Origin of the sequence: Paenibacillus sp. FSL R5-0928 (genome assembly GCF_037970385.1) — a bacterium.
In the GTDB taxonomy this organism is placed as follows: Bacteria; Bacillota; Bacilli; order Paenibacillales; family Paenibacillaceae; genus Paenibacillus_AQ; species Paenibacillus_AQ odorifer.
In genome coordinates, this window is the sequence record NZ_CP150225.1 from 230,686 (window position 1) to 346,028 (window position 115,343).

Annotated in this window: 90 protein-coding genes, 1 tRNA gene and 1 pseudogene (2 of these 92 only partly in view); 53 read left to right on the top strand and 39 right to left on the bottom strand. The window is 45.0% G+C overall.

The features are described 5' to 3' along the window. The 4 genes from MKZ16_RS01105 to MKZ16_RS01120 form a co-directional block, all read left to right on the top strand. Nucleotides 1-895: the 3' end of an ABC transporter ATP-binding protein gene (locus MKZ16_RS01105; RefSeq protein ID WP_076105214.1), read on the top strand. Its footprint begins 1,301 nt before the window's first position; the window shows 895 of its 2,196 coding nt (coding positions 1,302-2,196); the start codon falls outside the window, past its left edge; its stop codon occupies nucleotides 893-895. Next, nucleotides 888-1,421: a DUF1854 domain-containing protein gene (locus MKZ16_RS01110; RefSeq protein WP_051491493.1), complete on the top strand. Its 534-nt coding sequence runs from the start codon at nucleotides 888-890 to the stop codon at nucleotides 1,419-1,421. The genes MKZ16_RS01105 and MKZ16_RS01110 overlap by 8 nt, the downstream gene beginning before the upstream one ends. A 154-nt stretch (nucleotides 1,422-1,575) precedes the next feature. Beyond that, nucleotides 1,576-2,898, top strand: a complete 1,323-nt coding sequence (locus MKZ16_RS01115) for an MFS transporter (protein WP_036687199.1) — start codon at nucleotides 1,576-1,578, stop codon at nucleotides 2,896-2,898. Further along, a complete protein-coding gene (locus MKZ16_RS01120) occupies nucleotides 2,870-3,784 on the top strand; it encodes a polysaccharide deacetylase family protein (RefSeq protein WP_076105215.1) in 915 nt (304 codons plus the stop codon). The genes MKZ16_RS01115 and MKZ16_RS01120 overlap by 29 nt, the downstream gene beginning before the upstream one ends. 36 nt (nucleotides 3,785-3,820) lie before the next feature. Here MKZ16_RS01120 and MKZ16_RS01125 read toward each other — a convergent pair whose 3' ends face one another. Continuing rightward, on the bottom strand, nucleotides 3,821-4,258 hold the full coding sequence (locus MKZ16_RS01125) for a hypothetical protein (protein ID WP_076105216.1): 438 nt from the start codon (nucleotides 4,256-4,258) through the stop codon (nucleotides 3,821-3,823). A gap of 686 nt (nucleotides 4,259-4,944) precedes the next feature. Between MKZ16_RS01125 and MKZ16_RS01130 the strand changes: the two genes are divergently transcribed. From MKZ16_RS01130 to MKZ16_RS01155, 6 genes are all read left to right on the top strand, one after another. Continuing rightward, a complete protein-coding gene (locus tag MKZ16_RS01130) occupies nucleotides 4,945-9,252 on the top strand; it encodes a bifunctional 2',3'-cyclic-nucleotide 2'-phosphodiesterase/3'-nucleotidase (protein ID WP_076105217.1) in 4,308 nt (1,435 codons plus the stop codon). A 227-nt stretch (nucleotides 9,253-9,479) separates the two neighbouring features. After that, nucleotides 9,480-9,563: transfer RNA gene (locus tag MKZ16_RS01135), tRNA-Leu, on the top strand. 118 nt (nucleotides 9,564-9,681) lie between these two features. Continuing rightward, nucleotides 9,682-11,076, top strand: coding sequence for an MATE family efflux transporter (locus MKZ16_RS01140; RefSeq protein ID WP_076105218.1), 1,395 nt, complete (start codon nucleotides 9,682-9,684; stop codon nucleotides 11,074-11,076). Nucleotides 11,077-11,240: 164 nt separating this feature from the next. Continuing rightward, complete coding sequence (locus MKZ16_RS01145; protein WP_076101108.1) at nucleotides 11,241-12,341, top strand: glycerol dehydrogenase; 1,101 nt, start codon at nucleotides 11,241-11,243, stop codon at nucleotides 12,339-12,341. A 218-nt stretch (nucleotides 12,342-12,559) separates the two neighbouring features. Then, a complete protein-coding gene (locus MKZ16_RS01150) occupies nucleotides 12,560-12,904 on the top strand; it encodes a hypothetical protein (RefSeq protein WP_076105219.1) in 345 nt (114 codons plus the stop codon). A 396-nt stretch (nucleotides 12,905-13,300) separates the two neighbouring features. After that, the gene (locus MKZ16_RS01155; protein WP_081386637.1) at nucleotides 13,301-17,614 is read left to right on the top strand and encodes a glycosyl hydrolase; all 4,314 of its coding nucleotides are present in this window, start codon (nucleotides 13,301-13,303) and stop codon (nucleotides 17,612-17,614) included. A gap of 103 nt (nucleotides 17,615-17,717) precedes the next feature. Here the strand turns inward: MKZ16_RS01155 and MKZ16_RS01160 are convergent, their stop codons facing one another. The 3 genes from MKZ16_RS01160 to MKZ16_RS01170 all read right to left on the bottom strand — a co-directional run bounded on the left by MKZ16_RS01160 (nucleotide 17,718) and on the right by MKZ16_RS01170 (nucleotide 21,319). Next, on the bottom strand, nucleotides 17,718-18,473 hold the full coding sequence (locus MKZ16_RS01160; RefSeq protein ID WP_038568170.1) for an SDR family oxidoreductase: 756 nt from the start codon (nucleotides 18,471-18,473) through the stop codon (nucleotides 17,718-17,720). A 778-nt stretch (nucleotides 18,474-19,251) separates the two neighbouring features. Next, on the bottom strand, nucleotides 19,252-20,604 hold the full coding sequence (locus MKZ16_RS01165; protein ID WP_076107298.1) for a HAMP domain-containing sensor histidine kinase: 1,353 nt from the start codon (nucleotides 20,602-20,604) through the stop codon (nucleotides 19,252-19,254). Then, a complete protein-coding gene (locus tag MKZ16_RS01170) occupies nucleotides 20,582-21,319 on the bottom strand; it encodes a response regulator transcription factor (RefSeq protein ID WP_076107299.1) in 738 nt (245 codons plus the stop codon). The genes MKZ16_RS01165 and MKZ16_RS01170 overlap by 23 nt, the downstream gene beginning before the upstream one ends. A gap of 160 nt (nucleotides 21,320-21,479) precedes the next feature. On the opposite strand from MKZ16_RS01170, the gene MKZ16_RS01175 reads away from it, so the two are divergent. Further along, complete coding sequence (locus MKZ16_RS01175; protein ID WP_076107301.1) at nucleotides 21,480-22,127, top strand: hypothetical protein; 648 nt, start codon at nucleotides 21,480-21,482, stop codon at nucleotides 22,125-22,127. A 96-nt stretch (nucleotides 22,128-22,223) separates the two neighbouring features. Here MKZ16_RS01175 and MKZ16_RS01180 read toward each other — a convergent pair whose 3' ends face one another. Further along, nucleotides 22,224-23,147, bottom strand: coding sequence for a DMT family transporter (locus MKZ16_RS01180; protein ID WP_076101113.1), 924 nt, complete (start codon nucleotides 23,145-23,147; stop codon nucleotides 22,224-22,226). Nucleotides 23,148-23,289: 142 nt separating this feature from the next. Here MKZ16_RS01180 and MKZ16_RS01185 point away from each other — a divergent pair, with 142 nt between their 5' ends. Further along, a complete protein-coding gene (locus MKZ16_RS01185) occupies nucleotides 23,290-24,630 on the top strand; it encodes a PLP-dependent aminotransferase family protein (RefSeq protein WP_076107303.1) in 1,341 nt (446 codons plus the stop codon). A gap of 395 nt (nucleotides 24,631-25,025) precedes the next feature. Continuing rightward, a complete protein-coding gene (locus tag MKZ16_RS01190) occupies nucleotides 25,026-26,063 on the top strand; it encodes a MerR family transcriptional regulator (protein ID WP_249267709.1) in 1,038 nt (345 codons plus the stop codon). On the opposite strand, the gene MKZ16_RS01195 is transcribed toward MKZ16_RS01190, so the two are convergent. From MKZ16_RS01195 to MKZ16_RS01225, 7 genes are all read right to left on the bottom strand, one after another. Next, entirely contained in the window at nucleotides 26,045-27,523 is a 1,479-nt protein-coding gene (locus MKZ16_RS01195) for an acetylhydrolase (RefSeq protein WP_076107304.1), read from the bottom strand. The genes MKZ16_RS01190 and MKZ16_RS01195 overlap by 19 nt on opposite strands. A 189-nt stretch (nucleotides 27,524-27,712) precedes the next feature. Continuing rightward, on the bottom strand, nucleotides 27,713-29,023 hold the full coding sequence (locus tag MKZ16_RS01200) for a 6-phospho-beta-glucosidase (protein WP_076101120.1): 1,311 nt from the start codon (nucleotides 29,021-29,023) through the stop codon (nucleotides 27,713-27,715). A 6-nt stretch (nucleotides 29,024-29,029) separates the two neighbouring features. Continuing rightward, nucleotides 29,030-30,025, bottom strand: coding sequence for a BadF/BadG/BcrA/BcrD ATPase family protein (locus MKZ16_RS01205; RefSeq protein WP_076107306.1), 996 nt, complete (start codon nucleotides 30,023-30,025; stop codon nucleotides 29,030-29,032). A gap of 31 nt (nucleotides 30,026-30,056) precedes the next feature. Beyond that, a complete protein-coding gene (locus MKZ16_RS01210) occupies nucleotides 30,057-31,046 on the bottom strand; it encodes a LacI family DNA-binding transcriptional regulator (RefSeq protein WP_076101123.1) in 990 nt (329 codons plus the stop codon). A gap of 134 nt (nucleotides 31,047-31,180) precedes the next feature. After that, on the bottom strand, nucleotides 31,181-32,566 hold the full coding sequence (locus MKZ16_RS01215) for a sugar ABC transporter substrate-binding protein (RefSeq protein WP_076107308.1): 1,386 nt from the start codon (nucleotides 32,564-32,566) through the stop codon (nucleotides 31,181-31,183). A 52-nt stretch (nucleotides 32,567-32,618) separates the two neighbouring features. Further along, nucleotides 32,619-33,497 carry a carbohydrate ABC transporter permease gene (locus MKZ16_RS01220; RefSeq protein ID WP_038568194.1) on the bottom strand — a complete coding sequence of 293 codons (879 nt, stop codon included), beginning with the start codon at nucleotides 33,495-33,497 and terminating at the stop codon, nucleotides 32,619-32,621. Further along, on the bottom strand, nucleotides 33,494-34,387 hold the full coding sequence (locus MKZ16_RS01225; protein ID WP_036687229.1) for a sugar ABC transporter permease: 894 nt from the start codon (nucleotides 34,385-34,387) through the stop codon (nucleotides 33,494-33,496). The genes MKZ16_RS01220 and MKZ16_RS01225 overlap by 4 nt, the downstream gene beginning before the upstream one ends. Nucleotides 34,388-34,750: 363 nt before the next feature. On the opposite strand from MKZ16_RS01225, the gene MKZ16_RS01230 reads away from it, so the two are divergent. Then, nucleotides 34,751-35,548, top strand: coding sequence for a hypothetical protein (locus MKZ16_RS01230; RefSeq protein ID WP_076107309.1), 798 nt, complete (start codon nucleotides 34,751-34,753; stop codon nucleotides 35,546-35,548). Here the strand turns inward: MKZ16_RS01230 and MKZ16_RS01235 are convergent. The 3 genes from MKZ16_RS01235 to MKZ16_RS01245 are packed head-to-tail and all read right to left on the bottom strand — an operon-like array spanning nucleotide 35,543 to nucleotide 38,671. Then, nucleotides 35,543-36,892 carry a Mur ligase family protein gene (locus tag MKZ16_RS01235; protein WP_076107311.1) on the bottom strand — a complete coding sequence of 450 codons (1,350 nt, stop codon included), beginning with the start codon at nucleotides 36,890-36,892 and terminating at the stop codon, nucleotides 35,543-35,545. The two genes, MKZ16_RS01230 and MKZ16_RS01235, sit on opposite strands and share 6 nt — an antisense overlap. A 14-nt stretch (nucleotides 36,893-36,906) precedes the next feature. Next, nucleotides 36,907-38,055, bottom strand: coding sequence for a hypothetical protein (locus MKZ16_RS01240; protein WP_143759130.1), 1,149 nt, complete (start codon nucleotides 38,053-38,055; stop codon nucleotides 36,907-36,909). Then, entirely contained in the window at nucleotides 38,021-38,671 is a 651-nt protein-coding gene (locus tag MKZ16_RS01245; RefSeq protein WP_076101130.1) for an N-formylglutamate amidohydrolase, read from the bottom strand. Before MKZ16_RS01245 ends, MKZ16_RS01240 begins: the two co-directional genes overlap by 35 nt. Nucleotides 38,672-39,004: 333 nt before the next feature. Between MKZ16_RS01245 and MKZ16_RS01250 the strand changes: the two genes are divergently transcribed. The 4 genes from MKZ16_RS01250 (at nucleotide 39,005) to MKZ16_RS01265 (ending at nucleotide 43,419) form a co-directional block, all read left to right on the top strand. Next, nucleotides 39,005-40,387, top strand: coding sequence for an ABC transporter substrate-binding protein (locus tag MKZ16_RS01250; RefSeq protein WP_076107314.1), 1,383 nt, complete (start codon nucleotides 39,005-39,007; stop codon nucleotides 40,385-40,387). A 160-nt stretch (nucleotides 40,388-40,547) separates the two neighbouring features. Continuing rightward, entirely contained in the window at nucleotides 40,548-41,390 is an 843-nt protein-coding gene (locus MKZ16_RS01255; protein WP_036687240.1) for a sugar ABC transporter permease, read from the top strand. Beyond that, nucleotides 41,390-42,223: a carbohydrate ABC transporter permease gene (locus MKZ16_RS01260; protein WP_036687243.1), complete on the top strand. Its 834-nt coding sequence runs from the start codon at nucleotides 41,390-41,392 to the stop codon at nucleotides 42,221-42,223. The genes MKZ16_RS01255 and MKZ16_RS01260 overlap by 1 nt, the downstream gene beginning before the upstream one ends. Nucleotides 42,224-42,387: 164 nt before the next feature. Further along, nucleotides 42,388-43,419 carry a LacI family DNA-binding transcriptional regulator gene (locus tag MKZ16_RS01265; RefSeq protein WP_076107316.1) on the top strand — a complete coding sequence of 344 codons (1,032 nt, stop codon included), beginning with the start codon at nucleotides 42,388-42,390 and terminating at the stop codon, nucleotides 43,417-43,419. Nucleotides 43,420-43,813: 394 nt separating this feature from the next. Here MKZ16_RS01265 and MKZ16_RS01270 read toward each other — a convergent pair whose 3' ends face one another. The 5 genes from MKZ16_RS01270 to udk all read right to left on the bottom strand — a co-directional run bounded on the left by MKZ16_RS01270 (nucleotide 43,814) and on the right by udk (nucleotide 49,001). Beyond that, a complete protein-coding gene (locus MKZ16_RS01270) occupies nucleotides 43,814-44,044 on the bottom strand; it encodes a hypothetical protein (RefSeq protein ID WP_235219548.1) in 231 nt (76 codons plus the stop codon). 180 nt (nucleotides 44,045-44,224) lie between these two features. Beyond that, nucleotides 44,225-45,424: a Ger(x)C family spore germination protein gene (locus tag MKZ16_RS01275; RefSeq protein WP_076107318.1), complete on the bottom strand. Its 1,200-nt coding sequence runs from the start codon at nucleotides 45,422-45,424 to the stop codon at nucleotides 44,225-44,227. 50 nt (nucleotides 45,425-45,474) lie between these two features. Continuing rightward, nucleotides 45,475-46,599: an endospore germination permease gene (locus MKZ16_RS01280; RefSeq protein WP_141240317.1), complete on the bottom strand. Its 1,125-nt coding sequence runs from the start codon at nucleotides 46,597-46,599 to the stop codon at nucleotides 45,475-45,477. 36 nt (nucleotides 46,600-46,635) lie between these two features. Further along, nucleotides 46,636-48,228, bottom strand: a complete 1,593-nt coding sequence (locus MKZ16_RS01285) for a spore germination protein (protein ID WP_076107321.1) — start codon at nucleotides 48,226-48,228, stop codon at nucleotides 46,636-46,638. A 146-nt stretch (nucleotides 48,229-48,374) separates the two neighbouring features. Then, nucleotides 48,375-49,001, bottom strand: coding sequence for a uridine kinase (udk, locus tag MKZ16_RS01290; protein ID WP_036687251.1), 627 nt, complete (start codon nucleotides 48,999-49,001; stop codon nucleotides 48,375-48,377). Nucleotides 49,002-49,158: 157 nt separating this feature from the next. Between udk and MKZ16_RS01295 the strand changes: the two genes are divergently transcribed. Continuing rightward, a complete protein-coding gene (locus tag MKZ16_RS01295) occupies nucleotides 49,159-50,259 on the top strand; it encodes a beta-eliminating lyase-related protein (protein ID WP_076107323.1) in 1,101 nt (366 codons plus the stop codon). Here the strand turns inward: MKZ16_RS01295 and MKZ16_RS01300 are convergent. Genes MKZ16_RS01300 through MKZ16_RS01315 form a run of 4 tightly spaced genes read right to left on the bottom strand, consistent with a single transcriptional unit; the run spans nucleotide 50,245 to nucleotide 55,285 of the window. Continuing rightward, the gene (locus MKZ16_RS01300) at nucleotides 50,245-51,561 is read right to left on the bottom strand and encodes a glycosyltransferase family A protein (RefSeq protein ID WP_076107325.1); all 1,317 of its coding nucleotides are present in this window, start codon (nucleotides 51,559-51,561) and stop codon (nucleotides 50,245-50,247) included. The two genes, MKZ16_RS01295 and MKZ16_RS01300, sit on opposite strands and share 15 nt — an antisense overlap. Nucleotides 51,562-51,580: 19 nt before the next feature. Continuing rightward, complete coding sequence (locus MKZ16_RS01305) at nucleotides 51,581-53,128, bottom strand: sugar isomerase (RefSeq protein ID WP_038568214.1); 1,548 nt, start codon at nucleotides 53,126-53,128, stop codon at nucleotides 51,581-51,583. Continuing rightward, entirely contained in the window at nucleotides 53,103-54,230 is a 1,128-nt protein-coding gene (locus MKZ16_RS01310) for a polysaccharide pyruvyl transferase family protein (RefSeq protein WP_076107327.1), read from the bottom strand. The genes MKZ16_RS01305 and MKZ16_RS01310 overlap by 26 nt, the downstream gene beginning before the upstream one ends. Continuing rightward, nucleotides 54,227-55,285 (bottom strand): glycosyltransferase family 2 protein, encoded by a 1,059-nt coding sequence (locus MKZ16_RS01315; protein ID WP_036687258.1) that lies wholly within the window; start codon nucleotides 55,283-55,285, stop codon nucleotides 54,227-54,229. Before MKZ16_RS01315 ends, MKZ16_RS01310 begins: the two co-directional genes overlap by 4 nt. Before the next feature lie 220 nt (nucleotides 55,286-55,505). Here MKZ16_RS01315 and MKZ16_RS01320 point away from each other — a divergent pair, with 220 nt between their 5' ends. The 4 genes from MKZ16_RS01320 to MKZ16_RS01335 all read left to right on the top strand — a co-directional run bounded on the left by MKZ16_RS01320 (nucleotide 55,506) and on the right by MKZ16_RS01335 (nucleotide 60,976). After that, entirely contained in the window at nucleotides 55,506-56,732 is a 1,227-nt protein-coding gene (locus MKZ16_RS01320) for a Zn-dependent hydrolase (RefSeq protein ID WP_076107329.1), read from the top strand. Nucleotides 56,733-57,013: 281 nt separating this feature from the next. Then, nucleotides 57,014-58,147: an alanine dehydrogenase gene (gene ald / locus MKZ16_RS01325; RefSeq protein ID WP_076107330.1), complete on the top strand. Its 1,134-nt coding sequence runs from the start codon at nucleotides 57,014-57,016 to the stop codon at nucleotides 58,145-58,147. A gap of 762 nt (nucleotides 58,148-58,909) precedes the next feature. Next, the gene (locus tag MKZ16_RS01330) at nucleotides 58,910-60,172 is read left to right on the top strand and encodes a helix-turn-helix domain-containing protein (protein ID WP_036687266.1); all 1,263 of its coding nucleotides are present in this window, start codon (nucleotides 58,910-58,912) and stop codon (nucleotides 60,170-60,172) included. Between the two features lie 75 nt (nucleotides 60,173-60,247). Then, nucleotides 60,248-60,976 (top strand): protein-glutamine gamma-glutamyltransferase, encoded by a 729-nt coding sequence (locus MKZ16_RS01335; RefSeq protein WP_076107334.1) that lies wholly within the window; start codon nucleotides 60,248-60,250, stop codon nucleotides 60,974-60,976. Between the two features lie 156 nt (nucleotides 60,977-61,132). Here MKZ16_RS01335 and hflX read toward each other — a convergent pair whose 3' ends face one another. Beyond that, the gene (gene hflX / locus MKZ16_RS01340) at nucleotides 61,133-62,398 is read right to left on the bottom strand and encodes a GTPase HflX (protein WP_036687269.1); all 1,266 of its coding nucleotides are present in this window, start codon (nucleotides 62,396-62,398) and stop codon (nucleotides 61,133-61,135) included. A 527-nt stretch (nucleotides 62,399-62,925) separates the two neighbouring features. Here hflX and MKZ16_RS01345 point away from each other — a divergent pair. Further along, on the top strand, nucleotides 62,926-63,726 hold the full coding sequence (locus MKZ16_RS01345) for a hypothetical protein (RefSeq protein ID WP_036687271.1): 801 nt from the start codon (nucleotides 62,926-62,928) through the stop codon (nucleotides 63,724-63,726). A 49-nt stretch (nucleotides 63,727-63,775) separates the two neighbouring features. Here MKZ16_RS01345 and MKZ16_RS01350 read toward each other — a convergent pair whose 3' ends face one another. Next, nucleotides 63,776-66,796 carry a DEAD/DEAH box helicase gene (locus MKZ16_RS01350; protein WP_076107336.1) on the bottom strand — a complete coding sequence of 1,007 codons (3,021 nt, stop codon included), beginning with the start codon at nucleotides 66,794-66,796 and terminating at the stop codon, nucleotides 63,776-63,778. Then, nucleotides 66,793-68,439, bottom strand: coding sequence for an SWIM zinc finger family protein (locus MKZ16_RS01355; RefSeq protein WP_076107338.1), 1,647 nt, complete (start codon nucleotides 68,437-68,439; stop codon nucleotides 66,793-66,795). Before MKZ16_RS01355 ends, MKZ16_RS01350 begins: the two co-directional genes overlap by 4 nt. A 409-nt stretch (nucleotides 68,440-68,848) precedes the next feature. Here MKZ16_RS01355 and MKZ16_RS01360 point away from each other — a divergent pair, with 409 nt between their 5' ends. The 3 genes from MKZ16_RS01360 to clpB all read left to right on the top strand — a co-directional run bounded on the left by MKZ16_RS01360 (nucleotide 68,849) and on the right by clpB (nucleotide 74,077). Then, nucleotides 68,849-69,322 (top strand): Hsp20/alpha crystallin family protein, encoded by a 474-nt coding sequence (locus tag MKZ16_RS01360; RefSeq protein ID WP_076101144.1) that lies wholly within the window; start codon nucleotides 68,849-68,851, stop codon nucleotides 69,320-69,322. Between the two features lie 176 nt (nucleotides 69,323-69,498). Beyond that, nucleotides 69,499-70,503 carry a J domain-containing protein gene (locus tag MKZ16_RS01365; protein WP_179090054.1) on the top strand — a complete coding sequence of 335 codons (1,005 nt, stop codon included), beginning with the start codon at nucleotides 69,499-69,501 and terminating at the stop codon, nucleotides 70,501-70,503. Nucleotides 70,504-71,422: 919 nt separating this feature from the next. Beyond that, nucleotides 71,423-74,077 carry an ATP-dependent chaperone ClpB gene (gene clpB, locus MKZ16_RS01370; protein WP_036687285.1) on the top strand — a complete coding sequence of 885 codons (2,655 nt, stop codon included), beginning with the start codon at nucleotides 71,423-71,425 and terminating at the stop codon, nucleotides 74,075-74,077. A 55-nt stretch (nucleotides 74,078-74,132) separates the two neighbouring features. Here the strand turns inward: clpB and MKZ16_RS01375 are convergent, their stop codons facing one another. Continuing rightward, nucleotides 74,133-75,710, bottom strand: coding sequence for a glycosyltransferase (locus MKZ16_RS01375; RefSeq protein ID WP_076107342.1), 1,578 nt, complete (start codon nucleotides 75,708-75,710; stop codon nucleotides 74,133-74,135). A gap of 434 nt (nucleotides 75,711-76,144) precedes the next feature. Here MKZ16_RS01375 and MKZ16_RS01380 point away from each other — a divergent pair. The 7 genes and pseudogenes from MKZ16_RS01380 to MKZ16_RS01410 form a co-directional block, all read left to right on the top strand. Then, nucleotides 76,145-76,305, top strand: a pseudogene (locus tag MKZ16_RS01380) (peptidylprolyl isomerase); the annotation flags it as partial. Nucleotides 76,306-76,432: 127 nt separating this feature from the next. After that, nucleotides 76,433-78,049, top strand: coding sequence for an ABC transporter substrate-binding protein (locus MKZ16_RS01385; protein ID WP_076107343.1), 1,617 nt, complete (start codon nucleotides 76,433-76,435; stop codon nucleotides 78,047-78,049). Nucleotides 78,050-78,118: 69 nt separating this feature from the next. Beyond that, entirely contained in the window at nucleotides 78,119-79,069 is a 951-nt protein-coding gene (locus tag MKZ16_RS01390; RefSeq protein WP_076107345.1) for an ABC transporter permease, read from the top strand. Between the two features lie 4 nt (nucleotides 79,070-79,073). Then, on the top strand, nucleotides 79,074-79,919 hold the full coding sequence (locus tag MKZ16_RS01395; protein WP_036687295.1) for an ABC transporter permease: 846 nt from the start codon (nucleotides 79,074-79,076) through the stop codon (nucleotides 79,917-79,919). 15 nt (nucleotides 79,920-79,934) lie between these two features. Beyond that, nucleotides 79,935-80,954, top strand: coding sequence for an ABC transporter ATP-binding protein (locus MKZ16_RS01400; RefSeq protein ID WP_036687296.1), 1,020 nt, complete (start codon nucleotides 79,935-79,937; stop codon nucleotides 80,952-80,954). Further along, a complete protein-coding gene (locus tag MKZ16_RS01405) occupies nucleotides 80,947-81,864 on the top strand; it encodes an ATP-binding cassette domain-containing protein (protein WP_280513446.1) in 918 nt (305 codons plus the stop codon). Before MKZ16_RS01400 ends, MKZ16_RS01405 begins: the two co-directional genes overlap by 8 nt. 33 nt (nucleotides 81,865-81,897) lie before the next feature. Continuing rightward, nucleotides 81,898-82,347 (top strand): hypothetical protein, encoded by a 450-nt coding sequence (locus MKZ16_RS01410; protein ID WP_036687301.1) that lies wholly within the window; start codon nucleotides 81,898-81,900, stop codon nucleotides 82,345-82,347. Between the two features lie 95 nt (nucleotides 82,348-82,442). On the opposite strand, the gene MKZ16_RS01415 is transcribed toward MKZ16_RS01410, so the two are convergent. From MKZ16_RS01415 to MKZ16_RS01440, 6 genes are read right to left on the bottom strand one after another with little or no spacing between them, the layout of a single operon-like run. Beyond that, nucleotides 82,443-83,312: a metallophosphoesterase gene (locus MKZ16_RS01415; RefSeq protein WP_036687304.1), complete on the bottom strand. Its 870-nt coding sequence runs from the start codon at nucleotides 83,310-83,312 to the stop codon at nucleotides 82,443-82,445. A gap of 51 nt (nucleotides 83,313-83,363) precedes the next feature. Continuing rightward, on the bottom strand, nucleotides 83,364-83,690 hold the full coding sequence (locus tag MKZ16_RS01420; RefSeq protein WP_076107439.1) for a multidrug efflux SMR transporter: 327 nt from the start codon (nucleotides 83,688-83,690) through the stop codon (nucleotides 83,364-83,366). 11 nt (nucleotides 83,691-83,701) lie between these two features. Further along, nucleotides 83,702-84,490 (bottom strand): HAD family hydrolase, encoded by a 789-nt coding sequence (locus MKZ16_RS01425; RefSeq protein ID WP_076107347.1) that lies wholly within the window; start codon nucleotides 84,488-84,490, stop codon nucleotides 83,702-83,704. 15 nt (nucleotides 84,491-84,505) lie between these two features. Further along, nucleotides 84,506-85,852, bottom strand: coding sequence for an ABC transporter substrate-binding protein (locus MKZ16_RS01430; protein ID WP_081393476.1), 1,347 nt, complete (start codon nucleotides 85,850-85,852; stop codon nucleotides 84,506-84,508). A 35-nt stretch (nucleotides 85,853-85,887) separates the two neighbouring features. Next, on the bottom strand, nucleotides 85,888-86,733 hold the full coding sequence (locus MKZ16_RS01435; RefSeq protein ID WP_051491496.1) for a carbohydrate ABC transporter permease: 846 nt from the start codon (nucleotides 86,731-86,733) through the stop codon (nucleotides 85,888-85,890). A 25-nt stretch (nucleotides 86,734-86,758) separates the two neighbouring features. Beyond that, on the bottom strand, nucleotides 86,759-87,664 hold the full coding sequence (locus MKZ16_RS01440; protein ID WP_256719179.1) for a sugar ABC transporter permease: 906 nt from the start codon (nucleotides 87,662-87,664) through the stop codon (nucleotides 86,759-86,761). Between the two features lie 195 nt (nucleotides 87,665-87,859). Between MKZ16_RS01440 and MKZ16_RS01445 the strand changes: the two genes are divergently transcribed. The 3 genes from MKZ16_RS01445 to MKZ16_RS01455 all read left to right on the top strand — a co-directional run bounded on the left by MKZ16_RS01445 (nucleotide 87,860) and on the right by MKZ16_RS01455 (nucleotide 90,971). Next, the gene (locus tag MKZ16_RS01445; RefSeq protein WP_076101159.1) at nucleotides 87,860-88,417 is read left to right on the top strand and encodes a transcriptional regulator; all 558 of its coding nucleotides are present in this window, start codon (nucleotides 87,860-87,862) and stop codon (nucleotides 88,415-88,417) included. Nucleotides 88,418-88,626: 209 nt separating this feature from the next. After that, nucleotides 88,627-89,814, top strand: coding sequence for a polysaccharide deacetylase family protein (locus tag MKZ16_RS01450; RefSeq protein WP_081393477.1), 1,188 nt, complete (start codon nucleotides 88,627-88,629; stop codon nucleotides 89,812-89,814). A 140-nt stretch (nucleotides 89,815-89,954) separates the two neighbouring features. Next, nucleotides 89,955-90,971: an AI-2E family transporter gene (locus MKZ16_RS01455; RefSeq protein ID WP_036687315.1), complete on the top strand. Its 1,017-nt coding sequence runs from the start codon at nucleotides 89,955-89,957 to the stop codon at nucleotides 90,969-90,971. 105 nt (nucleotides 90,972-91,076) lie between these two features. On the opposite strand, the gene MKZ16_RS01460 is transcribed toward MKZ16_RS01455, so the two are convergent. Beyond that, the gene (locus MKZ16_RS01460; protein WP_038568262.1) at nucleotides 91,077-91,463 is read right to left on the bottom strand and encodes a hypothetical protein; all 387 of its coding nucleotides are present in this window, start codon (nucleotides 91,461-91,463) and stop codon (nucleotides 91,077-91,079) included. A gap of 255 nt (nucleotides 91,464-91,718) precedes the next feature. Here MKZ16_RS01460 and MKZ16_RS01465 point away from each other — a divergent pair, with 255 nt between their 5' ends. From MKZ16_RS01465 to MKZ16_RS01525, 13 genes are all read left to right on the top strand, one after another. Next, nucleotides 91,719-97,610, top strand: a complete 5,892-nt coding sequence (locus MKZ16_RS01465) for an S-layer homology domain-containing protein (protein WP_179090055.1) — start codon at nucleotides 91,719-91,721, stop codon at nucleotides 97,608-97,610. A gap of 575 nt (nucleotides 97,611-98,185) precedes the next feature. Further along, nucleotides 98,186-98,725, top strand: a complete 540-nt coding sequence (locus MKZ16_RS01470; protein WP_036687318.1) for a MarR family transcriptional regulator — start codon at nucleotides 98,186-98,188, stop codon at nucleotides 98,723-98,725. 25 nt (nucleotides 98,726-98,750) lie between these two features. Continuing rightward, entirely contained in the window at nucleotides 98,751-100,205 is a 1,455-nt protein-coding gene (locus MKZ16_RS01475; RefSeq protein WP_076107352.1) for an aryl-sulfate sulfotransferase, read from the top strand. Nucleotides 100,206-100,227: 22 nt separating this feature from the next. Next, on the top strand, nucleotides 100,228-101,268 hold the full coding sequence (locus MKZ16_RS01480; RefSeq protein WP_076107353.1) for an ABC transporter substrate-binding protein: 1,041 nt from the start codon (nucleotides 100,228-100,230) through the stop codon (nucleotides 101,266-101,268). A gap of 12 nt (nucleotides 101,269-101,280) precedes the next feature. Continuing rightward, complete coding sequence (locus tag MKZ16_RS01485; protein ID WP_036687325.1) at nucleotides 101,281-102,057, top strand: ABC transporter ATP-binding protein; 777 nt, start codon at nucleotides 101,281-101,283, stop codon at nucleotides 102,055-102,057. A gap of 15 nt (nucleotides 102,058-102,072) precedes the next feature. Next, the gene (locus tag MKZ16_RS01490) at nucleotides 102,073-102,852 is read left to right on the top strand and encodes an ABC transporter permease (protein ID WP_036687327.1); all 780 of its coding nucleotides are present in this window, start codon (nucleotides 102,073-102,075) and stop codon (nucleotides 102,850-102,852) included. Between the two features lie 274 nt (nucleotides 102,853-103,126). Continuing rightward, nucleotides 103,127-104,239 carry an extracellular solute-binding protein gene (locus MKZ16_RS01495; RefSeq protein ID WP_036687329.1) on the top strand — a complete coding sequence of 371 codons (1,113 nt, stop codon included), beginning with the start codon at nucleotides 103,127-103,129 and terminating at the stop codon, nucleotides 104,237-104,239. Between the two features lie 91 nt (nucleotides 104,240-104,330). Beyond that, nucleotides 104,331-105,251 (top strand): ABC transporter permease subunit, encoded by a 921-nt coding sequence (locus tag MKZ16_RS01500; protein WP_076107355.1) that lies wholly within the window; start codon nucleotides 104,331-104,333, stop codon nucleotides 105,249-105,251. Beyond that, complete coding sequence (locus MKZ16_RS01505) at nucleotides 105,248-106,051, top strand: ABC transporter permease subunit (RefSeq protein WP_051491499.1); 804 nt, start codon at nucleotides 105,248-105,250, stop codon at nucleotides 106,049-106,051. Before MKZ16_RS01500 ends, MKZ16_RS01505 begins: the two co-directional genes overlap by 4 nt. After that, nucleotides 106,048-107,091, top strand: a complete 1,044-nt coding sequence (locus tag MKZ16_RS01510) for an ABC transporter ATP-binding protein (protein WP_076107357.1) — start codon at nucleotides 106,048-106,050, stop codon at nucleotides 107,089-107,091. Before MKZ16_RS01505 ends, MKZ16_RS01510 begins: the two co-directional genes overlap by 4 nt. A 4-nt stretch (nucleotides 107,092-107,095) precedes the next feature. After that, nucleotides 107,096-107,971, top strand: coding sequence for an alkaline phosphatase family protein (locus tag MKZ16_RS01515; RefSeq protein WP_052096718.1), 876 nt, complete (start codon nucleotides 107,096-107,098; stop codon nucleotides 107,969-107,971). Nucleotides 107,972-108,028: 57 nt separating this feature from the next. Beyond that, nucleotides 108,029-108,346 (top strand): hypothetical protein, encoded by a 318-nt coding sequence (locus tag MKZ16_RS01520; protein WP_036687337.1) that lies wholly within the window; start codon nucleotides 108,029-108,031, stop codon nucleotides 108,344-108,346. A gap of 110 nt (nucleotides 108,347-108,456) precedes the next feature. Continuing rightward, a complete protein-coding gene (locus MKZ16_RS01525) occupies nucleotides 108,457-108,693 on the top strand; it encodes a hypothetical protein (RefSeq protein ID WP_036687339.1) in 237 nt (78 codons plus the stop codon). Nucleotides 108,694-108,796: 103 nt separating this feature from the next. On the opposite strand, the gene MKZ16_RS01530 is transcribed toward MKZ16_RS01525, so the two are convergent. Genes MKZ16_RS01530 through MKZ16_RS01540 form a run of 3 tightly spaced genes read right to left on the bottom strand, consistent with a single transcriptional unit; the run spans nucleotide 108,797 to nucleotide 112,156 of the window. Beyond that, the gene (locus MKZ16_RS01530) at nucleotides 108,797-109,876 is read right to left on the bottom strand and encodes a mannose-1-phosphate guanylyltransferase (protein ID WP_076107358.1); all 1,080 of its coding nucleotides are present in this window, start codon (nucleotides 109,874-109,876) and stop codon (nucleotides 108,797-108,799) included. Next, the gene (locus tag MKZ16_RS01535; RefSeq protein WP_076107360.1) at nucleotides 109,869-110,975 is read right to left on the bottom strand and encodes a glycosyltransferase; all 1,107 of its coding nucleotides are present in this window, start codon (nucleotides 110,973-110,975) and stop codon (nucleotides 109,869-109,871) included. The genes MKZ16_RS01530 and MKZ16_RS01535 overlap by 8 nt, the downstream gene beginning before the upstream one ends. Next, nucleotides 110,975-112,156: a glycosyltransferase family 4 protein gene (locus MKZ16_RS01540; protein WP_036687342.1), complete on the bottom strand. Its 1,182-nt coding sequence runs from the start codon at nucleotides 112,154-112,156 to the stop codon at nucleotides 110,975-110,977. Before MKZ16_RS01540 ends, MKZ16_RS01535 begins: the two co-directional genes overlap by 1 nt. A 216-nt stretch (nucleotides 112,157-112,372) precedes the next feature. On the opposite strand from MKZ16_RS01540, the gene MKZ16_RS01545 reads away from it, so the two are divergent. The 3 genes from MKZ16_RS01545 to MKZ16_RS01555 all read left to right on the top strand — a co-directional run bounded on the left by MKZ16_RS01545 (nucleotide 112,373) and on the right by MKZ16_RS01555 (nucleotide 114,248). Next, nucleotides 112,373-112,669, top strand: coding sequence for a helix-turn-helix transcriptional regulator (locus MKZ16_RS01545; RefSeq protein ID WP_051491502.1), 297 nt, complete (start codon nucleotides 112,373-112,375; stop codon nucleotides 112,667-112,669). Further along, nucleotides 112,635-113,579 (top strand): DUF1861 family protein, encoded by a 945-nt coding sequence (locus MKZ16_RS01550; protein ID WP_038568279.1) that lies wholly within the window; start codon nucleotides 112,635-112,637, stop codon nucleotides 113,577-113,579. The genes MKZ16_RS01545 and MKZ16_RS01550 overlap by 35 nt, the downstream gene beginning before the upstream one ends. A gap of 87 nt (nucleotides 113,580-113,666) precedes the next feature. After that, nucleotides 113,667-114,248 carry a 50S ribosomal protein L25 gene (locus MKZ16_RS01555; RefSeq protein WP_051491503.1) on the top strand — a complete coding sequence of 194 codons (582 nt, stop codon included), beginning with the start codon at nucleotides 113,667-113,669 and terminating at the stop codon, nucleotides 114,246-114,248. A gap of 64 nt (nucleotides 114,249-114,312) precedes the next feature. On the opposite strand, the gene MKZ16_RS01560 is transcribed toward MKZ16_RS01555, so the two are convergent. Beyond that, nucleotides 114,313-115,343, bottom strand: the 3' end of a protein-coding gene (locus MKZ16_RS01560) for a UvrD-helicase domain-containing protein (protein WP_076107362.1). It continues 1,267 nt past the right edge of the window; 1,031 of the gene's 2,298 nt are visible here — the last part of the coding sequence; its start codon lies beyond the right edge, outside the window; it ends in the stop codon at nucleotides 114,313-114,315.

Genomic DNA, 115,343 nt, shown 5'->3' on the forward strand with positions numbered 1-115,343 from the left:
CGGACCTTTGCAGTGGGTGAGCCAAATGATCAACTGGGCCAGCCATGCGATTTCAGCAGCAGATCGGGTCTTTGAGATTATGGATACTCCGTCAGATGTGCCTGATACAGTAAATCCAGCAGCCATCGGCCGCGTAAATGGTGAGGTTGAGTTTAAGCGGGTTACTTATGGATACGAAAAACATCATCCTGTGCTCAAGAACGTGGATTTAAAAGTGGGTGCGGGCGAGATGATTGGTCTGGTCGGACATTCAGGTGCCGGTAAGTCGACGTTCATTAATATGATCTGTCGCTTCTATGACACAGATGAGGGAACCATTACCATCGATGGTGTGGACATCCGAAATATCAGCCAGTCAGATCTGCGTAGTCAGATCGGTGTAGTGCTGCAGGAGACGTTTCTATTCGACGGAACGATTGCTGAGAATATTGCCTATTCTAAACCGGACGCTACGGAATTAGAAATCATGCGCGCTGCAAAAATCGCCAACGCCCATGATTTTATCGTTCAATTGCCGGATGGCTATGATACAAGAGTTGGGGAACGTGGACATAAATTGTCTGGTGGAGAGAAGCAGCGAGTGTCTATTGCCCGAGCAATAATTCACGATCCACGAATTCTAATCCTAGATGAAGCAACAGCTTCTGTAGATACAGTGACCGAGCGGCAAATTCAAGAAGCGATCTCGCGACTGGTAAAAGGCAGAACGACATTCGCGATTGCCCATCGATTATCCACGCTAAGAAATGCGAACCGGCTTGTAGTGCTTGAACGCGGTAAGATCATTGAAGTGGGTACACATGAGGAATTGCTTGCTGCAGAAGGTGCTTACTTCAAGCTAGTTGAGGCACAGAAGGAAATGTCGCAGATTAAGGGGGTTGAGATGCATGAGTGATCCGAATCTTGTTAACGGGGAATTGAATCCTAAAGATCCCTATGAGATTAACATTCTTGAACCGGGTGCAATCTCTTTTAGCCGCAGTCAAGGTGGCGTGTTTCAAGGAGTAGTGGAGGGTCAGGTCTATGAGGAATTAATTCTTTTTCGTATATTTCCATTCCAATATACCACGGAGTATATTTCAGTTCGTAACTCCAAGAGTGAGGAGATCGGAGTCATTCGTGACATTGATCAGCTCGATGAAGAAAGTCGCGTGGAAGTGGACACAGAGCTCCGGCTGCGGTATTTTCTTCCGGTTGTAACCCGCATTGATTCTATTAAGCAAAAAGCAGATATGTGGATTTGGGAGCTGCAAACGAATCTGGGCCAGACCCGGATCGTTATGCGGAACCTGCACGAGCATATGCAATATCCAAGTCATAAGCGAATCATTCTTACAGATATCAATGGGAAAAGATGCGAAATCCGTGATTATCTAGCCCTGGATGTTCAGAGCCGGAGCAAGCTGAAGGATGTTTTATAGTCTAGTTGTGAAAAAGCTCCGCAGCCATTTGTTGATGGTCTGCGGAGCCTCTTTTTTTTATCCGTAGATTCTACGAAGGAAAAAATTGATGGCGTTCTCTCATTGGTATGGTAATATATTACAACCGGATCTTTTCCATATGGGAGGTATGTGAGTGAAGCGTAAATGGATCAATTCGCCGTACACCTTTGCTTTAGGGATGTTTGCGATGATGGTTCCAAGTCAGGCATTTAGTTCATTTTACAGTTACTTTTATGTAGAAAAATTAGGATTGGGCATTGGACTTGCTACATTAGCCAGAACAATCTTTCTGATCTGGGATGCGGTAAACAATCCGTTATTTGGTTATTGGTCAGATCGCACAGATACTCGTTTAGGTCGACGCAGACCATGGGTATTTGGCTCAATTCCGTTATTTATGCTGGCATTTGTACTGGTTTTCTCCCCTCCCGGCGGATTATCTGAGAATGGATTGTTCACTTGGTTTTTAGTCACACTTATTTTCTATGAGGCAGTCGCTACTGTGTTGTGGGTGAACTATGGAGCGTTACTCCCGGAGCTCTTCCGAGGAGACCGTATTCGGGCAAAAGCTTCCGCGATTCAGCAAGGCTATCAGGTCGTTGCTTTGTTAATCGGTACTGCCTTAACGCCAATTATTTTTGCAGCTATTAATTTCTCTAATATGGCTATAGTGTATGCCTGTCTCTTTGGAGTATTTATGTTTTTATGTATGATGAATGTCCAAGAAAAGAAGGAGCCCACAGAGCAGGAACCCTTGAAGTTGATTCCAGCTTTTCGGGAGACCATTCGGAATAAAAAGTTTTGGGTGTTTAATATTTCGAACTCTTTTGCTCAAACGGTGAATGGACTTGTAAGCTCGATGATTCCTTTTTATGCAAAATATGTACTTCATATCTCAGAGGCTCAGGTATCGATTTTACTCGCAGCTGTGTTTGTTTCGGTCATTCCATTAGTATTCGTGTGGTACTGGATGATTCGTAAGATGGACGGGGTCAAGGCGTGGCGGTTATCACTGATCTTATATGCGTTATCGGTAATTCCGTTATGGTTTGGTTATGATCTCTTAAGTGGTGTGGCTGCTGGCGTAGTTGTCGGTTTCGGATTAGCCGGATTTCTAGTGACCCCAGCAATAGTAGGTGGCAAGATTATTGATGAGGATGCGGAAAAAACAGGTCTGAGAAGAGAAGGAATCTACACGGCTGTAAGCGGATTCATTACTCGTTCAAGCGGGTTAATCTCTGCGTTAGCTTTTTTCATTGTAGGTATGATCTTTGGCTATCAAGGCGGTGATGACCCAGGGTCCAATCCTGAAGCGACATTTAGGTATTTAATAAGTGTGGTGCCATTATGTCTGTTGGCCATAGCTGTTGTCATATCCTTCACAATGAAATTTACATTTATGGACTCTTTGAGAGGTGAGGCTGACTATGAACAAAAAATTAATCATCAATTGTGATGATTTTGGACAAAGTCCCCCCATGAATCAGGCGATTAAACATCTGCTGGAAGAGGAAAAAGTATCCTCCGCAACGATTATGGCGGTGGCCCCTGGGTTTGAGGAGGCAGCTGCATGGTGTAGTCGCAGGCAACAACGAAATGTGGGACTTCACTTGACGATGACTAGTGAATTTGAGGCTTTGCGCTGGGCGAGCCTGACGGGAGAGACTTCTCTTCACGACGAGAGCGGACATCAATATAGGACGGTAAAAGAGTTCGAACAGGGAGCGCAGACAAAAGCCGTACTAAAGGAGATAGATGCGCAGTACGAGCGAGTAAAACAGTCGGGAATAGTGATTAGCCATGTAGACAACCACATGGGTAGTTTATACGGAATGGAAACAGGACGCAGCTTGCTACCGCAGACGTTGTGGAAAATTTCGCGCTGGGGATTGCCCTCACGATTCTTCAGATACATCCATGCTGAGGATCCGCTTTTGGCATCGCTGAAAAATATTAAACGACCAGTTGCCCTTGGAGCAGGGCTGGCGGATACGTTTGGGGTGCCGATTCCCGACTATTTGCTGTCGCATCCTTTTGGTGTAGAGGAAGGCGAGACGTATGAAAGTTTTAAAAGATCTATTATTGCTAAGCTGTATTCGTTGCCGGATGGCGTTAGTGAGACCTATATTCATCCCGGGATAGACGATCCATGGATGCAAGCAAATATTCCGCACTGGAGTAAGCGCGTTTGGGAGTATAAGTTGCCCTTTGATGATGATTTTACCTATGCCCTCAGTGATGCTAAGGTTGAATTGACGAATTATCGTTATGTACAGGAGCATCTAAAACGTCCACGGTTAAGATCTGCAGGCAGATTGTTAAAGAACCTGATAAGATTATGAGCAAAAATAAAAGACACCTTGAGGGGTGTCTTTTGATTATCCCATTAATCCTTTTAGCCCGTTAAGGAAGGGGGAAATAGATTTAATCATATTGTAGCCCATCTTCATAACCGGCATAGTTTTTTGTACCATTCCAATAAAGTTGCCGATTCCCCCGAACCCCCCAAATCCGCCAAATCCACCGCCTCCAGAACTGGAAGCCCCTGCTCCTGCGGAGCCTAGAGCGCCTCCACCCATTCCGAAAAGTGAGCCGAATAAGGGCATTAATCCTGATACGTTTGCTTTCCGAGAGCGGGAAGAAGAGTGTTTTTTTGATTTTTTGTGTTTATTTTTACGCGGTTTGGAAAGGGTCAGTCCATTCTTATCGAGGCCGGTTATCCATCCTACATACGTACGTCCATCATGTAGCGTAATGCATACGGGTCTACCTTTCAGCTGTTCAGCACGTTTGCGAATCTTCGTTGTATTTGCCATTTGCGGATCACCTCATTGGTCTATTTACTTCTATATTACTCAGATATTTTTGTGTTGCTTGTGCTGGTTCATCATAAAAAAATATTTGGGAGCAGTGATTCTGTATGTACTGCTGTCTCTGGGACTGCCTTATGGGGAATTTGCAATGGGAGGAAGGCATAGAATTATGCCTCCACAAATGAGAGTCGCGTGTGGAGTTTCAGTAGTGATACAGCTAATTGCCATCCTGTACTTATTGCAGGCAGGTAATGTGATCTCTATTGGATTACCTTTTGATAGAAGGGTATGTTATTTTTTCGCAGTCTATTTAATTCTTAATACTATAATGAACTTATTGTCGAGGAGCATGAAAGAAAAACTTGTGATGACACCCTTATCTCTAATAACTGCAATCTGTTTTGGGATTACTGCTATGAATGGGTAAAAAGTAGTGCCGGATATAGATTCGACTTTTCTAGACTTTATATAGGATTGTTTTTAGGACACATCTGGTGAAGATGTGTTCTTTTTGCATCTATTGACTCTTGACCTATAAAAACGGATTCATAAGTTTAGGTCTTTCTTCTTATGTTATTATATTTAACATTGTTTTATATTATTTTTACAATTATATGATAATTGGTTATGTTTGTGTGATATAATATCACAGAAATTATGTGAAAATGATAGGGAGGACTAATATTATTATGGGATGGAAGACACGATGGAATAAGCCGATTGCTTCTGTATTAGCAACTGCAGTGCTTTCTTTGCAGGTGTTTGGAGGTATTGGTTTGGGTGCAGCTTGGGTTACAGATAAAGCTGAAGCAGCATCCGCAGCCACAGCCAAACTCCGGCTGATGAGCACGACGGACGTGCACACCAATGTCTACGGCTGGGACTATTTTAAGAATGCAGCTTCAGTAACTGTAGGACTTGATCGGACAGCTACGTTGGTTACTTATGCTAGGAGCGAATATCCTGATAATAATCTTCTGCTCGACAATGGGGACTTGATTCAAGGTACGCCATTGGGTACTTACATCGCGAATGAAAGTAATTTAGTAGAATCAGAGACTAAGCTACACCCTATGATTGCGGCTATGAATATTATGGAATATGATGTTGCGACTTTTGGTAATCATGAATTCAATTATGGGCTGGAATTCTTAAATCGGACTATTAAGGGCAGTGCTAATAACCCATTGAGTGGTGCGGACTTCCCCTATGTAAATGCCAATATATATATTGATGATAAAGATGGTAATCCAGATAATGACGTAAATGCTTTTGAACCTTATGTCATTCTTGATAAAAAAATAGTGGATAGCGATAACCAGCTCCGGGATATTAAAGTCGGTGTGCTTGGTCTTGTGACCCCGCAGATTATGGAATGGGACAAGGTTAATCTGGAAGGCAAAGTCATTGCTAAGGACATTGCTGAAACAGCAGCAAAATATGTTCCTATCATGAAGAGTGAGGGTGTCGATGTAATCGTAGCAATGGCACATACCGGCTTCGATGCAACCGCAGTTGCGGGTACTGGTGCAGAGAATGCTATCAATCTTTTAAGTAAGGTTGACGGCATTGATGCGATTACCTTCTCACACACTCACAAAGTGTTCCCAACAGTTGATGATAAATCCCTTGACGCTTCTTTCAAGGATCCCCTAACAGGGCAGGCGTATAATAACGCTCAATCTGTTGTTGATAATGTTTATGGCCACATTAATGGGACTCCAGCCGTGCAAGCGGGTTATGGTGGAGGTTACTTGGGTCTGATTGATCTCAAATTGGTGGAAGTAGGCGGCAAATGGGAAGTGGACAAAGATAAATCCATCGCCTCAACCCGCTCCATAGCCAATGCTATACCGGATGCTGCTGTTGATGCTGCTGTTGCAGCAGATCACCAAGCTACTATTGACTATACAGGTCAAGAGCTAGGTGTTACTACCGCTCCGATGAACAGCTATTTTGCAATGGTTCAGGACGACCCTACCGTGCAGATTGTTACCAATGCCCAGAAGTGGTATGTGGAGAAGTATATTGATACCAATCTTCCACAGTATAAAAATCTTCCAATTCTCAGCGTAGGTGCTCCTTTCAAGGCTGGACGTAACGGTCCTTCAGAGTACACGAGTATTGAGAAAGGTCCACTGACTATTCGTAGTGCAAGTGACTTGTATTTGTATGACAACACGCTGAAAGCCATTAAAGTTAAAGGCTCTGTTGTTAAGGAATGGGTTGAAATGAGTGCGGGTGCGTTTAATACTATCAAAGTAGACAGCACAGCTCCACAAAGTTTGCTGAATGGGGAGTTTGCTGTTTATAACTTCGATGTTATTGATGGCATTAAGTACACAATCGATGTAACCAAACCTGCAAAATATACTCCTACCGGTGTTATAAACGATGCTTCATCGAGTCGTGTGAAGCAAATTACGTATAAAGGAAAAACATTGGATCCTAACCAAGACTTCATTGTTGTGACTAACAACTACCGTGCGAGTGGCGGAGGGAATTTCCCAGGTGTGAAGGGTTCGGAGATTCTAGTCGATTCCCAGGATGAGAATCGCCAGATCCTTATGGACTACATCAAAGAAGTAGGTACAATAGATCCTTCTGCGGATGGCAACTGGTCTTTGGCTCCACTTTCGGATAACGTAAATCTCACGTTTACTTCGTCACCAGAAGCGGCGAAAGTTATGCCGGCCAACATTAAGGACACTGGTGAAAAAGATGTTAAGGGATTTAGTATTTATAAATTGGCTCTACCAGCTAAGGACGTAGAAGTTCACCTTCTTGGAATTAATGATTTCCACGGTCAACTGGATACGGTGTCTGTCGTCAACAATAAGAATGTGGGGACAGCTGCTATTCTTGCGACTTATCTGAAAGAAACACAGGCTAAATACGATAATTCTCTACTCTTCCATAACGGAGATTCCGTAGGTGCATCTGCTCCAGTATCTTCGCTTGAGCGCGATGAGCCGACGATTGAGTGGATGAACTTGATGAGATTTGATGTGGGCTCCCTAGGAAACCATGAATTTGACCAAGGTGTCGATGCATTGATGACACAGCTTTATGGCGGCGTGGACCCTAAGGACAGCAATGTTACCCACAAGGGTACCAATTTTGATTATGTTAATGCGAATGCAGTGGATGCCAAAACTGGCGAGCCAATTATTAATCCTTATGTAATCAAAGAAGTGGGCGGTGTGAAAATTGGCTTTATTGGTCTTGTAACAAAATCCACACCAAGCAAGGTAGCGCCTTCCGGTACGGCCGGCGTGCATTTCCTCACGCCTGATGAGGAAGTGGCGGCTGTGGAGAAATACGCTAAGGAGCTTCAATCTAAAGGTGTTGAGACGATTATCGTGCTTGCACATGATCCTGCAACAACCAAAGATGGTGTGACTACAGGTGAAGCGGCTGATCTGGCCAATGCGCTTCCTGCGGAATCCCCTGTTGATGTTATCGTTGCTGGTGATAACCATGCACTTGCAAATGGAACAGTAAACGGCAAGCTGATTGTACAAGCTTATTCTTACGGTACAGCATTTGAGGATATCAAGTTGATCATTGATCCTAAAACAGGTGATGTGAAGGACAAGTCTGCTGTGGTAACTTCCACCTTCCATGAGGGTGTAACACCAGATCCGGAAAGTGTGGCACTGGTTAATGCTTACCTTGAGAAGCATCCTGAGCTTACCCAACCAGTAGGTACAACGGACGGAACTATCACTCGTACCGATGCTTACAATAATGAGGCTGCACTTGGGAATCTGATTGCTGACTCTATGCGTAATGCTGACTTCGGCGATGGTGCAAAAGCTGCCGATTTCGCCTTTATGAATCCAGGCGGTATCCGTGCGGACCTTCCAAAAGGTCCTGTAACCTTCGGCGATCTGGCTAAAATTCAGCCATTCGGCAACACGCTTGTGAAGCTGACACTAACTGGAGCGCAAATCAAAACATTGCTGCAACAGCAATGGAATGTAAAAGCTGATGGAACACCAGATATCAAAACGCTGCAAATTTCCGGACTGAAATATACAGCGAATATGTATCTGCCAGTAGCCGATCGTATTGCGAGCCTCACACTAACTGATGGAACACCAATTAATCCTACGCAGAAATATACAGCAGTAGTAAATAACTTTATGGCTGCGGGTGGAGATAACTACAAGGTTCTGACTCAAGCTAGTGATTCATTGGCTGGACCTATTGATTTGGACGTATTCTACGACTACATTGTAAAAACGTTTAATGGCAAAGAGATTAAAGCGGCCATTGAAGGACGTATTATTAATAAATTAAAGGCTGATTCGGGATCGGGCAATGGCAGTGGAGGCGGTTCTACCGGTGTAACTCCAACGCCTACTCCAACCGCGAAACCAACAGCAACACCAGCGCCATCAACAGCACCAACGGTAACACCTGCACCAACTACTGCGCCAGCAGCAAACTTCAAGGATCTGGGTAAGGTAGCTTGGGCGCAAGAAGCTATTGAAGCATTGGCTGCTAAGGGCATTCTGAAAGGTCTGGATGCAAATACTTTTGCGCCAACCAAAACAGTGACTAGAGCAGAGTTCGTTACGATGCTGGTACGCGCACTGAATCTTACGGGTTCAGCAACAACCAGTTCGTTCAACGATGTTAAACAAGGAGTTTGGTACACGGATTCTATCGCCCTTGCGGTGAAGGCTGGACTTGTACAAGGCTCTGGAAATGGCAAATTTGAACCGGGTCGTGAAGTGACTCGTGAAGAAATGGCCATTATGGTTGCTAACGCACTGAAAGACAAACTACAGCCGATTGATAAAAATGCAGCATTGGGTAAGTTTGCAGACAAATCCAGTATTGCTCCTTATGCACAAGAGGCTATCGCACAGCTAACTCAATTGGGAATCGTCAACGGTGTTGATGGTGGGAAATTTGCACCTAAGGGTATAGCTAATCGCGCTCAAGCAGCGGTTATCATCTATCGCATGCTTGGACAAGCATCATAATTCTATTGTTCTAACTAAAAGTGTATCGATGATCCTCGTGAGGGCATCGATACACTTTTTTTAAATATAAGAAAGTATAAGTGGCACCAATACTCTTATAGTCTTCCCTTTAACGCTTACTGTCCTTACAAGGACGCCGATGGCGCTTTTACTTGTTAAATTTGTTGTTGCTCTTTCTGTGAAATCATGTTAACTTATATTCTGCACTGTATTTTTTAATATTTTGTGCGGTCGTGGCGGAATTGGCAGACGCGCACGGTTCAGGTCCGTGTGGGCTAACCCCCGTGGAGGTTCGAGTCCTCTCGACCGCATACCTAAGTGCATATAAACAGGCAATACTTTTGAATCGCTCTTCAACCTGAAGAGCCTTTTTCTATTTATACGCATAATTCAATTTGACAAACTCTATGTAAAAGAAGTGAAGCAAAGATGGAGCCTAATGTAGGTGTAAATACGAAGCAAAGTGTGCGGTTTCTGGAAAAGTATTTCTCTGGTGAATCGATAGATTATCGTCAGATGATTGCTTTATTCATCCCTATCCTAGTGGATCAGGCCTTTGTGGTGGGTCTTAATCTAGTGAATACAGCTATGATAAGCTCGTCTGGTGTGGCAGCTATCAGTGCGGTCAATATGATAGATTCTCTTAATATTTTTCTCATTAGTGTGTTTATTGCCGTCTCAACAGGTGGGACGGTTGTTGTTGCGCAGTATAAAGGGAGCGGCAATGACCTCATGGTGTCAAAAGCTACGGCAGGTGCTACGTCATCTGTTTCGCTGATGGCATTTGCTATTGGGATGTTCGGAATTCTTTTTCACAATCCGCTGTTAAATTTACTATTTGGAGCGGCCTCACCAGAGGTTATGGAGAACGCCCGAATATATTTGATTGGGAGCTGTATCTCTTATCTTGGTATAGCTGTTGTGGAAGCGGTATGTGGTGCTCTTCGAGGAATCGGTAGAACGAGGGCCTCGCTTGTGCTTTCGCTAATTATGAATTTAACTTACGTCTTATTGAATCTCGTCTTTATTAACCTGTTGCATATGGGTGTTCTGGGGATGACCATTTCTATAAATATTGCTAGATACCTGGGGGCGTTCTGCGCACTTTATTATCTATTCCGACTGGACAACGATCTGCATATCCGTATTCGCGATCTTGTAGCGGTTAAGCTGTCTATGCTGAAAAAAATAATGTTCATCGGGATGCCGTTTGCGGCGGAGCAGATGTTCTTTAATGGTGGTAAAATTCTGACTCAGATCTTTATCGTTAGTCTGGGTACGTATGCACTTGCGACTAATGCGATTGCCTCCTCCTTTGCAGGGATTATGCAAATCCCCGGGAATGCGTTGTCCTTAACGATTATTACAGTGGTGGGACAATGTATGGGAAGCAATAATGTTAAGGATGCTCGAAAATTTATTAAATCATTCCTTGTCACCTCTTCTCTTTCCCTGGTGGTAATGGGGTTGCTGATTATGCCTTTTTTCAATCCATTAGTGTCGATGTTCCATCCTCCTGCTGAGATTGTGAGAGATATCTTCCTGATTGTGCTCATCAATACGATTGCGCAAATTCCGTTATGGTCCATAAGCTTTATTACACCTTCGGCGCTTAGAGCAGCAGGGGATTCCAAGTTTACCTCCATGGTTTCGATGCTTACGATGTGGCTGTTCCGTGTAGTGCTCGGATACATCTTAGGTATTGTTCTGAACTTTGGTATACTCGGCGTTTGGCTGGCGATGAATTGTGAGTGGGGGATCAGAGGTTTGATTTTCCTGCGGCGATTTATGGGCAAGAAATGGGTTCAGCATCGTGTTATATAATAGATATAAAAAAATCAAAGGACACCCTGAGGGGTGTCTTTTTTGCATGCTCTGATGAGTGCCTTTGGAGAATGCAGCTTGAGTATTTCTTGGGTAGCGGGGTAATAATATGTAGGAATTGCGTCTTTATGCTTACTAAAACACACAACAAGGAGTCTTGCACAATGTCACATTTCGTTAGATCCGTTACTTCACCAAAGAAATTTATCTCCGGCCATAACTTACTTTCAGATCTGAATGAGTATATTAAGGCGTTTGGCGATCATGCCTATGTGATCTGTGATGAGTTCATTTTGGAACGTGCTAAGAAAGAGGCGGGAAGTTCCATCGAAGGTGCGGGGAATAAGGCTACTTTTGAAAAATTCAATTATGAATGTACTCAGGAAGAGATTAATCGTAATCGGGAACTTGCCCGTAAAGCTGGGGCGAATATCATCGTTGGTATCGGCGGAGGTAAAACACTGGACACCGCAAAAGCTACTGCGTATTATGAGAAGCTGCCTGTAGTTATTTTTCCGACGATTGCATCTACTGATGCACCATGTACAGCGCTGGCTGTCATTTATAATAAAGATGGTTCATTTGATCAATACTTATTCCTCCCAAGTAATCCGGATGTAGTCTTGGCTGATACAGCGATTTTAGCTTCAGCGCCTTCCCGTTTTTTCGCAGCTGGAATTGGCGATGCACTGGCTACTTATTTTGAAGCCCGTGCTTGTTATGCCTCTAATGGTGACAATCTCGTACTCATGAAACCCTCTACAACGGGTCTAGGTATATCAAGACTTTGTTATGAAGCTCTACTTAAGAATGCGGTAAAAGCTAAACGTGCGGTCGATCAGAAACTCTATACACGCGCGGTGGAGGAAACCATTGAAGCGACAATTTATCTAAGTGGTGTGGGTGCTGAATCTGGTGGTCTGGCTGCCGCACATGCTATCCATAATGGGATGACAGCCGTTCCTTCACTACACAAAGCTCAGCATGGTGAAAAGGTTACGTTTGGTCTTTTAGCCCAGTTAGTACTGGAAAATGCCTCAAATGAGGAGCTGGAAACTGTCATTAAGCTTATCAAGGATGTAGATCTTCCGCTAACCCTCGCCGATCTGGGGTGTACGGAATTTATCGAATCCGAATGGCGCCAAGTTGCTGAAGCTGCTTGTGCAGAAGGAGACACAATGGGCAATATGCCGTTCCCGGTTACTCCGGAAGATGTGTACAATGCGATAGTGGTGGCGAACTCGCTGGCAGAGTCTTATAAATAACTAGCACAACTAATATGCAGTGATAATGAAGGCGCCCTTGGGGGTGCCTTTTATTTTTATAAAGGGAAAGCTTTTGAGGTATTGTAGTGGTAAAATTTTTCATATAGATATTGGCTTCGGCACTTAATCGCGGGATAGGGGGACCTACAGAAATAAGATTATTGCTAATCGCCCCGCGCTGTGCCAATTGTACTCTATGTAATAAGGAGGAAGGAAAGATGAGAAAAAACCAATTGGGTTATCTAATCCTTATTATCATAATTATTGGAGCGGTAATAATAGCAGTAATTCACGGAAACTCGGAGCGTCAGAACAAGCGGGCAGCAGGAAGTCTTGGAATGGATTATGTGCGCAAAGAGTACACGGAAAGTGCGTCGTTGAGAGTTGCAACGATTTGCAAACCCTTATTTGGAGGGTCAGGTTATCAGGTAGTGCTCGAGGATTCAAGTGGGCAATCGTATTATGTCATTATCGTTCTCGGAACTACACATAATCTTGTCACTATGGACGATCTGACGAAAGAGGTGCGGGAAGGAACATCTGTGTTTCCGTGCCACCAATAAAACATGATAAATGAATAGGATCTCATCTATATGATTATTGGGAGGCACTCCTGCGGGGTGTCTATTTTTGTTATATTAAATTGAATTTTGTTATTTATTTTCGGAATAACTAACATATGTGCTAACGTAAAAGATAAAATAATTATAACAAAAGGCAATATTTTGATTGTTTTATGCCAATGTAACCGCTATAATCTTGCATATACCGGAATGTGTAACGAAATAAGGAGTTTTTGTTAGCGTTTGTTATCAATAACAAAGTTGGAGATGTGGAGGTGAATAGTTAGCGAGTAGGTCTGTAATTGTCTTCTATAAGGACAGATAGTTATTGGGTTCATAACAGCTGGTTGGCTATTCTTATTATCAAATCCATTTATTTTCGAAGGAGAATTAGGAATGAAAAAAGCGAAAAAGTGGCTGGGGAGTATACTTGCCTGTGCAATGATAATGTCTCCTTTCCCATCTGTAATTTCTGCAGCAGCAGCACCATCCACTGTTGGATTCGGTGATACAAAGGGTCACTGGGCACAACAAAATATTGCGAAGTGGGTAGAAAATGGCGTTTTAAACGGGTATCAGGATGGTTCTTTTCATCCCAATGAAGGAATTACAAGAGCTGAGTTTGCTACGATCTTGAATAAGGTATTCGGTTTCTATATGAAGTCAGATCAATCTTTTTCCGATGTAAAAGCAAACGATTGGTATGCAGATCAGCTTTCGTTGGCACGATATGCTGGGTATTATGAAGGCTACTCAGAGAATAAAGCACAAGCTACTGATTATATAACGCGTCAGGATGCGGTGACGATGTTGGCTCGGATATTTACTCTTCAAGCTACTGAAAGCGCTTCATCATTGAGTGGATTTAATGATTCCTCTCAGATTCAAGCTTATGCTAAGGATGCAGTTGATGCGCTCTCAGGATTGATCACAGGGTATGAGGATGGAACCTTTAAGCCGCTTGGAAGGATCACCCGTGCCGAAGTTATAACGTTAATTAATAAAATAGTGAAGAGTTATTACTCGCAATCTGGGAGCTTTGAAGGAGGAATAGTTTCTGGAAATGTAGTCGTTAATCATGATGGTGTTGTGTTAAAAAATGCAACGATAAACGGAAACCTGTATCTAACCGCTGGGATCGGTAACGGCGAAGTGACCCTTGAGGGCATTAAGGTTACGGGCACCACATTTATTGCAGGTGGCGGGGTAAACTCCATTCTTATTAAGAATAGCTCATTAGGCAAAGTAAATATAAATCGTAAAGAGGGTGAGGTTCGTGTCCTCACGAGTGGTACAACCCAAATCTCTCAGCTAACGGTAGATAGTCTAGCAAGGCTGGAGTTTGGAATTGGGACGATGATCACCACGGGAATTCTAAATAGAACTGTGGGACTGATCCTAGGTGAAGGCGCATCGATTGCAAATCTAAACGTTGCTGATAAAGCGACTGGAACCACCATTTCTGGTCAGGGCGACATTGCAAAAGCGGACGTTAAAGCAACAGGAGTAACGTTGAACGGTAAGCCCATTGCTCCTGGCACAATTGTTATTATCAAAGGCAATCAAGGTCCTGTAGCAACGGCTACCCCAGCGCCTACCTCGGCATCAGGCTCATCAATAACGCCGGCAGGTCCGACTAATCCAACCGCGGCACCTACAGCGACAGCAACACCAACAGCAACGGAAACACCGACACCAACGGCAACACCAACAGCAACAGCAACACCGACACCGACCGCCCCGACGGGTCCTGTGGGACGTATCGAGAATTTAGCGGATGTTGATGCAAGTAGTGAGACTAAATCACTATTCGCCTACTTACAGGATATCCGCGGCAGTGAGATCTTGTTTGGACATCAGCATGCTACTACAGAAGGACTTTCTATTACTGAAAAGGACGGAACGCAGTCTGAGGTTGAGAATGCAGTAGGCGACCTTCCGGGCCTGTTCGGCTGGGATACGCTTAGTCTTGAAGGTTTTGAGAAACCAGGCGATCTAGGCGCAACCAAGCTGGAGAATCGTGATAAATTAATCGGCGTGATGAAATCTGCTTATGAAAAAGGCGGCGTGCTTACATTAAGCTCACATATGCCGAACTTCGTCACAGGAAAGGACTTTTATGACACCAAAGGGAATGTGCTTACGCATATATTACCCGGTGGTGACAAACATGCAGAATTTAATGCATTCCTGGATATGATTGCGGACTTTGCGAATAACTTAAAAGATGATAATGGTAAAGCTATTCCGGTCATTTTCCGTCCATTCCACGAGCAAAATGGTGGCTGGTTCTGGTGGGGTGCACCTTACCGTACGAAGGAGCAGTATGCTGAAATTTATCGTCATACCGTTGAATATTTACGGGACAAAAAAGATGTGCATAACTTCTTGTATGCGTTCTCACCGGGAAGTCCGTTTAACGGCACAGATGCGACCTTCCTTGAGACGTATCCGGGAGATGACTATGTCGATATCCTGGGCTTCGATAATTATTATGACGGAACCACTGAGGGTTGGTTTGATTCAGTCGTGAAGGATGCTAAGTTGATCTCGAAGCTGGCGGATGATAAGGGGAAAATTGCAGCATTTACTGAGTTCGGTTATTCGGGTGTGAAGCCAACCGGCACGAAGGACCTGAAGTTCTTTACCAAGCTAATCACTGCGCTGCAGTCTGATCCGGATGCTAAACGGATGGCCTACATGCAGACTTGGGCGAATTTCAATACAGATTCTATCTTTGTCCCTTATAGAAATGCTCCAAACGGACTAGGGGATCATGAACTGCTCCCTGATTTTGTGGACTATTATAATGATCCGTATACAAGCTTCAGCCATGAGGTGGCTGTTGCGGATGCTTATTCGAAACAGGTAACTACAGAAGCCGAGCAACCTTTTTTACACATTGCCTCACCAACGGCAAACCAAACAGTGCCCACGACAAAAGCATCGACCCTTCGTGTTCGTGTGTTAAATCAAGACGTGGATAAAGTAACCTACCTGATTGGGGATGACACAACAGAGTACAGCATGGCAGCTGACGCAGAAGGTTTCTATTACTTGGCAGATTGGACGCCAGGTGTAGCCTTCGACGAATCTGGCGTGATGCTTACTGTTAAGTCCTATGCAAAGGATGGTTCTGTACTTTCACAAACGATCCAAATCTTTGTAAGTGACGTGCAGGGCAATGGGGATCCATTGGTTGTAGATACTTTTGAGAATTACAAAGGGAATGATGAATTACTTCGTGCGGCATTAAGTCCTGCGGGCGATCTAAATACGATCTCACTTGATGCGGACCATAAAAATGATGGCAAGTATGGCCTGAGGTTCGATTATAATGTGGATGGTCAAGGTTATACAGGTCGTACCAAAAACATGAATAATGCCGACTGGTCGGACGCCAACAAATTGAAGCTCTGGATTGCACCTGATGGCAGTGACCACAAGCTTGTTATTCAGGTCAATGCAAGCGGCATCTCTTTTGAAGCTTATCCTTCACTGGCAGGTACGACACCTGGCATGGTGGAAATTCCATTCAGCCAGTTCGCTCCAGCGCCATGGGATACAGGAAATGCTGGTAAAGTAATCACTAAAGAGAACCTTAAGGACATTCGGGCAGTGTCTATCTACGTAAATAAAAAGGACACAGTAGCAAGTACGTCTGGTACGCTGTACTTTGACGATATTACAGCGTTTAATGATGGAACGGGTGGCGTCCCTAACGGGGGCGAAGGTCCTGGCAGCACGCCAGAACAGGCGAAGCTGTTGTATGGCTTCGAAAAAGATACTCAGGACTGGACAGTAGAGCAAAATAATGCCAGTGCAAGCGCGGCAGTGATCTCGACTGATGAGGCTGCTGAAGGAACTCATTCGTTAAGCTCCTTGTTCTCACTCGATTCAGGTGGAGCTTTTGAGCTCAGCAAAAATGGCAGTCTGGATCTGAGCGCGGTAGATAAATTAAGCGCACAAATTAAACTGTCGAACGGAACAGCGGATGCACGTTTGTATATTAAGACGGGATCAACCTGGGCTTGGGCTGACAGTGGAGCTGTGAAAGTAGATTCGAGTGGATTTACTACGGTTTCGCTCAACTTGGCAGGTATTGCTGATCTTAATAGTGTAAAAGCCATAGGTATCAAGCTCGAGGGATTCAGCGGTACGGGAACTTCTACGCTGTATCTGGATGATGTTCGGACCCTGAAGAATGGTACCGCACCTGAAGCTGTCGTCTATGGCTTCGAGGACAATACACTGCAAGGCTTCAGCATCAATGTGGATGAAAATAATAAATATAATACAGCACTGGCCCAGAATCTATCGGTGAGCAATGCTGTGTATGCTGAGGGAACTCATTCGATGCAAGCGGACTTAACATTAAATGGAGGGCAATTCCAGCTGCGTCGTATGGTGGTTACCAACTTAGCGAATGCATCAACAATTACGCTTAAAATCAAGGTTGTACCTATTGATGCAAGCGATGTTAGCGGTGTAATGGCTCAGCTGTTCACCCAAAGTGGCTCAAGCTGGGGAACATGGACTGCTTCTACGGCTGCACCAGTAGATACCAATGGATTTACTACAATAACATTGGATATCAGCAAGGTAGCGGATCGTAATTTGACCCAAGCGATTGGCGTTCAAGTCATGACCACAGCAACCGATCCGGTGGGTAGTGCTACCGTATATGTGGACGAAATCACGATTAAATAGAAAGTAGTAAAGCCGGAAGCGAACATTTTACGATGTTCACTTCCGGCTTATTTATTTAGCATCAAATTTATTCATTTTAAGGTCTACGAGAATCTGCTTGAAATTAACGAAGCTTAATAGATCCGCCATCTACCATGATAGTCTGGCCCGTAATATAATCGGAATCTTCACTCGCTAGGAATACCGCAACACGACCAATATCACTTTCCAGTTCACCCAATCTTCTCAAAGGAATTTTTGAAATCATGTTTTGGTAATACTCAGGGTTTGCTTCTGCCCATTCAATCATGCCAGGGGAATTAGCAATTGGAGCAATGATGTTTACGTTGATTCCAAATGGACCAAATTCATTAGCGGCTACCCGGGTAATTCCACGGATGGCTTCTTTTGCAGCAGCATATGTTCCTTGATTGGTGTCACCGTTGAGGCCAGCACCCGATGCAAAGTTAATAATTTTACCTTGAGTTTCTTTTAAATAGGGTAGTGCTGCTTGCATGAAATAGAAGGTTGGATAGAAGCCTGTATCAAAAGATAAATCGAAATCAGCCTGTGTAGTTTCTTCGATAGATTTCATTCTGGATGCGTGGGCATTGTTTACTAAAATATCTATTTTTCCGAATTTATCAGCTACTTGTTTAACAAGGTGAGCTATTTTATCGTGTTCCTTGAGGTTCGCTTGAATAAAGATAGATTCAGGTTGATATTCTTGTAATTCTTTAATTGTTTCTTTGCCGGTTTCTTCATTGAGGTCAATAATGGCTACCTTAGCGCCTTCTTTAACAAAAGCCAAGGCCATTCCTTTACCAATACCGCCTGCTCCACCAGTAATAATAGCTACTTTTCCTGCAAGTCTGCTCATGTTGTGATCTCCTTTTTGTGAAAAAATGTAGTATCTAACTCTTATTCGAGGTAAGGTGTAATTGTTACTTCGACTATATATTACCCAAAATAGTAGCTATATTTACCATGAAGTAGAAACGGCATCATTTACCAAGATGAATATAGAGGGTGATGATGAATGTTTCAGCAGCTGATGAGGCCTATTCCGGCTCTTATGTAGATGTTGAGCGATTGAATTAAGCGGCGCACCAAGTGATGCTGCAAGTGATGCAATAAGTGAAGTATTTATAGAGTAATTAGGGAATTTCTCCCTGAAATTCAGAGATTTCTGTTCATCAGACTTATAATTAGGGAAAACTTACCTGATTTTCGGCCGATTTAGTAACTAATTAAGAAATCCCCCTAATTATTAGGGAAGAATTCCCTGATTTCGTTCATTTAGAGCGAATATCGGTTATTTTCAGGGAGTTTTTCCCTAATTAGTTTAAACCCTACCGCCTACGCCTACCGCCTACGCCTACCGCCTACGCCTACCGCCTACGCCTACCGCCGCTCACCGCCCCACCGTTCCACCGCTCACCGCCCCACCGTTCCACCGCTCACCGCCCCACCGTTCCACCGCTCACCGCCCCACCGCCCACCGCCCAACCGCCCACCGCCCAACCCAATATCATAGAACACTACGCGTAGTGTCATATGGCACAGTAAAATCCATTACTTTTCTTTTCAATTCCATTCCATAAAAAAGAAGCTGCCCCCAAGTAGAATTCACTACTTTTGAGACAGCCTCTGAATATTTATAAAGGTAACCCCATCGAGATTACCGCACCGCCATTTCTTCGGTTGCCGGCGCTGATCTGACCTCCACAACGCTCGATGATTGCGCGGGAAATAGCCAGTCCAAGTCCGGATTCTCCGTCTTTTCCTTTTACAAACCGATGGAAGAGATAGGGGAGCAGATCGTCCGAAATTCCAGGACCATCGTCACTTACGGATAACAGGGCCCGGCCCTCCTTGACCGAAACATGGATATAGATATGTTGGTTAGCGTAACGTGTGGCATTCGATACTACATTAAGAAGCGCCTGTAGCAGCTTATCTCTATCCGCACGAATCGTAAGAGAATCTTGATGATCGTGGGAGATATGGAGGGTTAATTCTTTTTTCATCAATAGAGGGTTCATTCTTTCGATGGTTTCTGTAAGTAGATCTTTTAAACAAATATCCGTAGGCTTGAATATATCTTCCTCGCTGTCCAGCTTCGCAAGTAAAGTCATTTCGGACACGAGCTTCTTCAAGCGGCTGCTTTCGCTCATGATAATGTCTAGCCCTTTTACTACATTCTCACCTTCAAAAACTCCATCCTTGATTCCTTCAGCATAGCCGGAAATGGACATTAAGGGGGTTTTTAATTCATGAGACGCATTCTGGAAAAATTGTTTCTGCACATGGTTAAAACGGTTCAATTCATCTGCCATGTCATATACCGATTGTGCGACAGAGCCAAGTTCCCCTCCTGCCTTAATTAATTTAACATCTGAGAAGTGGCGTTCTTTGACTTTGCGGAGTTCTTGTTGCAGCCTCATTAGAGGTTGAATCAGCTTCTTGGTGATAAATAGGCCAAATAGGAACATAAATGCTCCCGCTGCACTGAAAACGATCAGCAGTCTTCTGAGCAAAGCTTGTTCAATAGCAGTGACTGCGCTCATAGGGGTTAGTAAAGTTAGCGTGCCTATAGGTGTAGCCTTCACTTCAGTAATATACCGTGTATCTGTTCCATTCCAAATGTTCTGGAGCTCAGTGGCTTGGCCTGTGACACTCTTGGCATCGTAGTTTATTGCAATTGAACTCATCTCTGATGATGTGGACAAGACTTTTCCTGTCTCATCGCTAAGAATGGCTTCGACGCCTGCAGTGCTTAGAGAAGGTATGGTCACGGGCAGAGCTTCCAGCTGAGTGCCAATCTCCCCGATGTATTTACTTTCTTCAGTCAATGTAGCTGACATCGCTGCACCAATGGTTCTTAAATCCTCTTTTTGTGTTCCGACAAAATGGTTGAGCAGTACAAAATGGATCACGACAGCAGTAATAGATAGTAGCAATACCAATGCAATACTAAAGGCTAAATTAATCTGATGTGCTAGTTTCATTCGTATGCTCACCCCCATCTGTTCTCATGCGGTATCCGTGTCCCCATACTGCCTCAATGGGCAAATGCTCCAGTTTTTTGCGCATCCGTTTAATTAGATGATCCACGGCGCGATCACTTCCAAAATAGTCGTCTCCCCACACATAGCTCAGCAGCTCATCTCTTGTAAATGCCCGGTTAGGGGCATCAGCGAATACTTTTAGCATGGTGAATTCCTTGCTGGTCAAGTCCACCTCTTCACCACACCAGAATACACGTCTTTCTTCCGGCAATAGTAGAAGCTGGTCAATTTCAAGACGGGTGGAAGTGGCCTGACTGTTCAATTTTTCGGCCTGATTACTCATTTTGTACCAGCGTTGAAGCTGCCGTTTGATCCGGGCGACTAACTCACGAGGACTGAACGGCTTGACTAGATAATCGTCACTGCCAAGCTCCAATCCTAATATTTTATCCACTTCATTATCTCTTGCGGAGATCATAATGATCGGTAATTCGGCTTCGTTACGAATCCTTTTACAGAACTCATAACCATCCATGCCGGGGAGCATAACGTCGAGTACCCACATATCCGGGGGGTTTGTCTGCCACAAGGTCCATGCTTCCTCAGCGCTGCCAAGGCCGATGGTGTGGTAATTTTCTTTTTGTAAATAAGCTTCAACAAGATTGCGTATATGTTCATCATCGTCGACTACGGCAATGAGGTATGGATTATTCATTTCGGGTTACCTCCAAATTATTCTCCTACAAGTATATCAATCCAGAGGTGGGTAGGGGCGGCTGCCATCGTTTTTCCACAAATTAACCAATGTTCTGCCACACCCCTTTTGTAAGCTTGGTCTTGTAAGATCATTCGAATCGACGAGGAGTGTTGTATTTATGAATCAACAGATGTTATTTAAAAAGTTAGCGCTGTCCGCCCTGCTAGTGTCCGCCGTTGCTGCACCGTCTGCAACGAACGCAGCAAGTGGAGCACAAGACGGAAACACGAAAACAACGGCCGCAGCCGTGGTTACTGCTGCCTCTAAAGGAACAATTGCCACTAAAGTAACCACTATTGATTGGGTAGATCCCCTGGAGTTGGCTAAGACCTACGCACCTAATACCCAAGAAGACTGGAAGAACACCTTGGATCAGTATTATAAGGTTGCTGGATTTAGTGTAACCGCACTTGCCGAGCTTGTGCCTGCGGAACTGGTGGAGGGAGTTCAATTATCAAAAGAAATACTATCCATCGAAGCTCTACCTGCGGGATATATTGAAGCTGGTCGTAACCTTGAAGTAGTACCTGTAGTCGATGATATGAAGGTAGATAGCAATATCACTACTTCAATTAAAGCTGTAGATGCGACTTCAATTGCTATTTCCATTCCAGATCTTAGCGACGCGGATAAAGCTTTTTTCAAAGCCCAAGATGATCTGAATAGTGCCGCTAAATCCAAAGATGCGACTGTGATCAAGGAAGCTTTAGCTAATCTGTTGGACCAATATAAAGAGAAGATCAAGGAGCTTGAAACAGCCAAATAACGGCGATTAGCGAGGCTTGATACAGAATAGAGATACTGAAAAGGGTAAAGATAAAAGACACCTCGCGGGGTGTCTTTTTTGTATGCATATCAATCTTCACGCTTTGCCTTTGGCCCTTACTTGCTTCCGCCAGTTCACACCGATCACCCCGGCGATGATCATCACTGTACCAGTCCAATGGTACCATTCCAGTTGCTCATTCAGCAGAAGTACACCACCGAGAATAGAGACAACTGTTGAAAGACTGCCGAAAATGCTCACGCGTGAAGCTTCCATCCGTGATAAAGCATAGTTGGAGAGGAAGGAGGTCACGAGGGAGGAGAGTACGCCGAGATAGAGCATGGAGAATATGAATTTTGGCTCTTGAAAAGGTGTGAAATACTGATCCAAGGTTCCTGCCGAACCATGCTTAATGATCGCCAGTCCATTAAAAAATATAAATCCGAATAAAGTAATCATATAGGTAAGTTCTTTGGGACTCCAGGTACGTGTCAGCTTTCGAGCCGCAACATTATAACCGGCAAGGGATAAAGCTGAGATTAGGATGAGCAAGACGCCCCAAAGACTAGAAGAAGAGATACTCAAACCTGGAATGGCAAAGATAAGAATAATGCCTGCAACTGAGATTAATGTAGAGATCTTTTGGAAGCTGCTCGTGGTTTCCTTCAAGAACATCGCCGCCAAAAGGATGGTGAAGATGGGCATTGTCGCCTGAATAATACCCGCTACAGCGGAGGTTGTATACAGAAGTCCATACGCTTGAAGGGTGAAATACAACGCTGGATACATTAAAGCCAGTGGGATTATCACTGCTGCCTTGGATATTCCAAACTTCACCCGCCCCCACCCTGGAAAAGTAAATAAAGAAGCGGCAAGGAAAGATAACGTGAAGCGATGAGCTAGCGTATCAAAAGGATCCGAGACGGTTAGGGCCATTTTTACAAATATAAAGGAAAACCCGACAATAATAGCATTCAAGACAGCTGCTGCTATCGCTTTTTGAGTAGAAGATGTATTCATTAGTAAAGACCTCCAAAGTGTTGCGCGCATTTAGGTACCGGTCCTGTTCTGCTCTTTATTCTAAGGCTAGAGTAGCTGTGCTACAATGTAATTATTATTCATCTGTACCGGTACAGAATAAGCTTGGAGGAAGGTGAAAGGGATGTATAAGTATTCGGAGTTAATCAACGAGCTGGAATTGCAAATTGCCGAGGATACGTATCGTGAGGGAGATAAATTACCGTCTATCCGGGAGTTGTCCTTACGTTATGGATGTAGTAAAAGTACGGTTATTCGCGCGTTGCAGGATCTTCAGGACAAACATTTAATCTATGCCGCCTCAAAAAGTGGTTATTATGTCATGAAACGAAGCGGACAGCGAAAAGACGAAGGTGCACATTGGATCGATTTTACGGTGTCTGCACCCGACCCGGATATTTTTCCGTATCTGGATTTCCAACATTGTATTAATAAAGCGATTGATATGTACCGCAATGACTTGTTCATCTATGGAACGCCGCAGGGGCTTCCTTCTCTTATTCGTGAAATGCAGCGCCATCTGGCTTCTTATCAGGTATTTGCCAATCCGGATCAGATTTTTATTACCTCAGGTGTGCAGCAGGCGCTTGGCGTATTGACCCGAATTCCTTTTCCGAATGGCAGGCAGCGAGTGCTGATTGAGCAGCCGGGTTACCCGTTGTTTATGGAATATCTGAAGACGTATGGCATTGAGACAGAGGGGATAAAGCGTTCGGACGCTGGGGTTGACTTGAATGAATTAGAGCGGTTATTTAAGACAGGCCAGTTCAAGTTCTTTTATACCGTCCCGCGATTTCATAATCCGCTTGGCGTCTCCTATACCCGTACCCAGAAGAAGGCGATTGCTCAGCTAGCAGCTAAATACGATGTGTACATCGTTGAGGATGACTACATGGCGGACTTGGAGCAGGATGCAAAAGAGGATCCGATCTACGCTTATGACGATGCTTCCCATGTGATCTATTTGAAAAGCTTTTCCAAAATTATTTTTCCGGGCCTGCGTGTCGGTGTCGCTGTACTGCCAGAGGTCCTGTGTGACTCTTTTAACCGATTCAAAAGACTGATGGATATAGATAGCTCTATGCTGTCTCAGGCTGCCCTGGAGTTGTATCTGAAAAGCGGAATGTTCGAGCGCCACCGAAAAAAGATGCGTTCCTGCTACGAAAAAAGATCCACGCTGCTCCATGAATCGATTATGAGAGAGTTAGATACAGCAACAGCACAGCATTATTCTTACCATCCAACCGGCCAGCTTGGCGTGCATACGTATCTGAAGCTTGGTGACAGCGTAAAGACAGAACAGATGATCAAACGTCTGCAAAAAAAGTTCATTCGCATCGAAATGGCGGACAGCGGTTATTTGCCCTCTTTTAATAAAGAGAAGATTCTAAAGCTTAATGTATCCAGTGTAAAAGAGCCGGATATTCGCTCTGGCATTGAACAGGTAATGCAAGAAATACGCTGAGAGCGCAGCGATAAATCAGTGGATAATAATGGTGGAAATGCTGGGAGCCATCTATAATAAAAGGTCAGTAATCCCTGGTTTCTCTATAAATATCCGAACACATTTTCTGGTGCAATCTTCCGCCGAGTCATGCGGACCCAGATGACGTTATTTGCTATTTTTTAGCCTTTGGAGCAGAGTTTCGGACCCCAGCGCCGCTATTCAAGTAGAAAGTGGTCATATTGAGTGGTGTTCACGCTAACAACGGCTATGGGGTCCGATAGCACTCTAAAAGTGGGAAAAAGCCGCTTTTAAGGTCAGCTGTGTCCGATATCGAATTGGCTAAGTGCAAATTACCAAGATGCTTTATCCATCTTTGCTTGGGTAGCGAGTATCAGCAACAAGCAAATTGAAAGTTGTCGTTCCTTTCGGTACAATCCATTCCAACATCGTATGATTCCATCAAAAAGGGTGATCACTTGCGTAAAGATACGAAAACCATCGGCGAGGTGGCTAAGCTGCTGGGCACAACTATTAAAACCGTTCGTTATTATGACGATATCGATCTATTGAAACCATCCAGCCACAGCGAAGGCGGACACCGTTTATATACTCCTGAAGATATTTCCCGCCTGCGGCTGATCACAACGTTACGTTATTTGGATTTCGGCATTGACGAGATTCGCCAAGTTATCGCTGGAGAAATCCAGCTCACTACAGCACTCAACTGGCAGATTGAAGCTTTGGAGACCCAGGTCAGTACGCTGACCAATATGATTTCGATTCTGCGCCAAGCCCAAGAGCATGTCTCAACAGGTGATTCCATGGATTACATGAATGAGCTGGTGGACTCTTTGTCCATGAATGCTGATAAGCGAACCCAGTTCATCTCCAGTAAAATAGAAGAAATACAGCCGCTCGGTCAATTGCCGTCCGAATGGCGGGATACCTTTTTATATTTGTTCAATAAATATATTATGAATGAAGTCAAAGTGACAGCCGCGCAAACCGTAGCTTGGAACGAACTACAAGCACTTATGAACGATACACAGTACATGGAGGAGCTTGTCCGATTTGAGCTGCCTTTTTTCAATATGGTTAGACATCCCCGCGTTCCCGCTGCGGTTTGGATTCGGACGCTGGAGAATATCCGAATTCGGGTAGAAGCAGCCTTGCAACAAAAACTATCAGCAGACAGCGCTGTTGTACAGGCAATTGTTGAAGATTTTGTGATGATGTATGCAGGTCCAGAGCAGTTCCGCGATAAAGCTGCCTTTTTCCGCCAATATGCTCATTTGATGCAAACTGCTGTTACCGAACGGATAGAACGCTTTAATAAACTATGCTTGCTCCTCAATCCCAAATGGGATGTTATTGTGAGAGGCAACGCCTTGCTGATGGAAGGGCTAGAATGGAAGCTTGCGCAGGAGAATTCTCATTCCGCACCTTGTTGAAGTGTATACTTCGGATGGTCTCCCAGGTTGTTATTCAAATATTGCAAGGGCTGTCCTTTTAAATAATGGTCAAAAAAATCCAGCGTATACTCATTAATCAGCTCATGTGTTCCGCGCACATCCACATGTTCCATCCATTCAAACAAGGGGGTAAGCAGATATAGATCTGAGAAGCTTATGTGCTTGCTTTGTTTGAAAGTCAGCCAATAGTTCCCGCCTGCAGTTACTGGCTCATACCGGGCGAATAGCTCATTATAGTAGGCTGTAATCTCTTTCCTATCCGTCCGTAGTGCGGCGATTTCAGCATCGCTGGTTTGGTCTACTCCTTTTAAGGTGTCATCGGCACTCATGAGCAAAAAAGGTTTCTTCAAGCCGTCTGCAGGAATCCGTTTTTCACCGTAAAGTACCCCATCCATATCAATGCCTGCTTGTATTCTTTGATCATCCATCAGCATCTGCACCGTCGTGGCTCCCCCAAAGGAATGACCGAACATACCCATATGTTCAAGATCGATCCGGCCTGTAAACAGACCACTAGGATCGTCCGCAGATAAGGTCTCCATTTGATCCAGCACAAACTTAGCATCTTCTACCCAGACTTCATTACGCCGATCCATAAAAGAATACTTCATTTGCTCATAGCCTGTTTTTCCTTCTGAATCAAACGTTACCACAGACTTGTCTGGAAATACCGAAGCTACGCTGCTATAAGCATGTTCAATCCCTACGACAATATAGCCGTGGCTTGCCAATTGCTCGACTTGAAAGGTGTTCTGATTCTTGTAGCCCATAAATCCATGTGAGAAAAGAAGCACCGGATATTTAGTTTCCGTATCTGCCAAACCGGCATTCGCAATAGCGTGGGTGTTGGCCAGTTTTAATCCTGAGAATAAAAACTCCGGCAATTGTAAAAATTCATGCAGCCCTTCTATATACGGAGTAGGATCAGATAAATATGGCGCCGGGCTCCCTGTAGACTCTGAACTTGCTGGATACCAGATTTGCACCATTAATTCGCGGGAGTCACCGGATGTTTCTGTGAACTTTTCTTCCCGTGCAGAATCGGTCCAATGGTAGGTGACGGTTCCTATCTTGTAAGGACCTGTGGGCTCCGCAAAAGAAAATACAGGGAACAGGAGGGGCAGAGCAATGGAAACGGCAGCATAAACCGCCCCAACTCCAGTCAGCACTAGTGTTTTCCAACGCCGTTGCGGTTTTCTTGCTGCCTTTGCTGCGGATCGGAAGAAAAGTCTTGTTCCGCCCACGATTGCCCATAGTGTGATCAGATACACTGGAATCATCGGCCACCGCAACCCTTCCACGAATGCATGGATAAGCAGTAAAGCAGTAGAAATCCCGCCGCCGATCAGCCACCCGCGCTGTGTTTTGGGCCGTCCTAAGGTTAGCCAACCCAACAACAATACATTAAATAAGACAAGTGTGATTTCAAGTAATCTCATAATCTATAATCCTCCTTGGTTTTCTTTTCTGGCTGCTGTACTGAATCCAAGTATAAAACCTCCTGTTAGGGGAGAATCAATTGCTCGCTGTGACTTCACTATATTTAGAGGATTATTTAAGATTTATAACAAGAAAAAAAAGAGACCGGGTTCGGTCTCTTTTAGTTATTTCTCGATAGGAGGTATGAATTAATTCGCAAAAAAGTTCGGCAGGAACTCTTTATTAGCTTCCAGCATTTCGTCCAGCATCCGAATCGCTACGTCCACGGACGGAACAAGCGGGTGATGTGCGAGCGCCTGAAGGGCAAGGGCGCGATCTCCGGTTACAGCGGCGTCAATCGCCAGCTGTTCATAGGTTTTGACAGCATGAATGAGTCCTTTAGCCATGGTTGGAATTTTGGTCAGTGGCAGAGGTAGCGGGCCGTTTTTGGTGACCACGCAGTTCACTTCAATGCTGGCGTCATCTGGCAGGAAGTCCAATATGCCGCGGTTAGCGACATTTAGGGTCTGAATGTCGTTTGATCCGTTATGGAGCGATCTCATGAGATTAACAGCTGCTTCTGAGTAAAAAGCACCGCCGCGCTGTTCCAGCTGCTTCGGCTTCTCGCTTAGCTCTAGATTGCCATAAAGCTCGAAGAGCTCTTCTTCTACACGTTTGACGACTTCAGCACGGTTAATGCCTTGTTTATGGGATTCCATCTGCTCTTCGAGCATGGCATCGGTCATATAGAAATATTTTAAATAGTATGAGGGCAGTGCATGAAGGGATTGCAGGAATTCCGGGTTCCATTCTCTTGCCGGTACGTTCTTAGCGCTGTAGCTGGTTGTATCTGCAAGCATATCATCCAGCTTGTCTTCACCTTCAACATCGATACGAGTAATCCAGTGCAAGTGGTTGAGGCCCACAAATTCGGCATATACGCGGTCTGCTGCTACATTATATTTGGCAGAGACTTGCTTGATCAGGCCGATAGGTGCGTTGCACAGGCCAATACTTTTAACCTTAGAATATTTCAGAACGGCTTCGGTGACCATCCCAGCAGGGTTAGTGAAATTGAGCAGCCATGCGTTGGGAGCCAGTTCCTCGATATCACGGCATACATCCAGAATAACAGGGATGGTGCGCAGTGCTTTCATCATTCCCCCAGGACCTGTTGTTTCTTGGCCAATAACGCCATATTTGAGCGGAATCGACTCATCACGGGCACGGGCATCAAGCATGCCGACACGCATCTGGGTGCTGACGAAGTCGGCGCCTTCGATAGCTTTACGGCGGTCTGTTGTCAGATGAACCTCAATCGGAAGGCCGGATTTCTCCACCATACGTTTTGCCAAGTTACCTACAATATTCAGCTTGCGAAGACCAGGCTCAATATCTACAAGCCATAATTCGCGCACGGGAAGTTCTTTATAGTGAAGAATGAATCCCTCTACTAATTCTGGGGTATACGAAGAACCTCCACCGATAACTGCAATCTTTAATCCTTGGTTAGCTGCCAAGATTAATCACTCCTGTCTTGTAGTTTGTTTGATCGATTCATAATCCTGAAATTTCCGCATTTTGTCATATACTTCACTACTAAGGGCCAATCCATCTTGATCCATAGCTGACCATACTGCACCGACTACAGGCTCTGTGGCAAGGGTAACCACGGTTGCCTGAGGGGCTGCAGCATGTACAGCTTTCTCGATAGGCTGGCGAATCCAACCGCGATCCCCTCGGGTTAGCAGACTTCCTGCCAGCACCACATCGAAGGTCTCCTGCTCCATGCCTAGCTTGTGAATGATAGCTGCCGCAGACTTACCTAGTTCAACCCCTTGCCGATGTAAAATCTCCAACGCTACGGCATCGCCTTCAGCTGCTGCTTCAAAGAGCAGGCGAGCAACATTTACAGGGACTTTTTTCCAATGATCGAGGAAATCGTGAAACAAATGCCCAACTTCCTCATAACCTAGCATTTTTAGCAGTAAGCCTGTTAAGAGGGTGGGCTGTTCCCGGCCGTCCCAAGCTCGGATAACGGAACGAAACACCTCAATATTGAGTGCGCCACCTCCGCCAAAATCACCGTACATATAGTCAAAGCCGCCGCATTGATAATGCTCTCCCTGCAGGTTTCTGCCTGCTGAATTGGTGCCGGTGCCGCAGATGAGCGCGACACCATATGGGCGATTCGTTCCGGCGCGTAGACCGATCATAGTGTCACAGTTAATAGTGTATTTGGTGAATCCTATCTGGCGTATCATCGGATGGAGAATAGCGTAGTCGGCCTCGCGATCAGCACCGGCAAGTCCGAGATAGGTATGCTGGATGTCTTCCAACCGGAGTCCGGCTTCAGCCAGTGCCCCGAATGTGGCCTCTTGAATACTGTTGGCGGCCTCAAGGGCGCCTGTCTGGTGGTTGCCGTTACCGCTCTTGCCTTTACCAAGAACATTGCCATGTTCATCGCTTAGCAGAGCATAGGTTTTCGTGCCTCCCCCATCGATCCCCAAGTAGTAAGTCAATGGTCGTCACTCCTAGTGTATAAAATTTAATCTACTCAGCTCCGGTAGACTCACGTACGATAAGTTCCGGATCAATCCGCATCCCGGCTCCGCGTTTCATCTTTCCAGAGATGCGTTTGAGCAGCATATCCGCGGCTGCCAGCCCGATTTTATCCGCAGGCTGACGTATTGTTGTCAGATGTGGATGAAGCTGTGAAGCAATATAATGATCGTCATAGCCGACCACTGCCACCTCTTCGGGTACCTGAATACCCGCTTCCATCAGGGCATTGATGACTCCTAGCGCGATATTGTCATCCCCGGCGAATACGGCGGTGGGCAGCTTTCCTTCCTTCAGCCAACGTTTGCAGGTATCGTATCCCATCCCAATATCGAAATCACCTGGTACGATCTCAAAGGGGGTCAGCCCTTGTTCCTGAAGCGCCTGTAGGAATCCACTGCGCCGCTCCCGCGTACTCCGGAACATTTCCTGACCGCAGAGATGAGCGATTGAAGTATGTCCCAGCTCCAGCAGATGACGCGTAGCTGCATATCCCCCCTTGAAGTTGTCGATCGTGATGGAGTAGGTATCATTTTCGGGCTTCTGATTATCTATCAGCACATAAGGGATACCCCGCCGTTTTAACTCCACAATATAATTGTCCTCTTCCATTGGAGAGAGCAGAATTAAACCGTCTACACGATCCTCCTGAATTAAATAATGGCTGTCATCCGATTCGATGCCTGTTGAGATGGATATCGCTAAAAAATAACCATGCATCGCTAATATTTCATTCAGCTCTTTGACCACTGCGTCAAAAAAGGAATCTTGCAGGGTAGTGACAATAATACCGATAATTCCCGTCTTACCGCTTGCCAGACTGCGTGCTGCAGCATTAGGGCGGTAATCCAGCTCTTTAATTGCCTCCAGCACTTTTTGGCGGTTATTCTCGCGCACCGATTCGGCCCCATTTAACACCCGGGATACGGTTACAACGGATAATCCGGATTTTTTGGCTACATCAAAAATACTCACTTTCATCTTTAATTCTCCTCACGGCAGATTTTCCGATCCTGTTTTCTACTTCCAGTATACAGGGTTGGCAGACTGTCCGCTAAACGTATGATTTCACGCAGGTATACCGTCCCTAAAGGGGCGGTATACCTGCCAAACAGTTATCGCTGAATGATCTCTGTAACTTTCTTCTGAATCGTCGCCATCACCTCTTCAACCGTCTTATGTCCAGTTTCTACTGGCTGCAATTCATTAATGAACATGTCATTAATTTGCGAGTAGTTGGTAATTAAGTGGTTGTAGGATTCGAAGCCGTAGTTAACAGCACCCTCGTAGACATTTTTGATATCCTGTGGATCGATACCTTCAAAATGTTTATAGTAAGCTTCTGCAGCTTCGGTGTTGACTGGTGGGTTACCGCCACTAAGCTCAATGGATTTCTCCTGTACATCGCTTGTGATCAGGTATTTGATCCATTCAAAAGCTTCCTTCGGATGTTTGGAGTCCTTCAAGATCAGCAGCGGATCGACATAAAGGGTGCTGCGTACCTTATCATTGCCTCCCCAAGGCACAGCGGCAACGCCAATTTTGAAGGGGAAGTCATTTGCGCCTGCAAGGTTCCATGAGCCTCCGATAGACATGCCGATTTTACCAGCAACAAAGGGATCACCGTTCTGTCCAGCTACGCTTTTGCTCCATTCGGAAGAAGGAGAGACTTTATCCTTAAAGACAAGATCAAAAAGCTTGTTGTAGGCAGCGATCACTTCAGGGGAGTCAAAATAAGTCTCGGAAGGCACGCCGCCATTAGTCCATGTATCCTCTGAGTAAGGCTCCGCTCCAAAATATAATGGCCGCATATCGCGTTCGGACCAAGTGAAGTCTACGCCATATTGAGTTTTGGCGATATCATCGGATACAAGCGTCATTTGTTTAGCTTCTTCGACCATTTTTTCAAACGTCCAGCTCTTATCTTCATAATCGCTTGTTGGATAAGTCAGTTTGGCAGCATCAAACATGTCTTTGTTATAGAGCATCAAGGTGACATACATATTGACCGGGATGCCGTAAGTGTGATCTTTAACCTTGTAGATGCTCATCAGATTCTCTGGGATGCTATAATCCTCTGCCTTGAAACCATCCTCTTTCATAAGGTCGGTCATATCGAGCAACATACCCTTATTGTAGTATTCTGCGAAACCTCCATACCCCCAGTGACTTGTCACGTCGGGCGATTTGCCGCCGGCAATTAGCGTTTGCAACTTGCTGTCGAACTGCTCATATGGCGCTTTTTCCACTTTCACTTTAATATTCGGATGCTGCTTCTCGAAGTCAGGGATTAATTTTTCGACAAATGTGCGGTCTTCTGAATCTATTGTGTAATGGGTAATCGTTACCGTTTCTGCTTTGCCTCCAGAATTAGTAGAGCCACCGTTTCCTTCAGATAGGGCGTTACCCGCCGATTTGCCGCCGCTACAGCCTGATAAGGCTAGAACAACGAGCATGGTTGCTGCAAGTAAAAGCGCAATACTTTTCCTGTTCTTGTTCATTAGCTAAACCCTCCATGATTTCAAGTATATTTGGCCGCCGGATGGCGGATTATTACTTAATCCCTGTAAGTACAATCCCTTCGACGAACTGTTTCTGGGCTACAGCAAACAGCGTAACGATTGGGACCATAGCTAGAACCGAAGCAACCATCAGCAGATGCCAAGGTGGAATGCGGAACCTCGATGAGGTGAGAGAAGCCATCCCGACGGGTAGCGTGAACTTATCTGATGAGCTTAAGTAAAGCACTGGCGTAAGCAGATCATTCCAGTTGTAGATAAAAGCAAAGATAGCTACGGTTGCAAGTGCAGGTTTGGAGAGTGGGATTGCTATGGTAGCCCACATTCGTATTTCGCCACAGCCATCAATGCGTCCGGCATCAAACAGCTCTTCAGGCAATGTAGAGAAGAATTGGCGCAGCAGAAAAATATTATAGGCTGAACCGAAGAAAGCAGGCACGATCAAGGGTAAAAAGGTATCGATCCAGTTCATTTGCGAAAAGAGTACAAATTGCGGAATCATAATGGCTGGATAGGGTAACATCATGGTGCTCAGCAGCAGGATGAACCACACCTGATTACCTGTACCTCTGAATCTGGCGAATCCATAGGCGACTAGCGCCGAAGAAATCAAGGTTCCCACAACACTAAAGCCGGCGATAATCAGACTGTTTTTATAAAGTGTACCGAACTGCAGGGTATCAAATATTTCTGTGTAATTGCTCCACTGCCAGCTCTCCGGAAGAAAGGTGGGTGGGAACTTCAGCATCTCGCGTTTGGACTTAAGTGAAGTGGAGACCATGAAGAACAAAGGAAGCAGCATCAGAAATGTTGTAACTACTAGAGTAATAAAGCTGAAAATCTTAACAGGCTCCGCTTTCCGGCGGCGTTTTGTTCCTTTAGTCCGGGGGCTTAGCGCTCTGACTGTACTCATTTGCGTCCGCCTCCTTCATAGTGAACATAACGGTTAGACAATTTCATAATTAGTGCGGTGCACAGCATAACTACGATAAGGAGCACCCATGCCAAGGCTGAGGAATAACCGGCACGATATTCTTTGAAAGCACTGGTGTAGAGATTATAGACATAGAACCAGGTAGAGTAATTCGGCCCCCCTTGAGTCATGACAAAAGCTTGGGTAAAGACTTGGAAGGAATCGATCAGTCCCATAATTAGTTGGAAGAGCAGCACGGGAGAGATCATCGGTAAGGTAATGTTCAGGAAGATTCTGAAGCGCCCAGCACCGTCAAGGTTAGCGGCTTCGATCAAGCTTGCCGGTACGCCTTGCAGACCTGCGAGGAATAAAATCATTCCTGAACCTGCTGTCCAGAAAGTCATGATAATCAAGGCATATAGCGCAGTGTCTGGGTTCATCAGCCAAGCCGGTCCATGAATACCGAACCAGGAAAGGATGTAATTGAAGAGCCCGATCTGCGGGTTGAAGATCCAGTACCACAGCAGGGACATGGCCACGCCGGATACCATGCTTGGAAAATACATTGCTGTTCTGAAAAAGCCGCGCAGAGGAATGGTCTGGTGGAGCAATAGCGCAAAGCCAAGACCGAGCGCAAGCTGGATAGGTACACCGATGAAGGTATATCTCAGCGTGACAACCACCGATTTCCAGAACAGGTCATTGTGAAACATCTCTGTGTAGTTAGCGAGCCCGATAAATTTAGGTGGGTGTATGATGTCATAATCAGTAAAGCTGAAGTAAAGCGATGATAAGATAGGATAAAGGGCGAATACTAGGAAGCCGATAATCCAAGGAGAAATGAACAGATACATGTAGAACGTCTGCCGCCTGTTCTCGCGATTGATCATGACACACCAACCTCTCGTTTTAAAAGTATAAGCGCTTTAACTTTTAATCAAACTAACACTATTAATTAGCAATAATACTAGGCGCCTAGAGATTAAAGTTTAATCGCTTTAACTTTTTGATTCGCTTTAATAAGCTTATCATAGAGGATGATCACTAAATAATCAACACTTATTTTAACTATAAAAGCGCTATCAGTTATTAAACGTAACATGTATTCTGCTATTTTTGTGAAAAATGGACCTAGAACAAGATTTGAGAGATTATTGTGTTAACTATTATAACGCAATATTATTATTTTTTGATTGATATTTCTCATGCTATGATTAGGTTTGGTCATATTTTGTTAGAAATGAGGAAACTGAATGACGACTAGACCTTACTTAAAAATGATCCAGCATTCTGTTACAGCCTCAGGGATTAGCTTTGAGGAAATTACACCAAATTTCGTATATAGAGCGACAGATGGAGTGAAATCATTTGTGATGGTAGACGCTGAGATCGGACTAAACAACAGTGCTTCTACGATTATTGCCATGAGTAAATCTCTAACTTATGATGTTTTGCATAAGGCGAATATCCCAGCCGTAGAACATATTTATTTGCCGCATCCTGACTCCAAATTTAGCAATTTGAATCCTTATCCATTGGCTGAGCGTTATTTCCAAGCGCGCAATGGGGAGGTAGTTATGAAGCAGGATAACGGGGCGCAGGGAAAGCATGTGTACAAAATCAATGAGATAGCCGATCTGCACGAAAAGCTCGATTTATTATTTTCTTTACAGCTTAATGGGGCAATAGGTCCTTATTATGAAGCGGAGATTGAGTATAGAATTGTAACCTTTAATCATCAGGCGCGTGTATTCCTTGGCAAAAAAAGAGTTCGTTCGTGGAAGCATAATTTGATTAACGGGGCTGTTACGATTGAGGTGAAAGATCAGGCCAAACAAGAGGCGCTGGCGGAGCTTGCCTCCCGGACCTCTAAAGCGCTGGGCCTTGATTTCTGCTCAGTAGATATCTTAGAGACAAATCAAGGCTTGATGGTGATTGAGGTCAACCATAAGGTGATGTTAGATGAATATTGCAAGCAAAATCCAAGTGAAGTACCTGGCCTCTCAGACCTTTACAGGGAAGTTATTCTTCAGCGTATGAATCAGTTATAAGCCGATATTCAGCAGCGATTGCCCGAATAATCTTTTGGCATTTCCGATTAGAGTTTGCGTACCCACGATTACAATAATCTCCGAAGGTGATTGTTCTTTAAGATACGTAAGAGCATCCTCTAAACAAGGGAATTCGGAACTTTTTTTGAGAAAACTTTTGGCGATTAGCAGGGCATCCGTAGGGAAAAATAGATGGCTTATATCGGGTTTGGTTACGATTAGTTGATCCGAGACTGTGCTCATGACTTCGATGACCCCTGTGTAATCTTTATCCTTAGGGACACCGATGATGGATGTGACGGTACGGCTGCGCTCAGGATTCACTAATTGAATAAGTTCAGCCAGATAGCTTGCAGAATCTCTATGAATAGCTCCGTCAATAATCGTCAGCGGGTCATGATAGATAACTTCACAACGCCCCGGCCATTGTAATTGTTCAAAACAGTGGTGTACGATCTCCTGATCCAAGGGTCCCCCTGTAATCTCTTCACAAAGTGACACTGCGCTAGCAGCATTGACCGCTTGAAACTGTCCCAATAGCGGGAGGGTCAAGGATGGATAAATGGCTTGCTTCGTCCGGACATCAAAAGTAGTCCCGATAGAAGTGGTTGTGATAGATTCAGCTAAAAACTGTTCTTCATAATATTGCACAGGGTTGGAGGAGAGGTTGTCCTTCATGATCGCAAGAACTCCCGATTTCTGTTTGCTAACATAGACATTTGTTGTGTTGTTTTTGACAATCCCCAGCTTGTGCAGTGTAATGCTGCTCAGATCAGGTCCCAAATGGGCTACATGCTCTTCCATAATTGGGGTAATGACAGCCCAGTCATTGCTCAGGACATTGGTGTCATCAAACCTTCCCCCTCTACCGCATTCAATCACATTGATATCTGTACCCTTCTCCTTAAAGTACAAAGCCGCAATAGCCAAAGCAACCCCAACCGGACCTTGATATTCGTCAGCAGCAAGCTGCTCCTCAATCTGGTGGAAGCCCCCGCGAATTACATTACCTAATCGTACAAAATCTTCGGTGGCTATTGCCTGCCCATTGACCCGGATTCTTTCGTTGAAATCCACCAGGTGAGGGGAGGTGAATAACCCCACTTTATATCCCAAGTGACTTAACAGAGAGGAGATAAATCTAGAGGTGGAGCCTTTACCTTTACTGCCTGTGACCAGTATGTATTTTTGATTACGATCCGGACTTCCAACTGCATCCAGTAATACTCTGGTTAACTCCGGTTTTCTAACTTCTTCATCCAAAGTTTGTGTAATGTTGTTAATGGCTCTTAGATAAGAGCTGTAGATCATATCTTCAACTTGGGATTGTGAAGTGAATTCCACGGAAATCCCTCCATTTAATTAATTTTGGCGCGTTCCTCAGATAGTGTTGTGTAGATGATAATCGGAAGTAACACAAGAGAAATGATGACGGTCAGAGCGATGCTCCAGTTCAAATCTTTATATAGCTGTACTATGGTGAACAACAAAGCGATAACAGGTAAGACCAGTTTGTTTAAGTGCTTTAGGAATAAGGAGTACATACTTCTTTTTACGGTAACTGATGTGCCGATGCTTGGAATTTCTAACTCGTTACGCGATAAGGCGGTGATTCCGATAAATAAGTGGCTGTCGATAAATTTAAGCTGCTCATTATCCGCATGAAGCTTGACCGACTGGGCAATATGCTCCGTATCGATGTCTAAGATGGGGATGGTGATTTGTTTTAAATTATAGGAGATCACGATCTGATCTGTTTCTTCCATGCCTAGCAGTTTTCTAACATTCGGATGAATTCTGCATAAATTCTGGTGCTCATCAAAAGGGTAAGGATGGCCCACTCTGAGGGTGAGCTCTCTTTTGCCAATAAAAAAGTTCCCTAATGCACTTAAGGGCCGTTGGATCAGTTGATTGATAAGTTTATGTATACCTGGCTTGGGTTGGGAACGCGTCCTAGCGCGAGTAATGATTAATGGGTCATGCCCCTCGGAATGGGTTTCAAGCAATAACATGATGTATCTGTTGAAGTAAAGGGTATTCGGTTTGGCTGTGCTATCTTCTCGTAAAGTTAGGTTTACCCGGAAGCCGTTTGTGGGATTGATTAGTTCCACTTGATTCGTATATTTACGGACGAGTGCTGGACAGGCTTTTACATAGGGTTTGGCAATCTCGTCCACTTTAGGAATTCCCCGAAGAACTGTGTCGTATTCTGGCTTCGTTATAGTTAATCCTGTAGTGAGGCAGTCCCCGAGCTTGTCCTTTGCCCGTTTGGATAATTGGATTGTACCTCTTGGCACCTCATCTGCCGATAAAATTAAACAGCTGACTTTCACACCATTCTCTGCTGTAAGATCAACGAAGATATGCTGGACTAAACCTAATTCCTTTAACTCTTCAGAGTTCATTGTGATTTCTTCACGAGGTTGAAGGCTTTGTTTGTCTAGAATAGTAAAGGTTTGCTCGATAATAATGTCAGACACCGCCCAATAGTTTAATGATTTGTTCAAGGGAATGAATGGTTTTTTGGAATAAATCAAACGCATTCGGGTTACGATAATTTCGATTAATTTCAATTTGAATACTTTGAACTAACAATTCCTTAGCACAATATGAAGTAATCGTTCCAGGATGGGAAGCGGAAAATGTATGATTTTGTCGAACTTTGGTAATACCATTATTGTTAAAGATGCCTATGACGTCATTTAAATTATTCTCTCGTATAGAGGTTCCGTACAGTGTCCCTAGGTCAATATCAAACTCCCGAAGTTTGGAAGCCCCGTGCAGATCGATCACAAACTGAATGCGATGTTCTTTGACAAGCGCTCGTAGCGCAGCCTTATATTCTCCACCTAAGATGTAATTTGGGTCTTCTTTGGAGAAGCTATTCGAATAAATACAGTAGCAATTTGTGAGCTTTTGTAACAAGAGGGCAAGGGAGCCTGTATACATGTCAGCTGGTTTTACAGCATGTTCTCGAAAATGGTTAATGGCATGTGGAGCTGAGACAAGTACAGGAAGGGAGCCTTCTACAATCGAGTAGGAGGGATCTACCCCGATATCGCCAAAATAATTATTATTGGAGAATTGTAGCTCATACTGTTCGATCAGAGATAAAATATGCAATCACCTATTCATAGTTATTTAATGGGTCGTTAACCATTAGTATGTCCTAAGCATTCACCATTCATGAATAAGGATTAATCTATTATAACGCTTGCAAGGTTTGCCGTGGGCAGTTTTTCCATAAAATGATTCTAAAAGATTAGCTATTGAAAAGTTCAAAATGGTGTGCTAATATTTCAATTGAAAACGTTACCGATAAGGATACCGATAAGGATACCAAAAAGTAGGCTGGGGATTACTTAAGCAAATGAAAACGCTGACATAATTTTCACTGAGAGCATCGGAACGTCTTCATGCGAAGTAATTTAATAAAAAGTACGAGGGGGAAGAAGAATGAAGAATATCAAAAAATATTTAGGGCTCATGTTAGTAATGTCTATGGTTGTTGTCTTAGCGGCAGGATGTGGGAATAAAGAAAATAATTCTGCATCCAATGATGGAAACGCTACATCTGGTAAAAAAGGGTCAGTTTATTTCTTGAACTTCAAACCTGAGATTGCAGAAATATATGAAAAGATCGCTAAGGATTACGAAGCAGAAACAGGAGTTAAGGTAAAAGTCGTAACGGCTGCTGCGGGTACTTACGAAACTAAATTGAAATCCGAAATCTCCAAGTCTGAAGCGCCAACTATTTTCCAAATTAACGGACCTGTTGGTTTTCAATCCTGGAAAGACTACACCTTGGATTTGAAAGATACTAAGCTTTACAGCTATCTGTCCGACAAAAGCTTGGCTGTAACTGAAGGTGAAGGTGTGTATGGTATCCCTTACGTAGTTGAAGGATACGGCATCATCTACAACGACGCAATTATGAAGAAATACTTCGCTTTGGCTGATAAAGCGGTATCGATCTCCTCCACAACTGAGATCAATAACTTCGACACTTTGAAAGCAGTAGTAGAAGATATGACGGCTAAAAAAGACCAACTGGGCATTAAAGGTGTATTCGCCTCCACTTCCCTCGCTGCTGGTGAGCAATGGAGATGGCAGACTCACCTTGCAAACTTGCCGCTGTATTATGAATTCAAAGACAATACTGAGTTTGATAACACCGTTCTTGCGGGTCTAGCTTCTAAAGAAGTTGAATTCAAATACAACGATAAATTTAAAAACATCTTCGATCTGTATATCAAGAACTCTGTAACTAAAGAATCCTTGCTGGGTAGTAAATCCGTAGCTGACTCCATGGCTGAATTTGCACTTGGTAACGCAGCTATGGTTCAAAATGGTAACTGGGCTTGGTCACAAATCAACGATGTTGACGGTAACGTAGTTAAAGCTGAAGAAATCAAATTCTTGCCTATTTATACAGGTATGGAAGGCGAAGAAAAACAAGGTCTGGCTGTAGGTACAGAAAACTATTTCGCAATCAACAGCAAAGTATCTGCTGAGAACCAACAAGCTTCTATCGCTTTCTTGGAATGGTTGTTCTCCAGTGAAAAAGGTAAAGCTTATGTAACTAACGATCTAGGTTTCATCGCTCCATTCAATACCTTTAAAGACAGTGAAAAACCAGCAGACCCACTTGCTAAAGAAGTATCTGCTTGGATGGAAAAAGATCTTACTTCTGTAGCTTGGACATTCGCAGCATTCCCAAGTGAAGAATTCAAAAACGTTTTTGGTGATGCCCTCTTGCAATACGCTCAAGGAAACAAAACTTGGGATGAAGTTGTAACCATCTTCAAGGACACTTGGAAGGCTGAAAAAGCAAAATAATAAATGTATGGAAAGATGCTTGAATAACACTCAGTTGTCATACAGATAAAAGCTTAGTGCCACTGGGCTCCCTCGGGATTCAGTGGCACTAAGCAACAATTGGAGTGGATCTTGCTACATCTGTTTCATCATTTTCCATACTGAGATAGGAGAAGACTCCATGGAAAAATCGATAAAAAAATATTTTGCTCTTTTTGCATTACCGACCATAATAGCCTTTGGAATTGCCTTTGTGATCCCTTTTCTGTTGGGTATATATTTGTCTTTTACAGAGTTTACTACAGTCAATGATGCAACATGGATAGGGTTTGGCAATTACGCTAAAGCTTTTTCGAATCAAGAGTTTCTAAATGCATTAGGTTTCACTGTTAAATTCACAGTTTTATCTGTTCTTACTATTAATGTGTTCGCCTTCATCTTGGCGATGTTGTTAACTAGAAAGCTAAAAGGTACCAACGTATTTAGAACGATCTTCTTTATGCCTAACTTGATAGGCGGTATCGTATTAGGATACATCTGGCAGTTGATTTTTAATGGGATTTTGTACAAATTCGGTGTCACTTTGACCTCTGATGCAACGTATGGATTTTGGGGACTAATCGTTCTTATGAATTGGCAATTGATAGGGTACATGATGATTATCTATGTTGCAGGTATTCAGAATGTTCCTAAAGATATAGTAGAAGCCGCAAGAATTGATGGAGCTTCACGTTCTAAGATTTTGCGTAATGTGACTATTCCACTCGTAATGCCGTCCATTACTATTTGTTTATTCTTAACCTTATCCAATTCATTTAAATTGTTTGACCAGAACTTAGCATTAACCGCTGGTGCTCCGTCTAAGCAGACCTCCATGTTAGCACTGGACATCTACAATACATTCTACGGAAAATCAGGATGGGAAGGTGTCGGTCAAGCGAAAGCCGTCGTATTCTTTGCTTTAGTAGCCTTAATCGCCTTAATACAACTTGTCATTACTAGAAGAAAGGAGGTTGAGAACTAATGCAAAAGACTAGAGCAAAAGATTACTCCATATTCACCATTTTGTTGGTCTTGGCCATTGCGTTCTTATCTCCTATTTTTATTGTTCTGATGAACTCCTTCAAGGGTAAGTTCTACATTAGTGATACGCCGTTCTTATTCCCTAATGAGACTACATTTGTTGGTTTAAAGAACTATACTAGTGGTGTAGCAAAGATTGATTTTTTCAGTGCCTTCGGAATGTCCTTGTTTATCACGGTATGCTCGGTGGCTGTGATCGTGTTATTTACTTCCATGACTGCATGGTACATTACCCGGGTGAAGTCCAAATTCACAGGTATGATGTATTATGCGTTTGTATTCTCGATGATCGTGCCTTTCCAAATGGTTATGTTCACAATGACTAAGACTGCAAACGTGCTGCATCTCGACAATCCGATTGGGATTATCTTAATCTATTTAGGGTTTGGATCAGGGCTGTCTGTGTTTATGTTTAGCGGATTTGTGAAGTCTATCCCGCTTGAAGTTGAAGAAGCGGTAATGATTGATGGCTGTAATCCACCTCAGGCCTTCTTTAAAGTGGTATTGCCCATCCTGAAACCTATTGCTGTAACTGTAGCTATCCTTAATGTAATGTGGGTATGGAACGACTTCCTATTGCCAGACCTGCTGATTGGTACAGAGTATAAAACGATTCCTATTGCGATCCAGTACCTAAAAGGTGGATACGGATCGATTGACATGGGAGCTATGATGGCGATGCTGGTCTTAGCTATTGTGCCAATCATCATTTTCTACCTGACTTGTCAAAAGTACATCATCGAAGGTGTCGTTGCAGGTGCGGTTAAGGGTTAAGCTTGATCTACCTCGTTAAATAAATTAATATTCATGTAAGAAGCGAGTAGGGTGTTTTTCTTGATGGGTGACCATCAGGAATCCCCTGCTTTCTTATTTTGACTATGAAGTTGAATAAGGATTAAGGAGTTTGATAGATACTAACAAGTAAAGGATAGATAGAAATGGAGAGACTGACTATTATAGACATCGCCAAATTATGCGGTGTTGGCGTGACTACTGTATCAAGGGCTATTAACAATCATCCGGATATTAATGAAGAAACAAAAGCGATGGTTATGAGGGTTATCAAAGAAAATCATTATGTTCCGAACAACAGTGCAAGAAATTTAAAACGTTCTGATTCGAAAACGATTGCAGTATTGATTAAAGGGATATCCAATCCATTTTTTAGCCCGATGATCAAAGTGTTCGAAAAAGAGATTCAACGCAAGAAATACTCCTTCATCCTACAACGAGTTGATGAGAATCAAGATGAGATCGAAGTGGCGATTGAGCTGGAGAAAGAAAAACGGTTGAAGGGAATTGTCTTCTTAGGGGGGTTATTCTCACACTCTCAAGAGAAATTACAGCAATTAACGGTTCCATTTGTCCTTAGTACGATTGGGATGACGGAAGAGTTTGATTTGAGCGACTATTCCTCTGTATCTGTAGATGACTTTAATGAGAGTTATAAAATTGTCGACTATCTATGTAATCTAGGGCATGAGAAAATTGCGGTCATTACTGCACCAGAAGAAGATGTAAGTATCGGTAAGTTGAGATATGAAGGGTATAAAAAGGCTTTAGCTGATCATGGAATCGCTTATAATGAACGGCTAGTGCGGCGGATGAAAGAAGATATCGACAGTTACAGTATGGAAAATGGGTATGCGGTTACAAAAGAATTGCTAGAGTTAGGAGAAGAGTTCAGCGCTATTTTCACCTTATCAGATAGTATGGCTATCGGCGCCTGTAAGGCGATATTTGAAGCGGGCAAGCGAGTCCCGGAAGATTACTCGGTTGCTGGTTATGACGGATTGGATATTTCCTTCTATTATAATCCTTCTATTACTACCATCAAACAGCCGGTAGTAGAGATTGCGGAAGCGACGATTAAGATTCTTTTTGATCTCATCAATAAGAAGGTTAATCATGCGCATCAGATTTTCCCGGCAGAATTAATAGTTAGAGAATCTACGAGGTCTTTATTGTAGTTTCAACAAGTGAGTATGTTTAAGTTTATTTACGAATCGGGGTGGGGAGATAGAACCGCAAGAGATTAAACCTAACGATATCAACAGCATCACACGGTTTCTCACCGCATTTGGTGATCCTACTCGGATTCGGATTGTTACGTTATTAGGGAATAAAGGTCGGCTGAATGTTGGGGAAATTGCAGGGGAATTCGAAATAAGCAGGCCAGCGATTTCACATCATCTCAAAATCCTACGGGATGCCCGCATTGTTGACCATAAAAAGAGAGGCCAGGAAGTTTATTACTGGCTGGCGCGTGAACGGCTAGCAACAAACTTTAGGGCGCTTGCTGATTTGGCAACGTCGTTTAATCATGGGGACTAAGCCATCTCAAGGGAATGGTTCAGTCCCATTTTAGGATAACCAGGCATTTACCATATCCGAGACGGGTTTATAGATAAATATCATCCATCCCAGTGGGTTAGAGAACGAAATATGTAACGCATTAATAAGACTGAAGAAAGTTCCCAGCAACAGAAGAAATGAGAAAATCCACATCTCCTTGATTAATTTTTTCCTCCACATCAGGGGAACTTCAATGGCTGCTATAATGGCTACAACTATGAGAATCACTACTATACCCAATATTCACAACCTCCCAAACCATCTAGTTTCGTGATATTAAGTCTTTGCTCAGTGCTCTTCTGAACATTACTGCGCTTAACAAAACCAAGTGTAGTAATAGGTTAACACTCGATACTCAAAGATTCCACCTACAGATATGCGCCTTGCGATGTTATACATGGTTTTGTTCACTCCAATTCATCACTTCGTCTCTTCTAGGAAAGAGTTAGTCACTTTCCCTAACAGGCGAATCTTAATATCCATCTTTACGCTTATTGGAAGGTTAACAAAGGTCTCATCCCAATTGTTTCGCAGTTTCTTCCACGCCTGCGGGTTAGAACGATGGATGATTTCGCCGAATCCAAAAATATCGCTTTTGTATTCATTCTGTACCTTTTTAATAGTAGTTTTAAATAAATTTTGGACTTTTTTATTGGCGATTTGTTCTAATTCGGTGATAGTTTTTGTGTCTGTCAGTTCTAGATTTCTACACTGAACCTCTCCTATATCTGATTCTATATGTTGCTCAATACTGACTTCTGGTTTGTCACTATGGATGCTGCCTTTCATTTTGGAACGGGCTTCAAATACATCAAGCGAAACCTTTTTACCTTCGGGACATTGGATATAGAAAACAGTGCTCTCAACTTTATTGGTTAAATAGTTATACACTTTTGATTCCTCAGGATTTAGCCAACCAATCAATTTGTCCTCCTTGAATACGGCCAATCCGGAGTATTTCAATTCTGTTGGAGAGTCTACCGTTTCAACATTATTCGGAGTTTCTCCTACATCTAGACTCCCCTCGATGACAACACCTGTTAAGACTGGATTCTTACCCCTACTCACAAGTTCTGTAATTAGTGTTCCTAATGTCACAGTAGATGTAGGTGCCCAATTTTTCTCCGAGCTTTCCAGACTGAAAAACAATCGCACGGCAGGAATCTTTTCAAGACTGGTTAATATTTTCAACGCATCTTCTGCCTTTGCATCCTTTGCTACCACTATAAAATAATCATTTCGCGTATCGGTATCTCTTGACATGAAATCAAGAACATCACTAATTCCCTCTTTAGCCAAATCCTCGCCAAGGACTAGGATTCGTAAATGAGAGATATAAATTTTACGTGGACTAACGGTTGTGATTTTCCTAAGGGCTTCATATACGGTATGCCCCGTCGCTTTGTAAAGGTTGACTGGTGCCTGAGGAGAGCCTCCCTTTGAGCCAGCGATTTGACTGGGTAAGACCACTTGTGCAGAAACTTGATATTGATCTCCAATTTTATCGATACCTATTCCTACAGCAATCGCAAGATCATTTAATTCTCGGCGGCTCCAGCAACCTGTTACAAATATTTGCATGAGAATAAGAACACAAATCAGAAGCGATCTTCGTTTCATGGTTTAATCCTCCGTTAGATCTTTCGGTATTCATGACTCCCAGCCCATCTTTAGCTTCTAGATTTTAAGCCTTTGCTCAGTGCCCTTCGAAACATCCCCACACCTAACAACACCAAGGGTAGAAATAACCCGAAGGTTATAACATAGTACACCCAATAATTATCGAATACTTTGTTGTAATAGGTGTAATTTGGCGCAATAAGAGGTGCTAGTGTAACCAAAATTAATCCTGTGGGTAGAGTTAGCACTCGGTACTCTTTTAGTTTGAATAATTGAGACAACCCCAGAACGAAAGCATAGAAGTATAAGGTAACTTCTATAAACAAGGTTAACATCCAAAGTAGTGCTATCATGGCTTCCACCCGCTCGAAGAAACCACCAACGGATATGCGCCTTGCAATGTTATAACTGGGATAGATATCCCTGGTTGTCAGATCCGGACCCAGCACTAATATGGAAATAGTGATTGTCAGGAAGATAATAATACCGCCTAAGAAACAGCCCTGTAATAAGCCTTTGGTTATCTTTTGTTGTTGGTGTACATAAGGGAGAAACATTAGAAAAACAACCGGTTCTAAAAAGGTGTAAGCCGTAATGGAAATAGACCCTCTCACCACTGGTTTTATGCCATCCTCCAATATGGGCAGTAATCTGACAATCTCCATCTGAGGAATAATTGCGACTGTCAGAATCAGAAATAGGATAATAATCATAGGTGTAAAGATCTCTCCAGCTCGTCCTATGACTTCAATACCTAGTCGTGTAGCCATAATCACGATCACCATGAATAAGATTAAAACAGCCGGAATAGGGGTTCTCGGTAATATTTCGGATGTAACGAACTCACTGAGTTCTCGCATGCTTCCAACGGTGACGATAAGAAAATACATTAAGGTCAAAAGCGATAGAATAGTCCCAATCCATTTTCCAAAAGCCTTTTGAATCACTTCAATAAGCGTTAGTTTGGGGTACAACTTTGCGAACTTGCTGTACATATAGATGGCTAGTAAACCTACGATCATGCCAATTAATGCGGAAATCCAGGCATTTTGTCTGGCGTAGTGTGTAGTGGAAGGGGGGATTACGAGAATGGAGTCCCCGATCGTAAGGAACATAACCAGTATGGTAAGCTGGCGAGTACTTATTTTACCTTTTTCGAGCATGGCTTTGTTCACTCCAATTTATCACTTCATAGGTCAAGGTTTCAGGGGCTATTCCTCTGTGAGATCTCCCGGTTTTTCCGGTGGTGTGCTCTTTTCCCGAACGATATTTTTTTTATTGATTAGCTTAGGGCGGGTAAACATAGCCCAATGCGGCATTCGGAAAAAGGTGTCCTTTTGATCGGCGAGATTATAGGGAGCAAACGGGCTCAAATAAGGAACGCCAAAGGAACGTAAGCTGCACATGTGAAGAACTATCGCAATAACCCCGATGATGATACCGAACAAACCAAAAGATGCAGCAAGGAACATCATCGGGAAACGGAGCATTCTGATGGTCAGGGCAAGATCGAAGGATGGCAGCACAAAGCTGGAGATAGCAGTAATAGCGACGACAATAAGCATGGCAGCAGAAACAATGCCGGCATCAACTGCCGCAGTCCCAATCACCAGGGTGCCTGCAATGGATACAGATTGGGCTATGGTTTGAGGCATTCGTACACTCGCTTCCCTTATAATCTCGAAGGCGAGCTCCATTAAGAGTGCTTCAATAAATGCTGGAAGCGGTACGCCCTCCCGTTGTGCAGCTAGACTGATCAGCAGGGTTGTGGGCAGCATCTCCTGATGAAAGGTAGTAATAGCTACATACAAAGATGGGGCTAGTAGTGAAATAAAAATACTGAAGTATCTAAGCATCCGTACTAAGGTGCTGACATCGGCACGTTGATAATAATCTTCCGCTGTCTGCATGAAGGAAACGAATAAGGTAGGGACCGTCATTACTATAGGAGTCCCATCTACTAATATGGCTACTTTTCCTTCCATAAGAGCAGCAGCTATAACGTCAGGACGTTCCGTATGATGGATGGTTGGAAATGGGGTATAGGTTTCATCCTCGATTAATTCTTCGATATAGCCACTTTCCAGGATACCGTCAATGTCGATCCGATCTAAACGTGAGTGTACTTCTTGCAGAATCTCATCACTAACAATGCCATTGATGTACATGAGGGCTACGTCTGTCTGTGTTACACGTCCAATTTGCTGTGTTTCTAACCAAAGATTGGGGTCTTTTATTTTCCGCCGGATTAATGCGGTATTCGTGCGTAAGCTTTCTGTGAAGGCTTCCTTTGGTCCACGAATCACCGTTTCAGTGGCACTTTCCGTTACGCCACGGTCTTTCCAGTCACGCATGCCTATGGTGAACCCTTTGGTATATCCATTGAGTAAGAGGATCACATCTCCGGATAATAGAGAGGTGAATAAAGAATTGAACTCCGTCACATCTTTAATATCCCCTACAGTGAGCATGTGATCTTTTAATAATTGATAGTTGGCTGTTTGTGTATCAAGACTTGGATCTGGAAGTTCTAAGATTAGTGATTCCAGAATGAAATCCTGAATAGCTTTACTATCCGCCAATCCATCTGTATAGAAAATAGCTGCTTTAATCTGGTGTTTGGAACCAATAAAGAATTCTCTAATCACAAGATCTGTACTATTGCCGAGTGTTGTTTTTATATATTGAATATTATCTTGAAGTTTTTCTTTAATAGGTTCCTTAGGTAATTCTTTAGTGGGGTTGGGGTGCCCTAATGAAGGGTTCTTAAAAACTTTTGTTATTGTTCTGTTCAGAAATCCCATAGTTGTTATCCCTCTTCCGCTGGTGCTGTAAATATAGCTATTACCATAATGAGGGGGGATTATTCTAAACCATAGATGGGTTCATACACACCAAAAAAGCCGCAGAGAGATTCTCTGCGGCTAGCTAGAAGCGCTTAATTAAGACTTTAAGACGTCCAATCGTTATATAGATGCTTCTCCGTTAGGATAGACAACAACTGAATACCAACCTCATTATGGCCACCTTCAGGGATGATCAGGTCAGCGTATTTTTTGGATGGCTCGATAAACGCTTCATGCATGGGTTTAACTGTACTCAAATATTGATGATGGATCGACTGGATGCTCCGTCCACGTTCTTCAATATCTCTAAGGACCCGGCGGAGAATACGTACATCAGGATCGGCATCTACGAATACCTTGATGTCGAGCATTTCACGGAGATTCTCGTCAGAAAGGACGTGGAGTCCCTCAATGATTACAATATTGTTTGGCTTCAGCTCTACCGTCTCTGTAGTGGAGCGGGCATGGACTGTAAAGTCATACACGGGAGCGAATGCGGTCTGTTCTTCGCGCAGAGATTTAAGATGCTCAATGAGCAGCTCGTTATCGAAAGCGAAAGGATGATCGTAATTAATGGATTCACGTTCAGCAAAGCTGAGATGTGAGTGATCCTTATAGTAGTTATCTTGAGATATGAAAGTTACCTTTCCCGTTCCAAGACGGTCAATGACGGAGCGGGCTACGGTTGTTTTTCCCGAGCCGGTGCCGCCGGCGATACCAATAATGAGCATGTGATTCAATAACCCTCCCTAAGATTGCCGTTGCAATTCCAATATTGTAGCACAGCGCTCATGTTTTTTCACCTTAGATCGGGTAAAATTAAGATGGGATTTTTGGAAATTCGTCTATATTAGGGACAAGGCAAATCCGGAAGGGGTTATCCAACGAATGAACGAAATAAAAACCGTACAAGAGGCTTTTAATGAAACGGCCTATCGAATCGCAGGGAATGGGAATAGAGATGTGCAAGTGTTGAAGGAAGCCTTGGCAGCCGTAGAGAACAGTACGGCATCTGATATCTATGGAACGGGCGAAGTGATTGAAGATTTCCAGACGAAAATGGCGAATATCCTGGGCAAAGAAACCGCGGTTTTCTTTCCGAGCGGAACGATGGCGCAGCAAATCGCTTTAAGAATCTGGTGCGATGAAAAAGAGGTGAAAAAAGTAGCCTATCATCCCTTATGCCACTTGGAGATCCATGAGCAGGATGGCATGAAGGAATTACATCATATTGAGCCTATCTTGCTTGCGGATAAGGACCGATTAATCACTTTGGAGGATGTGGCGAATCTAAAGGAGGATATCGCTTGTCTGTTGCTGGAATTACCCCAGCGCGAGATTGGTGGTCAGCTGCCAGAGTACACGGAGCTTGAAGCTATTTCTGCTCATTGCCGTGCACGCGGCATTAAATTGCATTTGGATGGGGCGAGATTATTTGAGATTCTTCCGTATTACGGGAAGTCAGCAGCTGAAATCTCTGCACTCTTTGATAGTGTGTATATATCCTTTTATAAAGGAATTGGAGGAATCGCCGGGGCAATTCTTGCAGGCAGCGAAGACTTTACGAAGCAATCAAAGATATGGAAACGGCGGCATGGTGGAGACTTAATCAGTTTATATCCGTACATCATTTCTTCTGATTATTATTTCCGGCAAAGAGAGGGCAGGATGCAGCAGTATTATGAAGGCGCGAAGGAGCTTGCTGCTTGGGTTAATCAATGTCACGACGTAACCACTCTGCCCGCTCAACCTGTCTCCAATATGTTTCACATGCATTTTCAAATGTCTAAGGAACAAATTGAACCGATCCTGTCAGCGGTGTATGAGGCGACAGGAATCGGTTTAAGCGCGGGTATAAGAGCTACCGGGGAGCATACTTCTTATTGTGAGATCAGCATTGGAGACAAGTATGCCGACATCCCAAAAGAAAAGCTTAGAGAGTTTTTTCTGCTGCTCGATAAGCTAATGAGCGAATCATCTGCCGAGTAGCGTACGGAGTAAGGAGATTCGTAATAATTGTTTTTTTATAAGCTTCATGCGAAACTCATTTTTTAATTGATTGTAGATCAGCGGGCAATGGTTAAGCGCCCAATGGTACATGAATTTAAAGTCTGTAGCATCTTTTGCAGAATTTAATAAATAGTATGAGATCGTATCGTAAGCATTATGGTTGAACCATTCCGTCATTTCCTGTGCGTTATATCCATATTTCTGCACGGCCATATTCTTAATGAGTTTCTTTTCTTCCAGATTCTCAATTAAGAATCCCTGGCTCAGATTAAAGGTGATATTGTTCCCGTGTATTCTGTACACGCCGGCAATCACATCAATGAAGCCCGCATCACCTACCAGCAGGGAACGCAAATAGATGGAAGCATCGTTGACCATATTCATATCTAGGATATCCATAGCCATTAAGGCCCCTCGTTTAAAAACAGTAGTTAAAGTAGAGGCGGGTTTTGGATATCCTTTTTTCTCAAAATTCATGAAATAATCGCGTTTCTTAATAATGCTGCTAAGCTGCAGATTGGAGATTTTTAGTTGTTTGGCTTTGGAATACTCCAGGAACACATTCGCAGCTACAAATGAAATTTCGGGATGAAGGAGATGGAAGCGGACCGCTTTACTGAAATAATTCATGTCGATCAGATAATCATCATCATCGAGAAAAAGAACATATTCCCCATCACCATGTGCAGCGAAAGCTTTTCGGCGATTATTTCCAGGTCCGCTATTGGTAGCATTGCGCATGTAAATGACCCGTGGCTCCACCCCAAAGTGTTGCTGCATTAACTCTTCCGTGCCATCTGTAGAACAATCATCAATCACTGTAATCTCTTTATTGGGATAGTCCTGCATTAAGATACTTTGGATCGCTTGGTATAGGAATGCTTTTCTATTATAGGTAGTGATAATGACACTGATCTTGGGGGAATCGGCTAAGGACTGGACCGTTGGATAGGAAATTTCCGTATCCGAAATGCGGCTTTCCATTTTAACCAACCCCTGAATTAAACCTGCGATATCGCTGGCAACAATGCTGAATTGTTCAGATAAATAGAATTTCAAGGTATCCTCTGAAGCCCTCCCCGTGAGATAAGCATGAATAACCTCAGATAAGGTTTCCAGATAAGGTTTGATTTGTACATTTTGTTCTTGATCTATGATCTGGCGGCATCTTTGCAATAGTTCTGTATCATCTATTTGGATGGTGGGTGAATGGTTTATTTCATCATTTAGGTCATTTAAAAAGACGTAACAGGCTTGCTGCAAAACCTCGCTATGATCCATTTCCAGTCCTCCTGTTGTGTTATTTGGATAAACCACTTACCTCAGGCTGAGCGTTAATTTTATTTTTGAGTTTATATCGATACTTTTTGAGATGTTCCCATGTATAGAGGAAGACTTCCCGTTCCATTAAAGAGCCGATTACGAAATATACAGGCAAGATCACAAATCCTAGAAGTACACCCCAGATCATAAGCCCCAGATAGGAATGGATCGGGATGTCGATGGCGGTGGTGATGAGAATAATACCTACAAAAACTACTGCATTCGTGAGCCATCTTCTAAAAGTGACCCAAGGACTGCGGTCCAGTAAATGTTTGCTGGCATAGATTACAATATCTATGGAGCGGTATAAGAGGGCAGCTATCGTTCCCATTAGTACACCGTAAATTCCCATGAAGATTACGAAGACAATAGAAGCCACCAGATTAATGGCGGATTCCAGAATGGAACGGTTTTGTGTTTTTTTGAAATGTCCAGCGATGGTAATCACATTATTGGAAGACGTTCTGGCATTGGTTAATAATTTGATGACTACGAACAGGATCGGCAGCCACATATCAATGTAATTCACGTCGTTTACCCCAGCCGTATACAATTTCATAAAGGGTAAAATCAAAATGTAAGCCACCGTTAGAATCGAGAAGATAAGCCCCATGAAATACACTTCGTAAGCATCATAAAATTTAATAAATGCTTCTTTGCTCTCATGGTAGCTTTGCCCGAGGGCAGCCTTCACACTTCCGTTTATGGTCTGGACGATATTATCCACGATCGTAAAAATCATATTGTACATAACATAGATACTGACGATTTTTAGATTCGTAAAGATGGTTAATATGAGTACGTCCGTATTTCTAAACACCAAGTAGGAGATTTCATGGACTAATACGGAATTCTTTTGGCCAATAGCTTCATAGTCTGGTTTGAGATTCAGGTTGATCCACTTGTAATTCTTATTCATATAAATATAGAAAGCGATAATTTGAAGTAAGGTTAAGATAAAATAGGAAGCTTGAACGGCAATAATGTCCACACCTTGCAGTAATAACAGAATCCGGATCAGGCTGTTCATAATATTAGCTACAGTGACAATAGAAGTCTCTACATAGCTTTTTCCCTCCGCAGCGAGCAGGACCTTGAATTTTCCCTGAAAATAATAATTGATCGCACCGCCCATCCCTGTAAGCAAAATAATGACCATAATCGATAATTTATCGATCTCAGAAGAGATCACCAGCGGGTACACGATGGCGAGTAGCAGTACGGCGAAGAAATAGTAAATGCCTGTTTTTTTATAATAGCTGGAGGTGGCAGCCAGAATAGAGTTAATATTGTTTTTATTATTCGAAGCTACCGGCTTATAAAGCGCTTGGATCGAGGCCGCTCCAACACCTGCTTCCAGCAGCGCCAAATAACTAATAATCTGCACAATCGAAGCGATCAACCCATTGGCCTCAGAGCCATAGTTGACCATTATCAGTCTGGGTATAAAAAAACCGAGGATGATCGTGATGAGTTGACTTCCCAGTCCAAAGGATAAGTTAAGAATGCTCCGCTTGGCTTTCATAACGAATCCCCCTTTCGTAAAGCGATAAATACGTATCTAGATGCTCGAAATGCCTTTCGGCTTGTTTTGCTTGCAGTGTGACATCCATAGAGCAGGTGATCATACTTTCAAAAATCTGTGCAGGCTGGACCTGTTCCAGCGTATTGAAATCGGCATACAGACCTGTGAACCCAACATCTTTCATTACATTGATCATTTTTTTGCTGTAGGCTACGGGGAATACCGGTTTATTAAATACCCAGCCCAGAATCATTGCATGGAATCTTGAAGCCACAATAGATCTGGCATTAGCTAACACGGACAATACTTCTTCCATGTTCGTTTTATATAAATGCACTTGCATAGCATCCTTGTAGGAGGGACCGATAAGGCGCTGAATCTCTTCAATTGCCAGTTGATCGCCTTCGTGTTCGCAAAATGACATGAAATGAACCGCGTAACCTTTTTCAATGAAATAAATTGCGAGTTCTTTCATTTTTTCATAATAGAGGTTGTCAAAACCGTTCAGACCTTTCGCAGAAGGTTTAATAACGGATAAGACGATGTAATCCTCCGGTTCGTTTGGAATATCTGGCGGGTCTAGCTGAAAAATAATATCTGGGGCTAAGCGGACATTATCCAGATCCTTAAATAAATCATAAGAATACTGTTCTCTGAAACATATATCTGTATAATCCTTGAAAATCCGCTTGTGCTCATCATAGTATTCTTGATTTGTAAAAGGGCCAAAATTAGATCCTAACAGATAGTAAGGCTTATTTTGATTACGAATGATTTCTGCATTCTTGAAATGCTCTGCCCAGTGGTCTGCCTCCATGAAAATCGAGCCGCCGATATGAACGACGCCATCTGAGTGATCTGCCAGATATTTGTGAGCCACATTATGTATCTTTAGCTTCCTGCAAATATAGCCAATGCCTCTTAGAAGAAGGGAATCGGAAGGATACACTTTGAGGTTAGGGATCTCTTTGAAACATAGTTTATAGAGGCGTGGTGCGCAGATTCTGAATCTGGTATCCGGATATCTTTCGCATAGCACCTTAATGAATAGATCATCGCCCAGATTAAATTCAGTATAGGCGTATATCAGCATTTTTTTCATATTCTAGATTCCTTTCGGGTTCCGTTCCCTTTAAGTAGGTTTCGCTTGAACCTGGATAAGCTTCTCTCCACAGAGATGAATCTGTGATATAGAAGCGGGGAGATTAAAAATGTTCTGATATAAAGGGTTAATCTGCGATTATCTCCTCTATAACGTCTTATGAGTTCATCCATTTCTTGATTGAGCTTGGGATAGGTATGGTTGATGTCACGAAGTAATTCCTGAATGCTTACCCCTTCCGTACCATTTAGACAGGTTTTGAGGTTGAAAAAGTAGTTCTCAATCAGCTCCCGGTTCATTAACAATGGGGAGATCGTATCTAGTTCAGCAAAGGGATAGGTTTTGAAATATTCATCCACCCTTTTAAAAGCATCCACTACATCAAATTTATTCACGTTATAGCTGTTGGAGATGGAGGAGTTTCTCTGTAAATAAAATGATAGTATATCCGGGATTGAGATGACTCTGGCCGCTCTGGACAAGGCTTTGTAGATGAACTCTTGATCCTCTCCATTCACACAGCGTTCTGTATAACCTAGCTCGTGGAGAAGTAGGAATTCTCGCTTATAAGCGATACTCCCTGTCCATATTCGCAAGCTCTTGTTCACGAAAATCCGCGCCAGTGCTTCACTTCCCGTCACGTCGCTGAAATCAGAGGTACAGCTCAATAGAGTTTCTCTGCCTTCGGAGACATGATTATAACCCCAGCAAATAATCTCGGGTTGTTCATCTTGGGTATAAGACTGAAGGGTTGAGACCAAGTCTGCGGAGACATAATCGTCTCCATCTACAAAAAGAACATAATTACCTGTGGCTTCAGCTAAACCCCTATTTCTAGCCGCGCTTACTCCATGATTCTCCGTTCGAATGACTTTACAGAAAAGGCCGGGATTACGCGAAAGAATCTTTTCTATAACGTTGTAAGTGTTATCCGTAGAACCATCATCTACGATGATGACCTCGAAATGCGGATCGCTTTGGTCAAGGAGTGAATTGAACATAGGGGTTATATACTGCTCTATATTGTATACCGGGATCACAAGGCTTAGATTCATGGGCTCGCTCCTTTCCTGTGTAAAACGGGACGATAAGCTATCTTAAGCTTACCCCTCGTATGAAAAGATTGTATATACTACTTTAGTTTACTTATTGCTGGCTCTACTCGTTGTAGCATCATGTGAATAATAATTATTACAATATGTAAAATGAAAATATTATGGTTTGGTTTAACATAGATAGAAAGCCAACAAAACGTTCGAAGCGGAGGGATCTGGGATGCAGCTGCAAAAAATATTCGTGAACGGTGAGAGACTGAAGAGTACAATCGAGGCATTTGCCGATTATGGGCGTACAGATAAAAATGGCGTGACCCGATTATCGCTGACGGAAGAGGATCTTAAAGTTCGGGATTATTTTCGTGCCTGTTGTGAAGAGCTCGGAATGTCTGTGAAGATGGATGATATGGGGACGATGTATGCCACATTGGCAGGCGAAACTTCCGGGCCTCCGATTGTGATTGGCTCGCATATGGATACTGTGAAAAAAGGGGGCAGATTTGATGGCGTCCTAGGGGTTATCGCGGGTCTAGAGGTTGTGCGGACGCTTATAGATCACGGGATTAAGCCGAAGGTTCCGGTGACGATTATGAATTTTACGAATGAAGAGGGGGCACGTTTTGAGCCATCGATGATGGCCTCTGGTGTGTTGTCCGGAAAGTTTGATAAAAGTGTTATGTTGAACAAAAAGGATCCAGCGGGCATTAGCTTTGGTGAAGCGCTGGAGAAGAGTGGATATAAGGGAGAGATGAGCAATCGTATCACCGAAGCCACCGCTTATTTGGAGCTTCATATCGAGCAAGGGCCTGTTCTTGAAAAAGAGGAGCTGGCGATTGGGCTGGTTGACTGTGTAGTTGGTATGGCCTGTTACGAGATTGAGGTGACGGGAGAATCCGATCATGCGGGCACAACCCCCATGGCGATGCGCAAAGATGCTTTGTTTGCTGCCACAGACCTGATTATTGAGCTGCGGAGCAAGCTGGGGGCGCTCGATTCCGAGCTTGTGTATACCATGGGCAGAATGAATGTGCTTCCTAATATCCATACCGTCATTCCCAATAAAGTGATTTTCACCATTGAAGCCAGACATAAAGATATGGAGATTGTGCGTGAAGTGGAAGCCATTATTAACGGTTTGCCAGAGCAACTGCTGGATTGTGAAGTAAGCAAAACTAAGCTTTGGGGCCGAGATACGGTGTGGTTTGATCAGAATGTGTGTGATTTGGTGGAGCAAGCGGCTCAAACCTTAGGTTATTCCAGTCGAAAGATCGCAAGTGGTGCAGGGCATGATGCACAGTTCGTAGCCAGCTTTCTGCCATCCGCAATGGTGTTCGTGCCTAGCGTGAATGGTAAAAGCCATTGTGAAGAGGAACTAACCTCTTATGAAGACTGCGAAAAAGGGGTAAATGTAGTGTTAGAAACAGTGATGTTGTTATTATCAAGATAGTCCATGTAACTTAATATAACATTATGCGATATGGTAGTCGCTTTAATTTCATACAAAATCGTCAAAAAGGCACTCTATAGGGTGTCTTTTTTTATGAGATAATAAAGATGGTTGTGTTGAGTACCAAAGTGGTTAAAGATTAATGGGCAGTTAAGTCAGATCCTTTGTGTAAAAACACAATCATGGTAGATAATATTTTAATTTTTTAACAAAATGGGAATGCTAATCATATGTTATCATTCTTTACATAAGGGATCTACATTAGATGGGAGAGATGAATGATGATTATCGGAGTACCTAAAGAAATTAAAAACAATGAAAATCGTGTTGCCATAACCCCTGCGGGTGTAGTTAGTTTAATTACTGAAGGTCATCAAGTGCTCGTAGAAGCTGGAGCCGGTGTTGGCAGCGGATTTCCTAACGAAGAGTATGTCTCTGCCGGAGCACAACTGATTGAGGATGCAGCAAAAGTCTGGAGCTCCGCTGAAATGGTGATGAAGGTAAAAGAACCATTAGCAACGGAGTACCCCTATTTCCGTCCAGGCCTTATTCTATTTACGTATCTTCATCTTGCTCCAGAGCCTGCCTTGGCTGCTGCGCTTAAAGACAAAGGTGTCTTTGCGATCGGATATGAGACGGTTGTTCATGGACGCACCTTGCCGCTGTTAACACCGATGAGCGAAGTAGCTGGCCGGATGTCCGTCCAATTGGGAGCGCAGTTCCTGCAAAAGAACTACGGCGGACAAGGTATTCTTCTTTCCGGTGTTCCTGGCGTTAGCCGAGGTAAAGTGAGTATTATTGGCGGCGGTGTAGTAGGTACTAATGCAGCTAAAATGGCTATTGGCTTAGGTGCAGATGTTACGATAGTCGACCTCAGTGCGGAGAGACTACGTCAATTAGATGACATTTTTGGAGCACAGATCAATACGTTGATCTCTAACCGTTATAATATTGCGAAAGCAGTGGCTGAAGCCGATCTGCTGGTAGGTGCCGTGTTAATTCCGGGTGCCAAAGCACCGAAGCTGGTTACCGAAGAAATGGTCAAGACCATGAAGCCGGGATCGGTGATTGTCGACGTGGCCATTGACCAAGGTGGCATTGTAGAAACCATCGACAGAGTGACGACACATGATAATCCCGTGTTTGTGAAACACGGCGTGCTGCATTATTCCGTGGCTAATATGCCGGGCGCTGTTCCTAAGACCTCAACTATTGCCTTAACAAATGTTACAGTTCCATATGCCCTGCAAATTGCCAATAAAGGTGTGATCAAGGCGATTCAGGATAATGACGGCCTAAGAAGCGGCGTGAATGTAGCCAATGGCAGAATCACCTGCCAAGCTGTTGCCGAAGCGTTGGGTGAGACACCTTATTCGGTTGAGCAAGCCATGGAGCAGACATTCACATTGATCTAAAATAGACACGTTCCATAATGGAATGAGCCAAACAGCAAGCTCTCTGCGGGGAGCTTGCTGTTTGGCGTTTCTTGCGGAGGAGATCGGGTGGAAGTTTGTCAGTACGGTGTTAAAGTAAATAGATTGCGTTTCAGTGTGATTAGATACATTAGGTGTTTGCTCGTGTGGTGTGATGGTGGAAAGATTACGTAGTGAAGTTGGCTAGATCAAGCTAATTTTGATTAGTTTTTGCTTCTGCGATGGTGAAGGCTTTGATGGAGAGATGCTTTAGGGAAATTCTCCCTAAAAAAACGCGAAAATAGCTTATAAATGCTGTTATTAGGGAATTCCTCCTTAAAAAACGAGGAATATGCCTGTTTATACGCAAAACGGAAGAAAATCAGGGAGGATTTCCCCAATTATGATCGTGTGATGCTTAAAGTGCAGAATATTAGGGAGGATTTCCCTAATTATGATCGTGTGATGATTAAAACACAGAATTTCCAGGGGGTATTCCCTAAAAACCACTTATAACATTCGGTAAACACCAACAACTATTAAACCTTCCCAAACACCCCGACAAAACTCCCCACAAAACTTCCCACACCACCCCCAACAAAACCCCCACCAAACATCCCCGTCCCAAACACCTTCCTCAACTAGCCGATCTCGTCCCTCACCTAAACCAGCTATTTATCTTATAGTCAGTTAGGGGGATGCATACTATAATGAAATCACTCTAGAGTACAGGATTTGGTTATTCTTCAGGTGGGAGTGAAGCTAGTGACAGATAAAGATCCATTATTTGATCGTTTTTTCGACAGTATGGAATCATTGGCGGATACGATAAGTGAATCGCTACAGTCTCAAGTTACCATCGAGGACAGCAATCATCATGTGATTGGCTACAGCTCGCATGAATTTGAGAGTGACTCCGCGCGGATTTCAACGATTATCGGGAAGCGTGTACCTAACGCTGTGATTATTGGCTTGCGCAAAAAAGGGATTATGCAGCAGCTGGAGAGCGCGGCACATCCCATACGAATTCCTGCGGTGCTGGAGGTGGGACTTGGTCCCCGGCTGGCCATTTGTATCAAACATCAGAAGGAAATTCTCGGGTACATATGGGTAGTAGATACAGGCAACCTGGTAGAAGGGCATGCCGAAAATATCGTTGAGAAAGCGGCAGGTATCGTAGGCCGTTATTTACTTAAGCAGCGAGGCTGGAAAACGAAGCAGGATAAAACGCATGAGGATTTTTTCTGGAAGCTGATTACCTCCCACTACGACAACGAAGCAAATATTAAAAAGGATGCGGAATTTTGGTCCATTCTTTTGCCGGAAAAATATTATATTAGCGTGTTTGAGAGTGACAAGGTAATCGATGATCATTTAATACTCCGGTTTCGGCAGGTTATGGCTTCTTATTCTGGCCTGCAATTATTATTTCTGACGGCTGAGCACAATCGGCTGATTATTTTGTTTTCCTTCAGCTTTGTGATCGAGGGGGCGGGTGGATTATCTTCATTCCTGCATAAAACAATGGAGGATATGTATAAGAGTGAAGGCTGCACACTGGCTGCTGGCTGTAGTCTCGATTACACTGAATATATGTCCGCGGCTATTGCCTATTGGGAAGCGGTATCCATTGTGGAGATCAAAAAGCTGCTGCCTTTTCATGGGCGGGAGCTGCTATTGTACGAGGAGATTGGATTTTGGGCATATATACCGGCTATTATGGAGCAAAAGCGCAGTCGAATTCGTAAAAGCCCGTTGCTATATCCGCTAAAAGAACATGATCGCGAGCATAAAAGTGATTTTCTCAAAACCATCGCTGTCTATTTATCATTAAGCGGCAATTTAAAGGAATCCGCGGCTTTTTTACATATACACACTAATACATTGCTTTATAGATTAAACCGAATCGCAGAGATTACGGGCAAAAGCTTGAAGGATACGGGTTATCGGACTTCTATTTTCCTCGATATTTTGACGGAAGAAACACGGCAGCTTAACCAATGGTTTGTCGATGCCTGGGAATCATGAGAATTAAGCACCAACCCGGTGACGAACACGTACAATAACCTATATTTAGAACCTATAACATTGGAGGGACTAAGCATGGTGAAGGAAGTTCGTTCACCCGATGCCCTTGACTTTGAGCGCAAAATGAGAGAAAGCATCGTGGAATCGGCTGAAGCTTTAAATGAAAGTGGAGTGGATTTTGCAACATTTGATGATTCCCGCTGTAATCCGCTGTTTTGGACACGTACAGAGATTGGTGGACTTCAGCTGAACGCTGGCGTGGAACCCACAGTGGGGATTAAAGATATTTTTCGGAATGGACATTTATATGCCTTCGAATGCGCGACAGCCATGGTTATTGTTTTGTATAGGGCGACAATTGAAGCTATAGGTGAAGGAGTCTTTAATAAGTATTTTAAGGACTTGTTCTTATGGGACTGGAATTATGACGAGAATTTACGCTTAATCACAAACTACAACAAGGACCACACGCAGCGGGGAGACGTTGTATATTTCAAGAATCCCGATCATGCTCCGAGCAAGCCAGAATGGCAGGGCGAGAATGCAATTAAGCTTGAAAATGATCTGTTCTACGGCCATGGCATAGGGATTACTACTGGAGAGATCATCATAGACTCTCTGAATCAGGAAAGAGTATATGGGAGTGATATCTCGGCCTATTTAACGGATGAATCGGTGCATCCAGACTTTAATTACTTACAGCGGTTATCTGCAGGAACGGTTTTACCGGCAGCCAACAATAGAAGCTTCCGATACACTGTATGTTCAAGAATAGGGTCTAGAAACTATATTTATAAGATCTAGCGTCTGCCTATTGTATACTTACTGAGCAATGCAAAGAGAGGGCACTTTTGTATTGTTCATTTTTTTATTCACAAAAGAAAGGGATAGAGCTTCAGATAACTCTGAAAACTCTATCCCTCTTTTTTAATTAAGGACTACCACGTCGTTTCTAATTTGTTATAGCTCAATAAAATCGTTGCGGAATTTCTCGAAATCAGATTTTCTGCATTCCAGCTCAAGGCGTGTGCCTGTTTCTTCATAGCTAGTAGATTGAACATGGGCATGTTCATTGAAATAAGAGACTACATTACCCCGATCAAATGGAACCAGAATCTCGCACTGGACATAGTCCGTAAAAACATGGCTGCGGATCAGAGCGGTAAGTTCAGCCATTCCACTATTTTGCTTGGCGGAAAGGTAGACATTGTCACCTTCAATTTGCGGGTAAGGCAAATCAGTCAGATCAGCCTTATTATAGGCATAGATCGTTGGAATCTGGTCAGCGCCGAGTGCTTTAAGCGTCTCATCCGTAACCGCCATATGCTGTTGATGCTGCGGATCGGAAATATCGACTACGTGAATCAATAAGTCCGCTTCGGTAACCTCTTCAAGAGTGGAGCGGAACGCTTTGACCAGATGATGGGGAAGCTGGCTGACGAATCCGACAGTATCTGTTAATAAAAAGGTTTTGTGATCAGGCAGCTCAATGCTGCGAACCGATGTCTCTAGTGTAGCGAACAGCATATCCTTGGCGAATACTTGTTTATTGGAACCTGGATGGTAAGTCTCTACCATGACATTCATTAAGCTGGACTTTCCGGTGTTCGTATAGCCTACAAGGCAGACGACGGGAACTTCATTTTTATGCCGTTGTTTCCGCTGGATTTGACGTCTTGCTACTTGTTGCTGCAGTTCAACCTGTAAAGCAGTGATCCGCTCTTCAATTCTTCTGCGGTCCAGCTCTAGCTTGGTTTCACCCGCACCTCTGTTTTTAAGTCCAGCTCCGCCACCTTGTCTGCCCAGCGACTCACGAAGACCTGTGAGGCGCGGCAGCATATATTGCAGCTTGGCTACTTCAACTTGCAGCTGTGCTTCCTTGGTCTTCGCTCTTTCCGCAAAAATATTCAAGATTAGAATGGTCCGGTCAATGACCTGACGGTCCAGTGCGGACTCCAAATTGCGGATCTGTGAAGGTGACAGTTCGTCGTTAAAAATAACAATAGGAGCATCGTGTGCTTCTAAAAGTGCCGATAATTCCTCGATTTTACCTGTCCCGATATAATGGGAGGGGTTAATTCGACTTGCCTTTTGACTAAGCTCTCCTACGACTTCAAGGTCACAGGCAGCTGCCAGATTGCTCAGCTCTTCCATCGAATAGGCGAAATTCGTTTCGTTCTGAAGCTGGACACCGACTATAATTGCTTTTTCTCGTATTTGTTCCATATATTTATTCATCCTCCAATAGTAAATAATAAACGCAAAAAAACACAGGCAATCTGCCTGTGCTTACGGTTCGTTAGAGGACGTCAGAGTTAGGGCCTTCCATAGGTAGAATGAATTAAACAACAGTCCAGTCGCAGGGAAGAGGCACTTTGATCCCTTGCGAGCAGCAGTTGGCTAATCGGCTTCTATGGATGTTCAATTCTTAAAGGAATGGAGGTGAAGAGAATCCTCCCTACACGCTGTTGTTAAATTATCGGGTTACCTTTAAAAATGGGTAGACCAATCCTGAGTCCTCTGCACATGGGCAGAGCTTTAGCGCTATTCAATTAGCCGCGCAAAGTTCTAACTCGGATAAAGTCTATCACACGTAACCCTCCGTTCATAAAAAGTTAAGTCGAGTTTACCACATTCGTTATTTAGTGGCAAATCTCTATTTAGGCTCTGGAACATCTCTTGTATTTTAATTACATCCAATAATTCTAAACAATGTTTACATATCATATATGAATTGATATATAGGAGGTGTGATGACATTGCCTGTTCTGTCCACAAACACCATTATTAATTTACCTGTCGACGGTACTCGGCCAATAGATCAAGTAGTGATCAAAGTTGTTAACAATGGATCGGCTGGCGCGTTTTGTTATATTACGGGCTTATCCAATAGTGTCAGTCCCCAGGCCATTTTTGTTGAAGAGTTATTTGAGCTGCAATATCAGGAGACCTTAAGCAAGACCTATGTCATGGTAGAGGATTTATTCCAATTTAATTTTGTATATTCGCAGGAGCAGATGAAGATTCAGGTTTTTCTTGTTGATGTGGACGGTGTATGGACCGCCGTTGATCTTGAAGTGTTTCAAGTGAGCCGGATAACTTCGGAAATACGTGATAACGTGTCTGTTACATCGACTGACTTCGCAGCAATCAGCTTTATGAGGCGTCCCGGCTTTGCTATTCCACAAGGTCTTGCGGCTGAGATTCGACCGGCAGCTTTAGATGTTATGTCCAAAAGACCAGTGCGCTATATGATCGTTGCAGGCGGGACACTTGATGGGACCTTCGAGAATTATCCTACACCGACTACGAATATTCCTGCCACGGACACGGCACTGCTAGTGAACTATACCTGCACTACGGTCACGGGTGGAAAAGTTATTATGCAAGGTACAGGATCAGGGATTTCTGGTGCGTATGCGAATCTGGCGGTCAATTTGCTTAATGAGCGACTCTCATACGAGTTCCATGATGAACCTGTCACATTGGTGGTAAACTCCCTCTCGGGCGGGGATGATCTCGCAGTCACCTTTAAAATGTCCGAGCAATGGTAATTATTCTTGTGAAAAAGGAACATTCGCATCTACGCGAATGTTCCTTTTGCTAGTCATTTAAGTCTCTACGCAAGGTAAAGAGATCTTTCAGAGCCTCAGTGGACAGCTCGGTAATCCAGCCTTCTGAGCTGGAGATCACATTGTCGCTGAGCTGCTGCTTATTCTCCAGCATTTCATCAATCCGTTCTTCGAGTGTACCCAGGGCGATGAACTTATGCACCTGGACATCACGAGTCTGGCCCATGCGGTAAGCGCGGTCAGTTGCCTGATTCTCCACCGCTGGATTCCACCAGCGGTCGAAGTGGAATACGTGATTAGCTGCAGTTAAGTTAAGGCCAACACCCCCAGCTTTGAGTGAAAGGATGAATACATTCGGCTGATCAGACGGCGGTGCGTCTGGGCGTGTAGACCCATCTTCCGCAGCAGGGGCTGGTGCCTGAAACCGCTCGATCATACGGTCGCGCGCCTGTTTGGAGGTGCTTCCGTTCAAATAAAGGACAGGTTCGCCCAGCTCCTGCTGGAGAACCGCCTGAAGCATTTTTCCCATACCCACATATTGAGTAAAAATCAGGCAGCGCTCGTCTTCCGCGCGCAGCTCCTTGACCATATCCAGCAGTCTTTCGAGTTTGGAGGAACGGTTAATAAGAAAGCTGGTATCCAGCTTGTTGTCCGTATCCAGTTCAGGGATAGCCTCTTTTGTTACAAGCATCGGGTGATCGCATAGCTGCTTAAGCCCGGTCAGAGCTCCAAGAATTGCCCCTTTGCGCTCAATGCCTTCCAGCTTCTTCATCCGTTCCAAGAGTCCATTTACGGTCTGATCGTAAAGCGCTGCTTGCTCGGCAGTCAGATGAACATAGGTTTTCATTTCGTTTTTATCAGGTAGATCGAGCTGTATATTAGGGTCTTTTTTCTTGCGGCGCAGCATGAAAGGTTTCACTAGATTTTGTAGGTCCGCTGTACGTTTCGCGTCGTGTTCCTTCTCAATAGCATTCGTGAATCGGTCATTAAAAGACTTGGCGCTGCCCAGATAACCTGGGGTTATAAAATCATAAATGGACCACAGCTCGGATAATCTGTTCTCTATAGGCGTCCCTGTTAAGGCAACCCGGTGTAGTGCTGGAAAACTACGTACAGCAGCGGATTGTTTGGTTTGGGCATTTTTAATATTTTGAGCTTCATCCAGGCAGATCGTCGCCCAAGTGAATTCCTTCAGCAGCTCCTGGTCAAGCGCGGCAGTCGCATAAGAGGTGAGTACCACATCGGCTTGCGAAGCTGCGCCATAGAAGAATCCTGCGTCCAGACGGCGGCTTCCGTAATGAAGCATAACATTCAACGAAGGCGCGAAGCGTTGCAGCTCCTTCTGCCAATTGCCTAACACGGAGGTCGGGCAGATGATCAATGAAGGCCAGCCTGGTGGGTCGGTCTGCCGCCGGGCTGAGCTTGCATCCGTGTTCTCTTGGATGTGTAGCAGATAGGCGATGAGCTGTACTGTTTTGCCTAGTCCCATATCATCGGCTAGGCAGGCCCCCAGCCCAAAGCGGCGCAGAAAGGTCAGCCAAGCGAATCCTTCATGCTGATAGGTGCGCAGCTCCGCCTTAAGGCTTGCAGGTACGGGCGGCTTAGGCCATTCTGAGCGCTGGCCCAGCTGACCGATAAGGCTGATCAAATGCTCGTTCAGCTCTACCTCCAGACGCAGACGCGCGGCATCCTCTTGCAGCTGCTCTTCCGTAGCTTCAGCGTCTGCCTCTTCACCAGCTCCTAGCAAGTGGAGCTGAAGCACGTCTTGGAAGGACAAGCCTTGCGACTTGTCCATTCCCGCCATGGCTCTTTGGATTTGCGCCAGCAGAGCCGGATCGAGTGAGACCCATTTGCCCTTGAAGCGGACGAGCCGTTCCCCTCTTGCGACCAGCTCGGCAAATTCCGCTTCAGTGAGATCCGCATCGCCGATGGAGATGCGCCAATCGAAATCGATGATCGAATCGAGACCAAACAGCGACTCGCCGCTGCTGCGTTTGTCTTCGCCGGAGCTGATCTTTGCGCGCAGGCGCGGCTTTTTCCGGCTGGCGGCTTCCCACCACGCCGGCAGCAGCACTTGCCAGCCTGCTTCCAGCAGCCGCTGGCTCTCGGCCGTCAAGAACCGCCAAGCGATGGCATCGCTGAGCGGTTCGGCCAGCACATCGCCGCCCGCCGCGAAGCGCTCGGGCGGCAGACTGCCGCGGAGGCGCTCCAGCCATCCCGCGGCCCGTTCATGCACGTGAGCCGACCACGCGGCCGGCCACAAGCCGTACGGCTCGCCGTTATCGGCGAGCCTGATGGGAACAAGCGCGGATTCATCGCGCTTGTCCTGAAGGATCAGCTGCAGCCGCCAATAGGATTCATCCTCATCGGGCTCCAGCAGCTGTAGCGCGGGCCGGAAAGGCGCGGTGTCCGCCTTCCAGCCAATGGCGATAAGCCACGCGGCGGTATCCATGCCCGCTGCAAGTGCTCCGCTTCTATCGAAGAGAAGCGGGAATTCGCTGCGGAGGTCGCCGGCCTCGGCCTCCGTGCTGTAATAGCGCTGCGATACGGCGGCAGAGAACGCCGCACGTAATCCGCGGCTAAATTCGCTGCCGCCATTTAGCGCCTCAAGGGCTCCCTTAGCAGTGTCACTGTCCACTGCCACCTGCGCAAGAGCCCCTTCGTCCCAAGTCCATTGCAGCCTCCCGGCGCGGTAGGCTGAGATGTCGGGAATATACTGTTTGTGCTCCAGACATATTGCCAAAAGTGGCGCCAGTTCTGTGAGCTGGGCGGCATCGCCCTCCCAGCTCCATTCGATATGCGCCAGAAGCTTCTGCTCGGCAAAGAAGGGGATGACCTGCTCAGCAGGAAGAATCACTAGCTCCACGCCTTCGCCAGCTGGCTGCACGGTTAACTCCGTACCATAAAAAGACGCTTCATGCCAGGCGAAAAGCCGCTGCTTAAGCTGCAAGCCCGGCACGAGATCTTCGCGCTCATTCATTCCAAATATTAAAGCATCGCCATACTGGCTTAATGCAAGCCGGATGGTCAGCGTGCGTAAATGCATGTTCATGGTATTAGCTTTCCTTTCCGAAGCTCCTCTTGCAGCGCACGGAGCCTGCTATGCCTAATGGCGAAGGCAGTGAGGAACTCTTCCCAGCGTTCTTCTTGTTTCAGCTTTTTATACAGCTTGGATAATCGTTTCAATAATTTCACAGCCGCTTTGTAGCTATGTCTGTTCTTATCCAGCACAAATCTTTCGGCGGCCTGATGGTAAAAGGGCAGCAGAACCTCAGGCGCATTCTTTTCCACCGGTTGGAGGTCTTTGACACGAAATTCGGAGGGCTGTTTACCGATGGACAGCTGATAATCCATCCAGGTCTGCCATTTCTCATAGGTGATTAGCTTCTCTTCATAGACTTCGCCAGAGATAGGTAACATGGTGGCTAGTGTATCCCACATTTGCGGCTCAGCTTCAGGCAGGTGACGAACAGCTTCTTCCCAACTGGTTGAATAGCTATTGAGATTATAGAGTCTGCTGCTCAGCAGTGGACCGATTTGAGCAAGCCAACCCACCAAACGGGACCAGTCCCCTGCATCCAGCAGCGGAGAGGTGAAGCTCATGAGCTCATCGGGATGGAGACCCGGGCGCTCGGCCGCTTTATTCAATAAGTCCCAAGCCTTCTGGTCATCCATCAGATAGTAATACATACGGCTCTGAGCTAACAGCCACGCATGTTGTGAAAGGGAAGCACCTAATTCACCCTCTGCTTGCTGCAGCTGTTCGATTTCATTCAGGTAAAGCTTAGTTCCACCTGTATTTGGATAAATCCAGTTTCTCCACAGCAGATCATAGCTAAGAGAAAAAGAGGGTTGATCCCGTGAGCGATCCCGCGACTCCGTCAACATCTCGCGCCGCAGATAAGATAAAGTATCGATGACATACGGCCATAGATCCTGCTCTTGCTCGGGAGATAGCGGGAGTGTCTTTTTTAATAGACCTGTGATTACTTCCTGTAGTTCTGAGACCGCTACCTGTGTGTAATAACCAAGAGAAGGGGCGTAAGCGGCCTGACCGACGGATTGCGCAGAAGGCTTAGCAAGCTTTTCCAACAGAAAAAGATGAGCATGCAGAGTGAACAGCTTCTCCGTTTCCGGAAGCATTTTCGGTTTGAATTTATTGATTGCAGACAAGGCCCGACTCACATATTCAGGATTTCGGGTGGTATGGGCTAGAGGGGAGACACAGAATTCAAAATACTCCCGCCACTCCGTGATTTTTCCGCCAGCAATGCGGTTGGCCATCTCTTTCATTTGCTGCTGACGAGTTGCATCGGCTCCAATAGAGGCATTTGTTGCTGTGCTTGATATTTTGGGCAAAAAGGATGCAGCTTTAGCGTTGGCCAGAACCTGTACAGATCTATTCTGTTGTTCGGCATAATTCAGCAGCACAGCAGCCATATGCTTGCAATGACCTGATACTGGACAATTACAATGACAATTGGTGAAGCCGTCGAGATCAATGGTGACGCGGTAATCCTCTCTACCTTCAACTAGAGCGTTAATCTTACGAGGCTCCGTCATGGTAAACGGCTGCACTCGATTTTGTTTATAATATTGGAACCCTCGCTTGAGGGTAAGATCATCGAAATAATAGGCGACATTTTGGATGAGCTTACTCCACTGCGTATCATCCATAGCATAGGTTGGTTGCATACAATTGGTCTCCTGTAACGAAAATGGTCTTTATTTGTCTTTCATTATATCACTTCTGCAGGCTTCATCTTTAAATCGTTAAATTTTGATAGCTCGTAAGGAAACTCCGTTTAAAAGCTGGCGTGGAGATGATTAGAAGCTAATGGCTTGTATTGAACGGAAGGTCTGAACATATAATAATCGTACTGCAAGTTGGGTCATGATTATATAGGTGTCATTTACGAAAGATCAAACAAAGGTCAAAATTGGTCAAATAAATAAAAAGAACTAATTTTCTCGTGTGAAATCAGTTAATTCGCCTGAATTTGAGCGATAATCGGCTTAAATTGGTTTTGTTATTCCTCAGTTAGGGGACTATAATAAGGTCATAGGTCAAATAAAGTCAAAGTCAATGAGAGGAGAATGGATAATGTTTGATATGGTTCCTTTTGGTAAACGTAGAGATGATGCTTTTGGTATGCTGGCTAAGTCTTTGAATGATGTTTTTAATGATGATTTTTTTGCACCGATTAAGAGTTCCACGATGTCCTTCAGAACAGATATTCATGAGAGTGAGCAGGCTTACCTGATTGAAGCTGAACTTCCTGGTTTGAAAAAAGAAGAAATCGACATTGATTATGCCAGTCCTTATTTGACGATAAAAGCGGTACGTAAGGAAGAAAATGCCGAGGAGAACAATGAACATCAGATTGTACGCAGAGAACGCCGATATGGTGAATATGTGCGCAGATTCTATGTTCAAGATATTGCCGAGGAAGAAATTCGCGCGTCTTTGAAAGATGGAGTGCTGAAGCTGGAAGTTCCCAAACGGCAAAAAATGCAAGGTAAACGCATCGAGATTCAAGACGGAGATTCTAATTCTACCGGTTCGCAGTCTGAATAAGCATAAATTAAGCGGAATGGACTTCCGCTCAGTCTTCTAGAGATGGCAGCGGGCTTTTAATATAGTGTTATGAAATAGAAGGCGCATTGTAGTGGAGGATTCCGGCTATGGTGCGTCTTTTCTCGGAGTGCAATGGTGGTCGGTATGAGATTAGGTATGGAAAGGAGGAAGCACGAGTGGCTAGTAAAAGCTATTATGATGCTTTGGGCGTGAGCAAAAAAGCTACTAAACAAGAAATTAAAAAGGCTTATCAGAAGCTTGCCAAGAAGTGGCATCCCGATGTTAACAAAGCCCCTGAGGCAGAGGCGAAATTCAAAGAAGCAGCTGAAGCCTATGAAGTACTTGGTAATGAGGATAAACGAAAACTCTATGATGAAGAGCTGCTTTATGGAGCTCAACGTGGCAGAGCTAGTGGAGGGGCGGCGAGTGGAGCCTCTTCTTGGGATTCAAAATTTGGTGGAAGTGGAAGTGGAAGCTGGAACGGTGGGACTTATTCAACGGGAGGTTCTGGTATTTCGGAGGAAGATTTATTCGGGATGTTTTTTGGAAATCGGGGCTCGGCGGATCGGGCTGGCTTGGATTTTTTCTCGGGAAGTGGAACGGGGCGTGCGAATGGCAATCCGTGGGGCGAGGCCCGCAGTACTATGCAGGCGCAGCTGGATATTACCTTGGAGCAGGCTTATAAGGGCGCCACTGTAAGAGTACAGGTCAGCGACAAAACGGTGGATGTGAACATTCCGCCCAGATCCCATGAGGGTACAATTATTAAAATCGCGGGAAACACTCCGGGTGGCGATGTGCTGCTGGCACTTCATATTCTTCCTCATGATATTTATGAGATTCGCGATGGTGACTTATATGGCATGGTTGAAATTGCTCCTTGGCAAGCGGTATTGGGCGGAGAAGTGAAGGTTCCATTACCGGGTGGCGGCGCCGTGAAATTGAAGATTCCAGCAGGAATTCAGAGCGGTAAAACGCTACGCATCCCCGGCAAGGGCTTAAAACGTGAGAATGTTGCGAACGGCGATATTTTATTTGGTATTGAGATTGTTATCCCTGAACCCACCAGCGAAGCGGAGAAAAATCTGTACCGAAAGCTGGCAGACTCCAGCCCTTTCGAAGCCAGAGCTAAACGTCAAAGTACTGGCACCCAGCGGCAAAAGGCGAAAGTGGGTAATTAATAGATAGGTAGAAGAGGTAGAGGTGAGGTGATTTCACTCGTTTGTGATCAACTCTGATTGGTGAAAGGCTGAATTGAATGCTAGTTGCAGAACAGTAACTTATTTAGCCACTAACTATAAAAGAACTTTTCGCTCAAACGGTGAAAGTCGGCACTATGGTGGGAAAAGAGAGTCAAAAGTGTACTAGAAAGCGCTAGATGAGGCTCGTTGGTCGAAAAGAGAAGCAAAAGTGCCTTAGAATGCGCTGAATCAGGCTCGTTGGGCGAAAAGAACGGTAAAAATCCCGTAGAATGAGAGCAAACCAGCTAGTTACTCGAAAAGAACGGCAAAAATCCCGTAGATTGGGCGCAAAGCGTTCAGTTACTCGAAAAGAACGGTAAAAATCCCGTAGAATGAGAGCAAACCAGCCAGTTACTCGAAAAGAGCGGTAAAAATCCCGTAGAATGAGCGCAAATCAGCTAGTTACTCGAAAAGAGCGGTAAAAATCCCGCAGAATGAGCGCAAATCAGCTAGTTACTCGAAAAGAGCGGTAAAAATCCCGTAGAATGAGTACAAACCAGCCAGTTACTCGAAAAGAACGGTAAAAATCCCGCAGAATGAGCACAAAACGGCCAGTTACTCGAAAAGAGCGGTATAAATCCCGCAGAATGAGCGCAAAACGGTCAGTTACTCGAAAAGAACGGTAAAAATCCCGCAGAATGAGCGCAAAGCGTTCAGTTACTCGAAAAGAACGGTATAAATCCCGTAGAACGAGCGTAAACCAGCTAGTTACTCGAAAAGAGCGGCAAAAATCCCGCTGATTGAGCGTAAACCAGCCAGTTACTCGAAATAAGCGGGATAAATCCCGCTAAATTAACCTATCCCCGGCCAAAAAGGCCGATTTAATATAATCACTCTTAAATAGAAAGGTGAGAGAGCTATGGATTTCAATAAATTAACTCAAAAGCTGCAGGAAGCAGTAGCTGCAGCGCAGTCGCTGGCATCAGACAGCGGTCATCAGGAGATCGATAATCTCCATCTGTTAAAAGCGTTGCTTCAGCAGCAAGAAGGTTTGCTGCCAAGATTGCTGCAAAAGATGAATATCCCTGTGGCTGAGCTGATGCGCAGCACGGATGAATTGCTTCAACGCAAGCCGAGCATCAGCGGGTCAGGAGCAAGCACGGTACGGCGTTACGCCTCGCAATCGCTGATTCATCTGCTGGAGCAGGCGGAGAAGGAAGCGGCGAAGATGCAGGATGAGTTTGTTTCTGTGGAGCATGCTGTGCTGGCCATGGTGTCAGATTCGAGCGGGGAGAATCGTGAGCTAAGGGATCTTTTTGTCCGCCGTGGGCTGACCCGTGAGAAGCTGATGTCGGTGCTTGCTGAGATTCGTGGACATCAGCGGGTAACCAGCCGGGAGCCAGAAGCTACTTATGAGGTGCTGGAGAAATACGGCCGTGATCTTGTAGCTGAGGTTCGCGCGGGCAAGATTGATCCAGTCATTGGTCGTGATGGCGAGATCCGCCGAGTAATCCGGATTTTGTCCCGTAAAACGAAAAATAACCCTGTGCTGATCGGTGAACCAGGTGTAGGGAAAACAGCCATTGTAGAAGGCTTGGCACACCGGATTGTACGCAAAGACGTACCGGAGGGTCTGAAGGATAAGACGATTTTTTCACTGGATATGAGTTCACTTGTGGCAGGCGCGAAGTTTCGTGGTGAATTCGAAGAACGCCTGCAGGCGGTATTGAGAGAGGTTCGCGAAAGCAACGGCCGCATTATTCTTTTTATTGATGAGCTGCATACGATTGTGGGCGCAGGTAAAACCGAAGGCTCGATGGATGCGGGTAATATGCTGAAGCCGATGTTGGCCCGGGGTGAGCTGCATTGTATCGGTGCCACAACGCTCGATGAATATCGCAAATATATAGAGAAGGACCCTGCGCTGGAACGCCGTTTCCAACAGGTGCTCGTGAGCGAACCCGATGTAGAGGATACGATCTCCATTTTGCGTGGTCTGAAGGAGCGGTTTGAAGTCCACCACGGGGTCAAAATCCATGACAGCGCCCTGGTAGCCGCAGGGGTATTGTCCAATCGTTATATTACGGATCGATTTTTACCGGATAAGGCGATTGACCTAGTGGACGAGGCTTGCGCCATGATCCGCACAGAGATAGACTCCATGCCGGGTGAGATGGATGAAGTGACCCGCCGCCTGATGCAGATGGAGATTGAAGAAGCGGCGCTTAAAAAAGAAACTGATGACGCCAGCAAACGCCGACTCGAAATATTGCAGCGCGAGCTCGCTGACCTGAAGGAGAAGCAGCTAGGGATGACGGCGCGCTGGGAGAAAGAGAAGTCGGCCATCCAAGGGATTCGCGACCTCAAAAAACGGCTGGAGCAAGCACGTAAGGATCTGGTCGATGCACAGGAGGAATATGATCTTAATAAGTCAGCCGAACTGAGCTACGGCATTATTCCTGATCTGGAGCGTCAGTTGAAAGCAGCGGAAGAAGCGGCACAGCAGGATCAGGATACAAGATTGCTACGTGAGGCTGTTACTGAAGAGGAAATCGCAGATATTGTCTCCCGCTGGACCGGCGTTCCGGTTAGCCGACTGGTAGAAGGCGAACGGGATAAGCTGCTGCGTCTGGAGGATACGCTGCATGAACGGGTAGTGGGCCAAGACGAAGCCGTCAGCTTGGTGGCCGATGCGGTGCTTCGGGCAAGAGCAGGAATCAAAGATCCGAATCGCCCGATTGGTTCATTCCTGTTCCTTGGCCCGACGGGTGTAGGGAAGACTGAGCTGGCTAAGTCGCTTGCGGTATCTCTTTTTGACCGCGAAGATGGCATGATCCGTATAGATATGTCGGAGTATATGGAAAAGCATAGTGTCTCCCGTCTCGTCGGCGCACCTCCAGGATATGTTGGATATGAGGAAGGCGGGCAGCTCACGGAAGCTGTGCGGCGTCAGCCTTATACTGTAGTGCTGCTCGATGAAGTGGAAAAGGCGCATCCCGATGTGTTTAACATTCTGCTGCAGCTGCTTGATGATGGACGGCTGACTGATTCACAAGGCCGAATGGTTGACTTCAAGAATACAATCATCATTATGACTTCTAATATCGGTTCACCTCATCTGATTCAAGGCACCGATGAAAAAGGTCAGCTCACGGAAGCTGCCAAGGATAGAGTGATGAAGGAACTGAGTGGTCATTTCCGTCCAGAGTTCCTGAACCGGGTGGATGACATTGTAATGTTCAAGCCGCTGACACTGGGTGAGATCGAGAAAATTGTGGACAAACTGGTGGATGGATTGCGTCTACGTCTGGCAGAACGGGAGATCGGGCTGGCATTAACTGAATCGGCGGTGCGTTTTATCGCTAAGGAAGGTTTTGATCCTGTGTATGGGGCAAGACCGTTGAAAAGATTCATCCAGCGCAGCTTGGAGACACGTGTGGCACGTGCGATTATTGCTGGTGAAGCCGCAGAGGGATCAGTTATTCAGGTAGATGAATCCGGCAACGAGCTTGCGGTAACCATTCTGAAGCCAGAAGTCGATGGGCCACAGAGTTCTGAATTGAGTTCTGAATAAAAAAAGCGTCCACAAAACCGTAACGGCTTTGTGGACGTCCTTTTTATGGTAAGCCTCACTCCACCCAAGGGATTAGATGAGGCTGTTCATCCAAGATGGACATATATTGCTCTTTCCAGCCGTATTTGCCGTCGGGGTCGAGGAGCATATAACGCAGATATTTTTCGAGCCGGAACTCGGCTTTGGACCAACCGAGATGCTTGAGCCGCAGGTTGCTTAGCTGATGAGACAGCTCGAAGATATTTTCCGGGAATCGCCCACAGTGCTGTGGGGATTCATTCCATACATAGTTGAAGTCTTCTTTATAGCGAAGCAAAAAAGGGCGGTAGTTCAGATGAGAGCGCCAGTAGGTATCCTCCCTGTAATGGTTCGCGTTCCATAAATCGTAAAGGCGGAAGCAGAACAGATCGACCCCATCTGCATACAGCAAGGTATCTATATTTTCCGCAAAGCTGGCTTCAAAGATCTCATCCGCGTCCAGACTCAGAATCCACTCGGGATTTGTCTTTAGGACTTCCTCCCACTGCTGTTTTCGCAGCTCAATTTCATTGCTGAACTTGGATTCGGTATTATGCACGAGATGAACGGGAATGCCGTCAAGTGCTTCCAGACAGACAGCTGCTGTATTGTCGGTGCTGCCGTCATCAATAATGACAGCCTCATCGATATATTTGCGGTGTTCCTCCAGAATCTGTCGCAGGAAGCGCCCGCTTTCATTTTTTACAACCATGGTAAGGGTTAGCTTGGGGCGCTTTTTGGTTATAGGAGCAGCTGCAGCCTCATTGGAATTTTCCTCGATGGGTGTGGGTGCCGATTCAGCTTTTACCCCTGTTGTTTCTCTGATGAAATCTTCAACCTTGTTCAAATCACTATCTCTGTACAAATGAAGGGCAGGATAATGGGTGTCAACAAATAGCGGAATGCCAAGGGCCGCGGCACGAATGCAGAAATGGCGATCCTCGCCCCAGTATGAAATGTTCCGGATCTGATTGTAGCTCACCCCGGCTTTTAACGCATGCTGGCTAATCAATGTACAAGCGCCGAGACCCCCCACTTCATAGATTCCAGGATTGCGTAGTTTGGCTATGAATTCATGAAATCTGCGGTTGATCTCCTCGGGTTGCAGTTTTTCGCCGGGAAGTATCTCCCACTGATTGTATTCGTCATGCATCCAGACCTGCGGCTGAAACATGGTATCTGGCTGCCACTGTGTCCAAAATACTTCTGAAATAATATCTTTGTTCGTCCCTATTAAATGTCTTAGCGTATCTGGGTGGAGGATGAGGTCAGAGTCGATCAGGAAGAGGTAGTCATAGTTCAGGGTTTGCGCTCGGTTAATCATGAGGTTTTTGAAGTTGGCGACTTTCCAGACTAAATCAGAATTCCAAAAGTGGGTCGTATCATTGCGAATGTACGCATCGTGAAAGCCGGAGCTTTGAATAAAAATATGCTCACCCTTGCTTTTGAATTCCTGGAGCAGCCGGCTGGACGCTTCATCATCATTGTCATCAATCAGATGGAAATCCAGTTCGATTTGCTCAATATTCAGGCGCAGCAGGGAATTCAGAAATTCTCGCAACACATTGGGCTTTTGATGGATCGGGCTGCCGATTAATACGCGTGTCTTATTCATTGCGGCCTCCTTGGGGGACTCTCCCTTTCTTCCGAGAGGTATAGGTATGTTCTCAATATATTTACAGTTAGATAGTAATAATCCTTATTTCGCAAAGTTCTTATAGTAAATGAGAAATGAGAGTTGGATAAATTGAACTTTTTAGATATATTAATTTTTATGGATCTGCTGTACAATTACCGGATAATTAGATAAGAATGCCAGCCAGATGAGCACAGGAATGAGACTATGGATAAATCACCGCTAAAAGCTCAGTAGTTAATCAATCTGTTACTGGCCATGAATCCTCGTGCGGATGTGTTCTGGTATGATTCAAAGGTAAATACCGACCTCTGCTGGATGGGGATGTTGAGGAAATATACGTACCGGAAGAGACAGCGAAGACTGAAGCTCATATTGGTGGCTGAACAGAGTTTAGGAGAGTAGTCACGATGAAGCTGGTCCATCAAGGTTTTTATAACGGTCTGACTTTCCAACGTGTGGTTCGTGGATTTATTGTCCAAGGGGGTATTGCGACCCTTGGCATACTGTATTCGGAAGAGTCATTTCAGGTATGGACCATGTGGATACTTTAAAGCGTGGGGATGAGTCATGAAAAAGGTCGGAATTATCAGTTCCCTCAATATTACATTAATGTGAAATGCTATCCATTGTAATTCCTAGTATCCCGATATACAATATAAAAAACAAACAAAGACAATATAGACACGGGGGAGAAACTTATGCGTAAAGGATTATCTGGAGTTATTACTTTGGTTTTGTTAACATTTTTGATTAGCGCGTGCTCCGGGGGAAATAACGCCGCTTCCACAAATACAAATCAGACGCCTACGGCTACTGAAGGATCGACAGCAAGCACTGAACCAAAAGATGGTGGCAACTTAATTATTGGGGTCGCTGCAGATCCTGTCATTCTAAATCCGAACTATGCTGGTGATCGTGTCAGTCTGACGATTGACCAAGCGCTCTACGCGCCATTGTTCCAAGTGAATAACGGAGAGAAGACCTTCTACTTGGCAGACAGCCTGACACTTTCCGAAGATAACCTGACTTATACATTGAAACTGAAAAGTGGACTAACTTGGCATGACGGAGAAAAGCTTACAGCTGACGATGTCGTGTTCACGATTGATAGCATCCTCGATGAGAAGCAAAACAGCATGTTGAGAGCGAACCTATTCATCGGTGATAAACCCGTTAAGGCAGTTAAGGTGGATGATCTGACTGTAGAGTTCAAGCTTCCGCAGGTCAGCCCAGCTTTTGAAGCTACACTAGTGCAAGTATTTCCGATTCCAAAGCATATTTTTGAGAATGAGACGGATCTAGAGAAAAGCACCAAGAATGCTGCTCCGGTTGGATCTGGCCCATTTAAATTTAAAGAATACAAAGCAGGCGAATATGTTACACTCGAGAGATTTGATAACTACTTTGGTGGCAAACCACATCTTGATTCTATAACGTACCGGATTGCTAAAGATACGAATGCTGCGAATCTCGCACTTCAGAATGGTGAGATCAACATTAAATATCTAGATCCACAGGATGTTGGAACGATTGGGGCTTCGAACAATTTCGAAATCCTGCCTTATAGTGAAGGCCGATTGTCCTACCTGTTGTTCAATGCAAACAGTGATAGAGGTGCTCTTGCTAAAAAAGAAGTTCGTCAAGCCTTGTCTCTAGCCCTAAGTCGTGATGAAATCATTCAGGCTGCTTATACTTCTAACGAGTATGCAGACCCGGCGAAGTCCTTTTTGACTCCGGATGCATTGTTCTATACTAATGACGTACCTTCTTTTGATAATGATGTAGAAAAAGCCAAAGAGCTTCTGCAATCGGCAGGGGTTAGCGATCTGAAATTGAGATTGATTGTATCGAGCGGTAATAAAGCTCAGGAAGCCATTTCACTATACGTGCAGCAAAAGCTAAAGGCCATTGGCGCTGAAGTTGAACTGCAAAATATGGATGCCTCGGCATATGGTCAGAAATTCAGTGATATGAATTCAACAGATTTTGAACTTGCGATTGCAGGTTATATTATGGGTTACGATCCTGATGCTTACAGAATTTTGTATACATCTACTGCAGACTCTAACTACTCGCATTATAATAATGCTGAAGTCGATAAGTTGTTCAATGATGGTGCAGGAGAAGCAGATGTGACTAAACGTGGTGAGATCTATAAGAAGATCCAAGAGATCATTGCTGACGATGCACCGATTTATCCAATTGCTAATACTAAGACTATTGTAGCTGTCTCCAAGAACTACGGCGGTCTAGAAGAAGCAGTCTTGAAGCCTGTCGTTATTTTTGAAGATTTATCGAAAATCTACCTTAAATAAGAACGGGAAAAAATAAGCTGGTCAATCCAGCTTATTTTTTTACCGATATAGAACTGGGAGAATATACGTATGAGACAACTTATCGTCCGAAGATTACTGCAAACCCTGCCGATGCTGTTTTTTGTCTCGGTTGTGTGCTTTGCGATGATTAAGCTGGCTCCGGGGGATCCGGTACTATCCTTCGTTACGCCGAATATGCACGCGGATGATATTGAGCGCATCCGGCATAACCTTGGGCTGGATAAGCCAGCCTACATTCAATATTTTATATGGATCAAAGAAGTACTGCAGGGCAATTTCGGTTATTCCCTTGTGAATCATCAGCCTGTATTGGAGCAAATTCTAGAACGTTTACCTGCAACAGCAGGTTTGATGGGCAGTGCAATCGGCTTAGCCGTTCTGTTGGCGATCCCGATGGGTCTGCTTGCTGGAGCTAACCGGAACCGCTGGGTGGATAAACTAATTAACTTTTTATCCTATATCGGAATTTCAGTACCTTTATTTTGGCTGGCCATATTACTTATGTACTTATTTGCAATTAAGCTGCACCTGCTGCCTATTATGGGGATGCGAACCATTGGTGTGGAATCAGCGGTTGATGTATTGAAGCATGGTATTCTGCCTTGCGCCGTATTGGCTTTTGGATTTCTGGCCGGTTACGTACGATACATCCGCTCTAGTACGATTGGACAGCTAAAAGAAGAGTATGTGCAGATTCAATATGCTTTTGGATCCAGCAAGACAACGATTCTGTTCCGTCACGTGCTTAAGCATGTACTGTTGCCAGTAATTACATTGCTCGGGATGTCGATGGGTGATCTGGTGGCGGGTGCAATTGTAACGGAGACGGTATTTTCATGGCCGGGTATTGGCTCTTTAGGGATGACTGCGGTTAAAGGGATGGATTATCCCGTAATTATGGGAATAACTTTGTTCTCTTCTTTAATGCTGATTATCGGCAATCTGATCGCGGATATTCTATATAGCTTCGTGGACCCACGAATTAAATTAACGAGGTGACCTCATGAATCGCAGTAAATGGAAAAGTGTTGGAGATGAGCTATTTACGAATAAATTGGGTGTCGCAGCCCTCATTACTTTAATCGTCTTCACACTAGGCTCTATATTTGCTTTTTTGTCCGGACATGATCCGAATGCAATGGATGTTTTGGCACGTTTGAAAGCGCCCGGAGCGGATCATTGGTTTGGTACGGATGATTACGGCCGGGATTATTTTGCCCGAGCTTTGTATGGTGGCCGGGTATCTTTGCTAGTTGGTTTTGCTTCAATGATCATTGCCACGGGTATAGGTGTGACGGTGGGCGTAATCAGTGGATATTTTGGCGGATGGATTGATAATCTATTGATGCGGATGCTTGATGTAGTGATGTCCATTCCATCTTTCCTTGTGCTGCTGCTGCTTAGCGTATTTCTGAAGCCGAGTGTAGGAAACATCATTTTAATTATTGCTCTATTAATGTGGATGAACATTGCCCGTGTGATTCGTGCGGAGACGATGACGATTAAAGAACGGGAATATGTACTATATGCAAAAGCTTCCGGCCAGAGCAACTTCGGAATTATCTGGCGTCATATTCTTCCGGGGCTAGTACCTGTTGTGATTGTAGGTGCGACGAATAATATCGCTTCCGCGATTATGATGGAGTCGTCCCTAAGCTTCCTTGGGTTCGGGGTACAACCTCCGAATGCCACTTGGGGCAGTATGCTTAACAATGCACAGGGATATATCGCTCAGGCACCTTATTTGGCATTGTTCCCGGGGTTATTGATACTACTAACGGTTCTGAGCTTTAATGTTCTGGGCGATATTTTGCGGGTTGGCTTTGAACCGAAGCTGATCCGAAGATAGGAGTGTGAAGACATCATGACGGAACGGCTATTGTCTGTTGAGAATTTGAAGGTTTCCTTCCAAACTCGAGATGGGGAGAATCAGGCAGTTCGTGGCGTTAGCTTTCATATAGATGCTGGAGAAACGGTAGGGATTGTTGGTGAATCCGGAAGCGGGAAAAGTGTAACTGCGAAGGCGATTATGTCGTTGATTACACCTCCGGGTAAAATTATCGCTGGAAATATCAATTTTCGTGGTGAGAATTTATCTAACCTTTCGGAAAAAGAGTGGAGAAAACTGCGTGGCAACCGCATAGCGATGGTGTTTCAGGATCCCATGACCTCTCTTAATCCTGTGAAAAAAATCGGCCAGCAGCTTACGGAGGTCATCCGGCGGCATCGCGGCTTAAATAAGGAAGAAGCGTTCAAAGAAGCAGCAAGTATCCTGCGGCAGGTGGGTATAAATAATCCTGAGCAGCGGCTGCAGCAGTATCCGCATGAATTCAGCGGCGGGATGCGGCAGCGGGTCATGATCGCCATGGCTCTTTCCTGCCAGCCAGAGCTATTGATTGCGGATGAGCCGACAACTGCGCTTGATGTAACGATACAGGCCCAAATTCTTGATCTTTTTAAAGAGCTAAAAAATAATACCAGTACAGCTATAGCACTGATCACCCATGATTTGGGTGTGGTGGCTCAGGTATGTACACGGGTTATCGTAATGTATGGTGGACTAGTGATGGAGGAAGGTACGGTGGAGGATATTTTTTATCGCCCACAGCATCCTTACACGAAAGGTCTGCTTCGCTCGATTCCGAAACGTGACGGCAAATCGCGTGAACGTCTAATTCCAATCGAAGGCACACCTCCGGATTTGTTGAATCCTCCTTCTGGCTGTCCCTTTATGGAGCGTTGCCCTAATGCTTTTGCCCGTTGCAGCGAACGTCCTCCGGTAATCGAATTATCGCCCGGTCACCGTTCGATGTGCTGGTTAGCAGATGGTGTGCAGGAGACTCCAGCCGTAGCTGGCGTTGAAGGGAGCGGTTCGGTTGAGTGACAATAAGATTCTAGTGGACGTAAATAATCTCAAAAAACATTTCTCCAAAGGCAAGGATATGTGGGGACGCGATACATCGGTGCTTAAGGCAGTAGATGGCGTAAGCTTTCAGATTCGTCAGGGAGAGACCTTTGGGCTGGTTGGAGAGTCAGGAAGCGGCAAGTCCACGGTTGGACGCTGCTTGCTGCGCTTATATGATTACACAGACGGTGAAGTGTCTTTTGACGGGCAGCCGCTGAGCAAGCTTGGAGAGAAGCAGTTAAAACCTTTTCGCAGACGCATTCAGTCGATCTTCCAAGATCCCTATTCTTCACTTAATCCAAGCTTAAATGTGCTTGATCTGATCAGTGAGCCTATGAAAATCCACGGCATCCACGAAGGTGAAGAACGCAAAGAAGCTGTTGCGGCATTGCTGGAAAAGGTAGGTTTAAAAAGAGAACATCTCTACCGCTTCCCGCATGAATTCAGCGGTGGACAACGCCAGCGGATTTCGATTGCCAGAGCATTGTCCGTAAGACCTGAGTTTGTCGTGTGTGATGAGCCGATCTCAGCGCTGGACGTGTCTGTCCAGGCCCAGGTAGTGAACATGCTGGAGGATTTGCAGTCCGAATTTGGCTTGACCTATCTCTTTGTCGCACATGATCTGTCGATGGTACGGCATATTTCTGACCGGATCGGCGTGATGTATGGCGGTCGACTAGTAGAGGTAGCCGAAAGTGATGAGCTGTACGATAATCCTATTCATCCTTATACAAAGGCGCTGCTGTCTTCCATCTTGGAGACGGATCCCCGGCGGGCCAATCAGAGAATTATTTTAGACGGATACTCGCAAGAGTACGGCAGAGCTGAGACTTCTACACTACAGGAAGTAAGCCCGGGCCATTATGTTGCTTATGATTTTACGGTATGATTAGACTCTATATATAGATTGGGAGGGATCAGAATGTCAGAGAACTTAAACCGGGTAAAGTTATCCCAGTGGGATGCGTTATTGGTGGAATCACTCCGCTCCTTGGGGTGGTCTGATGAGGATATTCTTCGTAAAGTGGCAGAGGGCGATTTGCCCGTTGACGAGAGCGAATACCAATTTGATTATAAGCAGCTGACCGCGTTGCAGTCAGAGCAGCCGGAGTTGTTCGGGCAAGCGGTGAAGACAGGCTATCAGATCAAATACAATACGATTCGTGGGATTCGCAGCTGGATATGGGTAGCTCTGGGCAAAGAAGCGGCTCTGGAGCTTGAGGAAGGTAAGGAAGCCGCTGAGGTGGCTTTAACCTTGGCTGAGAAGGAACGTTTGGCCTCTGTGTTGTCCTTCGGTTGGCAGATCGAGAGCGATACGAAGGCAGCGGATGGAGATACAGCTGTCTACCGGATTGCGCCCATTGGACGATAAGCTGAATAGCTACAGTAAAAAACGATTGTTGCGGGGAAGGACTCCCTGTGCACAATCGTTTTTTTTTGTTATATTTCTCGCTTAAATGCTTATCATTAATATACGCTTACCGCTGGGTAAGCTACCTCATATTGTGCAGCCTCAATCCAGCTTCCTGTCTTAAAATCTCTGCCCCGGACAAGCACTTTATCGCTATACACTTCCACATAGAAGCCTTGGCTGCCCGTCTTATGTTTATCTTCATTAGTCCAAAGATAGGCGACAGAAGCAGCATTAAACATCGTTGCGATCTCTCCATGGCCAGGGAACATAGTGTTGTTTACCTCCAGCTCCCAATGGGTATGTCCAGTGAATAACAAGGTCTGGGGATATCTCGACAGAATTTCTTTTAATTCCTTATCTTGTGTGACACCATACCAATCTTGCGATTCCAGTGATCCGGCTACGGTGTCTTTAAGCGGTTGATGCAGGAAGAGAAAGATAGGCTGCTCTGGTGAAGCTTGCTCTCCAAGCTTATGCTCCAGCCAATCAAGCTGCTCAGAGGAGAGATCACAGAACTTGGGCAATCCTTGCTCCGTCCCTAGCAAAATAAAATGATAGCCATTGATCCAGTGATCATGATAGGGTCCGGACATTCCGGTCTGTGACGTATACATTCCTAAACGTGATTCCCAATTTCCGAGCCCCACATCATGATTGCCTAAGGTAAAGGTAATCTCGGGCAGGTCGGTTTTATATTGTTTGAGGATACGAAGCATTTCTTCGTATTCAGCAGGGAAGCCGTGGTCTGTGACATCACCGATATGCATAATCCCGCTGCTGCCTTCCCCATGCGCTGCTATATCACGGAGTGCCAGCTCGAAGTTAAGATTGTACTCATGATTGCGGTCAGCAGTGACATGGGTATCCGTAATGATCTGAAAGGTGATAACTGGTTTATCTTCAGGTGATGTGTTCGTACTCATGTTTGGGCATCCTCCTTCATCTATGAACCTATCCAATACTGTTGCTGTTCGCTAATGCGTCTTGCCGCTAATGTTCAGTCCTATGATCCCGACAATGATGACGGCTATCCATACTAGTGAGGATAGGGTTAGCTTTTCTTCAAAGAACAGGGTTCCCATGAAGGAAATCAGGATGATTCCCGCTCCTGACCATATCGCATAAGCTACGCCTACCTTAATCGAGGTGAGAGCATAATTCAGGGAGGTGAAGCTGGCTCCATAGAACAGGAACATAAGCACGGAAGGCCAGAGCTGGGTGAACCCCTGAGATATTTTCATTGAGATGGTCCCTGAGAGTTCGAACACAATAGCCAGCGTCAGAAACATCCATGCCCACATTCCTTCTATTCTCACAGGGAAGTAACCTCAATTCTGAGCTCAGCATAAGATTGTACAATGAGATCTGCATCCGGGAGAATATGTGTTGAAGCACTAGTACCTTCGCTTTCTGCTAGGCCGATAGCTACCTGTACACCCGCTGCTTTAGCCATTCGCATATCCCCGTTAGTATCGCCGATAACCGCTGTGTACGCGGGTTCCACGGCTAACCTTTTGCAGGCCAGCTGCACCATGTCGGGGAAAGGTTTACCCTGATCCACAAGATCTGTTCCAATTACTTCGGAGAAATAATGCCGTATGCCCAGCCATTGGAGATGTTTGTCTGCGGCCTCTGTTTCATCTGCGGTCACCACGGCGAGAGGGATGCCTGCACTCACGCACTCATCAAGAAAACGATGAAGTCCCGGAAGGGAGTGAACAGGGCGTTTCTCTTCTAACATAACATCCGCTTCGAGACGGCATTGATGGACAAGCTCCATGGACTCCGCCCAAGATAAACCTTGCAGATAACCCTGCCATGACAGAATGGCATAAAGATCACTCATAGTCCCCATAGCCAGCGGTCCGTTGCGATCATAATTGGTAATGCTCCCCTGGGCATTGTGTATAGTTCCCATTAATGCAGGGAGCTGCTCTTCTGCAATCTGTAGTCCTTTTTCCTTCATATACTTCGTGAATCTCTCTAAAAAACATTCGCCCCAGCTGCCCCAGAGGGATACGAACTGGAGCAGCGTACCATCCTTATCGAATAGAATAGCTGCTACAGTGTATCTGCCTTGCGGAGTGATGAGCTCAGACATGAAGTCCACCGCCCTTTATTTTAATTTATCAAGCGCTGCTTGTGCCGTTTCTTGTGCTTCCTTAAGTGCTTGTGCTGCTGGGATATTCTCAATTTGCACCTTATCTGCGGCGATTGTCAACGCATCGTTAATTTTGCCGCCAGTTGGGTCTTGGAAAGGTGCAGAACCATGAGAAGCTTGCATCAATGGGACCTTAATCTGTGGATTGCTTTCGCTGAATGACACAAATGCCGGGTCTTGCAATGCGGATTGGCGCACCGAAATATATCCCGTATTAATGGACCAGGACGCAGTATTCTCAGCATTTGTGAAGTAGGTTAGCCATTTTATAGCTGCTTCCTTTTCACTGTCGTTAGCTTTGGATAGAATGCCGGCCATAAGTGCTTGGGCTACGGGTTTGCCCTCACCGATCCCTGCCCAGCCTGGCTGCTCCATAGCCGAAACAATGCTGAAGTCCAAGTCTCCCTGATCGCCGCTGGAGCCGGTGTAGCCTGCGGATTGACCCTTCATTACATCGTCAATCGTCTTGTACCAATACTCCCAGCCTTGACCGCCGGAATGAATTCGCATGATCTTATCCTCGTGAATCCACTTGCGGAACAAATCCCAGGTTTCAATCCACTCTTTAGAGTCGACCATAACTTGTTTTCCATCCTCACTAAGGATAGTGCCTCCTTTGCTGAGTACGGCATCAATCATGTTCCCTGAACCCCACATAGGCTCCCAACCATAAAGGGTGGTTTTGCCGTCGTCTTTCACTGTCATTTTCGCAGCTGCGGCAGCTAGATCTTCCCAAGTCTTTAGTGTGCTAGCATCAATTCCATTCTTCTCAAAAACATCTTTGCGATAGTACATGACCTGCGTTGTTCCATACATCGGCAGGAAGTATTGCTTACCATCAACCTGGCCCTGATTTAGAAAGGTTTGGACAAAATCCTCTTTATTAAAATCTGGCTGCAGTGCCATAAGCTCGTCTATCGGAGCGAAATATCCTTTACGGGCCCAATCTACATTGGAGGAGAGAGCAGCCGCAGGCACTTTTCCTGTAGCGATAGCTGCTTGCAGCTTCTGTTCGGTTTCAGTGTAGTCTGCCTGCGCGATACCTTTGACGATGACCTCTTGCTGAGAGGTATTAAATTTCTGAATCAGTGCCTCCATATTCTCACCAAGCTTGCCGCCGAGACCATACCAGAATTCAATCGTTACCGGCGCATTTTGTGTGGGTGCAGCCTCTGTGGAGGGGGAGGAAGAAGCTCCATTTGCCGCTGTAACATTGCCTGTATTCGCATTTCCTCCGCAAGCTGTTAACATTGTAAATCCGGCAACCAAAGACAGGGTGGACAGTCTCTTCAATACGTTCATCATCATTCTCCTCTTATTAAAATAGAATTGTTAGCTTATCCTTTGCTGGAACCAGCGGTCATGTTGACACTTTGCATGATCGTTTTCTGAGCTAGTAGAAATACTAGCAGCAACGGGGCGATGGTGAATGCGCTAGCGGCCATGATCAGCGGCCATTTTAATCCGTAAGCACCTCCTTGAGTAAAGAAACTACGCAGACCCGCCGAGACTAGCTGGAGATTAGGGTCTTTGGTGATCAGCATCGGCCAGAAATAGTTATTGTACTGATCAATGAAGGTGATCAGGGCTAGCACAGCAAAGGAAGAACGTGTAATGGGGACAAGAATGGTCCACAGAATCCGCATATGCGAGGAACCGTCCACTTCTCCAGCCTCCACTAGCTCATGGGGAACCTGAAGGAAGGCCTGGCGAATTAGAAAAATGGAGAAGACACTTACACAGTTGGATAGAATTAATCCGGCATATGAATCCAGTAGATGGAGCTGGGACAATACCAAATATCCGGGAAGATAAACAGCGGTGGCTGGAACCATGTAGCCGAAAAGAATAACGCCTGAGAACAGCCCTCTGAAGCGGAATTTCATATGCGTAAGCGCATAGGCCATCATCCCGGAATTTATTACCTGCAAAATAACAATCGACACAGCGACAAATATGCTATTGCCCATATATCTGAAGAAAGGGGCTTCGTGCCAGGCGGCTGAAAAATTACTCCACAGCGGATCCTTAGGCCAGATTGTGGGCGGAGACTGCCAGATTTCATCATTGGTTTTTAAGGCGCTGGTGACCATCCAATAGAAGGGGAAGGCCATGATCAGTGCAATAGCTGTAAAAAATAGATGGCGGGTCAGCTTGCCCACGCGTACGATCGTTGCATTCATCAGTCGTTCTCCTTTACAGCAGTTGTTATTGATAATGGGTTGTCCGTTTACTAACCTCTAGCGAGACTACGGATAGCAGCATACATATAAATACCAGAACCATTGCGACACTAGAGGCTTCTCCAATCTGGAAGGCTTCAAAAGCAGACTGATAATACATATAGAGCAAGGTGCGTGTTGATCCTGAGGGTCCACCTTGTGTAAGTACGTTAATCTGGTCGTAAGCCTGTAACGCGCCAATGATCTGTACGATGAACAGAAACAGTGTCGTTGGTGAGATGAGCGGTAAGGTAATGCGGATGAATTTTTGAACAGCATTTGCTCCATCCAATTGAGCAGCTTCCAGCAGATCCGTAGGGACATTGCGTAGTGCTACCAAGTAAAAAATCATCGCCCAGCCTACCGATTTCCATATCGTCACGAGCAAAATGCCGAGCAGTGCCCATTTAGGGTCTTGAAGCCAGCCGATTTTTTCTAGACCTAAGAGATCGAGTACAGTATTGGCAAGGCCAATTTCGGGTTCATAGATCCAGGACCAGACAATGGATACAGCCACGGTCGGCGTGACCCAAGGGGAGAACAGCAATACCTGATAGAGGGTGGAGCCTTTCAGCTTCCCGTTCATCAGGAGTGCTAGTCCAAGTCCGATCAGAATAACTGGCAGCACACTTCCGGCACAGAATAATAGAGTCACTCTAAGTGCTTTATAGAAGGCAGGATTGCTGAACAGATCCAGATAGTTGGTTAGTCCGACAAAGGTTTTCTCGGGGCTCATGAAGTCCCATTCGGTAAAGCTGAGATAAAATACATAAAGTAATGGCGCTAGCCAAAATACAACGAATGGAATCATTGCCGGCAAGGTGAAGAGCACCGGTTTCAACTCCCCTATAAATCTCGAACGTTTCATTATTCTGTCGATACCCCATTCCATCTTCTGTTTTTTGCGGTATAATTCTGAGGAAAGCTCTTCCGTTCAAAAAAAATTGTACACTCATCGAGCGGCTGCGTGGTCAAGTGGACGTAAAGATCGATGCGAGATTATGTAAAAATTTAAGAGATTAACGCAGGTAGTTGCTATTTTGTGTAAAATAGAAGGGTAGATTCTAAGTGGAATGAAGGTGCAGCTATGAAACAGGTAGCCTTTGGTGAAGAGAATAAAGACTTATCTCCACGCGAGCAGCTGCTGCGTCCAATGATCGATGCGATTGCTCAGACGATGGACCTATATGGTGCGAATTATTCATTCGGGCAGCTGTATGGAATTATGTTCTTCGAAGACCGTCCGATGACGCTTGAAGAGATGAAGAATGTGATGAATATGAGCAAGAGTAATATGAGCTATGGGGTCCGTTCTTTGATGGCCTCCAAGATGGTCACTAAGCTGGAGGAGAAGCGGGACCGAAAGGATCTGTATGCAGTGGAAACAGATTTCTTTCAGACCTTTAAGAACTTTTTTGGGATGAAGCTGCAGCGGGAGATTGATGTCATGAAGCACGCTTTAGACGTTGTCATTCCTGAGCTGGAGGGACTGGTTCAAGCCGTAGATACATCTGAGGAGGAGCGGCAATTCTGCCTGAAGGATCTGGAGAAGCTGGAGCATGCCGTCCAATATTATCATTGGCTGCAGCAGTTCGTGGACGAGCTTGGGGAAGAGAATTACTTCGCAGATAAGAGAAGGTCCTAGACCGTCTACATTCACATATAGATGTACATAATTGTATATAAATCTCCATTTTTGCAGGGTGTTCCTTAAGCCGATTCGGCTTGAGGTTCACCCTCTTTTTTATGATAAAGAAACAAAAATAAGAAGAAAATGTAACCAATAGCAGGTGGAACTTCCATAAAATATATAGTTACATAGGGACAAGAAATGTTTTTAAGGAGATTCTGAGATTGAAAACGAAAAAATATATGCTGCTTGTTGTTGTCATAGTTCTACTGCTAAGCCTTGCTGCTATTTTAAATACACAACGTGAACCTTCAACAATTACTATTAATGTAAATGGTCAAGTTATAAAGACGGTAGCTGCCAACCCAGCCTCGCCTGATGATCTTATGATCCCTAAGGCAGTGGCTGAACAGGCACTAAATACACAAATCGGCTGGCAGAAATCCGGACCTCTTCCGCAAGGCATTTACTACAGAGATCAGGTGGCTGTGCTGATGTATCATCATCTTTCCGAGAAGCCCATGCCACAGTTTCCTTGGGTGTTATCGGTTGATCGGTTTGATGATCAAATGAATTTGCTGAAGCAGGAAGGCTTTCATGTGATTACCATGGCGGAATACCGCGAATTTATGTTGAATAACGGCGCAGTTCCGGACAATGCAGTGCTGCTGACCTTTGATGATGGATATGAGAGTTTCTATAAATTGGCGTTCCCTGTCTTGCAAAAATACGGATATACAGCCGTGAATTTTGTTATCGTATCTACAATAGATCACCCAGATCCGAATAGCGTGCCGAAGCTCACTTGGGAGCAAATGCGGGAAATGAAGCATGTAGGGATGGGATTTTATAGTCATACCTATGATTTGCATCATTATGGGATTGTGGATGCCGAGGGCGGGCAGCGGCCAGCTGCAAGTGCCTTGTTATATGTTGATGATGAGAACAGGAATGAGATGAATGTGGAATACTACAGCAGAGTTACACGTGATCTGGCCAAGGCGGAGCAAAGGCTGAAGGAAGAATTGGGCAATACGGATTCGGCAATTGCTTTTCCTTACGGCTCCTACAATGACAGATTGCTGGCTGTTTGTGATTCGCTGGGGATTTCACTGACCTTCAAAATTGAGGATGGGATTAACACCAGAGCGGATCGGAATGCCGTACGAATTAACGGGGGAAGTGAGACACTTACCGCTGCATTAACACTTGACCAGATGAAGCATATCGATTTGCCAATGGAATTGACCTTGAACAACCAAAAGGTGAATATGGTAAGGAATTCTCCTGAAATGAGGAAGGGAACCTTGATGGTTCCGTTTCATCAATTATGCAAAGATCTGCATATAAATATGAAATATGATCCGAAACGCCGAATCGTTGAATTGACTCATATGGATGCAGGAGCATGAAAAGTGTCACTTTTATCGATGATGAGATTACAAAAAGTGAGTAATTTCGTCATTTTAGGCGAATCACTAGTTGCTATAAGTGAATTCCTTACTGTAGACTATAAACAGAGTACTAATTGGTAGGCGAATGGAGAGAACTGATGGAATTGTTTAAGCGTTATTACGCAAATTTAACGGTCCGGCGTTTTTTGATTTTAGGATTGGTTGCTCTACTGCTATTCAGTATTAGAGATATGCTTAATTTGGTACTGTTGACGTTTTTGATTGCGTATGTAATGAATAGCTTTCAAGTGCTGCTCACGAAGCGCATTAACAAATATGTAGCAGTTAACAGCAAAGTGATTATTGTTATTCTATACCTTGCCTTAATCGCTGTAATTGTCATAACCCTCGTTAATTATCTGCCTAAGGTTTTCATACAGATTAAACAGTTAACGAATTTTTTGACCAATTTGACCCCTGAGAACATCCCGCAGAATGATATTGTGCAATATATATTCGCCCAGCTTAAGGATTTGAACTATCAGTCGTACATGAAAGACGGTATTGAATATGTCTTGAAAATAAGCAATTGGGGCACCAGCTTTGTTTTATCAACCATTTTGAGCTTTGTATTTATACTTGAGAAAAACAGGATCGTTAGCTTCACTTCCCGCCTTAAAGAGAGCAAAATCTCTTGGTTCTATGTAGAGCTTGAGTATTTTGGCAGAAAATTTATCTCCTCTTTCGGAAAAGTGATCGAAGCACAAATTCTGATCGCGTTGTTTAATACATGCTTTACGGTGATCGGACTCTGGATTTTAGGTTTTCCTTACCTTTTCGCATTATCCATTATGATCTTCTTGCTTAGTTTAATTCCGGTTGTAGGTTTTGTTATCTCGCTAATCCCACTTTGTATTATTGGTTACAATATTGGTGGTCTAGTCATGACGATATACGTACTGGCAATGATTGCCGTACTGCATTTTGTAGAAGGCTACTTCCTAAATCCTAAACTGATGTCATCCAAAATGAATTTGCCTATGTTCTATACGTTTATCGTGTTGTTATTCTCTGAGCATTATCTCGGGGTATGGGGTCTGATTCTGGGGATTCCGATCTTTGTATTCTTCCTTGATATTCTGGAAATTAACAGAGAGAACAAGATAGGAACTTAGGGATTCTGTTATAAAATAAGTATTAAACATACAAAACCCGGCTAAATGGAAGGTCCATCTAGCCGGGTTTTTTGTGTATGTTACAGCGTCGCTGTATGTATTCCCTTAACCGAAGGAAGTATGGACACTATCTGAAACGATGTCCCTCAGCTCCGCTTTATATGCCGCATACTGCTCGGTTGTTATGCTTCCAGCGGCTAACCGTGAATCCAGTTGATCCGTTAGCTGGGCAACTTGTAGATCGATTACAGCTTCAATATCTTGGCCTTGTTCTGATGCAATATCTTGAAGTGACTTACCGTCATATATGGCCTCGTATAGATCCTCGTCCGTTGGCTGGTTAAGTACCTCCAATAATTCGTCTTGATCCGCGACCTCTGCGGTGGACCATTTTACAGGCGAACTTGCATTAGCGGTAAGACTAGTCCAAGCATTTCCGAAAGACATCACTACAACTACCGTTCCGACTATGATCACTCTTTTTATATCCATTAGAGTCCTCTTTTCTTGTTTGCAATAACTTATCTTGCTTAAGCATCCGTCTAAAGTATCGTTTAAAATGGGTTCTAACTAGTTATATTGTAACCCGTGAAGCTGAACTGAAGCTTAAGCAATATTAAAAATAACCTAAAGATTTAACACGGCTATGATATAGCGATAATACACCACAGGTATACTTTCCAGATGAGCTTCAATGCATATTTATGCATTGAATCACAATCAAACAAATGGGGAGTGTTCGGAGTTTTGAGAATAACAGCAAAAGCTAAACGTTTTCTATCCAGCGTAATTGCCAGCAGTCTGATGTTTGGAATCATGGTTCCAGCAGGATATGCCGAGGAGCAGCAGCTGGAGATGGAGCAGACATCTTCCGAATTAGAGGCGCATTTTGATGAACAGGTTGAGCTCGACACGCTTTTAAGTCAACCGACTGTAATGGCAGATGTGTACGCGGTACCTAACCATCCAGGAGCATTACTGATTACAGAGGTTGTTCCGGATACTAAAAATGTAAAAGGGACAGATGGAACCTCTGTAGATGGTTACGAGTTCGTTGAGGTCTACAATAATACGGACAAGCCGGTTAATTTTAAGGATTATTATTTCTTTTATAATGACAAAGATACATGGGCACCTAATGGTGATGCTGTAATACCGGCGCATGGAAATATTGTTTTCTGGATTATGAACGGCAATAATCTGAATGTTCCTACGGAGGATTTCATCAAAAACTTTAGTCCTTCTGCAGCTTTGCAGGAAGGAGTGAATCTGTTCCGGATCAACGGTGGCGGGGGGATGGCTAATACTTCTGCGCGTAATTTACAAATTAAAAGCAATGCAGGAGATACGTTAATTGTTTCTGCTTCCTATGGAAAAGAACAGGTGAAGGAGAATAACGGGATCTTCTATCAATATTTGCAGGCAGATAGCTCCGTTATGAACCTCATGGCGAATTCGGGAACGGTTGTGGCTACGCCTGGAACCGTAGAGGCAGAACAAGTGCCTGAGCTAGTTCCTGGGGACAAGCAGCCAGTGATTGAACATATCGCACAGAGTAGTGTTGATCCAGCCGATCTCCCTATCAGTGCGAAGATTACTAATCTGGAAAGCGGGGCAGATGGATCACTACCCGTAGTGAAGCTACAGTATGGCTCTCCTTCTCAGGTGAAAGATACGGTAATCACCATGACCTCAAAAGGTGGGGACGATTATGCGGCAATGATTCCTGCAGCTGCGCTGGAAGAGCCGGAGCTGCATTACAGCATCCGCGTTAACAATGTGACAGAGAGTTATTCTGTTCATGTGAATCTGCCGGCGTTCGATCCGAACAATGTGCCACCATTGTTAATCACAGAGCTGCTGCCAAACTCGACGAATGTAAAAGGAACGAGCAGCGACGCTTTTGAATTCATTGAGGTCTATAACAATACCGATGCACCAGTTAATTTCAAGGAATACAAGGTCTATTATCGTTATCCCGATAAAGGTAACGCTTCTGATGTGAAGTGGCCTTCGACACCAGAGAACTTTCTGATTCCTGCACAGCAGTCCGTGGTGTTTTGGGTTATTAATAGTGCAAATAGCACTTACACTGCTAATGATTTCAATACAGAATTCAACACAAACTTAATTGAAGGCACCAATCTCTTTTTGATCAAAAGCGATGGTATGGCGAACTCAGGCCGCCGGGCAGTCGTAATCAAAAGTAACACGGAGAAAGAAATTTCCTCCGCGTATTATGATGCAGACCTCACCTACGATGATGGAGCTAAAGGTGACGATACTAAAGAAAATAAAGCCCTTCTATACAAGTATCCTGTCAATGGACTAAGCAAAATGCTCAAGATCAGTACGGGCTCAGCCGTTCCGTCACCAGGCCATACGGATGTAACACAACTTCCAAACACGCCGATCCATGTGGAGCCGGATACAGAGAAACCATCAGTAGAAGATCTGACGGGCGTAACGGAGATTGACCAGTCGATGGGTCTCGATTTGAAGGCTTTTGCTGATGACAATAAAGCTGTTACTTCTGTGGAGGTTAGAGTATCTTCGGACAAGCAGCCGGAGGCTGTTAGCCACAATCTATCCCAAGACTTCAACGACAGCTTGTATCACTTTAAATTGACCTCTGCTGATTTGATTGGCAGAAATGAAATTCAATATTACTTTGTCGTTTCTGATGGAACGAATGAAACACAATCTCCAGTAATAAAAGTAAAAGTTACAGGAGGACAGGATCAATCCCCACTTCGTTTGAACGTGAAGGAGGGGCAATTGATCAATGGTTCTGTGACCGTAAAAGGAACCTCTGCCACCGCTAAGGCTGATGATTTAGGCTTGAGCATCGACAGTAAGCTACTGGGCAATAACGAGGCATATACTGCACTTGAAAATGATGCCTACTTTGTATTTGAAGCCAAAAATGTGGACTATTATTTTAAAAATGCCATCACGATGGGACCGGAAGAACTAGGAGATGCCAGTATTCTGTATACCTTTATGGACCCGATTACTACGTATACTACATTGACTTTTCCTATTTCTTCTGCCGCTTTACAAGTGGGCGCGGATAATGTGATTTACATTCGGGCGGGCTCTAAATCATCCCCCTTTGACCCTCGTCCTGAGGAGAATAAGGATGATTTTGAAGTGAAAAATGTTCGTCTCCTGCTGGCAGACGGTACCGAAATTTGGGATCCGGCTTATGCAGAACGTGATAAGGAAATCAAGATGGGGGACAGCGCAGGTAAGCACGAATCCCTCGGCTTCCAGTTCGATCTGAAAGCGGATTTGTTCCGTTCAAAGGCGTATAACTGGAATACTAAAGAAGTACCTGACGGAGAACATAAAGTAACGCTTACCGAAGGTGGAACGAAAGTATCATCAAACGTGATTGTCGATAACACGCCACCATCCATTAAAGCATCGATAGAAGAAGGACAAACTTACCGTGGCAATTTTGAAATTGCTGCTGAAGTTAAGGATACCTATGCGGGTGTAGATAAGGTCAGTGTGAAGCTGGACGGTAATGTCATTGAACTGCCCTATGCTACTTCATCCGGGAAGTTATCCGCTGGGGATCATACACTTTCTATCACAGCCTTGGATAAGATCGGCAATCAGGCAGAAAAGGTAATTGCATTCCATGTGCCGAATGAGAATCCATTTGCACCACTGCTTATTTCTCCTACGAACTGGGAGACTGCTGTAGGTACTAATCCGACTTTAAAGGTTAAGGTTGAAGATCCTAATCAGGATAAGATAAACGTTACCTTCTTTAGAGGATTCAAGTACGATGCTAACCATCCAGAGCACGGCTTTGCTGGGTTTATAAACGCATCCGATACAGAGCCACCGAAACAATCCGAACCTGCGGGCGAACAAGCGCTTAGCGGTGACGACTACAGTAAAATAAGTGCGGTGGACGGACAATATTTAATTAATGATGCTGTTGATCAATTCCCTTATCAGCGTTATGAAATTAAGCTGGATGAGTCGGTTAAGGCGTCAGATCGTGTAGATATTGAATGGAAAGGGAATTCGTTGCCGGGACGTAAAGTAAGTCTCTACGCTTGGAGCCCTGCTCAACAAAAATGGGTACAGCTGGATCATTTAATCGCTGGAACAGAGGATTTTGAGCTGAAATCCACGGTTACAGCTGGAGCATATGCTAATGGAAATAGCATTGCCGTAATGGTTCAGGACGAAATTGCTTCTGTGGCTAAGACAGCACCTACAGTAACACAAGATACGTATGATTTCTCTTTTGTATGGATGTCTGATACACAATATTATTCACAGAGCTACCCTTACATTTACCGTAAAAATGTAGAATGGATAGCTGACAACAAAGAGAGCTTGAACCTGAAATATGTAATCCATACAGGAGATGTCGTGGATAAATCCTATCAGGAGTATGAGTGGAAGGAAGCTGACCGGAACATGAAGGTTCTGGAGGAAGCTAACATTCCTTATGGTGTTCTTGCGGGTAATCATGACGTAGGCCATCAAACCGGGGATTACACGAAGTTCTGGGAGTATTTTGGGGAGTGGAGATTCAAGAATATGCCGACCTTCGGTGGCTCTTATGACAACAACAGGGGCCATTACGATTTAGTGTCTGCGAACGGAAATGATTTTGTTATTGTATACATGGGATGGGGATTGGCTGAGGAAGAAATCGAATGGATGAATGAGATCGTTGCCCGTTATCCAGAGCGTAAAGCGATTCTTTGTCTCCATGAATATTTGCTGGTTTCTAATAACCGTGCACCTATTGCGGATAAAATTTTTGAGATGGTTGTGAAACCTAACAAAAACGTAATCGCAGCACTGTCCGGCCATTATCATGATGCTGAGCTTAAGGTGGACGAGCTGGATGATAACGGTGACGGTATTCCAGACCGCAGTGTCTATCAAATGCTGGCAGATTATCAAGGTGCTGAAGAAGGAGGCCTTGGCTATATCCGTCTGCTTCAGTTCGATGTTGCTAATAACAAACTTCGCGTGAAGACTTATTCGCCTTATTTGGATGATTATAACTACTATGATGAAGACGAATATCCAGGCAAAGATGAGTTCGTTCTGGATCTGGATCTACAGCCTGTGACTAAACGTGTGGCTACCGACTATATCGGAGTCAAGGTTTACAGCGATCAGGAAATTTCGGCCAATCAACAAGTAGAGAGTGGCGCGGAGACTCAGGTCATTTGGAGTAAGCTAAATCCGGATAGCTACTACCAATGGTACACAAAGGTTGAGGATGATCACTCCGGCAGTGTGCTTTCAGATATCTGGGGCTTTTACACTGGAAAAGAGGATGTGACGCCGACACCAGAGGTGACACCAACACCGTCGCCAGAGGTAACGCCGACACCTGAGGTATCGCCATCGCCAGAAGTGACGCCGACACCAACACCAGAGGCGACAACGGCACCTCCAGTAGTTTCACCAGTGCCAATAGTGACTCCAACGCCTACCACCACACCGGTAGCGGAAAAAGGAAACATTGAACTGACATTAGGAAGTAATGGAACGTATACAGCTGATCCGTCAGCCTTGAAGAAGCGGATAGAAGAAGCTGCTACAGGGGGAAGCCTAAAGATTAGCGTAGGCGGAGCCGCTTCGGCTCAAGATCAGATTAGAATTGCTCTTGATGCAGCGAGTATACAACAGGCTATCGATAAGAAGCTGAACCTGAATATTGTGTCTTCTAACGTTACATTGAGCGTACCGACAAGCTCCTTACCAGCCATCCCGGCAGGCAGTGATATGCTGCTACTAAGCATTGATATGAGTATGATTTCTGTACAGGCCAATGTCGCTGGAATGGGTCCAGCTAGAGCTACCGTTACGATGAACCTCAGTACATCAGCAGGCGGCAAAGAAACAGCTATCCATCAGCTTAAAGGTACTGTTACGGTTACCTTGACGCTGACTAAGGAACAGCTTGCTAAGCTCGATACGGATTTTGCGGGTGTCTATTATGTAAATGGCAGCACGTTGGAATATTTGGGTGGAGTGTTTAAGGATAATACCGTTACCTTCACAACAAATCACTTTTCCTCCTTTGCGGTGCTGGAATACCATAAGCAATTTAGGGATACTGCTGGCCACTGGGCAGAGTCGTATATTTCCAAGCTGACGGCTAAGCATGTGATTAAAGGGATTGACGATACGCATTATGGACCACAGGCGAATGTAACCCGCGCAGACTTTGTTACACTGGCCATTCGTTCTCTCGGATTGGATGAGGCAAGTGGAGCTATCGCCCAGAGTGCTTTCGCAGATGTATCTAAAGATGCTTATTATGCACAGTCGATAGACAAAGCTGTCCAGCTTGGATTGATCCAAGGCAGTGATGGCAAGTTCCGCCCTAAAGATGCAATTACCCGTGAGGAAGCGGCAGTTGTCTTGCAGAAACTGATGCAGTATAAAGCTGGATCGCAAGCTTCCGTTGCTGCTACTGCAAGCTTCAAGGATATGAATAGCGTATCTGAGTGGGCGAAGCAAGCAGTCATTGATTTACAGGCTAAGGGAATCCTTGACGGCAAGGACAACAATAACTTTGACCCTCGTGGTAAAGTAACCCGCGCTGAAATCGCAAAACTGTTATATGGAATAATTAATTTATAAGATTGGATGGCAAAGGCAGGCAGAGGTGACTCTGGTCTGCTTTTTGTCATTTTTGGCGTGTAGTCTTCATGTTCTTCTATGAAAAAAAGGAAATTCTCACTACTCATATGATTTTTCATATATAATATTTTGGATTAATTTTTAATTTTCAAATTTTTCGAAATAAAAGATAGATTGCAAGGAGTGCAAGTGAAATTAAATATCTCCAATCTGCCACTTCAGGAATCGGGTAAAATATATTTACCGGTTAGAGCGTTATTTACCGGCCGTATAATCTTTTATGCAGGTTTATGATGAAGACAGTCATGCGCTTGTACTGGAAAGTGGTCAATAAGCTTACAAGTTAGAGGGCACCTTTGTGAGTGCTCTTTTTTTGAATTCTTAAAAATACGCACTTGACAGGTAGGAATAAAGGTGTATATGATATCACCAATACTTAAACAGTAATTAAATGAACAGTGAAATAATTCAACCGAGCTGATTGGACCACCAAAGGCTCCCGTACTTTTCCCTTGTCAGGGGTAGGTGCTGGGAGTCTTTTTTTATGGGCTGATTGGGAGAAAGCAGAGGTAAGCATGAGCGAACAGTATTGGAGACAGCTGGAGGAGACGGATTGGGCATTTCGCAAGGCGGTTCGCAGATTCGTGAAAGAGCGGGATAAGGTCGCCGTAGCAGGCATCTCCTTACCAGGCATGCTGATTCTGCACAAAATCATTCGCGATGGTGAGCAAAGGCTAGGAGACTTAGCGGATGAACTAGACTTCACCTCAGGTGCGATTACCGCATTGAGCGATAAGCTTGAGGCGGGTGGATATACCGTACGCAGACGTAAAGAAGGCGACCGTAGAACGGTAATGCTGGATATTACGGATAAAGGCCGCAAGCTGGCGGAGCAGAACAGCAACATCGGAGAACGATGTATTTCGCTTTTGTTTGAGGGGTTTACGGAGGAGGAATTGGCGCAGCAAAATGACTTTTATCAGCGGATCATTAGCAATTTAGAAGGATTCTCGGATATCCTGCTGAAGCTCGCCAAGGAGAATGCAGAGACCTCTCCAACCCTTGAACAGAAGCCACGCACAACCACTAAAAAAAGTAATTATCTTAGCTACTAAAAATTGAAAATAGGAGAGATGAACGATGGGACATTCAACCATTTATCCAACTGGAGCAACCGTATATAACCCTGACAAAGCCTGGAGTGGCTATACTGTATTTCAAGCTGGTGAAGAAGGTGTTGTACTGATAGATATGAACGGTAAAGAGGTGCATTTGTGGAAGGGGCTGCTTGGATTTCCGGCTAAAATCTTCCCGGGTGGTTATGTGCTGGGCAGCACAGGAAGAAGAGATCCCAAATTCGGCATACAGGATAATGTAGATCTGGTACAGGTGGACTGGGATGGGAACATCGTGTGGAAATATAACAGCTATGAACATATAGAAGATCCGGGTTATGAACCCCTCTGGTATGCCCGCCAGCATCATGACTATCAGCGCGAAGGCAATCCGGTCGGATATTTTGCACCAGGGCTTGAACCCAAGGTAGACAGTGGCAAAACGCTAATTCTTGCTCACAAAAATATCTACAATCCTCAGATCTCCGACAAACAATTGCTTGATGACACGATCCTTGAGGTGGACTGGGAGGGGAATATCGTCTGGGAGTGGGCTCCAAATGAACATTTTGATGAGCTAGGCTTTGATGAAGCTGCCAAAAATGTACTATTCCGTGATCCTAACTCACGCTCTTTCGGAAATCTAGGTGGCGGTGTTGGGGACTGGCTGCATATCAATTCGGCTTCTTATGTAGGACCCAATAAGTTTTACGATGCAGGTGACGAGCGTTTCCATCCGGATAACGTGATCTGGGATGCGCGGGAAGCAAATATTATTGCGATAACGGATAAGCGTACCGGAGCCATCGTTTGGAGAATCGGTCCGGATTACTCGCTGCCAGAAGTGAAGCATATCGACTGGATCATTGGCCAGCATCATGCGCACATCATTCCGAAAGGTTTGCCGGGAGAAGGTAACTTACTTGTATTCGATAACGGGGGCTGGGGCGGTTATGGTCTTCCAAATCCATCTTCTCCTTTTGGGCAAAAAAATGCACTCCGCGACCACTCGCGAATTCTGGAGATTAATCCCGTGACTCTTGAGATTGAGTGGCAATATACAGCGGCAGAAGCTGGTTTCTCTGTCCCAACCGATTCTTATAAATTCTACAGTCCATATATCAGCTCAGCTCAACGGCTTCCGAATGGCAATACCTTAATTACAGAAGGTTCTAACGGCAGACTCTTTGAGGTTACGCCAGAACATGAACTGGTATGGGAATATATCTCGCCATTTACGGACTCCAGAAATACCAACATGGTCTATCGTTCCTACCGTGTGCCTTATGCCTGGGTACCACAGTTGGAAGCGCCAGTTGAACAAGCGATTGAGCCAATAGACGTAACACAGTTCAGAGTCCCGGGGGCTGCACCTAAAGGATCGGATTCTGTGGTAAGTGTGGCGACAACCCTGCCCTTTGTTGAAGGAGCTGCTTGTGTGGCGACGACGGATGAAGGCAGCAGCCGCAAGGTAAATTAACAAATTTGAGGAGATGTGTCGGTTGAAAAAATCATGGATCAGCTCAAGCTTTCTGCTCTTATCTTTATCAGTGGTTATCCTTTTATCGGGCTGCAGCTCCAAGGGCGATGCGGCTGCCTCTAATGCCTCTAAAGAGGGAGCGGCGAACAGCAAAGATGAGATATTAAAGATAAAAATTGCTGACATCAATACGAATCCCACTTTTCGGGTGGCATTAGATAAAGGCATCTTTGCCAAACACGGGATTGACGCTGAACTAGTCAACTTTGGTTCCCCTGCGGAAGGTGTAAATGCCCTTTTTATTAAACAGGTGGATGTGGCTTTCGGGGCAGACTTCCCATTGCTGAACGCAGTGGCGAAGGGCGATTATGCTATTATCGCCTCGGCGGGATTAGCGACTGATGAAGCGTCCACTGAATGGAAATTGTTCGTACAGGACGATATTCAGAAGGCTGAAGACTTGAAGGGAAAGAAGCTGAGTTTCATACGCGGCACCTTCATTCCGTACCTTTGGGATGAATATTTGAAAGAGCATAATGCCGCTCTCAGTGATGTGGAGTTAATAGGACAGGGTGCCTTTGATGAAGCTTATATCGCTTTGAAGCAAGGTGCTGTGGATGGAGCATGGTTTTATGGTTCGGTTCTGAATGATAAGCTCTATGCGCTTAAAGGTGTTCATGAACTGACGGATATGTCTAAAACCACGGTTCGATTGGGGATGGGGAATGTAACGGAAAATGATTTTGCGGCTAAGAATCCGCAAGGTATAGCGAATTTCCTAGCAGCGGTGGATGAAGCTGGAGCCTATACTCAGGCTCACCCAGATGAGGTTGCTGATCTGATGTATAAGGAAGTGAAGCAGCCTAAGGAATCTACGATAAAAGACCTGCCGAATAATCCGTGGGCACTAGGATTTACTCAAGCAGCGTATGACAGTTTGACCAAGCAGAAGAAATATATGGTCGACAACGGAATCATCGAGAAGGATTTCGATCTGGATAGCAAGCTGAATCTTGAGCCGCTGGCGAAGGCATTGCCAGAAGAGGTTACGTACAAGAAATAGGGGGAGTTCAGAATGTCATTACCTGCTAAGCAGCATACCATTCATATTGAGCAGCTCCGTAAAAGCTACAGCGAACCAACTGCTGGGGACATTCACTACATTATAAAAGATGTAGATCTCGTAATTAAAGGTGGGGAATTCTTCGTTCTGCTTGGGCCGAGTGGTTGCGGGAAATCAACACTGCTGAATATGATCGCCGGGTTTGTCTCCAAATCTGGTGGGCATCTACGGGTGGATAATGTAGAGGTGAATAAGCCCGGCAGAGATCGGGCGGTTGTGTTCCAGCAGGCGGATTCCTCCTTATTCCCTTGGTTAACCGTCCGGCAGAATGTGGAGTTCGGATTGCGGATGAAGAAAATCGCAAAGGCGGAACGGCACACAATATCGGATAGGTTCATCGGGCTTGTTGGGCTGAACGGGCATGAGGAGAAGTTCCCGAAGGAGCTGTCTGGGGGTATGAAGCAGCGTGTTCAGCTGGCTCGGGTGCTGGCGAATGATCCAGCGATTCTGCTAATGGATGAGCCATTTGGTGCGCTGGATGCGATGACGCGCCGAACGATGCAGAAGGAATTGGTCAACATTTGGCGCCAGACACATAAGACGGTGATTTTTGTAACTCATGATATTCAGGAGGCGTTATTGCTGGGAGAACGAATTGGCATTATGTCAGTAGGACCGTCCTCTAATATTACAGATATTTATGACAATACACTGGCGTATCCGCGGGACGTAACCTCACCGGAATTCTACTCGTTATACAATCAAATTCAAGGTCATTTCGAAGAATAGGATAGGGTGAGACAGATGAGGAAATGGGTGGAGAAGAAGTGGGTTTCCGTAACCCTTCTATGGATTACCGCGCTCTGCGTCTGGCAGCTTGGAGCTGTAATCTATGGCCCCGATGTGATCCCCGGACCATGGAGTACACTTAAGGGCGGACGGGAGCTGCTGGAAGACGGAACCTTGCTGCAATATATAGGGATTAGCTTTTATCGGGTGCTCATTGGTTGGGTACTCGGCAGTTTACTGGCGATTCCCGTAGGACTAATCATTGGGAAGGTGAACTTGATCCGTATTTTTGCGGAGCCTTTCCTGAACTTTATCCGTTTTATCCCGCCGATTGCATTCATTACTTTGTTCCTAGTATGGTTTGGTATTGGGGAGCAGTCGAAGATTGCGTTAATTATGTACGCCACCTTTTTTATCGTGGTGCTGAATACTTTAACCGGTGTGATGTCCGTGGAAGAGGACAAAATCCGCTCAGCCCGCAGTATGGGCGCCAGTGAGTGGCAAATTCTGATTCATGTGGTCGTTCCGGCGACGATCCCTTATATTTTTACGGGTATCCGGTTAGCGATGGGCACCTCATATATGGCGATTATCGGCGCGGAAATGATTGCTTCGAACGAAGGTGTAGGTTATCTGATCTGGAATTCCCGGTTGTTTTTCCGTACGGATTGGATCTTTGTCGGGTTGTTCTGCCTTGGCTTTATGGGCTTCTTTACGGATCGGCTTTTTGGCTGGTTCGGTAAGAAGGTGCTTTACAGATACGGTGTTGTCAGTGTGGCAGCGCGTAGACGGTAGTTATATTCATACATGTAAAACTGCCTGGAAATGTCGGGCAGTTTTTTACTTGGACTGAAGTTTATACGAATATTTTTTGTCATTGTAAGTAAATTGTATTTCTAAGGGAAACGGCGGTCATCTAAAAAAGACGACAGGTCGTTTCTTTTTATTTACAAATATTCCTATTCTCCTTAATGCCGCGAAAATAGTACACGCCTATACTGCAATTGGGTGCCTAACAGTTGGAGCATAAAGAAGCCCGCAAATAAGAAATAGGAGTGAAGGGGAAATCATGAAAAAAGGGATCAAAAATCAATTATCAATGGGTCTAATGTTATCCTTGCTCGTCCTGTTGCTTGCTGCTTGTGGAAATTCAGCCAAGGCTGAAGAAACAACGAATGGAAAGGCTGGCACCAAAGAATTAAGTCTGACTGAGATCGAGAGTAAAGCTAAAGAAGAGGGCAGTATCGTCAGTGTAGGAATGCCGGATTCTTGGGCGAACTGGAAAGATACATGGAGTGATATGGACAGTAAGTATGGTCTTACACATTCGGATACCGATATGTCGAGCGCGGAGGAAATTGCCAAGTTTGATGCGGAAAAAGACAAACCAACGGCCGACATCGGAGATGTGGGGATTGCGTTTGGATCGGTTGCCGTGGAGAAAGGGGTAACACAGCCTTATAAAACATCCTACTGGGATGAAATCCCTGATTGGGCTAAGGACAAGGACGGAAATTGGATCGTCGGCTATCAAGGCACCATCTCTTTTCTGACTAACACTAAGCTCGTGGCGAATCCGCCGAAGAGCTGGGAAGATCTGAAGAACGGCAATTACAAAATCATCGTTGGTGATGTAACCAAAGCTGCTCAAGCACAGATGGCTGTATTGGCCGCAGCGATTGCCTTTGGTGGCGACGAGTCGAACATTGAACCAGGGATTGCTTTTTTCGAGGATTTAGCTAAAAAAGGACGTCTCTCCAATGCAGAGGCTTCCCTTGCCAACATTGAAAAAGGTGAAGTGGAAGTTACCCTGCTGTGGGATTTCAACGCTTTGAATTATAGAGACCAGATCAACAAAGATGGCTTCGCTGTAGCCATTCCACAAGAAGGCAGTGTCGTGAGCGGGTATGCCACGATCATCAACAAATATGCGCCGCATCCTAACGCGGCGAAGCTTACACGCCAATACATCCTTAGTGATGAAGGACAGATTAATCTTGCCAAAGGTTACGCTCGTCCGATCCGTGACAGTGTAACGTTGCCGGATGATGTTGCAGCTAAGCTGCTGCCAAAAGAAGAATATGTCAACGCTAAGCCTGTTGGTGATTACAAGGTATGGGAAGAGACGGCAAAAACCATTCCTCAATTGTGGCAGGAACGTGTGCTTGTGCATTTGAACTAGTATTCATTTCTCTCCAAAAAAGAAGCAGGGCGCCTTCGTCATGATGCCGTAAGGCGCCTTTGTTCTATTCCCGCGACAAGGAGCGAGTAAGATGAAACAAAGAAGCCGCGGTGTGATCCTGGCACTTATTCCATTTGCACTAATGGTGTTAGCCTTTCAACTGGTACCTATAATATCCATGCTGACGGGAAGCTTACGCACAGCGGACGGAACGGGATTTACGTTAGGCAATTATCTGCATGCGTTGCAAAGTGCCTATTACATGCAGGCGATTAAGAACAGTCTGCTAATCTCCATAACCTCAAGTCTGATAGGGATCATTGTCGGACTTTTTTGTGCTTATTGCATTACCCGGTTTACCCCGAGAGTACGCGATAGACTTCTAATGCTGTCGAATATGACCTCTAATTTCGCAGGTGTTCCGCTGGCGTTTGCTTATATCATTTTGCTCGGAAATAATGGGGTATTTACACTCTTATTTAAACAGTGGGGCTGGAGTGTTTTTGCCGATTTTGATCTATATAGCTGGTCAGGTCTAATACTGGTGTATGTATACTTTCAGGTTCCGTTAGCCTTATTGCTTTTGTACCCGTCCTTTTACGGAATCCGTGAGCAGTGGAGAGAGGCAGCGTCCTTACTGGGGGCTGGGCCTTGGCAGTTCTGGAAGACGATTGGCCTGCCTATTCTAACTCCAGCGATCTTTGGCACACTTGGAATTCTTTTTGCTAATGCAATGGGGGCTTATGCCACGGCTTACGCATTGGTTGGCGGAAATTACAATCTGTTGGCGGTACGTATCGGTTCACTGGTTGCCGGAGATGTGGTTACACAGCCACAAATGGGGAGTACGCTTGCTGTTCTGCTTGGTCTGACTACGATTTTGGCGGTTTATCTGAACCATTTAATGGTGCGGCGTGCGGAGAGGTTTGGAACGAAAGCACTCAGTAAACCGGATGTGAAAATCAAAGCTTCCCGGCGTTTATGGACAGCTCGTGAGGAGGTAGGGCAATGAATATACGCAAAGCAGGCTTCGCTCCACGCACCTTCATGCTGCTGCTCATGGTGTATTTGCTGCTTCCTCTTTTGGCGACGGGTATTTATGCTTTTGCACAAGACTGGCAGAATACCCTGCTGCCCCGAGCTTGGACCTTGAATTGGTTTGGGGAAATGTTTGAGGATATTCGCTTTCTGGAGGCGCTTTGGACCTCGCTTTATTTATGCCTGATCAGCGTGGTGCTGAGTCTGGCCGTGATGCTGCCAGCTGTTTTTGTCATCACCCTCTATTTTCCGCGCTGGGAGAGCTTTATGAAAGGTATTGTTGTTTTGCCTTATGCGGTGCCTGGTGTTGTGGCTGCGGTAGGTCTTATTCGTACCTATTCCTCTGGTCCTTTTGATATCGCTGGAACAGCGTATTTATTGGTGGGCGCATATTTTGTGGTCATCCTTCCCTATATGTATCAGGGCATTCGCAATAGTCTGTTAACGGTTAATGCCGTAGAACTGCTGCATGCTGCGGAGCTGCTTGGTGCCCGCCGAAGAACGGCCTTCTTGAATGTGATTTTGCCTAATATATGGCCTGGGGTTATCGTCTCTACACTGTTATCATTTTCAGTTCTATTCGGCGAATTTGTTCTTACGAACATGTTAGTTGGCGGACATATTCAGACGATTCAGGTATATCTATATCAAAGGGTTGGTGAAAGTGGACATTTGGCCAGTGCGATTGCGATCTCTTATTTTCTGTTTATTCTAATTCTTTCGATGGTACTAATGAAGCTCGGTAAAAAGATGGGGGGAGGTATTAAGGGATGAATGATTATCTAAAGCTGCAGGGTGTACGCAAAATGTTTGGGAATACCTGTGTGTTAGACAATGTTGATTTGGAGATCCGTGAAGGTGAGCTTGTGACACTGCTAGGCCCCTCCGGTTGTGGAAAAAGCACATTGCTACGCTGCATAGCCGGTCTTTCAGAGCTGGATGGCGGCAGAATTCTTTTGGAAAATAAAGATCTGGAAAGTTTGCCGCCCCGTAAGCGCGAGGTAGGAATGGTGTTTCAGTCTTATGCCTTGTTCCCCAATCTGACGGTGAGCCAAAATATCGAGTATGGAATGAAAATGCGGGGACTATCGAAATCAGCCCGCCATCATCGCTGCGCGGAATTGCTGGCATTGGTCGATCTGGAGGATAAACGGGATGTATATCCGCAGTCCCTCTCTGGTGGACAGCAGCAGCGGGTAGCGCTGGCTCGTTCTCTAGCGGTGCAGCCCAAAGTATTGCTGCTGGATGAACCCTTAAGCGCACTAGATGCTAAGATACGCAAGAATTTACGTGCTGAAATCCGTGATATTCAAAAAAGGTTTAACATGACGACACTATTCGTGACGCATGATCAGGAGGAAGCACTGATTCTTTCTGACCGCATCTGTATTATGAACGGTGGCCGGATTGTGCAGGATGGCACACCTGAGGGGTTGTACTCCGCACCACGAACAGAGTTCGTTGCCCGGTTTATGGGCAGTTACAATGTATTGACCCGATCAGAAGTGATGACGTTGTTCCGGGGGATAGATAGCACGAAGGACCGCTTTGCTATTCGGCCTGAGGCGGTTACGCTGCTGCATGAGGGCGCGGGACTTCACGAGGTTGCTGCCGGAGTGCAACTGGTGGATGGCATCATTAAATCTGTCTCCGTATTGGGCAATATTATTAGGTGTACGGTAGAGGTGGAAGACATTTGCTTAACGGTTGATCTTTTAAATGACGGACGCTGGCTGAGGCTGGTGGAAGGGGCTAACGTCACCTTGGCTCTGAACCCTTCTGAGCTGCTGCATCTGGAACGAGAGGGAGCGTAATAAGATGACTGAAATGAACAATAAACTTATTGTGGTAGTGTTGGACGGACTTAGATATGAGGCCGCACGTGAATATATGGGGTATATGGAGCATCTGGTGGAGCAGGGGAAAATATCATGTCACCGAGTGAAATCGGAATTACCCAGTCTGTCACGCCCGCTTTATGAAGTGCTTTTGACGGGTACACCCGTGTCCAAAAATGGAATTACGGCTAACCATATTGTGAGACCAAGCCATGAAGAGAGCGTATTCCATCTGGCAGTGGGCGCTAATTTGCGCACAGCTGCTGTCGCCTATCATTGGGTCAGTGAGCTTTATAATTCGGCCCCTTTTGATCCGCTTGCTGATCGCCATCAGCACAATGTGATGAAGCCCATTCAGCATGGCAGTTTTTATTTCGAGGATCACTATCCCGACAGTCATGTGTTTGCCGACGCTGTGTATTTACGGAGTGCCTATGATCCGCATTTCCTATACATTCACTCCATGAATATAGATGACGCCGGGCATCGTTATGGCGGAGAGAGCAAGGAATATGAGTTTTCAGTGCGTAATGCTGACGGTCTGTTGGCCACTGTTTTGCCCATTTGGATGGAACAGGGCTATAAGATTATGATTACGGCAGATCACGGAATGAACGCAAATGGGTACCACGGCGGGATAACCCCTTCCGAGCGAGATGTGCCATTATATACGTTTGGGGTAGATGTATTATCTTCGGAAAAAGAGGAAGAAGTACTGCCACAGCTGCGACTGGCTCCTTTAATGTGCCACTGTTTGGGGCTGGCCCCTTCGGCAGCAATGAGTAAGGAGGGCTTGCCTCCACTTGTGCAGAAGCAATCCCATGACAAAGTGGAAGAACCTTTGCCGTTGGTATGAAATAAAATAATTAGCACGAGAAAAATCATATATTTCAACCAATTAGGAGGTTGTCTATTGAGCGCTTCTAAAGCTATGAAATGGATTACGGGTTCCTGTGAAATTATTTTGGCAATTCCAATCCTGGGTGCTGCTATTGTTATTGGCACGGGGTATTCCGTTCTGGGGTTGATGTTTATTCTACATGTGATTACATTGATTTTATCTTCAAGAGACCGTGAGTCTATCTACGGTTCAGTATTAGGAATTATAACTTCTTTATTGGCATGGATTCCTTTTGTGGGCTGGTTCTTGCACTTAATTACTGGGATTCTGTTGATGGTGAGTGGAGGACAGAAGTCCCGTTATCCGTCGAACCATATCTATCCACAATGATGTAAAATGACTTCAATACAGCCCAATTCGGACGTTTGTCCGGTTGGGCTGTATTCATGTTATAATGAGGGCACATTTTAGCAGTAAGCACAGAGAGGAGGCGCATCCATATGGAAATAACCGCACAAGAAGTAGCAGAATGGATGGTGAAGGAGATTCGTTTTACGGGTACCTTGCATCAGACGGCGGCGATTGAATATGTGAAAGAGAATTTTGGAGAACAATTTGTATTTGTGAATGAGAACGGCAATGCCTCACTCTCCAAAGAAGTGAAGAAAGCTTTCCGGAAACTCCATGGCGGGAGAATTGCTTGGGATCGAGACGGGTTCTTGTGGGCTTGGACCTAAGTTTGGCGCTTACAAACATGTATAAACTGTTCAACTTATATAATTAGATAAAAAACGGACCATGCATGTACTGCAATGGCCCGTCTTTTTGCATTCTTTTTAGTTAGATATATTCTGTCATTCCCTGTTCCTTTAGAAGTTCCACGATATCTTTGACTGACTGCGCTTTATCCTTGGGACAGATTAACAGTGCATCCCCAGTATCGGCAATGATGAACCCGTCTACACCAATGGTCGTGATAAGTCTTCCATTTCCATAAATGATTGAGTTATGGGTATCTATTCCCACATGATTTGCTTTTATAATGTTGCCTGCATCATCCGGAGGGAAGATTGAACCCAGTGCATCCCAGCTGCCGATATCATTCCAGCCAAATTGCCCGGAAAGCACGACAACTTCATCAGAGCGTTCTAAAATGCCGTAATCAATCGAAATATTCTGAAGCGTTGGGTAGATGGCATTAATAACTTCCTCTTCCTGATCTGTACCCAAACAATCACTGATGAGCAGCATGGTTTTGTAGAGTCGAGGTAGATAACGTTTGAAATTATCAATAATGACAGAGGTCTGCCAAATAAAAATCCCACTATTCCATAGATAATTACCGGATGCCAGATAACTCTGTGCATTCTGAAAGTTTGGTTTCTCTACAAATTCATCTACATCATATACAGCCACTGGGCTTGTCGCAATCGGCGTCTTATCAAAGGCAATATAGCCGTAGCCAGTAGATGGGAAAGTAGGCTTGATTCCGATGGTTACTATTTTGTCTGACTCCATGGCAACAGTACAGGCTTCGTCTAGTGTAAGACGGAATTGTTCCTCATCCGTTATATAGTGATCGGAAGGAAGGACGACCATTAAAGAATTGCCATGAGACTTCTCTATAGATAATGCTGCAAAAAGAATGCTAGCGGCTGTATTTCGCGCCACAGGTTCAATTAGAATATTAGCTTTGAGAACGCTGCTGTGCATAATACTCTCCAACAATACTGCTTGGGTACGATTAGTAACGATAACTGTATTCTCCTGAGGAATAATCCCTTTGAAGCGTTCAATCGTATCGTTTAACATAATGTCGTTGCCACTAATGTTCAGCAGCTGCTTTGGGATTTCTTGTCTGGACAGGGGCCAAAACCGTGTTCCGCCCCCGCCGGCTAGGATCGTAGCATATTTATTCATGATGCATCACCAACCGGGCAATTGTGAAGGATATAATGCTCTCCGAGCCTTGATTCAGGTTGAGCCCCGCCGCATGAATACCGTCATAACAAGCACCAGTCTGCGGATCGATTAGGGGGATTCCCAAGGAATTATGCCCTAGATACCAGTTGTAGCATAATTCTGCCTGCGCAAGATAAGAGGGGTCCTCAAGAACAACAGCTGCTTCCCGGCAGGCCAGCAGCATCTCGCAGGCTTCAATGGGCTGTTCATCATAGGGTGCAGCCAGCCCATCGCGCAGCAGCCAGCCATGGCTGCCGATCGGTTTATAGTAGCCTTTGCTGGAGAAGGTGGTGGAAGCTAGGAAATCCAGGCTTTCCTTGGCGGTCTCCCGCAGGTTTTTATTCCCGGAGATTAGGTAGGCCCGAAGCAGAGCCCAGGGCAGCATGGAATTGCCATAAGTGATGCTGTCCTCGAACCAATTCCAGCCGTGCCCCTTATAGCGGGTATATTGATTATGCAGCCGAACCGCAATATTTTCGATCAGACTCTCAATGGTTGCCCTTGGCAGAAAGGCGGCTTCTTCGGTCGTGTTTTCAGTATGCGGGTATGGAAAAGCATAACCTAATGGGCCGGGTGCTTCGGTAAGATAACTTAAGCCGATGATGGCATAGGCTCCGGCCCGAGGTGAGCCCAAGGCTTCCAGATGCGGCAGTGCCTGATTGATCAAATACCGGCAGGTATTCATCAGGTTGTCAGGCAGGGAAGCTGCATGCGACAAGGCGAACCCTAGTGCCCACAAGGTACGTCCCTGGCAATCTTCAGAACCTTTATCCTCTATAAAGGAGCGGTTATAATCCATGAAATTGCGAAAATTGCCGTCCGCTGTCTGGGAATGATAGATAAAAGAGATATACGTATGAATGAGATCGAGTGCCACGGCATCCCGGGAATTCTCGTACATTAAGACCGCAGCAATCAGGGCGCGGGCATTATCATCGGTAGTGTAGCCCTTGGAACGGTCCGGAACCCCAAACTTGGTATGCTGAAAGATTCCTGTATCGTCCGTGATTCTGCGCATATAGCCTGGTTTAGACTGTACTGTGGTGGAGGTTTCCATTAAATCACGCTCCGATCAGCTGACGCCGAGCTCTGGATATGGCTGTGGAACAAGGCGGCATAGATTTTGGCGATTTCGTTCCAGCGCATAGTGAGCCCGAGCTTCAACGTGCGGTCTTCCATCGTTTGCACCAGAGCAGGGCTGTTCAGCAAGCGCAAAATGCAGGCTTCCAAGGAAGCAGAATCATGAAAATCAGCCAGTAGACCGCGGCCTTCTGCCAGCATTTCCTGGGCGTAGCGGTAAGGGGTCGACACGATGACCCGGCCATAACCGACTCCGTAGGCCAGGGTGCCGCTGACGGCCTGATCCTTACCCAGATAAGGAGTCACATAGATATCTGACATGACCAAGGACTCTATTACTTCTTCTTGGGTCAGCAACTTATCGACGAATTGGACATTGTCCTGCAAGTCAAACATTTCTACGAGGTCCGTCAGTTTCTGGCGGTAAACTTCCCCGGATTCCAGCTTGACGACCGGATGGGTCTTGCCCCAGACAATGTAAAGTGCTTCGGGATGGCGCTTGACCACGCCGCGCATGGCTTCGATGCTGTATTCAATCCCTTTGCCGGGACTGAGGAAGCCGAAGGTGGAGAGGATCTTGCGGTCTGGATAACCGTATTGTGCTTTAAGGCTGGTGCGTGAGGCTGTGCTAACTTGAGGGACACCGTGATGGATGAATGTGATTTTGGAAACTGGGATCTCATAAATAGTAGATAAATCGGTAAGGGTTGATTCTGCCATCGTCACGACCTGCACGCTACGCTCGGCCAGACATCGGATGATCTGATGCTGCTTAGGGGAGGGCTTGGTCAACACTGTGTGAAAAACAACAACATACGGAATGTTCAAACGTTCGACAAAGGGGAGCAGGTATTCACCGCTTTCTCCGCCGTAGATGCCAAATTCATGTTGGATGACCAACAAATCGGTATCAGAATTGTTGAGGAAATCGGCCGTATCTATATAATCTGCGTAATTATGCTGGTCGATCTGCCGTATTACCTGCTGATCGTAAGCGTAGGTTTCATTGTTGTTTATGGCAATAATCCGGGGCGGGTTGAAGCCGGGAAGGTGGATAAGTTCATCTAGCAGATCCTGTGTGAACGTGGCGATACCGCACTCTCGCGGCAGACTGGTTCCCAGGAACACAATGTTGTGATTACGGACTGTATTTTTCATTCAAAGAGCCTCCCTAATGGTCTTGCGATTGGTCTGGATACAAAAAAAGAAAATAAAGAAGACTCTATTTTCTGAATAGGGAAAGGTATTTGGTTTTCTAAAATTAGAAATGTTGCAAATTATTTCCTAATCCAACTGTAACATGACCGTTTTATCTTGTCAATTCGATTGACGCCTTGGGGTTAGTACGGATATATTATTGGAGGAGGTGTATGAATGCCAGTCATACGCAGTAAACTGAGTGAGGTCATGGAGAGGCATGATCCGAAATTATCGATCCGCAAGCTTGCTAAAGAGATCAATTACCATTTTGATTCGGTACGCCGAATGTATAAGAATGAGATGGTGCAGTATCCAAGGGATCTGTTGCTAAAATTATGTGTATACTTTAATGTCCAGCCCGGCGAGCTGATTGCCATGGATGCGGAAGACAACGATTGGGTGATCGATCGTTCAAATGATTATGAGGAGGACGGCGATGACAAGGAACCCGGCACAGACAGCCACCTGTAAGCAGCTTCTGGATACATATCATGCCGGACGCGGTACAACCACTGTAAATAAACTGACGTTCACCGGTGTTGGGCACCGGGATGTCTATAATATAACCGCCCCGTTTATGTATAACGGGGAAGAGGTACTAATGGGAAGAGTTGAGGAACGGGACAGTGAGTTCTCTCAAGTCTTCTTTTTTACATGCCATGATGGGGTTTGGAGACCTCGTGCGCATACGCATACGTACAATTTACAGGACCCGTGCTGGACCCGGATCAGGGGAGAACTTATTGTGGGCGGGGTGGAAGTGATTACGGCAGCGGATGATCCGCATCGGATTATCTCCTGGGTGACCCAGTTCTACCGGGGTTATCACATCGATTCTTTGACCCACTTTTCTTCAGGCCCCGGCACGATGAAGGATATCCGGCTTATCGAGCTTGATAATGGCAGTGTAGGCGTATTTACCCGGCCGCAGGGCGAACGGGGTGGGCGAGGGCAGATTGGGTTCACAGTGATTCCTTCGCTGGACGAACTGAATGAGCAGACCTTTATTGATGCCGAGGTGCTACAGGATCAATTCGTGCCCGAAGAGTGGGGTGGAGCCAATGAAGCTCATCTGCTGCGGGGTGGGAAGGTGGGCGTGTTGGGCCACATTGCTTGCTTCGATAGCGCCGGAAACAAACACTATTATGCCATGGCTTTTTCGCTGAATCCTGAGACTTATAAGGCAACTCCGGTCAAAATAATAGCAGTCCGCAGTGATTTTCCGGCGGGCCCGGGCAAGCGCAAAGAACTGGAGGATGTCATCTTCAGCGGTGGCTTGAAACGTCTCGGAGGAGGCCGGGCGGTATTGTCTGTAGGGGTGAGTGACGCAGAAGCGTATCAGATTGAGATCGCGGACCCGTTTGACGAATATGAATCCTAGCGTTCTTTCAGTTGGTTTGACTAGATTATATGGTCATGTTACACTTAGTGTGACAAGAATTTATGGTCAAAGAGAGCGGGAAACCCAATGAATAAGTTTATTCAATTCAACACACGTAAGACTGACACCAAGTCCAACATCAATCAGGCGCGTAAGCAAGGACGTATTCCGGCTGTATTATATGGTATTGGTAAAGAGACTCTGACGTTGGAAGTGAATGAAAAAGAACTTCTGGACATTCTCAAAAAGAATCCGCGCGCAATTCTGCAAGGTAAGGTATCGGAAGATCTAGAGGTTCCGGTCGTGGTTCAGAACATTCAGAAGGATACCCTGTCCGGCAAAATTCTGCATATTGATTTTCAACATGTAAATATGAAAAAGAGCATGGACAGCAAGGTGACTATTCATTTTGCAGGTGAAGCCGTAGGTATTAAAGCAGGCGGTACGCTTCAGGTTGAAATTTATGAAGTGGAAGTTCGCTGTATGCCTGAAGATCTTCCTACCTCCATGGAAGTGGATATTAGCGGATTGGATATTGGCGACCAATTGCTTGTCTCTGACCTGATCTTTAAGGACGGGATTGAAGTGTTGACCGAACCGTCAACCGTAATGATCCAGATCAAGACCGTGCATGAAGAAGAGGAAGAAGCGGTAGTAACTCCAGCCTAAACCTATATTTTTATTAAAAAAGCAAGTTTCCAGGGAAGAGGAAACTTGCTTTTTTTGCGTTGAATCATACAGGAACTTCTCGTTGGTTCTTTGCCATAGGGGAACTACATAACGGGCAGGGCTTTGAGGTTAAATGATCCTCAGCTCCGCCCGCTTTCATGCGTGTCCAGCCAGGACAGGTATTGCTGGTACAATTCCATACCGGAACGACATGAGTTCTTGTCGCAGTTGTGCGACTGGTAGGTAAGGATCTTGTTGTCACTGTTCTGCTCACCGTAGTCGTTGCTGTGGAGGAAACGGCAGAGCGGAAGGCTGATAACATGAAGCGGGAGACCTCTGCTTTTTTGCCTCGATGCCTCGCAGGTGAACTGATAAATAGCTCTTCCCGGGCTCTAGTAACAGCTACGTAAGCCAGTCTTCGCTCCTCTTCCAGGGCAGCCAAGCTTGAACTACCACTATTTGCAGCGGCCAGCTTGCGGTCCTTGAGCCGGTCGCCCTCCAGTGCGGAGCTATGCGGAAGAATTCCTTCAGAGGCTCCAATCAAAAAGACCACAGGAAACTCTAAGCCCTTGGATTTGTGAATGGTCATAAGCGCGATCCGATTCCCTTGTTCTTTGGTACCCGGCTGACGATTATGTTCATTACGTTCCGTAACATTATCTATGAAATCCAGAAAGGCAGGGATACTATCAAATCGCTCTGCAGACGATTCTAGTTCATCTAGCATTTCTTTTAACGTCTCGCGATGTAAGGTTGCTTGATGCCGCTCATTTGCTTCGATGAAATAATCATAGAATTGCGTGCGGATCTGGCGAATCGCTTGGACTGGGGTTAACTCGCGCATATTGCGAATTAGATCCAGCCGCTCTCTAAGCTTAGTGCCCTTGAAATCCTCCATGCCGGGCATGGACAACAGATGGATTAGTGGGCCTTGCTTTGGTTGTCTGGCTTCCATCTGCCGGATGTGATTCATACCTTTTTCACGGTTCATATATAGAGTAGGCAGGATGTTCTCCATAGCCGCAAAATTCCGCCGATTCACGGAGAGACGCATATGATCCACGACCGGGGAAATTAGCCAGTGTTCGTACAGTA

What these genes read in the sequence shown, in the direction of transcription:
- MKZ16_RS01540 (WP_036687342.1), bottom strand. Translation starts at nt 112,156, where the DNA reads ATGAAAAATACAGTCCGTAATCACAACATTGTGTTCCTGGGAACCAGT.
- MKZ16_RS01420 (WP_076107439.1), bottom strand. Translation starts at nt 83,690, where the DNA reads ATGTGGGCATGGATGTTTCTGACGCTGGCTATTGTGTTCGAACTCTCA.
- MKZ16_RS01550 (WP_038568279.1), top strand. Translation starts at nt 112,635, where the DNA reads ATGACAAGGAACCCGGCACAGACAGCCACCTGTAAGCAGCTTCTGGAT.
- MKZ16_RS01165 (WP_076107298.1), bottom strand. Translation starts at nt 20,604, where the DNA reads ATGAAACTAGCACATCAGATTAATTTAGCCTTTAGTATTGCATTGGTA.
- MKZ16_RS01360 (WP_076101144.1), top strand. Translation starts at nt 68,849, where the DNA reads ATGTTTGATATGGTTCCTTTTGGTAAACGTAGAGATGATGCTTTTGGT.
- MKZ16_RS01130 (WP_076105217.1), top strand. Translation starts at nt 4,945, where the DNA reads ATGGGATGGAAGACACGATGGAATAAGCCGATTGCTTCTGTATTAGCA.
- hflX (WP_036687269.1), bottom strand. Translation starts at nt 62,398, where the DNA reads ATGGAACAAATACGAGAAAAAGCAATTATAGTCGGTGTCCAGCTTCAG.
- MKZ16_RS01265 (WP_076107316.1), top strand. Translation starts at nt 42,388, where the DNA reads ATGGAGAGACTGACTATTATAGACATCGCCAAATTATGCGGTGTTGGC.
- MKZ16_RS01500 (WP_076107355.1), top strand. Translation starts at nt 104,331, where the DNA reads ATGAAACAAAGAAGCCGCGGTGTGATCCTGGCACTTATTCCATTTGCA.
- MKZ16_RS01475 (WP_076107352.1), top strand. Translation starts at nt 98,751, where the DNA reads ATGGGACATTCAACCATTTATCCAACTGGAGCAACCGTATATAACCCT.
- MKZ16_RS01140 (WP_076105218.1), top strand. Translation starts at nt 9,682, where the DNA reads ATGGAGCCTAATGTAGGTGTAAATACGAAGCAAAGTGTGCGGTTTCTG.
- MKZ16_RS01260 (WP_036687243.1), top strand. Translation starts at nt 41,390, where the DNA reads ATGCAAAAGACTAGAGCAAAAGATTACTCCATATTCACCATTTTGTTG.
- MKZ16_RS01175 (WP_076107301.1), top strand. Translation starts at nt 21,480, where the DNA reads ATGAATCAACAGATGTTATTTAAAAAGTTAGCGCTGTCCGCCCTGCTA.
- MKZ16_RS01250 (WP_076107314.1), top strand. Translation starts at nt 39,005, where the DNA reads ATGAAGAATATCAAAAAATATTTAGGGCTCATGTTAGTAATGTCTATG.
- MKZ16_RS01385 (WP_076107343.1), top strand. Translation starts at nt 76,433, where the DNA reads ATGCGTAAAGGATTATCTGGAGTTATTACTTTGGTTTTGTTAACATTT.
- MKZ16_RS01345 (WP_036687271.1), top strand. Translation starts at nt 62,926, where the DNA reads ATGACATTGCCTGTTCTGTCCACAAACACCATTATTAATTTACCTGTC.
- MKZ16_RS01460 (WP_038568262.1), bottom strand. Translation starts at nt 91,463, where the DNA reads ATGGATATAAAAAGAGTGATCATAGTCGGAACGGTAGTTGTAGTGATG.
- MKZ16_RS01305 (WP_038568214.1), bottom strand. Translation starts at nt 53,128, where the DNA reads ATGAAAGCCAAGCGGAGCATTCTTAACTTATCCTTTGGACTGGGAAGT.
- MKZ16_RS01470 (WP_036687318.1), top strand. Translation starts at nt 98,186, where the DNA reads ATGAGCGAACAGTATTGGAGACAGCTGGAGGAGACGGATTGGGCATTT.
- MKZ16_RS01275 (WP_076107318.1), bottom strand. Translation starts at nt 45,424, where the DNA reads ATGAAACGAAGATCGCTTCTGATTTGTGTTCTTATTCTCATGCAAATA.
- MKZ16_RS01430 (WP_081393476.1), bottom strand. Translation starts at nt 85,852, where the DNA reads ATGAACGTATTGAAGAGACTGTCCACCCTGTCTTTGGTTGCCGGATTT.
- MKZ16_RS01120 (WP_076105215.1), top strand. Translation starts at nt 2,870, where the DNA reads ATGAACAAAAAATTAATCATCAATTGTGATGATTTTGGACAAAGTCCC.
- MKZ16_RS01445 (WP_076101159.1), top strand. Translation starts at nt 87,860, where the DNA reads ATGAAACAGGTAGCCTTTGGTGAAGAGAATAAAGACTTATCTCCACGC.
- MKZ16_RS01490 (WP_036687327.1), top strand. Translation starts at nt 102,073, where the DNA reads ATGAGGAAATGGGTGGAGAAGAAGTGGGTTTCCGTAACCCTTCTATGG.
- MKZ16_RS01185 (WP_076107303.1), top strand. Translation starts at nt 23,290, where the DNA reads ATGTATAAGTATTCGGAGTTAATCAACGAGCTGGAATTGCAAATTGCC.
- MKZ16_RS01400 (WP_036687296.1), top strand. Translation starts at nt 79,935, where the DNA reads ATGACGGAACGGCTATTGTCTGTTGAGAATTTGAAGGTTTCCTTCCAA.
- MKZ16_RS01210 (WP_076101123.1), bottom strand. Translation starts at nt 31,046, where the DNA reads ATGAAAGTGAGTATTTTTGATGTAGCCAAAAAATCCGGATTATCCGTT.
- MKZ16_RS01410 (WP_036687301.1), top strand. Translation starts at nt 81,898, where the DNA reads ATGTCAGAGAACTTAAACCGGGTAAAGTTATCCCAGTGGGATGCGTTA.
- MKZ16_RS01320 (WP_076107329.1), top strand. Translation starts at nt 55,506, where the DNA reads ATGCAGCTGCAAAAAATATTCGTGAACGGTGAGAGACTGAAGAGTACA.
- MKZ16_RS01395 (WP_036687295.1), top strand. Translation starts at nt 79,074, where the DNA reads ATGAATCGCAGTAAATGGAAAAGTGTTGGAGATGAGCTATTTACGAAT.
- udk (WP_036687251.1), bottom strand. Translation starts at nt 49,001, where the DNA reads ATGCTCATTATTGGTATCGCCGGCGGCACCGGCTCGGGAAAAACAACC.
- MKZ16_RS01195 (WP_076107304.1), bottom strand. Translation starts at nt 27,523, where the DNA reads ATGAGATTACTTGAAATCACACTTGTCTTATTTAATGTATTGTTGTTG.
- MKZ16_RS01505 (WP_051491499.1), top strand. Translation starts at nt 105,248, where the DNA reads ATGAATATACGCAAAGCAGGCTTCGCTCCACGCACCTTCATGCTGCTG.
- MKZ16_RS01485 (WP_036687325.1), top strand. Translation starts at nt 101,281, where the DNA reads ATGTCATTACCTGCTAAGCAGCATACCATTCATATTGAGCAGCTCCGT.
- clpB (WP_036687285.1), top strand. Translation starts at nt 71,423, where the DNA reads ATGGATTTCAATAAATTAACTCAAAAGCTGCAGGAAGCAGTAGCTGCA.
- MKZ16_RS01220 (WP_038568194.1), bottom strand. Translation starts at nt 33,497, where the DNA reads ATGAGTACAGTCAGAGCGCTAAGCCCCCGGACTAAAGGAACAAAACGC.
- MKZ16_RS01515 (WP_052096718.1), top strand. Translation starts at nt 107,096, where the DNA reads ATGACTGAAATGAACAATAAACTTATTGTGGTAGTGTTGGACGGACTT.
- MKZ16_RS01230 (WP_076107309.1), top strand. Translation starts at nt 34,751, where the DNA reads ATGACGACTAGACCTTACTTAAAAATGATCCAGCATTCTGTTACAGCC.
- MKZ16_RS01440 (WP_256719179.1), bottom strand. Translation starts at nt 87,664, where the DNA reads ATGGAATGGGGTATCGACAGAATAATGAAACGTTCGAGATTTATAGGG.
- MKZ16_RS01375 (WP_076107342.1), bottom strand. Translation starts at nt 75,710, where the DNA reads ATGAATAAGACACGCGTATTAATCGGCAGCCCGATCCATCAAAAGCCC.
- MKZ16_RS01415 (WP_036687304.1), bottom strand. Translation starts at nt 83,312, where the DNA reads ATGAGTACGAACACATCACCTGAAGATAAACCAGTTATCACCTTTCAG.
- MKZ16_RS01435 (WP_051491496.1), bottom strand. Translation starts at nt 86,733, where the DNA reads ATGAATGCAACGATCGTACGCGTGGGCAAGCTGACCCGCCATCTATTT.
- MKZ16_RS01125 (WP_076105216.1), bottom strand. Translation starts at nt 4,258, where the DNA reads ATGGCAAATACAACGAAGATTCGCAAACGTGCTGAACAGCTGAAAGGT.
- MKZ16_RS01215 (WP_076107308.1), bottom strand. Translation starts at nt 32,566, where the DNA reads ATGAACAAGAACAGGAAAAGTATTGCGCTTTTACTTGCAGCAACCATG.
- MKZ16_RS01155 (WP_081386637.1), top strand. Translation starts at nt 13,301, where the DNA reads ATGAAAAAAGCGAAAAAGTGGCTGGGGAGTATACTTGCCTGTGCAATG.
- MKZ16_RS01355 (WP_076107338.1), bottom strand. Translation starts at nt 68,439, where the DNA reads ATGCAACCAACCTATGCTATGGATGATACGCAGTGGAGTAAGCTCATC.
- MKZ16_RS01495 (WP_036687329.1), top strand. Translation starts at nt 103,127, where the DNA reads ATGAAAAAAGGGATCAAAAATCAATTATCAATGGGTCTAATGTTATCC.
- ald (WP_076107330.1), top strand. Translation starts at nt 57,014, where the DNA reads ATGATTATCGGAGTACCTAAAGAAATTAAAAACAATGAAAATCGTGTT.
- MKZ16_RS01225 (WP_036687229.1), bottom strand. Translation starts at nt 34,387, where the DNA reads ATGATCAATCGCGAGAACAGGCGGCAGACGTTCTACATGTATCTGTTC.
- MKZ16_RS01110 (WP_051491493.1), top strand. Translation starts at nt 888, where the DNA reads ATGAGTGATCCGAATCTTGTTAACGGGGAATTGAATCCTAAAGATCCC.
- MKZ16_RS01315 (WP_036687258.1), bottom strand. Translation starts at nt 55,285, where the DNA reads ATGAATCTAAGCCTTGTGATCCCGGTATACAATATAGAGCAGTATATA.
- MKZ16_RS01350 (WP_076107336.1), bottom strand. Translation starts at nt 66,796, where the DNA reads ATGAACATGCATTTACGCACGCTGACCATCCGGCTTGCATTAAGCCAG.
- MKZ16_RS01390 (WP_076107345.1), top strand. Translation starts at nt 78,119, where the DNA reads ATGAGACAACTTATCGTCCGAAGATTACTGCAAACCCTGCCGATGCTG.
- MKZ16_RS01310 (WP_076107327.1), bottom strand. Translation starts at nt 54,230, where the DNA reads ATGAAAAAAATGCTGATATACGCCTATACTGAATTTAATCTGGGCGAT.
- MKZ16_RS01545 (WP_051491502.1), top strand. Translation starts at nt 112,373, where the DNA reads ATGCCAGTCATACGCAGTAAACTGAGTGAGGTCATGGAGAGGCATGAT.
- MKZ16_RS01285 (WP_076107321.1), bottom strand. Translation starts at nt 48,228, where the DNA reads ATGGGATTTCTGAACAGAACAATAACAAAAGTTTTTAAGAACCCTTCA.
- MKZ16_RS01145 (WP_076101108.1), top strand. Translation starts at nt 11,241, where the DNA reads ATGTCACATTTCGTTAGATCCGTTACTTCACCAAAGAAATTTATCTCC.
- MKZ16_RS01455 (WP_036687315.1), top strand. Translation starts at nt 89,955, where the DNA reads ATGGAATTGTTTAAGCGTTATTACGCAAATTTAACGGTCCGGCGTTTT.
- MKZ16_RS01180 (WP_076101113.1), bottom strand. Translation starts at nt 23,147, where the DNA reads ATGAATACATCTTCTACTCAAAAAGCGATAGCAGCAGCTGTCTTGAAT.
- MKZ16_RS01255 (WP_036687240.1), top strand. Translation starts at nt 40,548, where the DNA reads ATGGAAAAATCGATAAAAAAATATTTTGCTCTTTTTGCATTACCGACC.
- MKZ16_RS01555 (WP_051491503.1), top strand. Translation starts at nt 113,667, where the DNA reads ATGAATAAGTTTATTCAATTCAACACACGTAAGACTGACACCAAGTCC.
- MKZ16_RS01535 (WP_076107360.1), bottom strand. Translation starts at nt 110,975, where the DNA reads ATGGAAACCTCCACCACAGTACAGTCTAAACCAGGCTATATGCGCAGA.
- MKZ16_RS01530 (WP_076107358.1), bottom strand. Translation starts at nt 109,876, where the DNA reads ATGAATAAATATGCTACGATCCTAGCCGGCGGGGGCGGAACACGGTTT.
- MKZ16_RS01525 (WP_036687339.1), top strand. Translation starts at nt 108,457, where the DNA reads ATGGAAATAACCGCACAAGAAGTAGCAGAATGGATGGTGAAGGAGATT.
- MKZ16_RS01150 (WP_076105219.1), top strand. Translation starts at nt 12,560, where the DNA reads ATGAGAAAAAACCAATTGGGTTATCTAATCCTTATTATCATAATTATT.
- MKZ16_RS01295 (WP_076107323.1), top strand. Translation starts at nt 49,159, where the DNA reads ATGAACGAAATAAAAACCGTACAAGAGGCTTTTAATGAAACGGCCTAT.
- MKZ16_RS01160 (WP_038568170.1), bottom strand. Translation starts at nt 18,473, where the DNA reads ATGAGCAGACTTGCAGGAAAAGTAGCTATTATTACTGGTGGAGCAGGC.
- MKZ16_RS01510 (WP_076107357.1), top strand. Translation starts at nt 106,048, where the DNA reads ATGAATGATTATCTAAAGCTGCAGGGTGTACGCAAAATGTTTGGGAAT.
- MKZ16_RS01170 (WP_076107299.1), bottom strand. Translation starts at nt 21,319, where the DNA reads ATGAATAATCCATACCTCATTGCCGTAGTCGACGATGATGAACATATA.
- MKZ16_RS01425 (WP_076107347.1), bottom strand. Translation starts at nt 84,490, where the DNA reads ATGTCTGAGCTCATCACTCCGCAAGGCAGATACACTGTAGCAGCTATT.
- MKZ16_RS01300 (WP_076107325.1), bottom strand. Translation starts at nt 51,561, where the DNA reads ATGGATCATAGCGAGGTTTTGCAGCAAGCCTGTTACGTCTTTTTAAAT.
- MKZ16_RS01335 (WP_076107334.1), top strand. Translation starts at nt 60,248, where the DNA reads ATGGTGAAGGAAGTTCGTTCACCCGATGCCCTTGACTTTGAGCGCAAA.